Annotated in this window: 102 protein-coding genes and 1 tRNA gene (1 of these 103 only partly in view); 48 read left to right on the top strand and 55 right to left on the bottom strand. The window is 61.3% G+C overall.

Annotated features, from left to right (window positions below):
- Together ACM64M_RS00515 and ACM64M_RS00510 are read left to right on the top strand one after the other, a co-directional pair.
- Positions 1-182, top strand: the 3' portion of a protein-coding gene (locus ACM64M_RS00515; RefSeq protein ID WP_416226685.1) for a GntR family transcriptional regulator. The gene continues 157 nt to the left of window position 1, outside the view; the window shows 182 of its 339 coding nt (coding positions 158-339); its start codon lies off the left edge, out of view; its stop codon occupies positions 180-182.
- A gap of 220 nt (positions 183-402) precedes the next feature.
- Positions 403-684, top strand: a complete 282-nt coding sequence (locus ACM64M_RS00510) for an integration host factor subunit beta (RefSeq protein ID WP_416226684.1) — start codon at positions 403-405, stop codon at positions 682-684.
- An 11-nt stretch (positions 685-695) separates the two neighbouring features.
- On the opposite strand, the gene ACM64M_RS00505 is transcribed toward ACM64M_RS00510, so the two are convergent.
- Entirely contained in the window at positions 696-2,381 is a 1,686-nt protein-coding gene (locus tag ACM64M_RS00505; protein WP_416226683.1) for a cation:proton antiporter, read from the bottom strand.
- A gap of 164 nt (positions 2,382-2,545) precedes the next feature.
- Here ACM64M_RS00505 and ACM64M_RS00500 point away from each other — a divergent pair.
- The 5 genes from ACM64M_RS00500 (at position 2,546) to ACM64M_RS00480 (ending at position 7,441) form a co-directional block, all read left to right on the top strand.
- Positions 2,546-2,630, top strand: a tRNA-Leu gene (locus tag ACM64M_RS00500).
- 107 nt (positions 2,631-2,737) lie between these two features.
- Positions 2,738-3,373, top strand: coding sequence for a PilZ domain-containing protein (locus ACM64M_RS00495; protein ID WP_416226682.1), 636 nt, complete (start codon positions 2,738-2,740; stop codon positions 3,371-3,373).
- Between the two features lie 148 nt (positions 3,374-3,521).
- Positions 3,522-5,192, top strand: coding sequence for an NAD(P)/FAD-dependent oxidoreductase (locus tag ACM64M_RS00490; protein ID WP_416226681.1), 1,671 nt, complete (start codon positions 3,522-3,524; stop codon positions 5,190-5,192).
- A 4-nt stretch (positions 5,193-5,196) separates the two neighbouring features.
- The gene (locus ACM64M_RS00485; protein WP_416226680.1) at positions 5,197-5,646 is read left to right on the top strand and encodes a GtrA family protein; all 450 of its coding nucleotides are present in this window, start codon (positions 5,197-5,199) and stop codon (positions 5,644-5,646) included.
- 55 nt (positions 5,647-5,701) lie between these two features.
- Positions 5,702-7,441, top strand: a complete 1,740-nt coding sequence (locus ACM64M_RS00480; RefSeq protein ID WP_416226679.1) for a hypothetical protein — start codon at positions 5,702-5,704, stop codon at positions 7,439-7,441.
- Here the strand turns inward: ACM64M_RS00480 and msrB are convergent.
- From msrB to ACM64M_RS00460, 4 genes are all read right to left on the bottom strand, one after another.
- Complete coding sequence (msrB, locus tag ACM64M_RS00475) at positions 7,428-7,934, bottom strand: peptide-methionine (R)-S-oxide reductase MsrB (RefSeq protein WP_416226678.1); 507 nt, start codon at positions 7,932-7,934, stop codon at positions 7,428-7,430. The genes ACM64M_RS00480 and msrB overlap by 14 nt on opposite strands.
- 84 nt (positions 7,935-8,018) lie before the next feature.
- On the bottom strand, positions 8,019-9,356 hold the full coding sequence (locus ACM64M_RS00470) for a cytochrome P450 (RefSeq protein ID WP_416226677.1): 1,338 nt from the start codon (positions 9,354-9,356) through the stop codon (positions 8,019-8,021).
- A 109-nt stretch (positions 9,357-9,465) separates the two neighbouring features.
- Positions 9,466-10,770, bottom strand: coding sequence for an ABC transporter permease (locus ACM64M_RS00465; protein WP_416226676.1), 1,305 nt, complete (start codon positions 10,768-10,770; stop codon positions 9,466-9,468).
- Positions 10,767-11,747 carry an ABC transporter ATP-binding protein gene (locus ACM64M_RS00460; protein ID WP_416227329.1) on the bottom strand — a complete coding sequence of 327 codons (981 nt, stop codon included), beginning with the start codon at positions 11,745-11,747 and terminating at the stop codon, positions 10,767-10,769. The genes ACM64M_RS00465 and ACM64M_RS00460 overlap by 4 nt, the downstream gene beginning before the upstream one ends.
- Before the next feature lie 91 nt (positions 11,748-11,838).
- On the opposite strand from ACM64M_RS00460, the gene queG reads away from it, so the two are divergent.
- Positions 11,839-12,900, top strand: coding sequence for a tRNA epoxyqueuosine(34) reductase QueG (queG, locus tag ACM64M_RS00455; RefSeq protein ID WP_416226675.1), 1,062 nt, complete (start codon positions 11,839-11,841; stop codon positions 12,898-12,900).
- On the opposite strand, the gene ACM64M_RS00450 is transcribed toward queG, so the two are convergent.
- The 5 genes from ACM64M_RS00450 to ACM64M_RS00430 all read right to left on the bottom strand — a co-directional run bounded on the left by ACM64M_RS00450 (position 12,884) and on the right by ACM64M_RS00430 (position 21,672).
- The gene (locus tag ACM64M_RS00450; protein WP_416226674.1) at positions 12,884-14,131 is read right to left on the bottom strand and encodes an NAD(P)/FAD-dependent oxidoreductase; all 1,248 of its coding nucleotides are present in this window, start codon (positions 14,129-14,131) and stop codon (positions 12,884-12,886) included. The two genes, queG and ACM64M_RS00450, sit on opposite strands and share 17 nt — an antisense overlap.
- Before the next feature lie 51 nt (positions 14,132-14,182).
- A complete protein-coding gene (locus ACM64M_RS00445; RefSeq protein WP_416226673.1) occupies positions 14,183-18,913 on the bottom strand; it encodes an NAD-glutamate dehydrogenase in 4,731 nt (1,576 codons plus the stop codon).
- A 144-nt stretch (positions 18,914-19,057) separates the two neighbouring features.
- Positions 19,058-20,050: an LLM class flavin-dependent oxidoreductase gene (locus ACM64M_RS00440; RefSeq protein ID WP_416226672.1), complete on the bottom strand. Its 993-nt coding sequence runs from the start codon at positions 20,048-20,050 to the stop codon at positions 19,058-19,060.
- The gene (locus ACM64M_RS00435) at positions 20,050-20,910 is read right to left on the bottom strand and encodes a tetratricopeptide repeat protein (RefSeq protein ID WP_416226671.1); all 861 of its coding nucleotides are present in this window, start codon (positions 20,908-20,910) and stop codon (positions 20,050-20,052) included. Before ACM64M_RS00435 ends, ACM64M_RS00440 begins: the two co-directional genes overlap by 1 nt.
- A 30-nt stretch (positions 20,911-20,940) precedes the next feature.
- Positions 20,941-21,672, bottom strand: a complete 732-nt coding sequence (locus ACM64M_RS00430; protein ID WP_416226670.1) for an alpha/beta fold hydrolase — start codon at positions 21,670-21,672, stop codon at positions 20,941-20,943.
- Between the two features lie 68 nt (positions 21,673-21,740).
- Between ACM64M_RS00430 and ACM64M_RS00425 the strand changes: the two genes are divergently transcribed.
- Positions 21,741-23,405: an alkaline phosphatase D family protein gene (locus tag ACM64M_RS00425; protein WP_416226669.1), complete on the top strand. Its 1,665-nt coding sequence runs from the start codon at positions 21,741-21,743 to the stop codon at positions 23,403-23,405.
- Between the two features lie 4 nt (positions 23,406-23,409).
- Here the strand turns inward: ACM64M_RS00425 and ACM64M_RS00420 are convergent, their stop codons facing one another.
- From ACM64M_RS00420 to ACM64M_RS00405, 4 genes are all read right to left on the bottom strand, one after another.
- Entirely contained in the window at positions 23,410-23,601 is a 192-nt protein-coding gene (locus ACM64M_RS00420) for a helix-turn-helix transcriptional regulator (RefSeq protein ID WP_354325935.1), read from the bottom strand.
- Positions 23,598-23,990, bottom strand: coding sequence for a hypothetical protein (locus ACM64M_RS00415; RefSeq protein ID WP_416226668.1), 393 nt, complete (start codon positions 23,988-23,990; stop codon positions 23,598-23,600). The genes ACM64M_RS00420 and ACM64M_RS00415 overlap by 4 nt, the downstream gene beginning before the upstream one ends.
- Before the next feature lie 52 nt (positions 23,991-24,042).
- The gene (locus ACM64M_RS00410; RefSeq protein WP_416226667.1) at positions 24,043-24,537 is read right to left on the bottom strand and encodes a hypothetical protein; all 495 of its coding nucleotides are present in this window, start codon (positions 24,535-24,537) and stop codon (positions 24,043-24,045) included.
- Between the two features lie 131 nt (positions 24,538-24,668).
- Entirely contained in the window at positions 24,669-24,845 is a 177-nt protein-coding gene (locus tag ACM64M_RS00405; protein ID WP_416226666.1) for a hypothetical protein, read from the bottom strand.
- A 247-nt stretch (positions 24,846-25,092) separates the two neighbouring features.
- Here ACM64M_RS00405 and thrS point away from each other — a divergent pair, with 247 nt between their 5' ends.
- From thrS to ACM64M_RS00390, 3 genes are read left to right on the top strand one after another with little or no spacing between them, the layout of a single operon-like run.
- Entirely contained in the window at positions 25,093-27,090 is a 1,998-nt protein-coding gene (thrS, locus tag ACM64M_RS00400; RefSeq protein ID WP_416226665.1) for a threonine--tRNA ligase, read from the top strand.
- Between the two features lie 13 nt (positions 27,091-27,103).
- Positions 27,104-27,847, top strand: coding sequence for a TSUP family transporter (locus ACM64M_RS00395; protein WP_416226664.1), 744 nt, complete (start codon positions 27,104-27,106; stop codon positions 27,845-27,847).
- Between the two features lie 4 nt (positions 27,848-27,851).
- Positions 27,852-28,586, top strand: a complete 735-nt coding sequence (locus ACM64M_RS00390) for a sulfite exporter TauE/SafE family protein (protein ID WP_416226663.1) — start codon at positions 27,852-27,854, stop codon at positions 28,584-28,586.
- A 9-nt stretch (positions 28,587-28,595) separates the two neighbouring features.
- On the opposite strand, the gene ACM64M_RS00385 is transcribed toward ACM64M_RS00390, so the two are convergent.
- Genes ACM64M_RS00385 through ACM64M_RS00375 form a run of 3 tightly spaced genes read right to left on the bottom strand, consistent with a single transcriptional unit; the run spans position 28,596 to position 31,502 of the window.
- Positions 28,596-28,718 (bottom strand): hypothetical protein, encoded by a 123-nt coding sequence (locus ACM64M_RS00385; protein ID WP_416226662.1) that lies wholly within the window; start codon positions 28,716-28,718, stop codon positions 28,596-28,598.
- A 47-nt stretch (positions 28,719-28,765) separates the two neighbouring features.
- Positions 28,766-29,758, bottom strand: a complete 993-nt coding sequence (locus tag ACM64M_RS00380; protein WP_416226661.1) for an agmatine deiminase family protein — start codon at positions 29,756-29,758, stop codon at positions 28,766-28,768.
- Positions 29,759-29,795: 37 nt separating this feature from the next.
- The gene (locus tag ACM64M_RS00375; protein ID WP_416226660.1) at positions 29,796-31,502 is read right to left on the bottom strand and encodes a M28 family metallopeptidase; all 1,707 of its coding nucleotides are present in this window, start codon (positions 31,500-31,502) and stop codon (positions 29,796-29,798) included.
- 121 nt (positions 31,503-31,623) lie between these two features.
- On the opposite strand from ACM64M_RS00375, the gene glnE reads away from it, so the two are divergent.
- The 8 genes from glnE (at position 31,624) to ACM64M_RS00335 (ending at position 42,095) form a co-directional block, all read left to right on the top strand.
- Positions 31,624-34,359, top strand: coding sequence for a bifunctional [glutamate--ammonia ligase]-adenylyl-L-tyrosine phosphorylase/[glutamate--ammonia-ligase] adenylyltransferase (glnE, locus tag ACM64M_RS00370; RefSeq protein ID WP_416226659.1), 2,736 nt, complete (start codon positions 31,624-31,626; stop codon positions 34,357-34,359).
- Between the two features lie 3 nt (positions 34,360-34,362).
- Positions 34,363-34,836 carry a peroxiredoxin gene (locus ACM64M_RS00365; protein ID WP_416226658.1) on the top strand — a complete coding sequence of 158 codons (474 nt, stop codon included), beginning with the start codon at positions 34,363-34,365 and terminating at the stop codon, positions 34,834-34,836.
- A gap of 9 nt (positions 34,837-34,845) precedes the next feature.
- The gene (locus ACM64M_RS00360; protein WP_416226657.1) at positions 34,846-35,637 is read left to right on the top strand and encodes a ferritin-like domain-containing protein; all 792 of its coding nucleotides are present in this window, start codon (positions 34,846-34,848) and stop codon (positions 35,635-35,637) included.
- 96 nt (positions 35,638-35,733) lie between these two features.
- Entirely contained in the window at positions 35,734-36,480 is a 747-nt protein-coding gene (locus ACM64M_RS00355; protein WP_416226656.1) for a M23 family metallopeptidase, read from the top strand.
- Between the two features lie 268 nt (positions 36,481-36,748).
- On the top strand, positions 36,749-38,296 hold the full coding sequence (locus ACM64M_RS00350; protein WP_416226655.1) for an acyl-CoA synthetase: 1,548 nt from the start codon (positions 36,749-36,751) through the stop codon (positions 38,294-38,296).
- The gene (locus ACM64M_RS00345; protein ID WP_416226654.1) at positions 38,293-39,585 is read left to right on the top strand and encodes a cytochrome P450; all 1,293 of its coding nucleotides are present in this window, start codon (positions 38,293-38,295) and stop codon (positions 39,583-39,585) included. Before ACM64M_RS00350 ends, ACM64M_RS00345 begins: the two co-directional genes overlap by 4 nt.
- Before the next feature lie 116 nt (positions 39,586-39,701).
- Entirely contained in the window at positions 39,702-40,331 is a 630-nt protein-coding gene (locus ACM64M_RS00340) for an OB-fold-containig protein (RefSeq protein WP_416226653.1), read from the top strand.
- Between the two features lie 129 nt (positions 40,332-40,460).
- The gene (locus ACM64M_RS00335) at positions 40,461-42,095 is read left to right on the top strand and encodes a flotillin domain-containing protein (protein ID WP_416227328.1); all 1,635 of its coding nucleotides are present in this window, start codon (positions 40,461-40,463) and stop codon (positions 42,093-42,095) included.
- Between the two features lie 86 nt (positions 42,096-42,181).
- Here ACM64M_RS00335 and ACM64M_RS00330 read toward each other — a convergent pair whose 3' ends face one another.
- On the bottom strand, positions 42,182-43,060 hold the full coding sequence (locus tag ACM64M_RS00330; protein ID WP_416226652.1) for a UTP--glucose-1-phosphate uridylyltransferase: 879 nt from the start codon (positions 43,058-43,060) through the stop codon (positions 42,182-42,184).
- 146 nt (positions 43,061-43,206) lie between these two features.
- Here ACM64M_RS00330 and murA point away from each other — a divergent pair, with 146 nt between their 5' ends.
- The gene (gene murA, locus ACM64M_RS00325) at positions 43,207-44,487 is read left to right on the top strand and encodes a UDP-N-acetylglucosamine 1-carboxyvinyltransferase (RefSeq protein ID WP_416226651.1); all 1,281 of its coding nucleotides are present in this window, start codon (positions 43,207-43,209) and stop codon (positions 44,485-44,487) included.
- Here the strand turns inward: murA and ACM64M_RS00320 are convergent.
- On the bottom strand, positions 44,484-44,777 hold the full coding sequence (locus ACM64M_RS00320) for a ribbon-helix-helix domain-containing protein (RefSeq protein WP_416226650.1): 294 nt from the start codon (positions 44,775-44,777) through the stop codon (positions 44,484-44,486). The genes murA and ACM64M_RS00320 overlap by 4 nt on opposite strands.
- A 314-nt stretch (positions 44,778-45,091) precedes the next feature.
- On the opposite strand from ACM64M_RS00320, the gene ACM64M_RS00315 reads away from it, so the two are divergent.
- The gene (locus ACM64M_RS00315; RefSeq protein WP_416226649.1) at positions 45,092-45,859 is read left to right on the top strand and encodes a DUF4019 domain-containing protein; all 768 of its coding nucleotides are present in this window, start codon (positions 45,092-45,094) and stop codon (positions 45,857-45,859) included.
- On the opposite strand, the gene ACM64M_RS00310 is transcribed toward ACM64M_RS00315, so the two are convergent.
- The 4 genes from ACM64M_RS00310 to ACM64M_RS00295 form a co-directional block, all read right to left on the bottom strand.
- Entirely contained in the window at positions 45,856-46,509 is a 654-nt protein-coding gene (locus ACM64M_RS00310) for a PilZ domain-containing protein (RefSeq protein ID WP_416226648.1), read from the bottom strand. The two genes, ACM64M_RS00315 and ACM64M_RS00310, sit on opposite strands and share 4 nt — an antisense overlap.
- 123 nt (positions 46,510-46,632) lie before the next feature.
- Positions 46,633-47,028, bottom strand: coding sequence for a RidA family protein (locus tag ACM64M_RS00305; RefSeq protein WP_416226647.1), 396 nt, complete (start codon positions 47,026-47,028; stop codon positions 46,633-46,635).
- A gap of 54 nt (positions 47,029-47,082) precedes the next feature.
- Positions 47,083-47,805, bottom strand: a complete 723-nt coding sequence (phbB, locus tag ACM64M_RS00300) for an acetoacetyl-CoA reductase (protein ID WP_416226646.1) — start codon at positions 47,803-47,805, stop codon at positions 47,083-47,085.
- A gap of 112 nt (positions 47,806-47,917) precedes the next feature.
- Positions 47,918-48,760 (bottom strand): hypothetical protein, encoded by an 843-nt coding sequence (locus tag ACM64M_RS00295; protein WP_416226645.1) that lies wholly within the window; start codon positions 48,758-48,760, stop codon positions 47,918-47,920.
- A gap of 376 nt (positions 48,761-49,136) precedes the next feature.
- On the opposite strand from ACM64M_RS00295, the gene ACM64M_RS00290 reads away from it, so the two are divergent.
- The 5 genes from ACM64M_RS00290 (at position 49,137) to ACM64M_RS00270 (ending at position 55,377) form a co-directional block, all read left to right on the top strand.
- Entirely contained in the window at positions 49,137-49,601 is a 465-nt protein-coding gene (locus ACM64M_RS00290; RefSeq protein WP_416226644.1) for a DUF3576 domain-containing protein, read from the top strand.
- A 24-nt stretch (positions 49,602-49,625) separates the two neighbouring features.
- Positions 49,626-52,157: a leucine--tRNA ligase gene (leuS, locus tag ACM64M_RS00285; protein ID WP_416226643.1), complete on the top strand. Its 2,532-nt coding sequence runs from the start codon at positions 49,626-49,628 to the stop codon at positions 52,155-52,157.
- A 91-nt stretch (positions 52,158-52,248) separates the two neighbouring features.
- Positions 52,249-52,785 (top strand): LPS assembly lipoprotein LptE, encoded by a 537-nt coding sequence (gene lptE, locus ACM64M_RS00280; RefSeq protein ID WP_416227327.1) that lies wholly within the window; start codon positions 52,249-52,251, stop codon positions 52,783-52,785.
- Positions 52,786-52,792: 7 nt separating this feature from the next.
- Entirely contained in the window at positions 52,793-53,857 is a 1,065-nt protein-coding gene (locus tag ACM64M_RS00275; protein ID WP_416226642.1) for a DNA polymerase III subunit delta, read from the top strand.
- Between the two features lie 116 nt (positions 53,858-53,973).
- Positions 53,974-55,377 (top strand): exopolysaccharide biosynthesis polyprenyl glycosylphosphotransferase, encoded by a 1,404-nt coding sequence (locus ACM64M_RS00270; RefSeq protein WP_416226641.1) that lies wholly within the window; start codon positions 53,974-53,976, stop codon positions 55,375-55,377.
- Positions 55,378-55,437: 60 nt separating this feature from the next.
- Here ACM64M_RS00270 and ACM64M_RS00265 read toward each other — a convergent pair whose 3' ends face one another.
- From ACM64M_RS00265 to ACM64M_RS00255, 3 genes are read right to left on the bottom strand one after another with little or no spacing between them, the layout of a single operon-like run.
- Positions 55,438-56,022, bottom strand: a complete 585-nt coding sequence (locus ACM64M_RS00265) for an LptA/OstA family protein (protein ID WP_416226640.1) — start codon at positions 56,020-56,022, stop codon at positions 55,438-55,440.
- Positions 56,022-56,687: an LPS export ABC transporter periplasmic protein LptC gene (lptC, locus tag ACM64M_RS00260; protein WP_416226639.1), complete on the bottom strand. Its 666-nt coding sequence runs from the start codon at positions 56,685-56,687 to the stop codon at positions 56,022-56,024. The genes ACM64M_RS00265 and lptC overlap by 1 nt, the downstream gene beginning before the upstream one ends.
- 9 nt (positions 56,688-56,696) lie before the next feature.
- On the bottom strand, positions 56,697-57,332 hold the full coding sequence (locus ACM64M_RS00255) for a ribonuclease D (protein WP_416226638.1): 636 nt from the start codon (positions 57,330-57,332) through the stop codon (positions 56,697-56,699).
- Between the two features lie 84 nt (positions 57,333-57,416).
- On the opposite strand from ACM64M_RS00255, the gene ung reads away from it, so the two are divergent.
- Positions 57,417-58,103 carry a uracil-DNA glycosylase gene (ung, locus tag ACM64M_RS00250; RefSeq protein ID WP_416226637.1) on the top strand — a complete coding sequence of 229 codons (687 nt, stop codon included), beginning with the start codon at positions 57,417-57,419 and terminating at the stop codon, positions 58,101-58,103.
- A gap of 76 nt (positions 58,104-58,179) precedes the next feature.
- Here ung and ACM64M_RS00245 read toward each other — a convergent pair whose 3' ends face one another.
- The 5 genes from ACM64M_RS00245 to ACM64M_RS00225 form a co-directional block, all read right to left on the bottom strand.
- Positions 58,180-59,490, bottom strand: a complete 1,311-nt coding sequence (locus ACM64M_RS00245; protein WP_416226636.1) for a carbohydrate porin — start codon at positions 59,488-59,490, stop codon at positions 58,180-58,182.
- 224 nt (positions 59,491-59,714) lie between these two features.
- Positions 59,715-61,151 (bottom strand): glutamate synthase subunit beta, encoded by a 1,437-nt coding sequence (locus ACM64M_RS00240; RefSeq protein WP_416226635.1) that lies wholly within the window; start codon positions 61,149-61,151, stop codon positions 59,715-59,717.
- A gap of 12 nt (positions 61,152-61,163) precedes the next feature.
- Positions 61,164-65,804, bottom strand: a complete 4,641-nt coding sequence (gene gltB, locus ACM64M_RS00235) for a glutamate synthase large subunit (protein WP_416226634.1) — start codon at positions 65,802-65,804, stop codon at positions 61,164-61,166.
- Positions 65,805-66,015: 211 nt separating this feature from the next.
- Positions 66,016-67,218 carry a hypothetical protein gene (locus ACM64M_RS00230; protein ID WP_416226633.1) on the bottom strand — a complete coding sequence of 401 codons (1,203 nt, stop codon included), beginning with the start codon at positions 67,216-67,218 and terminating at the stop codon, positions 66,016-66,018.
- Between the two features lie 42 nt (positions 67,219-67,260).
- A complete protein-coding gene (locus ACM64M_RS00225; RefSeq protein WP_416226632.1) occupies positions 67,261-68,526 on the bottom strand; it encodes a TIGR04063 family PEP-CTERM/XrtA system glycosyltransferase in 1,266 nt (421 codons plus the stop codon).
- 21 nt (positions 68,527-68,547) lie between these two features.
- Between ACM64M_RS00225 and ACM64M_RS00220 the strand changes: the two genes are divergently transcribed.
- From ACM64M_RS00220 to ACM64M_RS00195, 6 genes are all read left to right on the top strand, one after another.
- Positions 68,548-68,805: a hypothetical protein gene (locus ACM64M_RS00220; protein ID WP_416226631.1), complete on the top strand. Its 258-nt coding sequence runs from the start codon at positions 68,548-68,550 to the stop codon at positions 68,803-68,805.
- The gene (locus ACM64M_RS00215; RefSeq protein WP_416226630.1) at positions 68,802-70,178 is read left to right on the top strand and encodes a DUF5935 domain-containing protein; all 1,377 of its coding nucleotides are present in this window, start codon (positions 68,802-68,804) and stop codon (positions 70,176-70,178) included. Before ACM64M_RS00220 ends, ACM64M_RS00215 begins: the two co-directional genes overlap by 4 nt.
- Positions 70,175-71,275: an acyltransferase family protein gene (locus ACM64M_RS00210; protein ID WP_416226629.1), complete on the top strand. Its 1,101-nt coding sequence runs from the start codon at positions 70,175-70,177 to the stop codon at positions 71,273-71,275. The genes ACM64M_RS00215 and ACM64M_RS00210 overlap by 4 nt, the downstream gene beginning before the upstream one ends.
- Before the next feature lie 113 nt (positions 71,276-71,388).
- Entirely contained in the window at positions 71,389-71,838 is a 450-nt protein-coding gene (locus ACM64M_RS00205) for a MaoC family dehydratase (RefSeq protein ID WP_416226628.1), read from the top strand.
- Between the two features lie 101 nt (positions 71,839-71,939).
- A complete protein-coding gene (locus tag ACM64M_RS00200) occupies positions 71,940-73,121 on the top strand; it encodes an acetyl-CoA C-acyltransferase (protein WP_416226627.1) in 1,182 nt (393 codons plus the stop codon).
- A 181-nt stretch (positions 73,122-73,302) separates the two neighbouring features.
- Positions 73,303-73,908 (top strand): DUF4126 domain-containing protein, encoded by a 606-nt coding sequence (locus tag ACM64M_RS00195; RefSeq protein WP_416227326.1) that lies wholly within the window; start codon positions 73,303-73,305, stop codon positions 73,906-73,908.
- 16 nt (positions 73,909-73,924) lie between these two features.
- Here the strand turns inward: ACM64M_RS00195 and ACM64M_RS00190 are convergent, their stop codons facing one another.
- Positions 73,925-74,521, bottom strand: a complete 597-nt coding sequence (locus ACM64M_RS00190) for a hypothetical protein (RefSeq protein WP_416226626.1) — start codon at positions 74,519-74,521, stop codon at positions 73,925-73,927.
- 49 nt (positions 74,522-74,570) lie between these two features.
- Positions 74,571-75,818, bottom strand: coding sequence for a polyhydroxyalkanoate depolymerase (locus ACM64M_RS00185; RefSeq protein WP_416226625.1), 1,248 nt, complete (start codon positions 75,816-75,818; stop codon positions 74,571-74,573).
- A 332-nt stretch (positions 75,819-76,150) separates the two neighbouring features.
- Between ACM64M_RS00185 and ACM64M_RS00180 the strand changes: the two genes are divergently transcribed.
- The 4 genes from ACM64M_RS00180 to ACM64M_RS00165 all read left to right on the top strand — a co-directional run bounded on the left by ACM64M_RS00180 (position 76,151) and on the right by ACM64M_RS00165 (position 81,441).
- Positions 76,151-77,881, top strand: a complete 1,731-nt coding sequence (locus ACM64M_RS00180) for an ABC transporter transmembrane domain-containing protein (protein WP_416227325.1) — start codon at positions 76,151-76,153, stop codon at positions 77,879-77,881.
- A gap of 132 nt (positions 77,882-78,013) precedes the next feature.
- Positions 78,014-80,194, top strand: coding sequence for a M13 family metallopeptidase (locus ACM64M_RS00175; protein ID WP_416226624.1), 2,181 nt, complete (start codon positions 78,014-78,016; stop codon positions 80,192-80,194).
- A 90-nt stretch (positions 80,195-80,284) separates the two neighbouring features.
- Positions 80,285-81,097, top strand: a complete 813-nt coding sequence (locus tag ACM64M_RS00170; RefSeq protein WP_416226623.1) for an undecaprenyl-diphosphate phosphatase — start codon at positions 80,285-80,287, stop codon at positions 81,095-81,097.
- Positions 81,098-81,171: 74 nt separating this feature from the next.
- Complete coding sequence (locus tag ACM64M_RS00165; protein WP_416226622.1) at positions 81,172-81,441, top strand: hypothetical protein; 270 nt, start codon at positions 81,172-81,174, stop codon at positions 81,439-81,441.
- Here ACM64M_RS00165 and phhA read toward each other — a convergent pair.
- Positions 81,438-82,370 (bottom strand): phenylalanine 4-monooxygenase, encoded by a 933-nt coding sequence (gene phhA, locus ACM64M_RS00160; protein ID WP_416226621.1) that lies wholly within the window; start codon positions 82,368-82,370, stop codon positions 81,438-81,440. The genes ACM64M_RS00165 and phhA overlap by 4 nt on opposite strands.
- Positions 82,371-82,429: 59 nt before the next feature.
- Between phhA and ppk2 the strand changes: the two genes are divergently transcribed.
- Genes ppk2 through ACM64M_RS00145 form a run of 3 tightly spaced genes read left to right on the top strand, consistent with a single transcriptional unit; the run spans position 82,430 to position 84,416 of the window.
- Entirely contained in the window at positions 82,430-83,209 is a 780-nt protein-coding gene (ppk2, locus tag ACM64M_RS00155) for a polyphosphate kinase 2 (RefSeq protein ID WP_416226620.1), read from the top strand.
- Positions 83,210-83,266: 57 nt separating this feature from the next.
- Positions 83,267-84,184, top strand: coding sequence for an SPFH domain-containing protein (locus ACM64M_RS00150; RefSeq protein ID WP_416226619.1), 918 nt, complete (start codon positions 83,267-83,269; stop codon positions 84,182-84,184).
- Between the two features lie 25 nt (positions 84,185-84,209).
- Complete coding sequence (locus ACM64M_RS00145; protein WP_416226618.1) at positions 84,210-84,416, top strand: toxin-antitoxin system HicB family antitoxin; 207 nt, start codon at positions 84,210-84,212, stop codon at positions 84,414-84,416.
- On the opposite strand, the gene ACM64M_RS00140 is transcribed toward ACM64M_RS00145, so the two are convergent.
- The 6 genes from ACM64M_RS00140 to ACM64M_RS00115 are packed head-to-tail and all read right to left on the bottom strand — an operon-like array spanning position 84,413 to position 89,552.
- Positions 84,413-85,264 carry an FAS1-like dehydratase domain-containing protein gene (locus ACM64M_RS00140; protein WP_416226617.1) on the bottom strand — a complete coding sequence of 284 codons (852 nt, stop codon included), beginning with the start codon at positions 85,262-85,264 and terminating at the stop codon, positions 84,413-84,415. The genes ACM64M_RS00145 and ACM64M_RS00140 overlap by 4 nt on opposite strands.
- Positions 85,261-86,487 carry an acetyl-CoA C-acetyltransferase gene (locus ACM64M_RS00135; protein ID WP_416226616.1) on the bottom strand — a complete coding sequence of 409 codons (1,227 nt, stop codon included), beginning with the start codon at positions 86,485-86,487 and terminating at the stop codon, positions 85,261-85,263. The genes ACM64M_RS00140 and ACM64M_RS00135 overlap by 4 nt, the downstream gene beginning before the upstream one ends.
- Positions 86,484-87,728, bottom strand: a complete 1,245-nt coding sequence (locus ACM64M_RS00130) for a CoA transferase (protein WP_416226615.1) — start codon at positions 87,726-87,728, stop codon at positions 86,484-86,486. The genes ACM64M_RS00135 and ACM64M_RS00130 overlap by 4 nt, the downstream gene beginning before the upstream one ends.
- Positions 87,729-87,753: 25 nt before the next feature.
- Positions 87,754-88,953: an acyl-CoA dehydrogenase family protein gene (locus ACM64M_RS00125; RefSeq protein WP_416226614.1), complete on the bottom strand. Its 1,200-nt coding sequence runs from the start codon at positions 88,951-88,953 to the stop codon at positions 87,754-87,756.
- Positions 88,950-89,192, bottom strand: coding sequence for a hypothetical protein (locus tag ACM64M_RS00120; protein ID WP_416226613.1), 243 nt, complete (start codon positions 89,190-89,192; stop codon positions 88,950-88,952). Before ACM64M_RS00120 ends, ACM64M_RS00125 begins: the two co-directional genes overlap by 4 nt.
- A 54-nt stretch (positions 89,193-89,246) precedes the next feature.
- Positions 89,247-89,552 carry a hypothetical protein gene (locus ACM64M_RS00115; protein WP_416226612.1) on the bottom strand — a complete coding sequence of 102 codons (306 nt, stop codon included), beginning with the start codon at positions 89,550-89,552 and terminating at the stop codon, positions 89,247-89,249.
- A gap of 146 nt (positions 89,553-89,698) precedes the next feature.
- Here ACM64M_RS00115 and ACM64M_RS00110 point away from each other — a divergent pair, with 146 nt between their 5' ends.
- Complete coding sequence (locus ACM64M_RS00110) at positions 89,699-90,715, top strand: right-handed parallel beta-helix repeat-containing protein (protein WP_416226611.1); 1,017 nt, start codon at positions 89,699-89,701, stop codon at positions 90,713-90,715.
- A gap of 4 nt (positions 90,716-90,719) precedes the next feature.
- On the opposite strand, the gene ACM64M_RS00105 is transcribed toward ACM64M_RS00110, so the two are convergent.
- From ACM64M_RS00105 to ACM64M_RS00095, 3 genes are read right to left on the bottom strand one after another with little or no spacing between them, the layout of a single operon-like run.
- Complete coding sequence (locus tag ACM64M_RS00105; protein WP_416226610.1) at positions 90,720-91,235, bottom strand: GNAT family N-acetyltransferase; 516 nt, start codon at positions 91,233-91,235, stop codon at positions 90,720-90,722.
- Positions 91,232-92,311 carry a GTP cyclohydrolase II gene (gene ribA / locus ACM64M_RS00100; RefSeq protein WP_416226609.1) on the bottom strand — a complete coding sequence of 360 codons (1,080 nt, stop codon included), beginning with the start codon at positions 92,309-92,311 and terminating at the stop codon, positions 91,232-91,234. Before ribA ends, ACM64M_RS00105 begins: the two co-directional genes overlap by 4 nt.
- A complete protein-coding gene (locus ACM64M_RS00095) occupies positions 92,308-93,096 on the bottom strand; it encodes an exodeoxyribonuclease III (RefSeq protein WP_416226608.1) in 789 nt (262 codons plus the stop codon). The genes ribA and ACM64M_RS00095 overlap by 4 nt, the downstream gene beginning before the upstream one ends.
- A gap of 101 nt (positions 93,097-93,197) precedes the next feature.
- On the opposite strand from ACM64M_RS00095, the gene ACM64M_RS00090 reads away from it, so the two are divergent.
- Complete coding sequence (locus ACM64M_RS00090) at positions 93,198-94,661, top strand: alkaline phosphatase (protein ID WP_416226607.1); 1,464 nt, start codon at positions 93,198-93,200, stop codon at positions 94,659-94,661.
- Positions 94,662-94,889: 228 nt separating this feature from the next.
- Here ACM64M_RS00090 and ACM64M_RS00085 read toward each other — a convergent pair whose 3' ends face one another.
- From ACM64M_RS00085 to pabB, 5 genes are all read right to left on the bottom strand, one after another.
- The gene (locus tag ACM64M_RS00085; RefSeq protein ID WP_416226606.1) at positions 94,890-95,564 is read right to left on the bottom strand and encodes a LolA family protein; all 675 of its coding nucleotides are present in this window, start codon (positions 95,562-95,564) and stop codon (positions 94,890-94,892) included.
- Positions 95,565-95,636: 72 nt separating this feature from the next.
- Positions 95,637-95,804, bottom strand: coding sequence for a 50S ribosomal protein L33 (gene rpmG / locus ACM64M_RS00080; RefSeq protein ID WP_416226605.1), 168 nt, complete (start codon positions 95,802-95,804; stop codon positions 95,637-95,639).
- A 139-nt stretch (positions 95,805-95,943) separates the two neighbouring features.
- Positions 95,944-96,360: an alternative ribosome rescue aminoacyl-tRNA hydrolase ArfB gene (gene arfB, locus ACM64M_RS00075; RefSeq protein WP_416226604.1), complete on the bottom strand. Its 417-nt coding sequence runs from the start codon at positions 96,358-96,360 to the stop codon at positions 95,944-95,946.
- Positions 96,350-97,096 carry an RluA family pseudouridine synthase gene (locus ACM64M_RS00070; protein ID WP_416227324.1) on the bottom strand — a complete coding sequence of 249 codons (747 nt, stop codon included), beginning with the start codon at positions 97,094-97,096 and terminating at the stop codon, positions 96,350-96,352. The genes arfB and ACM64M_RS00070 overlap by 11 nt, the downstream gene beginning before the upstream one ends.
- A 51-nt stretch (positions 97,097-97,147) precedes the next feature.
- Positions 97,148-98,995, bottom strand: a complete 1,848-nt coding sequence (gene pabB, locus ACM64M_RS00065; RefSeq protein ID WP_416226603.1) for an aminodeoxychorismate synthase component I — start codon at positions 98,993-98,995, stop codon at positions 97,148-97,150.
- A gap of 126 nt (positions 98,996-99,121) precedes the next feature.
- Between pabB and ACM64M_RS00060 the strand changes: the two genes are divergently transcribed.
- Positions 99,122-100,696, top strand: a complete 1,575-nt coding sequence (locus ACM64M_RS00060) for a helicase HerA-like domain-containing protein (protein ID WP_416226602.1) — start codon at positions 99,122-99,124, stop codon at positions 100,694-100,696.
- A gap of 39 nt (positions 100,697-100,735) precedes the next feature.
- Here ACM64M_RS00060 and ACM64M_RS00055 read toward each other — a convergent pair whose 3' ends face one another.
- The 6 genes from ACM64M_RS00055 to ACM64M_RS00030 all read right to left on the bottom strand — a co-directional run bounded on the left by ACM64M_RS00055 (position 100,736) and on the right by ACM64M_RS00030 (position 106,695).
- The gene (locus ACM64M_RS00055; protein ID WP_416226601.1) at positions 100,736-102,208 is read right to left on the bottom strand and encodes an ATP-binding protein; all 1,473 of its coding nucleotides are present in this window, start codon (positions 102,206-102,208) and stop codon (positions 100,736-100,738) included.
- Positions 102,205-102,969: a response regulator gene (locus ACM64M_RS00050; RefSeq protein ID WP_416226600.1), complete on the bottom strand. Its 765-nt coding sequence runs from the start codon at positions 102,967-102,969 to the stop codon at positions 102,205-102,207. Before ACM64M_RS00050 ends, ACM64M_RS00055 begins: the two co-directional genes overlap by 4 nt.
- 107 nt (positions 102,970-103,076) lie before the next feature.
- On the bottom strand, positions 103,077-103,679 hold the full coding sequence (locus tag ACM64M_RS00045) for a hypothetical protein (protein ID WP_416226599.1): 603 nt from the start codon (positions 103,677-103,679) through the stop codon (positions 103,077-103,079).
- 332 nt (positions 103,680-104,011) lie between these two features.
- The gene (locus ACM64M_RS00040; RefSeq protein WP_416226598.1) at positions 104,012-104,413 is read right to left on the bottom strand and encodes a cupin; all 402 of its coding nucleotides are present in this window, start codon (positions 104,411-104,413) and stop codon (positions 104,012-104,014) included.
- The gene (locus ACM64M_RS00035) at positions 104,410-104,793 is read right to left on the bottom strand and encodes a VOC family protein (RefSeq protein ID WP_416226597.1); all 384 of its coding nucleotides are present in this window, start codon (positions 104,791-104,793) and stop codon (positions 104,410-104,412) included. The genes ACM64M_RS00040 and ACM64M_RS00035 overlap by 4 nt, the downstream gene beginning before the upstream one ends.
- Positions 104,794-104,877: 84 nt before the next feature.
- Positions 104,878-106,695 (bottom strand): aminopeptidase P family protein, encoded by a 1,818-nt coding sequence (locus ACM64M_RS00030; protein WP_416226596.1) that lies wholly within the window; start codon positions 106,693-106,695, stop codon positions 104,878-104,880.
- Positions 106,696-106,935: 240 nt separating this feature from the next.
- On the opposite strand from ACM64M_RS00030, the gene ACM64M_RS00025 reads away from it, so the two are divergent.
- Both ACM64M_RS00025 and ACM64M_RS00020 read left to right on the top strand, forming a co-directional pair.
- A complete protein-coding gene (locus tag ACM64M_RS00025; RefSeq protein ID WP_416226595.1) occupies positions 106,936-109,047 on the top strand; it encodes a S9 family peptidase in 2,112 nt (703 codons plus the stop codon).
- Positions 109,044-109,445 carry an acyl-CoA thioesterase gene (locus tag ACM64M_RS00020; RefSeq protein ID WP_416226594.1) on the top strand — a complete coding sequence of 134 codons (402 nt, stop codon included), beginning with the start codon at positions 109,044-109,046 and terminating at the stop codon, positions 109,443-109,445. The genes ACM64M_RS00025 and ACM64M_RS00020 overlap by 4 nt, the downstream gene beginning before the upstream one ends.
- A 7-nt stretch (positions 109,446-109,452) precedes the next feature.
- Here the strand turns inward: ACM64M_RS00020 and ACM64M_RS00015 are convergent, their stop codons facing one another.
- Positions 109,453-111,162 carry a diguanylate cyclase domain-containing protein gene (locus ACM64M_RS00015; protein ID WP_416226593.1) on the bottom strand — a complete coding sequence of 570 codons (1,710 nt, stop codon included), beginning with the start codon at positions 111,160-111,162 and terminating at the stop codon, positions 109,453-109,455.
- 241 nt (positions 111,163-111,403) lie between these two features.
- Between ACM64M_RS00015 and ACM64M_RS00010 the strand changes: the two genes are divergently transcribed.
- Together ACM64M_RS00010 and ACM64M_RS00005 are read left to right on the top strand one after the other, a co-directional pair.
- Complete coding sequence (locus ACM64M_RS00010) at positions 111,404-112,465, top strand: substrate-binding domain-containing protein (protein WP_416226592.1); 1,062 nt, start codon at positions 111,404-111,406, stop codon at positions 112,463-112,465.
- Positions 112,466-112,515: 50 nt separating this feature from the next.
- Positions 112,516-113,592, top strand: a complete 1,077-nt coding sequence (locus ACM64M_RS00005) for a substrate-binding domain-containing protein (RefSeq protein WP_416226591.1) — start codon at positions 112,516-112,518, stop codon at positions 113,590-113,592.
- The last annotated feature ends 234 nt before the right edge of the window (positions 113,593-113,826 follow it).

Below are 113,826 nucleotides of genomic sequence, written 5' to 3'. Positions count from 1 at the left end.
AATTTCAGAATGATGGCCTGGTCGAGGTTCAGCGCGGCGTCGGCATGTATGTCGTCAAAGGTGCGGCGGAATTGCTGCGCAGCCGTGAACGCGACCGCTTTTTGAGCACCGAATGGCCGGAAATCCGCGACCGGATGACGCGGCTGGGGCTCAAACCCGCCGATCTGGTCGAGCAAGGTTAAGCATGCGGCCCTTGGCGGAAGCCGTCAGGGGCGCTCCTCAAGAGCTAAATAGCCCTGTGCCAAACAATTTTTCGCACCATCCTTGCGAGAATTAATGGATTCTGGCACCTATGCATCTGTGTTGCTCGCCGGGTCCGGGCAATTGGGAAATAGGCGGGCGGATACACCGCAGCGGTGACGACGCAGCAGCAGGGGCTGCGGGGTTCGCCGGGAGGGCAATATGATACGGTCCGAACTTTTGCACGAGTTGCACAAGGACAACCCCGATTTGCGTGCGGAAGAGATCGAACAAGTGGTCGATATCTTCTTTGACGAAATCGCTCAGCGGCTTGCCGAAGGTGGGCGGGTCGAACTGCGCGGGTTTGGGGCGTTCTCCACGCGCGAACGCGAGGCACGCACCGGACGCAATCCGCGCACCGGCGAAGCCGTGCCGGTTCCGGCGAAACGTGTCCCGTATTTCAAGGCTGGCAAGGAAATCCGCAAACGGCTCAACGACGCGTAACCTGTAAGGGTTTACGCATATTCGAGCGCGCGGTCCTCTTCGCTCAGGCTGCTTACCGGCAGCTTGCGATCCCGATCGAGCGCCTGAAACACCATCTCGATAACGCGTTCGGTCCCGCGCGGAGCCTTTACATCCACCGGCACCATGCCAAGGTCGATGAATTCCTCGAGCGCTTCGGCACCGGGCAAGGCGATCACGCGGGCGATATTCGGCAGACGCTCCTGCACCAGCGGGCTTAGCTCGCGCGAAACGCTGATATTGCCAGCGGCAACCACCACAACCTCGCGTTTGCCCATGCCCAGCGCATCCCAGCTGCGGGGGTCAGCGGGATTGGCGTGATGCACATGATAGCCGTCTGCGAGCGCGATCTCAAACCGCACCGGGTCAGGCTCAACCGCCAGATAGCCGATTTCATTATAGCTAAGCGCGTCGGCAACCGCGCGCCCGGTTGGGCCAAGTCCGATAATCACGACCGGAGCATCATCGCCTGCGAGTTTCCTGTCAGACGGGCCGCGCCGCAATTTGCCTGCCAGCTTGCGGCCAAAATTCGATATCAGCGGGGTCACCGCCAGGCTGATCGCGATTGCAGTAACCAGAATTGACGCCAACCGCGGCTCGATCAATCCGGCAATGGCCGGAAGAGCAAGGATCACCAGCGCAAATTCACTCCCTTGCCCGAGCAGAAAGCCGAGCTGGATCGAACCCGGTATTGACCAGCGATTGACCAGTCCGGCCGCAACGTTGAAAAGACATTTCAGCGCAATCAAACCGATCGCAACCGCGAACACAAGCGCCCAGTTGCCAGCCAGGATTACCGGATCGATCGAAAGCCCGACCGAGATAAAAAAGAAACTCAGGAACAATCCGCGAAACGCGTCGATTTCGGTCTGGACCATGATCTTGTAACGCGAATCCGCCACCGCCATCCCACCTAGAAACGCGCCCAGCGTCAGCGATAGCCCGGCCATTCCTGTCGCCCATCCTGCCGCCAGCGCTATGAACAATGCGGTCGCGGTGTAGACCTCGCTGCTGCCCGCCCGCGCGATCAGGCGGAACAGCGGCCCGGTGAGATAGCGCGCAAACAGCACTGCGATTATAAAGGCGGCAAGCGCCTTTACCCCCGCGATTCCCAGCGCCGGGGCCAACGCGCCGCCACTGCCCAGCGATCCCGCGGCAACCAACAACAAGATTGCAGCAATGTCCTGAAAAATTAGGATCGATTGCGCCGCGCGGCCAACCGGGCAGTCTTCCTGATCGCGTTCGCGTACCAGGCCGATGACGACTGCGGTCGAGGACAAGCCCATGGCGAAACCGCCGATCACGGCAAACTCGCCCGGCAAGCCAATCAGGAAAAAGAGTGCCGAAAACCCGCCACCGGCAACCAGCATCTGCAATGCACCGAATCCGAAGATATTCGCCGCCTCGGCCCGAATCCGGCCTAGCGAAAAATGCAGTCCGAGGTTGAACAACAGGAACATGACGCCCGCCTCGGCCATTGCGGCCACCACTGGTCCGCTGAAACTGTTTGCAAAGCCCAGCGCGCTGAGAGCCAACCCCAGCCCCAGATAACCGACGATCGGATTGAGCCTGCATGCGCGCGAGGCCAGAGCTGCACCGATACCGAGCCCCAGCAAGGTGATCGCCGGCTGGATCGTCGCCACCACCGAATGTGCGTCATGTACACTATCGCCCGCCATGGAAATTCCGCTCGCTTGTCAATGGGTGAAGGAATGGGGCTTCGCGCGCACATGCGCAAGGCGTAGTGCGGTGCGCGGATGGCAAGACTTACGTGCCCGGCGCCATCATATTGCCCTGAGCCGCGCGTCTGGCTATCGCACGGCTCCGGCCCCCGTGCCGGATTGCGGGTGTGGCGGAACGGTAGACGCCGGGGACTTAAAATCCCCTGATCCTTGATCGTGTGGGTTCGAATCCCACCACCCGCACCATTATCCGGGTCTTAACCCCTCTTGACCTAATGCAATGCTCCGAATTCAGGAATCCCAATAAACCTGACCCGTATCCTTTGAACGGGGCAGCGCCAGGCAATGCGAATATGGAAAAGGCAGCGATTAAGGCAGTTGAGGCGAGCGACCCTGTAGTGGGCGCAGAGGCGCGTGCTGCGCCGCGTTTCAATCTGCTCATCCGGGCGGCGAAGCTGGTTACCTCTCAGGGCGAATTTGTCTGCGTGGTGCGCGACATTTCCGAAACCGGGGTTGCGATGCGGCTGTTCCACGCGGTGCCGACCGGCGATCCGGTTGAATTGCATATGCCCGGCGGCGGTGTCTACGAACTGCGCGCAGTGTGGGACCGTGAGAATGAGGCGGGATTTGAATTCGTCAAAACGGTCGATGTGCAAAAATTCATCACCGAAGCCTGCGAATTTCCAAAGCGCGGTCTTAGGCTCGGGTTGTGCTTTCCCATCACTATCAAGACCCTGACGCAATCGAGTGAGGGCACCGTTGAAAACCTGTCGCAGCAAGGCGCGCGCTTCGAATGCGACGGTCTGTTCGCAATTGATCAGACCGTCCGTATCGCCAGCGCAGAAAGCGACCTTGTGCCCCTAGAAGTGCGCGCAAAGGTGCGCTGGCGGCGGGGAAATCAGTATGGGGTCGTGTTCGACGACACCTTGACCCTTGCTGACTTTGCCCGTTTCGCCGCCCGATTGCAGTGTCCGCGCCTGCTGGGCTGACCTTCGCGCGCCTAGGTGATCTTGCGGAGAGGCGGACAAATTTTCCGCAATTAAGCGGGCTTGTTTACGCCTCGCTAACCAATTTCCTTCACTCCTGCCGATGAACCGGTCGCAGCACGGCGCGCCGGGTGATCAAACGGGGGTTTGCATGACGCAGCAAGGCGTTGAAGCAACAGAAAACACGCTGAATACCACGGTATCCGGTATCATCGACGTCGATGTCGCGATTATCGGAGCGGGCCCTGCCGGGCTGACCGCTGGATATTTGCTGACCAAGGCGGGCAAGACCGTCGCCATCATCGAAAAAGACGCAACCTATGTGGGCGGTATCAGCCGCACGGTCGAACATCAGGGTTACCGCTTTGACATTGGCGGGCACCGCTTCTTTTCTAAATCGCAGGCGGTCGTCGATCTTTGGAACGAGATCCTGCCTGATGATTTCATCCAGCGCCCCCGCATGAGCCGCATCTATTACGAGGGCAAATTCTACTCCTATCCGCTGCGCGCCTTCGAAGCTCTGGGCAATCTCGGCATTCTGCGCTCGACCGCCTGCATGGCGAGTTACCTTTGGCGCCGGGCATTCCCGATCAAGGATGTGAAGAGCTTTGAAGACTGGACCACCAACCAGTTCGGCGAGAAACTCTATTCGATCTTCTTCAAGACCTACACCGAGAAAGTGTGGGGCATGCCATGCGATGAAATGAGCGCGGATTGGGCAGCGCAGCGGATTAAGGGTCTGTCGCTGATGGGTGCGGTGATCGACGGGCTAAAACGATCATTGGGTCTTAACAAGACGCCCAACGATGGTCAGACAGTAAAAACGTTGCTCGAAACCTTCCGCTACCCGCGGCTTGGCCCCGGAATGATGTGGGACGCTGCGCGCGACAAGATTGTCGCATCGGGCAAGGGCCGCGTTCTGATGGGCCACGCTCTTGACCGGGTGGCGGCAATCGGTCCGAATGACGAAGGCTTTGGCTGGTCGATGACCGCAACCAGCGCAGCGGGAACGGCGCAAATCCGCGCCAAGGACGTGATCAGTTCTGCCCCGATGCGCGAGCTTTCGCGGCGGCTGCACCCGCTGCCGGAAAGCACGTTGCAGGCCAATGATCTGAAATATCGCGATTTCCTTACCGTGGCGCTGATGATCGAAAGCGACGACCTGTTCCCCGACAATTGGATCTATATCCACGACAGCAAGGTTCAGGTCGGGCGCGTCCAGAATTTTCGCAGCTGGTCACCCGAAATGGTACCGGATGAAAACGTCGCCTGTGTCGGCCTCGAATATTTCTGCTTTGAAGGCGACGGCCTGTGGTCATCTTCCGATGACGATCTGGTTGAACTGGCCAAGCGTGAGATGCAGATCCTCGGCCTCGTTGATCCGGCAAAGGTCATTGGCGGTGCGGTGGTGCGTCAGGAAAAGGCCTATCCGGTCTATGATGAACATTATGCTGCCAATGTCGATGCCATGCGCGCTGAGCTGGAAGCAAAGCATCCGAACCTGCATCTGGTCGGACGCAACGGCATGCACCGCTATAACAATCAGGATCATGCGATGATGACCGCGATGCTGACGGTGGAAAATATCCTAGCCGGTCAGCGCGTCTATGACACTTGGTGCGTCAATGAAGACGCCGAATATCACGAAGCGGGTGACGAGGGCGCTGAGGCACACCTGCCAAATCGCGGCGCCGAAACCGCAGCGAGCAAGCCGCTGAGCGAGGATCAGGTCGCTGCACTGACATCGCTTCGCGGGGTTCCGGAGCGGATTACGGCCGCGCCGCAGCCTGCGTTTGACGAAGACATCCGCAAGTCGGCGTGAGGTGATGGCAGCGCAACATATGCAAGCCGGCGTGCTCTTCGCCAAGCTGCGCGACATTCGGTTTTTGCGCTATGTCCTGGCGAGCGTCGGGGCATTGGCGGTCGATGTCGGCAGCTTTCTGGCATTGCTCGCGCTGGGAGTGGCGGCAGCCCCCGCATCGGCAATTGGCTATTCGCTGGGGATTCTGGCACATTGGCTGATGTCGAGCCGTGCGGTGTTTCAGGACAAGGTGGCGGCTGATGGAATGGCGCGCACCCGGCAAAAGGCGCTGTTTGTGATTTCGGCGCTGCTCGGCCTTGCTTTGACCACTGCGATCGTTGGGCTGGGTGATTGGTCGGGTACTGATCCAAGGATTGCAAAGGGCGGCGCGGTGGTGGTCAGCTTCATCGCGACATGGCTGATCCGCAGTCGGATGGTCTTTCGCAGCGAAATGCGCACCGCAGAGAGAGCGTGAGCCGGTGCTGGTTGATCGCCGCAGGGCTGCCTTTCCACTTGAGTTCCTTGGCAGAGTGGGGCTCGCGTGGGCATTGGTCAGCGCGCTGCTGATTGCTGTCAACTGGAGCGCTATAAGCGGCTTTCGCTTTCCCGATCCCGACGATGCGATGCGGTTGCTGCAGGTGCGCGATCTGATTGCGGGGCAAGGCTGGTTCGACCTTACCCAAACTCGGGTCGATGCTCCGGGCGGCGGCGTGCCTATGCATTGGTCGCGGCTGGTCGATCTGCCACTGGCTGCAACTGTCCTGATTCTCACGCCTCTGATCGGAGCGAGCGCGGCCGAAATGGCAGCGCTGATTGCGATTCCGCTGGTTACCTTGGGCCTTGCGATGCTGCTGGCCGCGCGGATTGCGTGGCGATTGATGGGGGATGAAGAAGCCGCGCTGACTTCGTTGATGATCGCCATATCGGTGCCGGTGCTGTTTCAGCTGGGGCCGATGCGGATCGATCATCACGGTTGGCAGATTGTTTGCGCGCTGGCCGCAGTTAATGGATTGATGGCGCGCTCGCCGCGGCTGGGGGGGCGGGTCATTGGCGCGGCTCTGGCGATTTGGCTGTCAATCTCGATCGAGGGTCTGCCACTAGCAGCGATGATTTTTGCGGTGCTGGCGCTGCGCTGGCTACGCGACCGCGAGGCGCGGGCTTGGCTGGTCAATGCAATGCAATCGCTGGCGGTCACCGGAGCCGCCCTGTTTGTGTTGACCCATGGAATCGGTGATCTGGCCACCTATTGCGATGCGATAAGCCCGCTGCACCTTGCCATGTTCGGATGGGGCGCAATCGTATTGACCTTCCTCGCCCGGTCCGAGCCTGCGCCGCGCGGAATTGTGCTGTGCGGGTTTGCGCTGGCTGGCTGCGGTGCGATTGCCATGCTGCTGGTGACTGCACCGCATTGCGCGAGCGGGGGCGGATTCTCGCAGCTTGACCCACTGGTTGCGCGATATTGGCACGCCAATGTGCTCGAAGGGATGCCCGTCTGGCGGCAATCGCTGACCACGGCGCTGCAATATATGGTCACCCCGTTGATCGCGCTGATCGCGGCACGCAATCTGGCGGCAAAATCACGCGATTGGCTGCGCCGCTTCTGGGGCGACTATGCCTTGATCCTGGCGGCGGCGATTGCGGTTTCAGTGTTTGTTTCGCGCGCAGGCGCGGTTGCTTGCGTCCTTGCGGCCCCTCCCTTGGCTTGGCAGCTCAGGCACTGGTTGCGCGCGATCCGGTCGATGGATCGCGCTGCACCGCGAATGGCCGCGATGGCCGCGCTGGCTTGCGCGTTGTTGCCGGCGTTTCCGGTTATGGTGTTGACCAATGCGCTCCCCGCGCGCGCTTCGGCGGGTGCAGCGGCCCAGCATGTAGCTGGCAAGCCCACCGATTGTAGAGTGACTGATGCTGGGCCTGCGCTTGCGCTATTGCCCGGCGGAGAGATATTTGCCCCGCTCGATATCGCGCCTGACCTGCTGCTGGTCAGCGACCACAGCGTCCTTGCCACCGGTCACCACCGCGGACACGCGAGCATGCGGGTGCTGATTGAGACGGCACTGGCTTCGCCTGCCAAAGCGGGCCAGATACTGAGCGAACGCGGCACCGCCTATGTCGCTATTTGCCCATCCAAAGCAGAAGCGCACTTGTATGCCAGGATTGCACCGGAAGGTTTCGCCGCAAGCCTGATCGCGGGCTCTGCGCCTGAATGGCTCGAGCCCGTCGATCCCGGAACTGCCAAGGGATTGAAACTCTGGCGGGTCAAGCCGGAGTAAAGTTCATCGCCAGCCCGTTGATGCAATGGCGCTTTCCGGTTGGACGCGGGCCGTCGCCGAAAATGTGTCCCAGATGCCCGCCGCAATCCGCACAATGCACTTCGGTGCGCGGATATCCGATCTTGTAATCGGTCGAGGTGCCTACTGCGCCGTTGTCGATCGGCTGCCAGAAGCTCGGCCAGCCTGTACCGCTGTCATATTTATGCGCGGAGGAATAGACCCGGTTGTTGCAGCCTGCGCAGGTAAAAGTTCCCCGGCGTTTTTCATCGTTGAGCGGAGAGGAATAGGCGCGCTCTGTCCCGGCTTCGCGCAAGATCTGATATTCGCCGCGGGACAGTTGTTCGCGCCATTGCGCTTCGGTCTTGGTGATGCGGAATGTGCGCTCCTTGCGCGCCGCGACATTGCCCCCTCCGCAGCTCGCCAGAAGTGGTAGCACGGCAACAAGACCGGTGCTGGCGACAAAGCTACGCCGGGTAGAAAGAGAAAATGTCATCCTGTATCCCCTCGCAAATGAGTGCTTCCTGCCTCTAAATACGGCGCGCGGCTGCGAAAGGTTTCACCCATATCGGAGACGCGGTCAAAACTCGGTGATTTCAACCTCAAGCTTGCGAAATCCATGCACGAAATTGGCGCGCACCCGTTCGACATCACCGGCAACATGCACGCGCATCCGGCGCTTGTGCATTTCTTCCAGCAAGACCCGCAATTGCAATTCGGCCAGCCGCGCTCCGACGCAGCGGTGAATGCCGTAGCCAAAGGCGATGTGTCGCCGTGCATTTTCGCGCGTGATATCAAGCTTGTGCGGGTTCTCGAACACGGTTTCTTCGCGGTTCGCGCCGAGATACCAGAGCACGACCTTGTCGCCCTTACGGATCTGCTGGCCGAACACTTCGGTGTCTTCGGTGCAGGTACGGCGCATATGCGCGAGCGGGGTCTGAAAACGCAGACATTCCTGCACCGCATTGGGGATGAGGTCGGGATTATCCTCGAACATTTTGCGCTGATCGGGGAATTTGTCGAAGGAATGGATGATACCGCTCATCGTGTTTCGGGTCGTGTCGTTCCCGCCAACGATGAGCAGCACCAGATTGCCGATGAATTCCTCTGGGCGCATCTGGTTCATCGCTTCGGAATGGATCATCATCGAAATCAGGTCATTGCCCGGCTCCTTGTCCATGGTCCGTTCAATCCAGAGCGATTGAAAATAGGTGCCCATTTCATGCAAGAAGCCCCAGCGCATTTCATCGAGTTCGCGCACTGTGGCCAGTTCGGTGTCGCCCGACCAGTCCGACCAGAAAGTCAGCATCCGCCGGTCTTCCCAGGGGAAACCAAACAGGATCGCCAGCATCCCGGTGGTTAGCTCGATCGAGACTGTTTCGACCCAGTCAAACACTTCGTCGCGCGGCAGGCTGTCCAGCAATTCGCCGGTGCGCGCGCGGATTTCGATCTCCATGTCGCCCATGGCAGAGGGAGTGAATTTCGGGGCCACTGTGCGCCGCTGGCCCGTATGCTGCGGACGGTCCATGGCAATGAACATCGGCAATTCGCGGCGATCGCCGCTGCCTTCTGCCAACTCGTCTTCGGTCAGCCGTTCGAGGATGGTGATGCCGCCATATTCCCAGCTTGACGAAAACGTTTCAGGCAGGGCTTCGATATGCTGAATCGCCTTGTGGCTGACCACCGCCCAATAGGGGCCAAAGGGGCTTTCAGGGATGTAATGCAGCGGCCCTGCGTCCTGCATTTCCTTGAAGATCGGTTGCCACCGGTCTTCGAAATAAATGTCCGAGCGGCTGACGTCCCATTTGTGCGGATGCGCAGGGCGCTCTTCCGGATTGCGCGCGAAATGTTCTGTGATCGCTTCATAAGCGGTCGGGGATGTGCGCACTTTCGGGCGCGTGGGTGCAGCGGTCGCCATGGCTCTCTCCTTGGAAGGGGCCGCGGCTTGTTGCCTGCTTTATGACCCTCCCTCGGACTGCATCCTGCCCTAACTGACAGTGATGTCAATACGAGTTTCGATTGGCCACCTATTTGGCAGTCATAGGTCCTGCGGTTGAGGGGTTGGCCGCGCGATTCCAGAAGCGACTTTTCCTTTCGCGCCCGGCCCCGCCCGATTTCATCACTCGCTTGCGGAACAGCAATGATCCGCCCTTGACCAACAAGGCAACCCAGACTGCTTGCCACACCAAAGCCGCGGCATGGGTCCAGATCGTCGCGTCGAGCGCGGCGCGAGCCAGCATCGCAAAGGGCGAGGACAGCGGAAAGCCGATCGCGAACATCTCAAGGCCTGAACCGGGTTGCGTGATCGTGTAGGCCGCCAGAAAGAACACCATAAGCTGCATCATCGTGACGGGCATCGACATGGTCTGAACCTCACGTACGGTGTTGGCCATCGCCCCAATGGTCAGAAACAGCGCACCGAGCAGCAGATAGGCCATCGAAAAATACAGGATGGAAAGCGTCAGGAACACCGGCCATCCCACTGCTGGGCCGGGCAGATTGCGATAATCGGTTTGAGTGACGGTGACGATGGCGTCCTCGGCAATGGCCCAGAAGCCCCAGCCAAGCGTGCCCCATACCGCGATCCCGACGAATGACACGGCGAGCATGGCAAACAGTTTGCCCATGAACACCGCATCCATCGGGATTGCTGCGGCGAGGATTTCGATAATCTTGTTGCCTTTTTCCTCAGCCAGATTGGACAGCACCATCCCGGCTAGCAGCATGGTCAAAAGGAACATCACCATTTGTGCCGCCTGCGCGGTGCGGATGCGGTTGGACCTTTCGGATGCTGCGCTGGAAGCGACAGTCTGACGCTCTGCCATAGGTACCGTGAGCGGCGCGGCGGCCATCGCATCTGCTGCGATGATCTCTATCGCTCCCTGCCAGCGGCGCAATTGCCCCTCGGTTCCGACGATTTGCGGAGCGGCAGGTGTTCCGGTGACGATAGCGGCATAATTGCCGCGGCGCGCCTCCATAAAAGCGCCCGCATCGAAGTTGGAATTGCCAGCGGCCTCGGGCACGGGGCGCAGAGAAGGGACCGCTCCGCGCAAATGCGGGGCGAGCCGTTCGCTTGCGGCGATCATGGCGGCATTGTCCTGCGCGTTCATCGCGAGGCCGACTTCCATTGTGACCGCCTCACGCGATACTTGACCGCCGATGCTGCCAGCCAATCCGCCTACTAGCACCGGGAACAGCGGTCCGATAAGGAAGAACAGAAACGCGCGGCTGAACAACACGGCGACGAAATCGCGCCGTGCTATCACCCAAGCCGCTTCAAGCCGGGTCAGGCTGGGCTTGGCATCGATTGCAGCCTGATTGTGGGCGCTCATGGTTGGCCTCCTGCGGCATCGGCTTCGAGCTGGCGGGCGGCCGCCTCCCCGGCAATTGAGACAAAGGCATCGTGCAGTCCGGCCCGCTCAATCGAAAGCGATAGAATGCCCGCCTCGCCCTCGATCAATTGGCGTAGCAGCGGTTCGATGCCGGTTTCGGGCAGCGAGAAGTAAAAGAAATCGCCCTCGCGCCTTGTGTCGCCAGGCAGGGCCTGTGTCCAAACGCCTTCGCGCATCCGGGTTTCGAGCCGCACCTGCGCCGGAATCCGGTCGCGCGCGGCCTCGACGCTGCCAGCATAGGGCACCTTGCCCCCGGCAATGATTGCTACGCCTTCGCACAGGCGCTCGGCATGGTGGATGACATGGGTGGAGAAGATCACGGTCACCCCGTCATCGGCGAGGCTGCGGATCATCCTTTCCAGCTTGCCCTGATTGATCGCATCAAGCCCGGAAAACGGCTCATCCAGCACCACCAGCCGCGGGCGGTGCACGAGCGTGCCAAGCAATTGGACCGTCTGCGCCATGCCTTTCGAAAGCTGGCGAATGGTGCGTTCTGCGGCATAGCCGAGATCGTGACGCTCCAGCAGTTCAAGCCCGCGCCTGCGCCCTTCCGCCAGCGGCAATCCGCGCAGCGCGCCCATGAAGGCGATGGCTTCGATGCTTTTCATGGCGGGATACAGCCCGCGTTCTTCGGGAAGATAGCCGATCAGCCGCCCAATATCATGCGGACGATCGTGTCCGAAAACCCTCCGAACGCCCTCATCTGGGTCAATAATCCCCAGCAGCATCCGCAAAGTGGTTGTCTTGCCCGCGCCATTGGGGCCTAGCACACCATATATGGCACCCACCGGCACGCTAATGTCCACGCCGTCGACAGCGCGCGTCCCATCAAAGCTTTTGACCAGCCCGCGTGCCTCTATGGCCAAGGGGCGCGGGTCAGGCGCGGCGAGGGTCAAACCGACCTCTTCACCTGCCATTGCGGAATTGTTCATGAAAGATCGATTGCTTGACGCCATATCCATGCATGCGAGGGTTAACGCATGAGACTAAACGGGAGTGTCCCCAAGCGTGGTTAATGGCGCAGTTACCAATGACTTTGCCGCCCTGATAGAACGGGAGGCCCGAGCGCTCGGCTTTGCGGCATGCGGCTTTGCCAGCGCGGATGAAGATCCGCTTCGCGCCGCACGGCTGGAACAATGGCTGGGCGAAGGGCATCATGGGTCGATGGAGTGGATGGAGACCCGGCTCCAGCACCGCCGTTCACCGCAAGGCCTGTGGCCAGAGGCGCGCAGCGTAATCGCGTTGGGCCTGTCCTATGCGCCCGCAATCGATCCGATGGCACTGGAGGATGCAAAGGACCGGGCGCGGATTTCGGTCTATGCGCAGGGCCGCGATTATCATGATGTGGTGAAAAAACGGCTGAAGGCGCTGGCCCGGTGGCTGGTCGCGGAAACTCCCGGCGCGCAGGTCAAGGTGTTTGTCGATACGGCGCCGGTGATGGAAAAGCCGCTGGGTGAGGCCGCGGGCATCGGCTGGCAGGGCAAACACACCAATCTGGTCAGCCCAGATCACGGCAGCTGGTTGTTTCTGGGGGCGATTTATACCGATCTGGAACTTGTGCCGGCCGCTCCGCACCGCGATCAATGCGGATCGTGCCGCGCGTGCCTCGATATTTGTCCGACCAATGCTTTTCCTGCGCCCTATCGCCTCGATGCGCGGCGTTGCATTTCCTATCTCACGATCGAGCACAAGGGTCCGGTTGCGCTCGACTTGCGCGAAGGGATCGGCAACCGCATTTATGGCTGCGACGATTGCCTCGCGGTGTGCCCGTGGAACAAATTTGCCAGCAAGGCGCATGCGGCGCGCGAGTTTTTGCCGCGCGCGGAGCTAACTGCGCCGCGCATTGGCGATTTCCTGACGTTAGACGATGTCGGTTTTCGGGCGCTGTTTTCCGGCTCGCCAATTAAGCGCATTGGCCGCGACCGGTTTGTCCGCAACTGCCTTTATGCAGCGGGAAACAGCGGGAATGCCGCGTTGATTGACGCTGTGCGTTTGCTGATCAGCGATCCCGATCCCGCTGTCAGCGACGCAGCGCGGTGGGCATTGGCACGGCTTATGCCATGTCCTTGAGCGGTATGTCGGTATCTGCAAGCAGCGCCGGTTCGATCTCTCCCACGCCGCTTTCGAGCAGTTTGCGGCCCTGAACGTAATCCTTCATCGCATTGACGCAGTCGAATGCAATCGGGCGACCATTCTTGAGGTAAATCACTGTGAATTTGCGGGTCGCCGGGTCTCCGCGCAGCACCGTGCTGTCGTAACCAAGATTGAGCCCGGCGGTCTGCAGTTTCAAATCATACTGGTTTGACCAGAACCACGGCAGTGCATGATAGGGCTGTTTATCGCCCATGATTGCCCGAGCGGCGGTGTTCGCCATGTCATGCGCATTCTGCACCGATTCAAGCCGGATTACAGCATTGTCAGCGAACGGATTGGCATGCGCCGCGCAGTCACCGATAGCATAGATGTCATCCAGCGCGGTGCGGCAGAACTCATCGACATCGATTCCATTCGATCCAGCCGCGCCTGCGGCGATCAGCGGCGCGACCGCAGGCACGATCCCGATGCCGACGATCACCATGTCGCATTCTGCACTTGCGCCATTGCCCAGTTTGACTCCGGTCACCGCGCCGTCTTCCCCGAGAATTTCTGAAATCCCGCGCGAAACCTGAATGTCGACACCCTGACGGCGATGTTCCTCTTCGTAAAAGCGCGACAATTGCGGCCCCGCGACCCGCGCCAGCACCCTGTCCAGCATTTCCAGAACGGTCACCTCGCAGCCAAGCTTACGCAGGACCGCCGCGGCCTCAAGCCCGATATAGCCGCCGCCGATTACCACCGCACGTCGAGCGCCCGATTCCAGCGCGGCCATCATCGCATCCGCGTCGCCTTTGTCGCGGACATAGAAAACGCCTTTGAGGTTTGCGCCGGGCACGCCAAGCCTGCGCGGGTCCGCTCCGCCCGCCCAGATCAGCTTGCGGTAACCGACGGTGCTTCCATCCGAGAGCGTAACGACATGCGCCGCCGGATCTATCGCGCTGACGCCGCTGCCAAGCCGCAATTCGATGCCCTTGTCCGCCCAGAATTTTTCCGGGCGGATCATGATTCGCTCAAAACTCTTGTCTCCGGCGAGATATTCCTTGGACAATGGCGGACGTTCATAGGGCGGCACATTGTCGCGCCCGATCATCGTGATCGTGCCATCATGGCCCTGTTGGCGCAGGGTAATTGCTGCCTGCGCGCCGCCGTGCCCGGTGCCTACAATGACGATATCTGCCGCTGACGAAATGCCTTGATTGTCCATGCATCAAGGCGTTTCCGAAAATTTGTGCCCGCGTCAAGCGGGGATGCGGGGCTACCGGTCTAGCAGATTGCGCGCTTGACTGGCAATTTGTGCCAGAACTGCGGGGGCAAACGGGGGTCGTGATCGTGCGCGTGCGATCATAGCGCGAAACTGCGCGACCGCCCCCTCGTTGCGCGCCGCCCAATCGGCAATCGCGCCTTGTGGATCGGCTTTGCCGTTCTTGCGGCGCATCAACCGGCGCAGGAAATCGAGCCGCATCTGCTGAAAATCGCGCGCCAGACCGTCCACCAACAAGCGCTCCCAAATATCCGATGGCGACATATGCGCAGCGGTGCCCTGTGCCCAGTCCAGCCCGATCCGTTCACCAATATCGGTAAAAGCACGGGTCAATTCGGCAGGGTCTGTCGCGCTGTTGAGCGCCAGCTGCGCCAGTCCGATCGATCCGTCGTAATCGAACAGGTCCGCAACCCGGTAAGCGAGGTCCTGCGGCGATCCCTGCTCTATAAACTGCGCACGCAGCGTTCCGGAACGCTCCACCGTGTCGCCAGAGATCAGCTCTCCGCGCGCCTTGGTCAGGGTCGACACGCCGCCTTGCAGCGCTGCGATCATCGCGCCCGGCTCGACCCGGCCCGCAGCGGTTCGCAGCACATCGGACATCAAATTGCCGACCGCTGCGGCGAGCCGGTCGAGCAATGCCAATCGGGCGGTTTCGTTCATCGATCTTGCATCAATATCTGCCCACAGCGCCTTTAGGCCGAACAATCGTTCCACCACCACAAATGCGGCGGCGACATCAGCCAGTCCGACGCCTTCTTCTTCGGGCAATTCAAAGGCGTGGATCAGGCCCAGCCGGTTGACGATGCGGTTTGAAAGATCGGTCGCCACCAATTCGCGGCGCAAACGGTGTGCGCGGATCTGCGTGGCAAATTTGTCCTGCATCGGACCGGGGAACATGGCGATCAAATTGCTTGCCAGCACCGGTTCATCGGGCAGATCGCTGGCTTCAATCGCGTCTTGCAGTGCCAGCTTGGCAGACGAAAGCAACACCGCGAGTTCCGGACGGGTCAGCCCGCGTCCCTCGGCCGCGCGCCGCGCATAGGTTTCCGCATCGGCCAGTCCCTCGGTCTTGCGGTCGAGCGCACCTGCTTCCTCCAGCTGTTCGATCAGGCGAATATAGGACGCTGCCGCATCTGGCCCGCCGGTCTCGGCGATCGATAGCGCGAGCGCTTGCAACCTGTTGTCCTCAAGCACGATTTCAGCGACTTCATTCGTCATCGCAGCCAGCAGCGTGTTGCGCTTGGCTTTGGTCAGCACTCCTTCGCGAGCCGCTGCGGCCAGAGCGATCTTGATGTTGACCTCATTGTCCGAACAATCGACCCCGGCGGAATTGTCGATAAAATCGGTGTTGATCCGCCCGCCTTTCAATGCATAGGCAATGCGTGCGGCCTGCGTGATGCCCAGATTGGCACCCTCGCCGATAACCTTTGCCCCGACTTCATGCGCGTCGATGCGGAGCAGATCATTGGCCGGGTCACCGACGTCGAGATGGTTTTCCTGGGCGGCTTTGACGTAGGTGCCAATCCCGCCGAACCACAACAGATCGACCTGAGCTTTCAATATGGCGCTGATGAGCGCGTCAGGCTCGATCTCCTTGTCCTCGATCCCGAGGGCTTCACGCGCCTTTTTTGAAAGCTTGATGCGTTTCAAATCGCGCGAATAGACGCCGCCGCCTTTGGAAATCAACGCGGGGTCGTAATCGTCCCAGCTAGAACGCGGCAGCTCAAACATCCGCCGACGTTCTTCCCAACTCATTGCCGGATCGGGATCAGGATCGATGAAAATATGGCGATGATCATAGGCGGCAATCAATTTGATCGCCTTGGACAGCAACATGCCATTACCGAACACATCGCCTGACATATCGCCGCAGCCCACAACCTTGATGCTGTCGCTCTGAACATCCACGCCCATTTCGAGGAAATGGCGCTGCACGCTGACCCATGCGCCGCGTGCGGTGATGCCCATTGCCTTGTGGTCATAGCCGTTCGATCCGCCGCTGGCGAAAGCATCGTCGAGCCAAAAACCCTGACCCTCGGCTATACCATTGGCGACGTCTGAAAAGCGCGCAGTGCCTTTGTCGGCGGCGACCACGAAATAGGGGTCTTCGCCGTCGTGGATGACGATTCCTTCGGGATGCACGACTTTGCCGTCGACGATATTGTCTGTGACGGACAACAGAGAACGGACGAAGATTTCGTAGCTCGCCTGCCCTTCGGCGGCCCAGGCGTCGCGGTCAATCGCGGGCGAGGGCAGCTGTTTGGGATAAAAGCCGCCTTTCGCTCCGCTTGGCACGATCACCGCGTTCTTGACCTTTTGTGCCTTCATCAAGCCAAGGATTTCGGTGCGGAAATCATCGCGCCGGTCCGACCAGCGCAGCCCCCCGCGCGCGACCGCACCAGAGCGCAAATGGATGCCTTCGACTCGGCGCGAATAGACGAAGATTTCCCGCCACGGCACCGGCTTGGGAAGGTTCGGAACCAGCGCTGAGTCAATCTTGAATGCCGCCGCTTCTTCTGCGGCCGGGGCAAAGGCGTTGGTGCGCAGCACTGCATCGATGACGGCGCGATACAGCCGCAGCAGTCGGTCGTCATTGATTGCAGTGACTTTTGCCAGACCGCGTTGATACGCGCCGTTTGCAGCGGCAATCGCGGCCTCGCGCTCTCCACCGAATGCCGGATCGTGGCGCGCGGCAAACAGATCAATGATCGCCTGCGTTACGCCGGGGGCACGGCGCAAGGCATCGACAACGGTGTAGATGGTAAAGCCCATTCCGGTCTGCCGCAGATAACGATAGACCGCGCGCAACCACATTGCTTGCCTTGATCCCAGCCCCGCGCCGACCACGAGCCGGTTGAATGGATCGTCCTCTGATTGGCCGTTGAGCACCTCGGATATCGCCGTTTCTATCGCCTCAGCGCGGGACAGCAATTGCTCCACTTCCGATCCATCGGACAGTTCGAGCGTGAACTCGTGGATTGTCCCAAGCGCACCATCATCCAGCCGCGTGGGCATTTCGGCAAGCACGCGGAAACCAAAATTCTCCAGCGCTGGAACGGCATCGGACAGTGGCATCTCGCCGGTCGTGTGGTAAATCTTAAGCCGCAGATCACCGATTGGGTCATGCGGCAGACGGTACAGGCGGCAGGCCCGCGCCGCAGGATCGCTGCCCAACGCAAGTGCGCGCATTTCCATAATGTCGAGCGCCGCCTCTGCGGCGCCATAGCGCGCGCGGTAACCCGGCGGGAACGCCCCGGCATAGCGCATGGCAATTGCCGGAACGCGCGAACTTTCGTCGGCCTCGGCCAGATGCGCCTCGACCGCCTCGTTCCAGCCTTTGAGCAGGTCGATCATTTCACCTTCGATGCGGCCGGCGCCGGGCATTTCACCGGTCGACCGCGAATCGAGCAGGAACTGCAGCATCGCCAGCGTGCTGCCTTCAACCTCGAGACTCCAACTCAGCAGACCGACCCCGGTGGTCTGCGTCAAAAGATCCTGAATCTGCAACCGGACGTCGGTCGAAAGGTAATCGCGCGGCATCCACACGAAGGCGAATATGTGCCGTTGCAGCGCTGATTGCACCAGCACCAGCCGCGGACGCGGGCGGTCGACCAGGCTCATCATTGCCGTCGCCAGCCGTTCGATATCGGTGGTGGAAAATGCCGTCAGAAGATCATGCGGCAACGAGGTAAAGGCATGGACCAGCGCCTTGCCCGCGTGTCCCGCCGGATCAAATCCGAGCGTGCCGGTAATATCACTGAGCGCCTTGCGTAGCACCGGCACTTCGCCCGGAGGGGTGGCCAGCGCGGCACTGGTCCAGACCCCGGCGTGGATCGAAAGCGCGGTTACCTTTGCGCCGTCCGCACCATTCCCGCGCTTGGGAACGATAAACAGGTCGAGCGGCACACGGCGGTGGACTGTTGAAAGATGATTGGCCTTGATGACCAACAGATCGCGGGCCTTGCCGTCAGGGCCGGCCTCATCGAACCAGGCAAAGGCGCGTTCGTACGAGCTGTCCGCGAGAATTTGCTGTGCGCTTTTGCGGCAAATTCCCAGGGCATCTGCTTCCTCGCCGCTCCGCGAGCGGGTGAGATGGCCCAATTGGGTCAACATGCCGCCGTTCAGCCATTGCAGCAATGCGGCGCTTTCGCTGCCGTCAATAGTCAGCGCATCATCCGCCATTATCTGACGCATGCGCGGCCAATCGCTGACTGCGGCGCGGACATCGCCCAAAGTGACTCGCAATTGCGCGATCAGATCGCGCCGCTGGCGCGCATCGATGCGCGGTGTTTCGATATAGATCATCGATTCGTCAGCGCCCGATCCGCCCTTTTTGGAAAGGCTCTGAAGCGCACCTGATGAACTCCGCTCTATGGCCACGACAGGGTGGATCAACTGGTCGATGCTGAGCCCGACTGCCGTGATTGTGGCAGCGATGGAATCGACCAGAAAGGGCATGTCATCATTGACGATCGCGATCCGCAAACGCCGTCCGCCAGTGTCTGATTCGAGATTGAGTGCAGAGCGCGAAGCGGGTCGCTGCAACGCCGTCTTGAGCAGGAATTCGGCAGCCTCTGCCAGACCATCGCCATCGAGCGGCGCGTCGCCCGGCAGGATCGCGGCCTTCAAGTGCTGTTTGAGCGCCTTCAGCAATGTTGGGGTGGCCGTGTTGCCTTTGCCTTTGGGCGGTTTTTCCCCTGCTGCGCGGCTGGTTTTTGTGCTCATCGCCCGTATGCTCCTGGCATGCTGCATCCGGCGTAAACTTGTGTAATAAAATTATGCCGAATTATATTTATCGTGCCCTAGGCAATACCCGCATTGAGGGGGGCGGTGCAAGCGGGATTGCAGCTTGTCACAGCGTCGCCAGTCTTAAACAGCGACCGCGCGGCATGCGTCTATCGTCAATTCGAGCGAGCTTTCGCGGGCTTGGCTATCATAGGTTGAACCGCACAAGATGATTTCATCGGCACGGGTGCGGCGGATGAAGGCCTCGATATCGGCGCGCACCTTCTGCGGATTGCCGACCGCTGCCGCCTGACTCAGATGGTCAAGCATGGCGCGCGTTGGAGCAGGCAAATCAGCGGTGTAACCTGCGACTGGCGGCGGCAATTTGCCCGGATTCCCGCTCCGCAACGCGACGAAACTTTGCTGCTGGCTGGAGGCAAGCAGCTGCGCGGCTTGGTCGGTTTTGGCGGCAAAAACATTCATGGCGACCATCACATGCGGGCGTTCCAGTGCCGCCGATGGCTGAAAATCGCGGCGATACAATTCCAGTGCGGCATCCAGATGATCGGGCGCGAAATGCGCGGCGAAGGCATAAGGCATCCCTAGCTTGGCCGCGAGGCTTGCTCCGAACAGGCTCGACCCCAGCATCCACATTTCGACATTCGAACCCAGCCCCGGGGTTGCGGTGATTGGCAGTTCAACATCACCGGTCAGCAGCGCGCGCAATTCGAGCACGTCCTGCGGGAAATATTCCGACGCCTGATGCAAATCCTTGCGCAGCGCGCGCTGCAATTGCGGCCCGGCACCGGGCGCACGGCCCAGCCCAAGGTCGATTCTGCCCGGAAACAGCGCATCCAGAGTGCCGAATTGTTCGGCAATCTGGAACGGCGTGTGATTGGGCAGCATGATCCCGCCCGAACCGATGCGGATGCGGCTGGTCGCGTTGCCGATATGCGCGAGCACAACCGACGTCGCTCCTCCTGCAATCCCCTCCATTGCGTGGTGTTCGGCCACCCAAAAGCGCCTGCAGCCCAATTCCTCGGCCTTGCGCGCCAGATTTACGCTGGCCGCCAAGGCTTCGGACACAGTGCCGCCTTCGCGGACAGGGACCAGTTCAAGGACAGAGAATTGGACCATTATGATGCCTCTTCGGGCGTCGTCGCGGCGTCGGGCCCCAGTTGACCGAGGTAATCGCGGGCAATCTCAGCCGCTGCGCCATCCGGTTGCAGGTCGATCACCGATTGCCAGCTGGCCCGCGCCGCATCTTGGCGGCCGGAAAGCACCGCGATGACCCCGGCTTCCAGCCCTACTTGAGGTTCCATCGGGGTAAGCTGGCTGGCGCGCTCAATCGCGGTCTGCGCTTCACCTAGCCGTTCGAGCCGCCGCAGCAGGGTCGCTTTCAGCAGCCAGCCTTCCGCGACTTGCGGTTGCAAACTGGTTGCGGTTTCGAGCTGCGCCAGCGCTTCGTCAGCGCGGTCTTGGGCCACCAGTGCGCGCGCCAGATCGCTCGCGGCAATCGCCTGCATCGGCGCAGAGGCAGCGTTGACAGCATCGTCCTGAGCCACTCGCAGGATCACCTCGGCCCGGACGGGATCGCCGCTGGCCAGCGCGGCATTGCCCGCCATCGCGCCGAACCGGGCGCGCACGCGAAGCTCGTCTGCCGGGGTATCATCACGCGCCGCGCTAAAAGCTGCAATCGCATCGTCCCAAAGCGTCAGTTCGGTCGCTGCCAGGCCAAGGCAATGGTTGGCCAGCACCCGTTCTGCCCCCGCGCTCTCATTGCGCCGCAGCTGTGCCAGCGTATGCGCCCGCGCCGCGTCCTCGGCCACCAGCGCAAGGCATTGGGCCAGCCATTCGCTTTCAGCCGAACCTTCGATCCCGCCTGTTTCACGCGGCGGGCGCTCGCGCAGTTCGTCATGCCCGTCAGGCAGCGGGGTCGCCAACGGGTTGGGTCCGATCTGGAGCGCGGCAAGGAGCAGGGATTGAATCAGGGGCACGTGGCAATTCCGTAAGTATGAGTGGGTCCGTCAGTAGAAACTGGCGACCTGCGCCGTTAGCAGAGCAATGTCGCCGGCACGTGAGAGACGGTGATCGCCGTCCTTGACGAGGCAAACCTGTATATCGTCCGAACGCAGCGCCTGTGCCAGCCTTAGGCTGATCTCCCAAGGCACATCGGCATCGCGTTGACCGTGGAGCAGGCGCACCGGGCAATCAATCGCAATCGCGCTACCAAGCCGCATCTGACGCTCGGCATCGGCAAAGAAATGCGCGTGGGTCGGCGTCGGTTCTGCGCCATAGGGGTTATCTTCGTAGATCGTATTGCCTTTGGAAAGTTGCGTGCGCTGTTCCTCTGAATAGCCCCAACGGGTAAAGTCCGGTGCAGGCGCGATCCCGATCATTCCTTCCAGCCGTCCGCCCAGGGCCTCTGCCACCAGCAGCATCAGCCAACCTCCCATCGAAGAGCCGGTCAGCAGCACTGGCCCTTTAACCAGTGCGCCGACCAGCGTCAGCACTTCCTCGCGCCAACGCGACAGCGACCCCTCGGAAAATGCGCCCGAACTGTCTCCGCAACCCGAATAATCAAGCAGCAGGCAAGCGCGGTCCTTCGCCTCTGCCTCTTCGAACAACGCGGTCGCCTTGCCGCCCGCCATATCGGACATATAGCCAGGCAGGAACACCAGCGTCGGGCCATCTCCCTGACGATGACGATAGGCGATCCGGCGGCCATCGGGCATGTCATGAAAAGCAATTTCGTGCATTCGCGCCTTTTGCCTGCACCGATCCCACTTGTCACGGCTGTGCAACGCATGCGATCTATCGGATCGCCATGATCAAGCCAGAGACTGCGGCTCAGCCCGCTCCTTCGCCCACCGCTATCACCCGCCGCGGAATCTTCGCGCTTGCCGGAGCAGGGGCTGCGATGGCCGCAACACCGGCGAGCGCGCGGACATTTGGCAAGGGCTTTACGCATAGCGTCGCCAGCGGAGAGCCGCAGAGCAGCAGCGTGTTGCTTTGGACCCGCTATGTCGCCGATGCAGAAACCACGCTTGAATGGCAGGTCAGCGAGAGCGCGGAGTTTTCCGGCAGTGTGGCAGCCGGGCAGGTCAAGGCTTCACCGGACCGCGATTTCTGTGCCAAGGTTACTGCTGGCGGGCTCGCAGCCAATCGCTGGTATTTCTACCGCTTCATGGCGCCCGATGGCACTGCATCGCCAGTGGGCCGCACGCGCACGCTGCCAGCGGGGCCGACGCATAAATTCCGTCTCGCGGTGTTTTCCTGTGCCAATTTCGGGTTTGGCTATTTCAACGCCTATGCCCACGCGGCGCTGGCCAATGATTGCGACCTTGCGGTGCATCTGGGCGATTACATCTACGAATATGGCGGCGGCACTTATCCGTCGGCAGAGCAACGCCACCCGGATCGGATGGTGGCACCGGAAACCGAGATCGTGGCGCTCACCGATTACCGTTTGCGTTATGCGACATACCGCGCCGATCCCGATTTGCAGCGCATCCATCAGGTGCTGCCGATGGTCGCGGTCTGGGACGATCACGAAAGCACCAATGACAGCTGGAAAGACGGCGCGCAAAACCACCAGAGCGACACCGAAGGCGAATGGTCGGTGCGCAAATCTATCGCCAAGCGGGTTTACCGCGAATGGATGCCGGTTTCGGATGAGCCCTATGCTGCCTATGATATTGGCGACCTGGCGACCATCTTCCGGCTCGATACCAGGTTGGAGGGGCGCGACGAACAATTCAGCCTGACCAAGGTTCTCGAAGGCAAGGACAATCCGCAGGCCATGGTCGCAGCGTTGTCCGCATTCCGCGACGGGGATTACGCAGACCTGCAGCGCCAATTGCTGGGCGCGGCGCAGGAACAATGGTTGACCAGCGGGCTGGCAGAATCGCGCGCGCGCGGTGCCACCTGGCAGGTGCTGGCGCAGCAAGTGCTGATCGGGAAGGTTTCCTCTCCCCGGGGCCTGCTGCAAACTTTGGGCGATTCGGTCCCCGAATTTGCGCGCGCCCGATTGATGGCCGCCGCATTGGCGAGCGAGGCGGGCCTGCCGCTTAACATGGATGCGTGGGATGGTTATCCTGCGGCGCGTAACCGGGTGTTCAAAGGCGCGCTCGAAGCGGACGCCAATCTGCTGGTGCTCGCGGGTGACACGCATAATGGGTGGGCCTTTGACCTTACCCATGATGGTGCGCAGGTTGGCGTAGAATTTGGCGTCTCTTCGGTCAGTTCGCCGGGCTTCGAAAGCTACCTTGCAATGGTTCCGCCCGATCAGATGGCGGCCTTGTTGGTTGGCGCGAATGATGAACTCAAATGGGCAGACACAGCGCAGCGCGGTTACATGACGGTCGAATTGACACCGGAGCGAGCGGTGACAGAGTTCCGCTTTGTTGCCGGCATCCGCCAGCGTTCCACTCAGCTCGCGGGGACCAAGCGGGTCTCTAGCGAGGCCGGGTCGAAGACGCTCTCGGTCTGAAACATCAGTCGCGGCTGAAAATCGCCTCAATCGTTAGGCCGAAAACGTCGGCGATCTTGAAAGCCAGCGGTAGCGAAGGGTCATAGCGTCCCTTTTCGATCGCATTGACGCTCTGCCGGCTGACGCCGAGGCGTTCGGCAAGGTCCTGCTGCGACCAATCCCGTTCGGCGCGCAGCACCTTGAGGCGGTTGTTCATTGCGTAATGCCCCGCAGCCGAAACCAGTAATAGCTGGTCACCCAGCCGATCACCATGATCCCGATGATATTATCGCTGTCGAGTTCGGGCAGGCCAAGGGCCTTTTTGGCAATGATCCAGCCCAGATGAACCAACATGGTCGCCGCCAAGGCGACAAGCGCGGCATTGGCCATGATTTGAAAGGCGTATTCTTCAGTGCAACGCCGGTCGATGGCGGAGGCTGCGGCGACAATAACGCTCGCCGCCAGCGCCATTGCGGCCAACACTGCGCCTTTCGCCCAAGGTCCTATTTCGATCAGAACTGCGCGCGGCGCATCTATCTCTGCGACCATAACCAGCGCTGAGATGAATGGCAGAATCAGGAACCAGTCGAGATATTTGATGGCCATTTTCATAATGCTAAACCTGTGTTCGTAATTCCGGGAAATGGTGCGTTGCACCTCATGCTGCACCCCAAGTGCCATATTCGATGCGGTTGGCGATCGCGCCGACCCCAACTCCGAAAAACCAGATGACCGCGTACCAATAAGCATCGATATGCATCACCAGATCTGCCGCTTCGAGAAAGCCCCAGATTGATGCGGCACTTAGAGAGATTGCGGTGGCAATCAGCGTTTGCCGGATTGTCAGCATGCGCAGGAATTCGTCCTGCTCCTCGATAATCAGGCGTCCGATTGCCCAGAAAACGCCGATCACGGCCAGTCCAGGCAGTATTGCAACGATGTAGCGCACCGCTTCGGGCACCGCGGAACCTGCATCAAGAAGCTCCATCAGCGCAAAGGTTGCCAGATAGAGCGATGTCGAGATTGCCACGCGTTTGAGATAGCGCTTCTGGGCCGTGTTCTTGGGCGCGCATGATCCGTCACCGCTCGCTTGATTTTGCGCTGATTTATACAGCGCCCCGATCTGCAGAGCAGGCACGATGAGCAGAAGCATCAATATGCCCGTGCTCTCGATTGCACCAGTGATCTTCAATCCGGCGACGGCCGCTGTCGAGGCAAGGACCAACCCCAACCAGAATCCTGGCCCACGCCCTAGAAAGCCCGATCTACTGTGTTCTTGCGCGTTCACAGCAAACACCTGCGCCCGCACGAAAAATCGCTGTTCAGCGATCCCATGGCTGCGCCCGAAAGTCCGGCAACGACACCAAGGCTCGCGCTATCACTCATGCCCTGTGCCTGCATAACAAAGGCTGAGGCGAGGATGACACCGGCCCATGCAAGTGCCTTCAATATGTTGTTCATTAGACAGGCTCCCTTTCTACTATGGAGAAGACACTTGTCACTATCTCAGGCGAATGTCAAGCATACTTTCCAAAAAGAATAGTTAGCTTTCCGTTAGATGCTCATAGTCTATTGCACCTCGAGGGGGTCGGACCCAGATTGCGGTCGAAAGCGAAATCAAAAACCCGCAATCCCGGCCTTCCTGTGCGCGCGCGCATGTGGCAGTGCGCGTGACAATTCCTGTCCAAAAGTAGCGAACGCCTGAAAAATGACCGAACTTGTGAAAATCAGCCTGCCCGATGGCTCCGTGCGCGAAATGGAGCGAGGTAGCACTCCGGCCGATGTCGCCGCCGCGATCGGACCCGGCCTCGCCAAGGCGGCACTCGCCGCGCGCGTGGACGGCGAACTGCGCGACCTGAACCGCCCCTTCGAAGGCGATGCCGAACTTGCGCTCGTCACCGCCCGCGATGAGGCCGATGCGCTCGAACTCGCCCGCCATGACTATGCCCACGTGCTCGCCGAAGCGGTGCAGGCTTTGTGGCCGGGCACACAGATCACCTTTGGTCCGGCCACCGACGACGGGTTCTATTACGACGTTAAGGCGCCCGAGGGCCGCGAACCGTTCAGCATGGATGACCTCCCCGCCATCGAGGAGCAAATGCGCGCCATTATCCGCGCCGACAAGCCGCTGCGCCGCGAAGCGTGGAGCCGCGAGGCGTTGATCGCCAAGTGGGCGGCCGAAGGCGAAAGCTTCAAAGCCGAATGGGCCAAGGAACTGCCTGAGGGCGAGGAACTGACAGTCTATTGGAGCGGCGACGACTGGCTCGACATGTGCCGCGGCCCGCATCTGCCATCGACCGGGAAACTCGATCCCGATGCCTTCAAGCTGATGCGCGTCGCAGGCGCATATTGGCGCGGCGATCAGAACAATGCGCAGCTGACGCGCATCTACGGCACGGGCTGGCTTAACAAAAAGCAGTTGAACGCCCACCTCACGCGGCTGGAGGAAGCCGCCAAGCGCGACCACCGCAAGCTGGGGCGTGAGATGGATCTGTTCCACTTGCAGGAAGAGGCGCATGGCAGCGTGTTCTGGCACCCCAAGGGTTACCGCATCTGGCGCGAGCTCGAAGCCTATATGCGGCGCAAGATGGATGGTGCAGGCTACCGCGAGATCAAGACCCCGCAATTGATGGACGTGCGCCAGTGGGAGCAATCGGGCCATTGGGGCAAATATGCCCAGAACATGTTCGCAGTGCCCGACATGGTCCCCGAAGTCGACGAAAGCGACGGCGGGGCCCACCCCGCCGTTGTCGCAGATGCGGAATGGATGGCGCTGAAACCGATGAACTGTCCGGCGCATGTGCTGGTGTTCAAACAAGGCATCACCTCCTACCGCGATCTGCCGATCCGGCTGGGCGAAATGGGTTGCTGCCACCGCAACGAACCGCATGGCGCGCTGCACGGGCTGATGCGGGTGCGCCAGTTTACGCAGGATGACGCGCATATTTTTTGCACCGAACGCCAAGTGGTGGGCGAAGTGCAGGCCTTCCTCGCGCTGGCCGATTCGGTCTATCGCGATTTCGGCTTCACCTATGACATCAAGCTGGCGCTGCGGCCGGAGCAGCGGTTCGGCAGCGACGCCGATTGGGACAAGGCCGAACAGGAATTGCGCGATGCTTTGACCGCGAATGGCCTCGAATGGGAGGAACTGCCCGGCGAAGGCGCGTTCTATGCGCCCAAGCTGGAATGGCACCTGACCGACGCAATCGGGCGCACCTGGCAGGTCGGCACGATCCAGTCCGACCGCGTGCTGCCCGAACGGTTAGATGCGCATTACATCGGCGAGGATGGTGACAAGCACCGCCCGGTGATGCTCCACCGTGCGATCTTTGGCAGCTATGAACGCTTTATCGGCATATTGATCGAACATTATGCGGGCCGGCTGCCCACATGGCTCGCCCCGGTCCAGGCGGTGGTGGCGACGATCATCTCGGATGCCGACGAATACGGCAATATGGTCGCAACAAAGCTCAAGGCGGCAGGTATCCGGGTCGAAGCCGATCTGCGCAATGAAAAGATCAACTACAAGGTGCGCGAACACTCGCTTGCCAAGGTTCCGCACCTGCTGGTGATCGGCAAACGCGAGGCGGAAGAAGGCACGGTCGCGGTGCGCACTCTTGGCAAGCAGGTGCAGCGCGTTATGCCGCTGGATGAAGCGGTTGCAATGCTGATTGAAGCGGCTACGCCGCCCGATCAACGCGATTGACCCACTGCCGTAGATGGAAATCCTTGCGGCTTACACACCGGGGCAGATTGCAGCTGTGCTGATCGCCGCATTCGGCTCTGCGTTCGTACGTGGGCTTACCGGGTTCGGCATGGCGATCCTGCTGGTGCCTGTCCTCGCGCTGGCGCTGCCACCGGTCGAAGCTGTGCTGCTGGCGAATTTCCTGTCAATTTTCATTGGCATGTCGGAAATTCGGCGGCTGGTGCGCGGTGCGGAAAAGTCCGCCTGGATCATTTCCTTGATCGTGCTGGTGACCGCGCCGCTGGGTTTTATGGCGCTGTTCTGGACCTCTCCCGATGCGGCAAGGCTAACTATCGCATTGATCGCTTTTTGCGCCTTTTTGGTAATCCTCTTCCCGAGCAAGGCACACGGCAAACCGGGAGCGCTGGTCACCGGCGGCGTCGGCGTGATTAGCGGTCTAATGACAGGGTATGCCGGTATGCCCGGCCCTCCAGTTGTACCCTTTTACCTGATGCGCAATCTGCCGCGCGAAACCGCCAAGTCGAGCATGATGCTGATTTTCACGATCGCACCGTTTGCAGGGCTGGCTGCGGGCGCGATGATGGGTATTCTCGACTGGCGGTTGGCGGTGCTTGCTATCCTGCTGTTTCCCGCTGTGCTCGCGGGGAACGCGCTTGGCGACCGCGTATCGGGCCGGATATCTGATATGGCATGGAGCACAGCCGTTGGGTTGGTGCTAGCGGCGGCCACAATTGCCGCTTTCGTGCGGCTGATTTAACGCCATGCTGGGCTTTCCTATTGAGGCGGTCATTGTCGCCGGGCTCGCGGGCTTTGCAGCCGGGTTTGTGCGCGGGCTCGCCGGGTTTGGCCTTTCGGTTGTGCTGGTGCCGGTTTTGCAGCTTGCGATTGATCCGGCAGCGGCAGTGCTGGTAGGGATCGTGTCACTGTTCCTGATCGGCCTCACCGACATCGGGCGCATTCGCCGCGACGCGGATCGCTCTGTCTTGCCAATAGCGCTGATTGCGCTGGCTTCCATGCCGCTGGGATTGTGGGCGCTAACAGCGATCCCGGTCGGTTGGGCGAGGGTGCTTATTGCACTCGTCTCACTGGGCGCATTCGTGCTGGTGGTGGTCCCGCTGGGCAGGCTTACGTTGCCGCGCGTACCGGCGATGGCGTTGTCCGGGTTTGCCACGGGATTCTTCGGCGGCTTTGCCGGGATGCCCGGACCGGGAATGGCACCGTTCTATTTGCGCGGAAGGCTTACTCCCCTCGCCGCGCGCGCCTCGATGATGGCGATCTTTCTGGTGCTGACCCCTTTATCCGCGATCTTTTTCATTGCGCTGGGTGTCGGCGGCTGGCGCGAAACCGTGTTGGCGGCGGCGCTGTTTCCGCTGGTCTTGCTGGGGGACCTGCTCGGCCACCGCGCATTTGGCCGGGTCACCCCGATGCAATGGCAGGTCAGCACGGGACTGGTGTTGGCGGCCGCAGCGCTGGGTGCTGGTTGGAAGTTGCTTTAGCCGGGTAACTCAGAAAGGCAGAGGTCGTCCGGCGAGTATCAAGGCCGCGCTGCAGCCGAGCACGATAACCACGCGGGCCACTTCGGTCCGGGCCAGTTCGTTGAGGTTCAGTTGGGTAAGGAAAACAGCCATGGCTCTGCTCATGACTGCAGTCTTCGCGTGAAAATCCTAAAGGATCGTTAATTCCATCGGTCGAGTGCCGGCATTTGCTGGCTGGCGCAATGGAAACCGCCCCCGCCCGCCAGCACCGCAGTGCCCGAAAGTCCGATTGTCGCGCGGTCAGGAAACTGCTCGGCAATCGCGGCAACGCCGGCCTCGTCATGCTCAGAACCGAAGGTGGGCACCACCACCAGATGCGACGTGATGGCAAAGTTGACGTAACTCGCGGGCTCGACAATTTCCCTGCGCATAATCAGCCCGGGTGAAGGGATTGAGACGACCTCAACCCCGAAATCCTCGGCCCTGCGCGCGGCATCGGAATAGATCGCTGCATTGGGGTCATCCGCGCCGGTGGCTTTGGGAACAACGAGGCGATTGGGGCCAATGAAACGCGCAAGATTGTCGACATGGCCGTCGGTGTGATCGTTCACCAGCCCGTCGCCCAGCCACAGCACGCGGGTGAAGCCCAACATTTGCCGCAATTCCGCTTCGATCTGAGAGCGTGAAAGCGACGGGTTGCGATTGGGGTTGAGCAGGCATTGTTCGGTGATCGCCACCAATCCGGTCCCGTCCCCGTCAATGGCGCCCCCTTCGAGGATCATCGTGGATGTTTCTATCGGGAATCCCGCGTCTTGCGCCAGATCCACGCCTATGGTCTCATCACCTGGCATCAGATATTTGCCGCCCCAGCCATTGAAGCCAAAGCGCCGCGCCCCGACTTGTCCGGCATGATCCATTACGATCAACGGGCCGGTGTCGCGCAACCAGATGTCGCCATATATTCGGCGGTCAAGCTTAACGCCTTCGCTGACCAATGCCCGGGCCCGTGCCTCATTCGCATCATCGCGGACCAGCAAGCGCACCTCTTGCCCGCTATCCGCCACCGCATTGGCGAAGGCCGCAATCTGTTCCTGCGCCTGCTCAAGAAAGCCGGGCCATTCGTCGGCCAGATGCGGAAAGCCGATCCACAGCCAGTCCTGCGGCGCCCATTCGGGGGGCATCAGGGCGGCCATGGACCTGCTTTTTCCTTCAAGAGTCAGCTTAAGCGCTTCAACAACCAGCTTCGGAGCTCGCGCAGCTTTCATCGCGCACACCGCGAAACTCGTCGCCGTCATTCCAGTTCGGCCAGCTTGTGCTCATCGCCATGCTGCGTCCGATGCGGTAGAACAATTGCAGATCGGCCATCACACCGGACCAATCCCACTCTTCGTTGAATTCGTCCTTGGGACCGTGATAGCGGTTGTCGGTATAATCCTTTGCCACTGCAGCGCCCGCCTCGCGGCCGCCATCGATCAGGTCTTCGCCGCCATCGATGTAAAGCATCGGGACGCCCTGTTTGGCGAAGGCAAAGTGATCCGAGCGATAGTAATAGCCCGCCTCAGGCTTGGGATTGGGGGTTGCCACCCGGCCATCGGCAGCAAGCGCCGCGTCAAGGAACGCATCAAGCTGCGACTTGCCCGGCCCAACGACAGTCACGTCCTTGGCCGGTCCAGCCACCTGAAACGCGTCCATATTGATGCCGCCCACCGTCTGATCGAGCGGGAACACCGGGTTCGATGCATAATAATACGCGCCGAGCAAACCCGACTCCTCTGCGGTTACGGCCAGGAACACAAGGCTGCGGCGCGGCGCGCCAGCCTTTGCGTGAGCCTCCGCCAGCGCAACCAGTGCCGCAGTGCCGGTGGCGTTGTCGACCGCGCCGTTGCAGATGTTGTCGCCATCATCGGCAGGCGGATTGCAGGTGCCGAGGTGGTCCCAATGCGCGGTGTGCAGGACATATTCGTCTGGCGCTTCGCTGCCCGGAAGCACCCCGATCACGTTCTGCGAGGTGAAGCTGCGAAAGGTGCTTTCGAAACTGGTCGATGCGGTCATGCCCAGATCAACCGCTTCGAACCCTTCGGTTTTGGCTGCTGCGGTCAAAGCGTCAAGATCCTGACCAGCTGCGGCAAGAATTTCGCGGGCGACCTCTTTCTGCACCCAGCCATTCAAGCTGGTCAGCGGCGGCGCGTTTTCGCCGCGCTGCGGATAGGCCTGAGGACCGCCCCACGAACTTTCGACCACGTTCCATCCATAGCTGGCGGGATCGGTGTCGTGCACGATCAATGCCGCCGCAGCGCCCTGCCTTGCGGCCTCTTCGTATTTATAGCTCCAACGTCCGTAATAGGTCATCGCCTTGCCATTGAACGGGCCTTCGAGTCCTTCGGTCTCCCAGTCAGGATCATTGACCAGAATCACCACGGTCTTGCCCTTGACATCAACGCCTTCGTAATCGTTCCAGCCCTTTTCCGGGGCATTGATCCCATATCCGACGAACACCAGATCGCTGTTGGCAATCTGCGTCTGCGCGTCTTCGCGGTAGGTCACGGCGGTCCATTCGGTGCCGTAATCAAAGGCCAGATCGGTTTCGCCATTGGTGATGGTCAGCGGCGCGAAATTGGTGCCGGTGATCTCGATCAACGGCACCTCCTGCACCCAGCTGCCATTGTTGCCGGGCTGCAGCCCTGCCGCTTCAAACCGCTCAGTGAGCAGCGCGACAGTCAATTCCTCGCCTTTGGTGCCAGGCATTCGGCCGCCAAACTCATCGCTGGACAATTGCCGGGTGATGTCGATCATCGTCGCTTCGGACAACTCGCCCGCTTCAATCTCGGGGATGTCGAGCGCCGCCTCTGCCTCGCCCATTGGCAGCATCCCGTCGCAGCCAGCCAGCGCCAGCGCCCCGGCGGCCATTGCACCAAAGATGAATGCGCGTTTGATCATCGAAAGCTCCTCTTTCATTCCTGTTTGCGGACCTCTTCGCAGAGCTTCCCTTTGCTCGCAAGCCGCATGGTCAAAGTTGCAGGGTTGCGGGCAGGTCGGCTGGCGGTCAAAGACGGATGCGATGGAAATCTCCACTGCCCTTTCTGCCGCCGCGGACTGGACCGGCGCAATCGCGCGTGCGCAGGCCCATGCGCCGTTCCTAGCGCGGGCGCTTGAACGGCAACCGGAATTGCACGCGCTGCTGGCCAAAGGCGAAGGCGTGGCGGCGCTGGAATGGGCGCGGTTGCAGGGCGATGTTGGGGATGCCGACACCGGACTGAGGCGACACAGGCTGGGCGTTGCCTGCGCGTTGGCGATCGGCGATTTGGCAGGGGCATTTGCTCTACCACAAGTTCTGATCGCACTCAGCGCCTTTGCCGATTACGCACTCGACACCGCGATCCGCACGGCGATAGCAGAACGCACTGGCGAGGAGCGCACCGATGGCATGATCGCGCTGGCGCTGGGCAAGCAGGGCGCGAGCGAGCTCAATTATTCCTCCGATATCGACCCGATCCTGATCTATGATCCCGCAACACTCCCCCGCCGCCCCAGCGATGATCCGGGCGAAGCGGCGCAGAGATATGCGCGCCGGATCATCAAACTGCTGTCGGAGAACACCAGCGAAGGTTATGTCCTGCGGGTCGATCTGCGCCTGCGACCTGCGGCTGAGATCAGCCCGCTGGCGGTGCCCTATGGATCGGCATTGGCGCATTATCAGGGTCAGGCGCTGGCGTGGGAAAGGGCCGCGTTTATCCGCGCCCGCGCTGCCTCGGGCGACATTGCGGCGGGCCAGGAATTTCTGGTCAAGATCGCGCCCTTTGTCTGGCGTCATGCGCTCGATTTTGGCGCAATCGAGGAAATTCGCGCGCTCACTCTGATGATCCGCGAAAGTTACAAGGGCCCTGTGCGCCCGGGTCCGGGCTTTGATGTCAAACGCGGGCGCGGCGGCATTCGGGAGATCGAGTTTTTCGCGCAAACCCACCAGCTCATCCATGGTGGGCGCGATCCATCATTGCGCGTCAGGGGCACCCGCCCGGCGCTTGATGCGTTGGCCGCTGCGGGCCGGATCGGGACAGAACAGGCGCGCATTCTCGGCGAAGGCTATGACCGGCTAAGGGTCATCGAGCACCGGTTGCAGATGGTGGGCGACCGTCAGACGCACAGCCTGCCCGGCGGCGTAGCGCTCGACAATGTCGCGCAGCTTGATGGGATGCGGGATGGCGCGGCCCTCATCGCTGAGCTTGCTGAATTGACCCAGCGGACCGGAGCCATTTACGAAGATCTGATTGGTGAGGAGCAGCGCAATGTGCCAAGCGCTCCGCTGCCAACGCAGCAAGCGCAGACGCTGGCACAACTGGGCTTCAAGGAACCCGAAGCGCTCGCAGAACGGATCGAGGAATGGCGCGATGGGCGTTATGCGTCGATCCGCACTCCGCAGGCAAAGCATGCATTTGACCGGCTCTTGCCGACACTGCTTGATGCCTTTGCCGCGAGCGACGATCCGGCCCGCGCCATCACCCGCTGGCAAAGCATGATTGAGCGCACCCCATCGGCGATCAACCTGTTTCGATTGTTGGTCGCGCGCCCGGCAGTTCTGGACCGGCTGGTTGCGGCGCTTACATTGTCGCCGCTGCTTGCCGACGAATTGGGCCGCCGACCGGAATTGCTGGACGCCTTGATCGACCTTGAAGAGATCGATTTCTCGAACTTTTTCGAAACCAAGGTCCGGCAGATGCGCAGCGGCCCCGCGCGCGGCGATTATGAAGCGCAGCTTGACTGCATCAGACAGGTGACCAGCGAAGCGCGTTTTACGCTGGGGGTCGGGCTGATCGAGGCACAATATTCGCCCGTAGAAATCGGCGGCGCGCTCTCGGCGACGGCTGAGGCAGCGATTGCGGTTGCGGTAGAATCTGCATCGGACGAATTTGCGCAAACCCACGGCAGGATTCCGGGCGGCGAACTGGTGGTTCTGGGGCTGGGAAGGCTCGGCGGAGGGGCGCTGACCCATGCGTCTGATCTCGACATTGTTTACCTATTCACCGGGGATTTTGGCGTGCAATCGGATGGTCGTCGACCGCTTGGCGCGACGCTTTATTTCAACCGTCTTGCCAGCCGGGTCAGCGCCGCACTTTCGGTTCCAACCGCTCAAGGTGCGCTTTACGAAGTGGACACAAGGCTAAGGCCGCAGGGCAACCAAGGGCCATTGGCAGTGTCGATCGAGGCTTTCGGCAAATATCAGCGCGAAAGCGCATGGACGTGGGAACATATGGCGCTGACGCGGGCGCGGGTGCTGACCGGGTCTGATAAGGCACGCGCCGAGGTCGAGGCGATCATCGCCGATGTCCTCCACCGGGCACGCGACCACCGGGAACTGCGCCAGGCGGTGCTGACGATGCGCGGCGAAATGGCGCAGCACAAATCGCCGCGCGGTCCGCTCGACGTCAAATTGCTGCGCGGCGGGTTGGTCGACATCGAATTTCTGGTGCATTTCCTGCAATTGCGCGGTGCTGGCGAGCTGGCGGAACGCGCACCCGAAGCGTTGAGGCCGGATCTGGCGCGCGCCGTTTCTCGTCTCGCCGAACTGGGTCAGGTGGACAGATCCATCGTCGCTGCGCATGGTTTGATGAGCGATATGTTGATCGCTGGCCGGCTGCTTGCACCCGATTGTGCAGAGCCGCCGCCAGCCGGAGCAGCCGCGCTGGCGCGGGCTTGCCAGCGCCAAGGCTACGCGGAACTGATGCGCGATCTCACCGTTTCGCGCAAACATGTCGCGCGCATCTGGACCGGCATATTCGAACAGAAACTGGAGTTATGAACGATGAGCGATTATCCTGAAATCGGTGATGCCCTGCCTGATGTCGCGATGGAAACCCCCGATGGCGGCACTGTCAAGCCTTCGGATTTCCGGGGCAAGAAGCTGGTGATTTTCTTCTATCCCAAGGACAACACGCCCGGCTGCACGACCGAGGCAAAGGATTTCTCCGCGCTCAAGAGTGACTTTGACGCAGCAGGCACCGCGCTGCTCGGCATAAGCAAGGACAGCGCAAAGAAACATCAGAACTTCATCGCCAAGCATGATTTGACCGTCCCGCTTGCCACTGATTCGGAAGAAGGCGGGCTGTCCGACGCGCTCGGCATCTGGACCGAAAAACAGATGTATGGGAAAACCTATCTCGGCATGGTCCGCACGACCTATCTTGTGGATGCCGATGGCAAAATCGCGCGCATGTGGGGCAAGGTGAAGGTCAAAGGCCACGCCGAAGAGGTGCTCGCCGCTGCCAAGGCACTCTGAGCCTCAGCCATGCAAACCGCTGCTTCCGCCATCCGCGCCGCGCTGCTGACCGGCGACCCACGCGCCAAATGCTTTGCCGCGCGCGACGTGGCGCGGCGCTGGCGCATGGGGCGACTTGCGGAAGAATTTGACGTGGCGATGCCCGATGAGCCCGCGCGGCCCGAGGCCCCGGAATTGCTCGACCCAAGCCAGATGCCCCGGCGCGGCAAGTTCGGTTCAGAGCGCGGGCGGATCGCACTTTGGCACAGTCTGGCGCATATTGAATTTGTGGCGATCGATCTGGCGCTCGACATGGCCGGGCGTTTCGGCGCGCAAATGGGGACGGAATTTGTCTCCGATTTCCTTGCCGTCGCCGCCGATGAAGCGATGCATTTCGCGCTGCTCGCCCGCAAGTTGGAGCGGCTCGGCAGCCATTACGGGGCGCTCCCTGCGCATGGCGGCCTATGGGAGGCGGCGGATGATACGCGCGGCGACGTTGCGGCCCGGCTTGCGGTGGTGCCGATGGTGCTGGAGGCGCGCGGACTCGACGTAACCCCCGCCACGTTGGACCGCGCCCGCGCAGCCGGCGATGAACATGGCGCAAGAATCCTCGAACGCATTCTTGACGACGAGATTCGTCATGTCGGATTCGGCACCAAGCATTTTGTAAAGCTTGCCAAGGCGCGCGGGGAGATTCCCGAAATCTTCTGGAAATCCTTGGTTCGCACGCATTTCAGAGGCCCGGTTAAGCCGCCATTTAACAACTCAGCGCGTCTTGCAGCCGGTCTATCGCGGGACTTTTATGAAGATGTTGCGGTTTAACGAATCGCAGCGATAACCCCTGTCTGTAACGAAGAGGGACGTCAGAGCCCTGTTGAACCAAGTAAGGCGCTTGCCGCCGGACAGGACCGGGTCAGTATGAATACGCTTAAACGGCGTCCCATTTCCAAGCTTGCCGCCGCTATATGCGCTGCGGCGGCTGTGATCGCAGCAAGCCCGGCATCTGCCAATGCTTCTGCCAATTCCGCCACCAGCGCCGACATTGCCGAACCCGTTCGTGATGTGCAGGAAAACGAGCTGGAAACAGGCGATGTGCGGTTTCGTGAATTGTTTGCGCGCTGGTCTGCATTGGACAGCGCCGCTCCTCAGCCTTCGGGCACTGTTCCTGCTATCCTTGAACCCTCGACGATCTCGATTCCTTCGCGGATGCCGCTTGATGGTGCGCGGATGAGCAGCGGATATGGCATGCGCGACCATCCGGTTCTGCGCCAGCGCCGCCGCCATAATGGCGTCGATCTTGCTGCGCCGATGGGCACTCCGGTCTATGCAACTGCCGACGGAATCGTGGGCCGCGCCGATTGGTTTTCAAGCTACGGCCTTTACATCAGCCTTGATCACGGTGCCGATCTGGAAACCCGCTATGCGCATCTTTCGCGGCTTGCCGTCGCCGCCGGTGAACGCGTCCACAAAGGTGACATTATTGGCTATGTCGGTTCGACCGGCCGCTCAACCGGCCCGCACCTCCATTATGAGGTCCGCGTTGATGGGCTTGCAGTAAATCCGATTCCCTATATGCTGGAAAGCGAAGAGCATGCCCGGATGGCAACCAGCAGTGCTGATTTGCTCCCCGGACGCCGCAGGGCCGGTGCCGCAGGCGGTCCGTAAGCTGCTTCTGAATTTTTGACCCGCATTTGCGGGTGCCGAGTTACCCGCCTGGAAGCGGGTCGGACATTGGAGAGGGTGTCCGAGTCTGGGCGGCGGGTTTACCCGCCGCCTTTTTTTGCGCCTGCGCGGTTCGCGCAGCAATGCGATCTCCTAGTCATTTTCGCTTGAGTGATGGCCGCGCTGCGCTAGCTTTGCGTGCGAGAGATAGCAGGGGTAGCCCGCTTCCCGGTTCGGGGGGTCAGGCGCGGCTCCTGAAACGGAGAGAACCATGAGCCTGCACCCAATCGCGCATGCCGCGAACCGTCCCGATCACCCTGCTGTCATCATGGCGGCCAGCGGTAAGCAGATGACTTACCGGGAAATGGATGGGGCCGCGAACCGCTTTGCGCAATTGCTGCGCGGACGCGGATTGGCGGCTGACGATGCCTTTGCGGTGCTGCTGGAAAACCGCATCGAATATTTCACTCTGGTTTGGGGATCGCAGCGGGCTGGCACTTTGCTGGTGCCCATCTCGACCCGGCTGACCGCGCCGGAAATCACCTATATCCTGCGGGACAGCGGTGCGAGGCTGCTGATAACGTCACCGGCGTTTGCCCATATCATGCCGGATATACGCGCCCATTGCCCGGATCTCGAAGTGCTGATCACCGATGGCGGGGGTGAGGCTGATTTCAACGCTGCGCTGATCAGCCATCCCGCGCATCCGATTGCGGATCAACGCGCCGGGGCGATCATGCTCTACAGTTCGGGCACGACCGGGCGGCCCAAGGGGATTCGCCCTGCGCCGCCCGAAAATCCCGATCCTCAGGCGGTCATCCCGTTCATCGGCCTGGCCACTATGGGGGCCGGGATGCCGGCCGACGGTTCGATGATCTATCTGTCGCCCGCCCCGCTTTACCACGCCGCTCCGCTCGCCTGGTGCGGGGCAGCGCAGCGGCTTGGGGCCACTCTGGTGGTGATGGAAAAATTCGAACCCGAAGCCGCGCTTCAGGCGATCGCGACTTACAAGATCACTGACAGCCAGTGGGTGCCGACGCATTTCGTGCGCTTTCTCAAACTCGATCCGGCGATCCGCAGCAAATATGATCTGTCGAGCCATCAGCGTGCGCTGCATGCCGCAGCCCCCTGCCCGGTCCCGATCAAGCGCGAGATGATCGAATGGTGGGGCCCGATCGTGAATGAATATTACGCCGGAAGCGAAGGCATCGGCATGACCATGATCGGGTCACAAGACTGGCTCGCCCACCCCGGCTCTGTGGGGCGGGCGATCTATGGCACGGTGCATGTCTGCGGCCCCGATGGCGAAGAGGTTGCAGCGGGCGAGGACGGCCTGATCTATTTCGAGAATGCGCTGCTGCCGACCTATCATAACGACCCTGACAAGACCGCTGAGGCCATGCATCCCAAAGGATGGATGACGTTGGGCGATATTGGGCATGTCGATGCCGATGGCTTTCTGTTCCTGACCGACCGCAAGAGCCACATGATCATCTCGGGCGGGGTGAATATATATCCGCAGGAGATCGAAAACCTGCTGATTACTCATGATAAAGTGATGGATGCTGCCGTAATCGGTGCACCATGTCCCGATCTGGGCGAAAAGGTCGTCGCGGTGGTGCAGCCCATCGACATGGCGGATGCAGGCGAAGCCTTTGAAGCGGAATTGCGCGAATTCCTTGCGCCGCGCCTTTCAAAGATAAAGATGCCCAAGCTGTTCGATTTCCGCCCGGAATTGCCGCGCGAGGCCAATGGCAAACTCTACAAGCGCGAATTGCGCGATGAATTTGCGGCAAAGGCGAAAGCTGACGCCGCATGAGCGGCGACACCGTATTGTCCGGCGATCTTGCGCGGGCGGTGATCGATCCGCACGCTTATGCCGAGTGGAACGGGCTGCTCGACACGTTTGACCACATTCGCGCCGCTACTCCGGTGGTGAAGGTGCAGCCCGATATGCCCGGTCTGTTCGATCCCTTCTGGCTCGTCACCAGCTACGATGACGTGATGCGCATTTCGAAGGATAATGCGACGTTCCTCAACAATCCGCGTCCTGTGGTGTTCTCTTTCAATCAGGCGATAGAGTTTTCCCGCGCGGCGACCGGATCGAACATGTTGGTCGATTCGCTGGTGGTGTTTGACGCGCCAATCCACCCGAAATACCGCAAGCTGACGCAGGACTGGTTCATGCCGCGTAACCTTGGGCGGATAGAGGCGGAAATCCGCAACCTGGCGCAGCAGACCATAGACCGGATGATTGCAGCAGGGCCGGAACTGGATTTCGTGAAAGAAGTGGCCGGACCTTATCCGCTGCGGGTCGTGATGCAGATCCTGGGCGTGCCCGAAACCGACGAGCCGCGCATGCAGATGCTCACCCAGCAATTGTTCGGTGGGCAGGACAAGGATCTGTCGGGCACCGGGCTCGACCAGATGACCCCCGAACAGGTGGTGCAATTGGTCGCGGGTGCGGTCAAAAGCTTCGAAGATTACTTCGCCGCGCTTGCCGAAGAACGCCGCGCCAATCCGACAGAAGATGTGGCCAGCGTGATCGCCAATGCTCTGGTTGATGGCCAGCCACTGCCTCCGCGCGACATGGCGGGATATTACATCATCGTCGCCACCGCCGGGCATGACACGACCTCGGCCAGCACAGCAGGCGCGATGCAGGCGCTGGCGAGCGACCCGGAGCAATGGGCGCGGGTCAAAGCCGACCGTTCACTGTTGCCCGGTATCGTCGAGGAAGCAATCCGATGGACCAGCCCGGTGCAGCACTTCATGCGCACCGCAGCTCATGATGTCGAATTGGGCGGGCAGCAGGTGAAAGCCGGCGACTGGCTGATGATGAATTATGTCGCGGCCAACCACGATCCGGCGCAATTCCCAGACCCGCGCCGATTCGACGCCGCGCGTTCGCCCAACCGGCACCTGGCGTTTGGGGCGGGCGCGCATCAGTGCCTCGGCCTGCATCTGGCGCGGCTGGAGATGCGGATTCTGTTTGAGGCCGTGCTTGACCGGATTGATGCCGTCGAGCTTTCTGGAAAGGCCAAACGCGCGACAAGCACATTTGTCGGCGGCCTGAAAACACTGCCGCTCAAAATGACACCGGCATGATTGGTCGCCAAAAATCGGATTTGATTAGTCCGTTTCCGCTATTGTTTTTGCCGCTTTTGCCCTAGTTTTGAAGGCGTGGAATTTATCAATCGCCTGGAACCAGCGGGGCTGACGGCATGAACTTGCTTGCGCCGCACAACTTGCCGTTTCTGATCGCGTTTGGGGCGCTTGCGGTGATAGCCGTGTTGCAACTCACCGGCGCGTCCGAAGCGATTGAGGCTGAGGGCGATTTTGATGCGCCCGATGGGCTGGAGATGGGCGGGTTTGGCGAGGCGCTGGCCACGCTGCTGGGGCTGGGCCGGGTGCCGCTGCTGATCTGGCTGGCGGCGCTGTTGTTCGTGTTTGGCACGACAGGCGTGATCGGGCAGGCGGTCCTGACCGGCCTGTTGGGCGCGCCGCTTTCTGCCGGATGGGCCGCGCTGGCGGCGGGCGCCGCTGCGCTGCCGCTCAACAGCATCGCGATGCGGCCTCTGGCTGCGATCCTGCCCAAGGACGAGACCACCGCCATCGATATTGACGACCTTGTGCGGCGCGACGCCGAGATTCAGATCGGCACCGCGCGCGCCGGTTCGCCCGCGCGCGCCAAGGTCATCGACGGGCACGGTCAATCGCATTTCGTCATGGTCGAACCGCACGACACCACCATCGAATTGAACGCAGGCGACACTGTCCTGTTGGTGCGCCGCGAAGGTCAGACCTTTTTCGGCGTCAGATATGAAAGCCCGCTGCTCGGGCTTGGCACTTAAAGGGGAACGCACATGGCTTTGACCACAACCGACGGTTCGGGGGCGACGGACGTTTTGAGCTCGTCCGGAGATTTGATTTCTTACGGAGCGATCATTGGGGGAGTTGGAATCCCTCTCCTCGTCATCATCATGCTGGTGGTCTTCATCAGGATGTACCGCCGAGCGACCAAGGAAACCGCCTTCGTGCGCACCGGCATGGGCGGCGAAAAGGTGGTGATGAACGGCGGCGCGCTGGTGTTCCCGGTGTTCCACGAGGCGATGCCGGTCAACATGAACACGCTGGTGCTGTCGGTGGTGCGCCGCGATGGTGAGGCGTTGATCACGCTCGATCGGCTCAGGATTGACGTGAAGGCCGAATTCTATGTCCGCGTCCGTCCTGATGCGACAGCGATCGCGATGGCCGCGCAAACGCTGGGTCAGCGCACCATGCAGCCCGAACTGCTGAAGGATCTGGTCGAAGGCAAGTTCGTTGATGCGTTGCGATCGGTCGCGGCGGGGATGACCATGAACGAGTTGCACGAACAGCGCGCCGATTTCGTGCAGAAAGTGCAGCAGGTTTCCTCCAACGACCTGGCGATGAACGGACTGGAATTGGAATCGGTTTCGCTCACCGGGCTGGATCAGACGAGCATCGAACACTTCAACGCCAACAACGCTTTCGACGCCGAAGGTCTGACCAAGCTGACGGAGCAAATCGAAGCGCGCAAGAAACTGCGCAACGATATCGAACAGGATACGCGCGTCCAGATGGAGACCAAGAACCTCGAAGCCGACCAGCGCAGCTTCGAAATCGGGCGCGACAATGAATTTGCGCGACTCGAACAGGAACGCGAAGTCGAAATGCGGCGGGCCAAGCAATCCGCTGAAATCGCCCGCGAACAGGCGGAGCGGACCCGCGAAGCCGATGCCGCCCGGATTGAGGCCAAGAAGCAGGTCGATTCGCAGCAGATCGAAGCCGACAGACTGGTCGAGGAAGCGCGCATCGATCAGCAGCGCGCGCTCGAAATCGCTCGGCAGGAACAACAGATCGCGGTGCAGAACAAGAGCCGCGAGGAAAGCCAAGCCAAGGCCGAGGCCGATGATGCCCGCGCCAAGGCGGTCGAGGCAGAGGAACGAGTTGCCACTGCGCGCGAAAGCGAGATTGCCGAACGCCAGAAAAAAATCGAACTGATCGAGGCCGCCAAACAGGCCGAACGCGACGCCATTCAGGTCAAGGTCGAAGCCGAAGCCGAAAAGGATGCCGCCACCAACCGCGCCGAGGCGACCAGGCTGGACGCCAAGGGCCAGGCCGACGCGGAAATCCTCCGCGCCGAAGCCGACCGCGTCCGTTTCGAAGTCGAAGCCGCAGGTCAAAAGGCGGTTAACGAGGCAGCCAATATCCTGTCGATGGATCAGATCGGCCTGCAAACCAAGCTGGCGCTGCTCAAGGTCCTGCCCGAAGTCATCCGCGAAAGCGCGAAGCCGATGGAGGCAATCGATTCGATCAAGATCGTGCAGGTCGACGGGCTTACCAATGGCGGCGGTTCAGGCGGCAATGGTTCCGGCGGTGCGGGCGGCAGAGGTGGCGCTGGCAACCTCGCCAGCGATGCGGTGTCAGCCGCGCTCGCCTATCGCGCGCAGGCCCCGGTGCTCGACGGGTTGATGAAAGAACTGGGGCTCGACGGCTCCTCGCTCGGCACTTTGGTCCAGGCGGCGGCGCTGGACCCGGAGAAAGATCCGGGCCCGGTCAATTCTGATCTGTCGTTTGACGAAAAGGACGACTGAGCCGACTTCGATGCCAGTGAAATCCCGCCGTGCCAATTATCCGGCCCGGCGGGTTTATCGTCTGGCCGCTGAGCCGAGCAGCCGCCTCAGCCCAACAGCCGCTGCGCCATTGCCCGCACTTCGGCGCCCATATCCTCGCGTTGCAATGCCAGCGCCAGCGTGGCCTCGACAAACCCAAGCTTGTTGCCGCAATCGTAGCGGTGCCCATCGAAGGTCACTGCGTGGAACGGCTGCGTGCCGATCATTCGCGCCATGGCGTCGGTCAGCTGAATTTCCCCGCCTGCGCCTTTGCCCTGCGTTTCCAGCGTGCGCATCACTTCGGGCTGGAGGATATAGCGGCCCGAAATGATCTTGTTCGATGGCGCCTGATCGCGGGGCGGCTTTTCGACCAGCCCCTTGACCTCGGTCAGCGCGCCAGAGGCTTTGCCGGGGTCGATCACCCCATAGCTCGACACCTCTTGCCACGGCACTTCGAGCACGCTGATAAGGTTGCCGCCGACTTCTTCGTAAGCATCGACCATCTGTTTCATGCATCCGGTCCCGCCGGCCTTGCCGACCATCAATTCGTCGGGGAGGAAGATCGCGAAGGGTTCATCCCCGACAATCGCCCGCGCGCACCAGATCGCATGGCCCAGCCCCATCGGCACCTGCTGGCGTACGGTGATGATGTCGCCCGGCGTGAACCGGCTCGAATCGAGCACCGACAGGTCCTTGCCGCGCTCGCTCATCGTGTCTTCAAGCTCGTAAGCGACGTCGAAATGTTCGACGATGGCGGTTTTGCCGCGCCCAGTGACAAAGATCATCTGTTCAATCCCCGCCTCTCGCGCTTCATCGACCGCATATTGGATCAATGGTCGGTCGACGATTGGCAGCAATTCCTTGGGAATGGCCTTGGTCGCGGGCAGGAACCTTGTGCCTAGTCCGGCGACGGGAAAAACGGCTTTCTTGATCGGCTTTTGTTTCATTGCACCGGGCCTCTTTGGGTTGCGCCATGGTTCCGTTATGGGAATTCCCGTGCCGTGCCGAACCTGCGAGGTCAATGACCCGATTGCCGGCCTGCACCATGATGCGCAATTTGCACGCCTGCGATCTTTCGCTAAGGCATTGGGCCATGGACAAACTGATTATTCGCGGCGGCCACAGGCTGTCGGGCACCATCCCAATTTCCGGGGCGAAGAACGCGGCATTGACGCTGATCCCCTGCGCGCTTTTGACCGATGAGCCTGTGACTTTGCGCAATCTGCCCCGGCTGGCGGATATTGACGGTTTTCAGCATCTGATGAACCAGTTCGGCGTGACGACCGCGGTTCAGGGAACCCGGCCAGAGGATTTCGGGCGCACCATGCGGCTGGAGGCGACGCGCATCACATCGAATGTCGCGCCTTATGATCTGGTGCGCAAGATGCGCGCCTCGATCCTGGTGCTTGGCCCGATGCTGGCGCGCAGCGGAGAGGCGACCGTGTCGATGCCCGGCGGCTGTGCCATCGGCAACCGCCCGATCGACCTGCATCTCAAAGCGCTCGAAGCGTTCGGCGCAGAGATCGAACTTGCGCAGGGTTACGTCAAAGCCATGCAGCCCGATGGCGGATTGCCCGGCGGCGATTTCGACTTTCCGGTCGTATCGGTCGGCGCAACCGAAAACGCGCTGATGGCGGCGGTGCTCGCCAACGGCACCTGCCGCCTCCGAGGGGCCGCGCGAGAGCCCGAGATTGTCGATCTTTGCAACCTATTGACTGCGATGGGCGCAGAGATCGAAGGCATCGGCTCGTCCGAACTGACAATCCACGGCGTCCGGCGTCTCCACGGTGCAACCTACCGCGTCATGCCCGACCGGATCGAGGCCGGTTCCTATGCCTGCGCCGCGGCGATCACCGGCGGGGATGTGCGGCTCGAAGGGGCGAAGGCCGCCGATATGCAGGCCACGACCGCCGCCTTGCGCGCTATCGGGGTCCATGTGGAGGAAGATGCCAAGGGGATGCGCGTGGCTGCCGATGGCGCTTTGAAACCGGCGGATCTGACCACCGCCCCCTATCCGGGGCTGGCCACCGATATGCAGGCGCAATTGATGGCCTTGCTGTGCAAAGCCAGCGGGGCGAGTGTGCTGAAAGAGACGATCTTTGAAAACCGTTTCATGCATGTCCCCGAACTGACCCGCATGGGGGCCGACATCACCACCGAAGGGCGCACCGCCATCGTCAAGGGTGTCGAGACGCTGACCGGCGCAGAGGTGATGGCGACCGATCTGCGCGCTTCGATGAGCCTGGTGATCGCAGCTTTGGCTGCCGAAGGAGAAACGCAGGTGCGGCGCATCTATCACCTTGATCGCGGCTATGAACGGCTGGAGGAAAAACTTCAGTTGGTGGGCGCGGATATCGAACGGGTGGACGACTAGACCGGCGATCCATCACCGGAGCCGCTGCGGCCGCCTGTCACCAGCCACACTCTGATCGCACTGGCGAGACCGGGGGGCGTCGGCGATTTGATCCGCTCGGCATCGATCTGCCCGACCAATGCGTTGATCGGCAGGCCCGCGCGCTGGGCCGCCTGTTTCAGCATGTCCCAGAACAAGGGTTCGAGGCTGATCGAAGTCTTGTGTCCGGCGATCTGGACCGAGCGTTTGACCGGGGGGTGATAGGGATTCTCGGGCATCGAAGCAGGGTATAGCGCAGGGTGGGAACGCATGACACATCGGACCATGTGTCAACCGGCCAAATCGGCCTTAAAATTCGGTTTTATATAAGGAAACTGCATTTTGGGTCGCTTGACACTTTTCCAACAATTTGACGTTCTCCCGGCATATTGACGAATTGGACCGATTGGGAACGCAGCGCCGACAATGAGAAAGAGCAAGACCGCCGACTATCCGAAACGCCGCCTGTAGGAAAGCCGCACCGCAAACGGGCGCGTTGCAGGCGGAACGCCGGGCAGTTAGCCCTACAAAAGCGCTACAAGAAAATCGGGGTGGCGGCGGCTGGCTGAGCGGCTAGTTTGCCGTCATGGACGAACCATCCGACACCTTGACCGAGAAAGAAAAGCAGACGCTGCGGCTGATCGGGCGCGGGCATGACGCAAAAACCGCTGCGCGCACGCTCGACCTGTCGGTGCACACGATCAATGAACGCCTGCGCGGCGCGCGGCGAAAGCTTGGCGTCACCAGCAGCCGCGAGGCGGCGCGCGTGTTGCTGAACGCCGAACGCGATCGCCCCGAAAATCTTGTATCCAAACAATTGGGGGAAGCATCGCGCCCATCACCAGACGACAAGGAACCTCACCGCGGAGGCAATCTCGCGCCGTGGATCGGAGGTTCTTTTATCATGTCTGTTCTTGCTGCGATTGCCGTTTTCGCCCTTGCCGGGGCTTACCCTGCATCCAATCAACTCCCGGCAGCCGAGCCCGCCGAAGCGGTCGCCAGCGCAGATGCCGAACGCGAAAATGCCGCGCGCGGATGGCTGACGCTGGTGGATGCCGCGGTTGATGCCGGGGTGGATGATGGCGATTGGGAAGTCAGTTTCGAGGCTGCTGGTTCGGCCTTTCGCGCACCCAACACTGTCGAAACATGGCAAGCCGTCTCTGAGCAGGCGCGCGGCCCGCTTGGCGCGGTGCTTTCGCGTGAGGTGATTGCGATAAATGACATCGCCAGCCCGGAACGTTACCAGCAGGTGCAGTTTCGCAGTGATTTTGCGAACCGCAAGGGCGTGATCGAATCGGTCACGCTTCAGCGCGAAAATGGCGAATTGCGCGTGGTTGGATATTTCATCAATTAGGCCGCGCGGGCGCTTGCCTGTTTGCTGCCCACCGGATCGGGGATTTGGGCGGCAAAGGGTTGCAGCCGCAGCGCCATCTCCGCCAGCTGGTTGATCGACAGCGGATGCTGAAACTGGATGCCGTAGGTCTGGCCATCCTGCCAGCGCACTTCGGCGAGCCGCTGCGGCAGGCCAAGCGCGTCGAAACTGATCAGCCGCCCCTGCGGATGTTCGCCGCGGCTTTCAAACTTCGCGCCCTCACGCGAGATGTCGATCAACTGCACCTTGGCGAACATCTGGCCATCGGCGATGCGCGCCTCAGCCGCAATATTCAACCGCACCGGGCGGGTTGCAAACGGGCTTTCTTCATGCAGGAATTCCTCGATCGCAATGTCGCTGGCAAAGCGGTAGGCGGCCTGCCGCCGCCCTTCCCAGGCGCGTTCGATCGGATAGGTCAGGCCATTGGTGGTTTGCAGGATGATGCGCGCCTCGGGCGGGGTATCGTGGAGATAGCTGAGGCCCAGACCGTCTTGCGAAATATGCCGGATCAGACAGACATATTCGCCCGACTGGCACACCACTTTCGCGGTCCGCAGCATCGGCGATTTGCGCTCTGCAACGCGGCGTTCGGCGGAAATGCCGCGATCATTCTGCACTGCGGTGTCGCTCATGGAACAGCCTCGTCCTGCCGCGCGCATCATGCGGTGCGGTGAACGAAAAATAGCGCTGTTTGGTTAACGAAGCGCAAATATTCGTTAAGGATGAACTTGTAACGAGCCTCTGCGAAGTTTGCGTCAGGCGACAGCGGTGCCCTCTATCTCGATCAGAATATCGGGATGGTAAAGTTCGCGCACGCCCAGCAGCGTGCAGGCAATCTGCGCCCCCGCTTCGGCATGGAGCGGCATGATCTGTTCGGCGACTTCCATGAATGCCGGCACGTCAATAGTGTACATGTTGAGCCGCACCAGATTGGCGGGCGTCATATCGGCGGCGTTGAGCGCATCGACCAGATTGGCCCAGGCGCATTTGTATTGCGCAACCAGATCACCGGGATGCATCGGCGCTCCTTCTGCGTCGGTGGAGGTTTGCCCTGACATATACAAAACCCGCTCACCCGCGCGCACTTCCACCGCGTGGTTCAGGCCAAAGCCCTGCATCCAGGGAGTCGGATTGTGGACCGAAATTTCCATCTTCATTTCCTTTGGTGTTGGAATGGCGGGGTGCCGATCCGGCCCTGCCGCGCATCAATACATATGTTGCCCGCCATTGATGCTCATGGTCGATCCGGTGACAAAGCCCGCGTCCTCTGAGCACAGGAAGCTGACCCCGCGCGCGATTTCATGCGCCTGACCCAGCCGCCCGACGGGGATCCCGGCGACAATTTTCTCCAGCACGTTTTCGGGCACGGCGGCGACCATATCGGTGTCGATATAGCCCGGTGCGATGGCGTTGACGGTGACGCCGAAGCGCGCGCCTTCCTGGGCCAGCGCCTTGGTAAAGCCGTGGATGCCCGATTTCGCCGCCGCGTAATTGACCTGACCATATTGCCCGGCCTGACCGTTGATCGATCCGATATTGACGATCCGGCCCCATTTGCGTTCGCGCATTCCGGGAAAGCATGCTTTTGACATGTTGAAACACCCGCCCAGATTGATGCGCATGACATCGTTCCAGTCGTCAAAGCTCATCTTGTGCAATGTGCCGTCGCGGGTGATCCCGGCGTTGTTGACGACAATGTCGATCGGGCCGACTTCTTCGGCGACGCGGGCGCATCCATCCATGGTCGCGGCGTGATCGCCGACATCCCATTTGTAGCATTTGATGCCCGAAGTTTCCTCGCAGTGGCGGGCCGCTTCGTCATTGCCGGCGTAATTGGCGACCACGGTGAAGCCGTCGGCGGTCAATTGGTCGCAGATGGCGCGCCCGATCCCGCGTGTTCCCCCTGTTACGATAGCGACACGGTTCATGCTCTCTCCCCCATATTGTGGTTATGGTAGGAGACTAGCGTTGACGTAGCGTCAGGCAACAAAAAACCCCGCGAAAGCGAGGTTTGATGCGCGAATTTTGCAGTTTGCGCGATCAGAAACGGATTTGTGTTCCGACATAGACCGCTTGGCTGTCCTGCACCGAATTGGTCACCGGATCGAGCCGGTCGCGCTCCTGCGACAACCGCACCCCGGCGGTCACGTCGAAATTGGGCGAGAGGCGGAAACTGCCGCCGACATCGACGGTTTGCGAGCTCAGTGCATCAAGCGTGTTGGGCGAACGCCCGGCGACCGCTCTGTCTTCGAGTTCGATGCGCGGCTGGAGGCGGCTCGGCTCTTCCTTGCGGGTCGGTTGGATCGGTTCGAATTCCGACAGGTCCGGCATCGAAAGATTGCGGGAAAGGTTGCGCGACAGGCCGCGCGCGCCCGTGTCACGCCCCGTGTCACGCCCCGTGTCACGCAATGCTTCTGGCAGCGAGGTCGCGGATACCCTTGCCGGGGCCGCTTGCGCGCGGGCAAAGCTTTGATAGCCGCGCGCCGTGCCCAGATTGAACCGGCTCGCCTGAAGCCCGGCAAGGCCCGATGCAGCGCCCGGCTTTGCCTCTGTGGCAGAACGGATTGAGATCGCCTGAGCGGTCTCTCCGTCGATGCGCACCGCGACGGTCACGGTCCGCTGTCCCGGTACGACCGTCCCAGCGCTTGCGGGAGTGAACTGGAAGCCATGCACCCGCGCTTTTTCCGCGACGCGGGCGGCCAATTCGGGATCGACCGAGGCGGGGGTAAACACATCGAAGGCCGAATCGCCCGCGCGGTCATCATTGCCCAGCCCGGCGACCGCCAGGCCAGCCGTCGGCAGGCCCAGCATCAACGCGGCAGCCATGCCAAACAGCGGCAGCTTAAGCTGCTGATCCGCTGTAAAGGTGCCCTTGCGTGCCATAGTCTGCCTGTTTGCCCAATCCGATTCGCGGCGCGTATATTACCAAAGACCAAGGTGATCCTTAACCCACGCTGAGTCCGGCGATATCCCGAGCCCGACCGCGGTTTTACAACGCTTCCGTGATAGGTCCGTGACAGACTGACTTGCAATCTTTTCCACAAACTTCCCTAGCGTTAAGCAGCGCAGTGTTGCGCAGACCACACAGATGGGTTTCGGGAAATTATCCGCAATTCCCTGATCATACAGCCGCCATAAAGGTTGCAGGAAGCAGAACCCGGCGCGTGTTGCCTTGCCCTTTCGCAGGCTTCAACACGCTTGCCGCGCGCATCAGGGCGGGTATAGAGCGTGCTCAGACAGAACGAGGGAATTTTTCGCAGTGATACGCGCCCATTTCGCATTTTCGAACCCGGTTCGGCCCGCAGCCCGTCTGGCATGTCTTGGCGCGGCGCTTGGCCTGCTGGCCGCATGCGGCGGCAATGACCGCCCGACCACCGATGTTGCCGCTGCGCAGGTCAACGCCATTGGCGTCAACGCCTATCTGTGGCGCGGGGCGCTGGAAACGCTCAGCTTTGCACCGCTGCTCTCGGCAGACAGCGCGGGCGGGGTGATCGTGACCGATTGGTATGCCAACCCCTCCAATCCCGATGAACGGGTCAAGGTGACCGTGACGATCCTCGATCAGGATCTGCGCGCCGATGCGCTGCGCGTCGCGGCCAGCCGTCAGGTTGCGCAGGGCGGCGGCTGGGTTGATGCCCCGGTGCAGGCCGCGACAGTGCAGAAACTGGAGGACATTATCCTCACCAAAGCGCGCGATCTGCGCCGCAAGGCGGTAGCGGGTTAAGCGCTTTCGCTCTAGCGACCTTGCATGACTGACACTCGATTCGATCCGTCCAGGGCTGACGGGCACTGGCAGCGCGCATGGGAACAGGCGGGCACATTCACCGCCGATTCAAACAGCACCAAGCCCAAGAGCTATGTGCTGGAGATGTTTCCCTATCCCTCTGGCCGCATCCACATGGGCCATGTGCGCAATTACGCGATGGGCGACGTGCTGGCGCGCTACAAGAAAATGCGCGGATATGAAGTGCTGCATCCGATGGGCTGGGACGCTTTCGGAATGCCGGCCGAAAACGCCGCGATGGAGAAAAAGGTCCATCCCGGCGCCTGGACCCGCGCCAATATCGAGGCGATGAAGGCGCAGTTGAAGCGCATCGGCTTTGCGCTCGACTGGACCCGCGAATTTGCGACCTGCGATCCCGAATATTACGGCCATGAACAGGCGCTGTTCCTCGACATGTATGCCGCCGGGCTGGTCTATCGCCGTTCTTCGACCGTGAATTGGGATCCGGTCGACATGACCGTGCTCGCCAATGAACAGGTGATCGACGGCAAGGGCTGGCGTTCGGGCGCAGAGGTCGAAAAGCGCAAGCTTGACCAGTGGTTCCTCAAAATCACCGATTTCGCGCAGGATCTGCTCGATGGGCTGGGCGAGCTTGAGCACTGGCCCGACAAGGTCAAGCTGATGCAGGAAAACTGGATCGGCAAATCTTCGGGGCTGGAATTTTCGTTCGAATTGTCGAGCGGGGAGCATCTGCCTGTCTACACCACCCGGCCAGACACGATTTTCGGCGCGAGCTTTGTCGCGATCGCCGCCGATCACCCGGTCGCGCAAGGCATGGCTGGCGATCCGGCGGTCGCTGACTTTATCGAGCAATGCAAGAAAGGCGCAACCACCGCCGCCGCGCTCGAAACTGCGGAAAAGCTGGGCTATCGCACCGAAATCACCGCGCAGCATCCCTTCACGGGTGAGGCTTTGCCGGTTTTCATCGCCAATTTTGTGCTGATGGATTACGGCACCGGCGCGGTGATGGGCGTGCCGGGGCACGATCAGCGCGACTTTGAATTTGCCACCAAATACGCCCTGCCGATCCAGCGTGTCGTCGCGCGTGACGCGGCAGATGCCGATGCGCCGATGGGCGATGAGGCCGAGGCCGGTGACGGCGTGATCGTCAATTCGGATTTCCTCAATGGCATGACCGTCGAGGATGCCAAGGCCGAGGTCATCACCCGCGCCGAATCGGGCGGCTGGGGTAAGGGCACGACGGTATGGCGGCTGCGCGATTGGGGCATTTCGCGCCAGCGTTATTGGGGCACGCCGATCCCCTTCATTCATTGTGACGCCTGCGGCATTGTCCCCGTGCCCAAGGATCAATTGCCCGTCACCCTGCCCGATGACGTTGATTTCGAGACGCCCGGAAACCCGCTTGAACGGCACCCGACATGGAAACACGTCGATTGCCCCAGATGCGCGGGCAAGGCGCGGCGCGAGACCGACACTCTCGACACTTTCACCAATTCATCGTGGTATTTCCTGCGCTTTGCCAGCCAGCCTGCCGATGCCCCGTTTGACCCTGCAGAAATCGCCAAGTGGCTGCCGGTCGAACATTACATCGGCGGGGTCGAACACGCGATCCTGCATCTGCTCTACGCAAGGTTCTGGACCCGCGCGCTCGAACGGATCGGCAAACTTGACGTCAAGGAACCGTTCGCGGCGCTCTTCACGCAGGGGATGGTGACGCACGAGACCTATAGTCATGGCGGCAATGGCTGGCTGTCACCGGAGGAGGTGAACCGCACCTCCGACGGCGCTACATTGAAGGCAAGCGGCGAACCGGTCGAAATCGGCCGCGTCGTCAAAATGTCGAAGTCGAAAAAGAACGTCGTCGATCCGGACAATATCATCGAAAATTACGGCGCTGACGCGGTGCGCTGGTTCATGCTGTCGGACAGCCCGCCCGAACGCGACCTGCCGTGGTCGGAGGCCGGGATCGAGGGCTGCTGGCGGTTTGTCCAGCGGCTGTGGCGGCTGTTCGGGCAGATCGATCCTGCGGCAGCGGGTGAGGACAAGGCTCTGGCGCGAAAGGCCCATCAGGCGATCGTCGCGGTGGCCGACGATATCGAGGCGCTGTCCTTTAACAAGGCGGTGGCGCGCATTTACGAACTCACCGGCGCGGCGGAAAAGGCCGCGCCCAGCGAAAGCCGCAATTTCGCGATTCGCACCGTGCTCCACCTGATCGCGCCGATGATGCCGCATCTGGCCGAAGAGGCTCACGCGATGCTCGGCGCAGACGCGTTGATCGCAGATGCCGCTTGGCCCGTGCATGACGCGGCCATGTTGGTTGAGGATGAGGTGACGATTGCGGTGCAGGTGCTGGGCAAATTGCGCGATACGATTAATGTGCAAAAGGGGATTGCGCAGGACGACGCCGTCAATCTTGCGATGCAAAGCAGCAAGGTCCGCCAGCATGTTGGCGAAGCGCCGCCGCGCAAGATCATCTTTGTGCAGGACAGGTTGATCAATTTCGTGCCCGGTCCGGTAACGAAACCGGCACCTTGACGTCTTTGTCGTCACCCTGAACTTGTTTCAGGGTCCATTGTGCCGCACACTGCGATGTCAGCGGATCGGTGAGTGCTGAAGCATGTTCAGCATGACAAATTGTCAGCGGAGGATTGAGTTGCGCGGAATAATCATCTTGCTGGCACTGATTCTCTCCGCTTGCGGGCTGCAACCGATGTATGCGGGGGGCGCGCGCTCTGCCGTGGCGCAGGGGCTGGCGGCGGTTCAGGTGCCCGCGATACCGGGCCGTGACGGGTGGCTGGTGCGCGGCGCGTTGCAGGACCGGTTGCATGTCGCGGGCGAAGCGACCCCGCAATACCGGCTCGACGTGCGGCTCGATGATGAGCTGGAGGGACTGGGCGTGCTCAACGATGACACGATCAGCCGCGAACGCCGCATCCTGCGCTCGCGCTATCAGTTGATTGATTTGGCGAGCGGCGAGATCCTGCTCGATGCGACCGCCGGATCGGATGCGGGGATTGATGTCGTCTCGTCCGAATATGCCACGATTGCCGCCGAACAGACCGCGCTGGAAAACCTCGCCAAGGAGGTCGCCGACCGGATGGCGGTGCAGATTGCGCTAACCTTGAGAGAACGCGAGCGGGCCGTGGCCGCCGCTTCCCGATGATCGGGCGATGAAGGGCAGGCAGCAGGATTTTGCGCGCGGCGCGCCCGCCGCGGCGCGGCAGGCGGCGATCCTGTTTTTCTGCGGCCCCGATGAAGCGGGCGCATCTGCCGCCGCGCAAAAAGTGATCGACGCGCTGCCCGATGCGGGTGAGCGGGTCGAATTGTCGGGAGCGGAATTGCGCCGCGATCCCGCATTGCTGGGCGATGAGGCGCGCTCCGCTTCGCTGTTTGGCGATGCGCGGCATATCTATGTCCGGGCCAGCGGGGACGATGCGCATGATGCGCTGGTCGCGCTGATCGAGACGGAGGCGGCGGGGGCGGGCAAAGCGGCCCCCATCGTGATCGTTGCGAGCGCTGCAACCGACAAATCGCGCACCGCCAAATTGCTGGAAAAGCGCAAGGATGCGCTGGTGGTGATGTTCTATCCGCCCGATCTGTCTTCTGTCTCCGCAGCGGTTCGCGCGATGGCCGATGCAGCAGGACTGCGGCTGGGTGGTGATCTGGCCGAACGCATTGCGCGCGGCGCGGGGCTGGATGTGCGGCTGGCGGGGTCGGAGATTGACAAGCTGGCGCTGTATCTCGACGCCGCGCCGCAATCGCCCAAGACCGCCACCGTCAGCGACTATGCCGAAATCGGCGCGCCGACCGAAGAGGACGGCTTTGGTCCGATCGTCAATGCGGTGATGAACGGCGATCTGGCGCTTCTATCTGCAGAACTGCGGCGGATGAAGGAGCTGGGCCTCAACCCCGTGGGTTTGCTGCTGGCGCTGGAACGGCGCACGGCGCAGCTGGCGAATATTGCCGCCCGGCTGGGGCCGCGCGGGTCGATCGACAATCTGGGTTACGGCGAAAAGGCGCAGCTCGGCATTTTCAAGAAAGAAGAGCCCGCGATCAGCCATCAACTGGGCAAATGGCAGGCCCCGGCGGTGCGCGGAGGCAGCGAACGCAAGCTCGACCGGCTGATTCCCCGGCTGACCGCGCTGCATTGCAGCCTGATGGCGAACAGCCCGACCGCTGAGCTGTTGCTGGCGCAAGATCTTGCCCAAATCGCCCGATTCGCCGCGAAACGGTAGCATTTCCGGACAGAATTCGATTTCGCCGTCGCACAAACGCAGGTTTTGTGTGTAAGGGCTAAGCGCTATATACGGGTTTTTCCTTAAGGGATGCTCCGGGGGGAGCGCGAAACTTTATGAATAAGCTTACAGGGCCGCTCGCAGAAGTTGCCCAGGCAGATCAGGTTGAACGCAAGATAGCGCCTTCACTCGAACGGCGGCGGCTGCGGGCCTATGCGCTGTTGATCCTGTCCGATGCGATCCTGCTCAATCTCGCCTTTGCGCTCGCCAGCCTTATTTACGAGGGCGAATGGTGGCAGGCGCGCAACATGCTGGTGGTGCAGACCATCCTGCCGGTCTATTTCACCATTGCGCTGTATAATGAAAGCTATGGCGGAAAGGCGCTGAGCAATTGGATATTCGCTGCAAAACAGGCGCTTACGGCGTTGCTGATTTCGGCGGCCTTGCTCAATTTCGTGGCCTTCTACACCAAATCCAACGCGCAGTTTTCGCGCGTTTCGGTGACACTCGGGTTGATTATCGCAGCGGCTGCGCTGCTGGCGCTGCGGCGGCTGATGCCGGTGCTGGTGGAACGATTCTGGGGCGGACGGACGCTCAACCGACTGATAATTGCCGATGGCGGGCCCCATTTCACGCTCAGCAAAGCGGTGACGATTGCAGCGCAGAAATACGGGCTCGACCCGGCCAGCCACGATCCCTTCATGCTCGACCGACTCGGGCGGTTGCTGCAAAATCAGGACAAGGTGGTGGTCAGCTGTCCGACAGAGCGCCGTCAGGCCTGGGCTTTCCTGCTCAAATCCGCTGGCGTTTACGGCGAAATCGTGAGCGAACCTGCGCATGCGCTGGGCGCGAGCGATGTGCACCGTTACGAAGGGCAGGGGCGCACCACGCTGGTGGTTTCGACCGGCCCGCTGGGCCTGCGGTCGCGCATTTCAAAGCGGCTGTTTGACATCACGGTGGCGGCCACGGCGCTGATTGTTCTGTCGCCCGTGCTGATCTTCACTGCGGTCCGGATCAAGCTGGACGATGGCGGCCCCGTGCTGTTCATTCAGCGCCGTCTGGGCCGGGGCAATCAGTTCTTCAACATGTTCAAATTCCGTTCGATGCGAGTGGAACAGAACGACGCCAATGGCGACACCTCGACCGCGCGCGAGGATGACCGGATCACCCCGATCGGCAAGTTCATCCGCCGCACCAGCATTGATGAATTGCCGCAGCTTATCAACGTGCTGCGCGGAGACATGTCGATAGTCGGCCCGCGCCCACATGCCTTGGGAAGCCGCGCGAACAACAAATTCTTCTGGGAGGTGGATGCCCAATATTGGCGCCGGCACTGCCTCAAGCCTGGCCTCACGGGGCTGGCGCAGGTGCGCGGTCATCGGGGCGCGACCGAACAGGAGAAAGACCTGACCGACCGGCTTCAGTCAGACCTTGAATATATCTCGAGATGGTCGCTGCGCCGCGATCTGGAGATCGTGTTCAAGACGGTCCTCGTGCTGAGGCACGACAACGCCTATTAGCGTGCTGAGGCACGACAACGCCTATTAGCGTGCTGAGGCACGACAACGCCTACTAACAAATCAATCGTTTTGCGGGACAGAGAAGGTGCCGGTGACGCGGCCATTGGCGCCTTCGGTTGCCGCAGCGCCCCCAGGGCTGCCGCTGGCTCTGCCGTCAATGGTGGAAAGCCCGCTGGCCAGATCAATCACCAACCGCCCTCCGCTCAGCCGGTCACCGCCTCGGCGCAGCTCAACATTGCCGGCCATGGTGATCAGCCGCCGGTTGAAATCATAGACCGCAACATCGCCGCTTGCGCGTTCATCGCCGCGGCTGACGATGACCCCGCCATTGGCGGTAATCCGCTCCACATCGAGCGATCCGTCATCGGTGTAATTGGCCAGCATCCGCTGCGAACGCACGGTCAGACCCGCTTGATTAACGATCACCCCGCCGGTCAGCACCACACGGTTCGCCCGATCATCCAGCACGATGTCGCCCGCATCAAATGACACCGGCGCATTGGTGTTGTGCGAAGCGATCGCCTGTGCTTTGAGCGCCATTCCCCCGGCCAGCGCCGCGGCCAGCGCAAATCCGCCTGCGGCCCATCCTAATGCGACCTTGGCCAATGCGACCTTCCGCAGTCCGGCGTGTTGCGAAACTTTCATCAGGGCATCCTCAATTCGCCCGGCGTCATGGTCAGCCGGGCATTACCTTTGAGCGCAATTGTGCGTTTGTCGAGATCGGCGCGCATGGCATTGGCCGAAAACGTCCCCGCCGGGACCGCGCCTTCCACCCCGCCATCGCCGCGCATTGTCCGGGTTTCAAGGTCGAAGGAAACGCCATTGGCGGTCATCGCATAGCCATCGGCGGTGCGCACCCGGACCGTCCCGTCCACACTCACGACCTCTTGGTTGATGTCATAGACCCCGCCCGGGGCTGAAAGCCGCGCCGGGCCATCTTCCAGCAATAATTGCGCCATCAGGCCTTGCATCCGCACCAGACCCTCTGCGCTTGACCGTTGCACCGCTTCACCGGCAGTGATTGAAAACGGGCGTCCGTCATCGTCGCGCCCCCGGTACATCGCATTGTCCACGCTCAACCGTTCGTCGATCACCGCGACCTTGGTCCGGTCGAGCAGAAAGCTGACCTCGCCGCGCGGCGACAGCGGAGTGACAATCATCAGCGCCGCGATGATCCCGACCCCCATCGGCAACACGCGGGCCAGCACGCTGACGAGCCGGTCATGACGGCCGCCGGGCGCAGCGAAATGCTGCCGCTTGCTGCGCAGTTCGCGGGCCTCGCTGGTTTCGATGCGGCGTTTGATGACCATGCTGCGCTTTTAGGCGTAGAGCCCTTCGTTGTGGCTGAATATGTCGCGCCCATCCCACCCGGCAATATCGAGCAGCGCGCGGGTCGGCAGGAAATCAAAGCACGCCTGCGCGATTTCCATCCGCCCTTCGCGTTCCAGCCGCACCGTCAATTCATCGCGCAGCGCGTGGAGATAGCGCACATCGGACGCGGCGTAATCGCGCTGCGCTTCATTCAGCACCGCTCCGCCCCAATCGGAGGATTGCTGTTGTTTAGAGATATTCTCGTTCAGCAATTCATCGACCAGATTTTTCAAACCGTGGCGGTCGGTGTAGGTGCGCACCAGCTTGCTGGCGATCTTGGTGCAGAACACCGGCCCGGCCATCACACCAAGGTAATATTGGATCGCGGCCAGATCGAACCGGGCGAAATGATACAGTTTTTCACGCGCCGGATCGCCCAGCACCGCGCACAGATTGGGCGCTTCATATTCGCTGCCGGGCGCAAACCGCACGAGGTGTTCATCACCCGAACCATCGCTGATCTGGACCAGGCACAGCCGGTCGCGGTGGGTGATGAGACCCATGGTCTCGGTGTCGACTGCCAGTGCGCCGGTGCCCTGGAGCACGCCTGCGGGCAGGTCTTCTTCATGGAAATGGACTGTCATCGCCCCTGCCATTACGCGGATTGGGGATAGAGGGGAAGGGGCGTCTCGCCGCATCCGTGCCCGGCGGTGTAACCTCATGGCGTGATGGCAGGCGAGACGATCCCCGAAAGCTGGCGCGCGGCGCTCGATCCGGTGCTCAACACCCCCGAAGCGCGGCGGCTGGGCGGCTGGTTGCAGGCCGAGGAGGCCGCGGGCAAGGTGATCTATCCGCCGCGCGGAATGCGGCTCGCCGCGCTCCATGCCACACCGCTGGAGGAGGTGCGCGTCGTGATTCTGGGACAGGACCCCTATCACGGACCGGGACAGGCGCATGGGTTGAGCTTTTCGGTGCAGGACGGGGTCAGACCGCCGCCGTCGCTCGCCAATATCTTCCGCGAACTGCAAAGCGATCTGGGCATCGCGCGTCCGGCTACCGGCAATCTGACCCCCTGGGCGCGGCAAGGTGTGCTGCTGCTCAACAACACGCTGACAGTGGAAGAGAGCAAGGCGGGCAGCCATGCCGGGCGCGGCTGGGACGCGATCACCGATGCGGCGGTGCAAGCGGTGGCGGCGCGCGGCGAGCCTGCGGTGTTCGTGCTGTGGGGCAGCCATGCGCAAAAAAAGGCGGGGCGGGTGCGCGGGCTGGCCCGGGCGAGCCATCTTCTGGTCCTCGAATCTCCGCATCCCAGCCCGCTATCGGCGCATCGCGGATTTTTCGGATCGCGGCCTTTCAGTCAGGCGAATGCGTTTCTGGAAAGCCATGGGCAGCAGGCGATTGATTGGGGGCTTTAGGCTGCGCGTAGCCCATCGATGTTGAGAACGGCCAACCTGCTCAAACTTGCCCTTCATCAGCCGAAATGCGCCGGCCTTAAAAATCCGCAGTAATTCGCGCTCCGATGGTTACGCCGGTGTCGCGCAATGCAATGCCGCTATCGACCACTTGCACATTGGCGGTCAGGCCCAGCCCCTTGGTGATGCCGTAAGTGTAGAATGCCTCGACCCCCTGTTCGTCTTCGATGCCGAGCCGAAACGCGATGTCGTCGACCAATTCATCGGTCAGCGAATATTGGAAATAGGCAAGGCCAAAGCGGTCCTGCGGGCGGAACCTTGGATTGCCCGACACGCCGAAATAGCCCGAATAATCGAGGAAGGTGGGATCGCCCGCCGATGCCTGAAAGCGGGCGAGGATGCCCCACCCCTTACCCGGAGCCTCCGGGTAGGTCGCGAGATATTGATAGGCGGAAAGCTGCACCGCAAATTCGCCGCTGCCATTGCCGAAACCGCTTCCGGGCGGCGGGGTGAGTGCGGCGGGCAGGATGTCACGCGCGAGTTCGTGCCGCGTCGAACCGACAAAGGCGATGTTCACAAAGCCGGGCTCGCCGCCAATCTTAACGCGGCGCGCGGCTGAAACGAGGAATGCCACGCCGCTGTCAAATGCGGTTTCGAACCCGGTGCGTTCGTATTGGCTGTCAGGATCGAACACCCAGGCGCGGTAGAGCATTTTGCTGGTCGGGACGGTCAGCATTGCGCCGGTAATTGTGTTGGGCGCGATGCCGGTTGGCGGCAGGACAATGCCGAGATTCTGAAAGCCGAAATGCCCGTTGCTCGCCATGATCGGAATGGTCAGCGAGGTGTCGAGCAGGTTCATCTTGCCCACTTCGAGCGTCGCGCCCGAATCCCAGCGATATTGCAGGCTCGCCGCAAGATCAAAATCGCCATTGCCTTCGGAGCGAAACAGCGCCGCATTGCCGGGAATGAGGCCGACCGCGCCATTCGAGGATTTGCCCCAGGTGTATTCGGGGCGCAGCTTGATGCTGAAATTGGGCGTCGCATTATAGGTGAAATAGCCATCGACCCGCCCGCTATAGCGCGCAATGCTGCGGGCATCGCCCGCGATCGGCACATCGACGAATTGTGAGGCCACGACGCGCAGATCAAGCGGCATAGGCGAAGGGCGTGCAGGTGTCGCAGGCAGGGCAGCGGAAGAGGCTGCGGGTGCGGCCTGGTCTTGAGCAGCTGTTTCGGGGCGATCATCGGAGGATGGCGCGACAATTGCATTGTCACGCTCCTCGGCAATGGCAAAGGTCTCGCTGAAGATTTCAGCTTCCGCCGCGATGGCGGGGCTGGCCGCAATGCATGCGGCCACGCCCATGGCGCAGCGAAGTTTGAAAATTGTCACGACCCTCGTTCCCTATGTTTTACCCGCGCGGCTTCTTGTGGCCCGCGATGTGCACCGTTAACCGGCGGCTTACTTTCGACCTTCACGTGGTTGCCAAGTCAAGCTTTGCTATCAATTTTGGCAGGCACGACAGTCGCGGTTCCGGGCCTCAATAAATTGGATAGAAACGACATTCATCCGGCGAATGTAACCCGGAGTTAAGGGTATTGCCGCGTTATCAGGGTTCAACGCGGCAATTCTGTCACCCCCATCAATGCCTCGTCCACCGCGCGGGCTGCTTGCCGGCCTTCGCGGATTGCCCACACCACCAGGCTCTGCCCGCGCCGCATATCACCGCAGGCATAGACATTGTCGGCGCTGGTGGCGTAATTTTCGGTATCCGCATCGACATTGCCGCGCTGCGTCAAGGCGACGCCTGCCTGTTCGAGCAGGCCCGCTTTCTTGGGGCCGACAAAGCCCATGGCGAGCAGGATCAGATCAGCCTTCAGAGTGAAGGTGCTGCCTTCGATCTCGCGCATCTGGCCATCCACCCATTCGACCCTCGCGCATTCCAGTCCGGTCACCCGTTCGCCGTCACCGATCACCCGTTTGGTCAGCACCGCCCAATCGCGTTCGACGCCTTCCTCGTGGCTGGATGAGGTGCGCAATTTGAGCGGCCAGTCGGGCCAGGTCAGCGCCTTGTCCTCTTTTTCCGGGGGCTTTGGCATGATTTCCAGCTGAGTAACGCTGGCCGCGCCTTGCCGGTTGGAGGTGCCGACACAATCGCTGCCGGTGTCGCCGCCGCCGATCACGACGACATGCTTTCCGGTAGCTTTCAAAGTGCCGCGCGGGGCGGCGCGTTCTTCGTCGTCGCCTGCATTGCGCTTGTTCTGCTGGGTCAAAAACTCCATCGCCAGCCGCACGCCGGGCATTTCGGCGCCAGGGATGGTAAGGCCGCGCGGGTCCTCTGCGCCGCCCGCCAGCACGACGGCGTCAAAGTTTTCCTGCAAGCTTTTGAAGGAGATGTCGACGCCGACTTCCTTGCTGGTGCGAAATTCTACCCCCTCGGCCTCCATCTGGATGCAGCGGCGCGAAATCAGGTGCTTTTCCATCTTGAAATCGGGGATGCCGTAACGCAGCAATCCGCCGACCCGGTCGGATTTTTCGAACAGCGTGACCGAATGGCCAGCACGCGCCAATTGCTGCGCGCAGGCCAGACCCGCCGGGCCGGAGCCAACCACTGCGACGAGCTTGCCGGTCTTTTTCTCCGGCACCTGCGGTGTGACCCAGCCTTCTTGCCATCCGCGATCGATAATCGCCGCCTCAATGCTTTTGATCGTCACCGGTTGATCGATGATGTTGAGCGTGCAGCTTGCCTCGCATGGGGCGGGACAGATGCGCCCGGTAAACTCAGGGAAATTGTCGGTCGAATGCAGCAGGTCGAGCGCGTTTTTCCAATCCTGTTCGTACACCAGATGGTTCCAGTCGGGGATCAGATTGTTCACCGGGCAACCATTGTGGCAATAGGGAATGCCGCAATCCATGCAGCGCGACGCCTGCGCGGACAGCACATCGTCACCCGGCGGGATAACGAATTCGCGGTAATTGTTCAGGCGCTCTTTGGGATCGAGATAGTCGCGTTCGCGCCGATCCAGTTCGAGAAATCCGGTGTCCTTGCCCATTGGTCCTGACCTTTATTCCGCCGCCACGCTGGCGGCCTCTTCGCGCTCGGCTTCGAGAGCCTCAAGCGCGTGTTTGTAATCGCGCGGCATAACCTTGACGAAGCGGGTCAGCGCGGCGTTCCAATCTTTCAGCATCGCGCTCGCCACGCTGCTTCCGGTGTGAAGCAAATGCCGTTCGACCAGCACCCGCAGCCGCTCGGCATCATGACGCAGCATATCTCCCATGCCGAAATCGCGCACATTGGCGCCGCGCTGCTGCGGCCAGCCGGTTCCTTCATCGCGGTCTGGCTCGGCGCAAACCGCCACCAGATCGACCTGCGCATGGTTCACCAATTGCGGGAATGTGCCGTCGGGATCGTAGACATAGGCGACCCCGCCGCTCATCCCGGCGGCGAAATTGCGCCCGGTCTTGCCCAGCACCACCACAACGCCGCCGGTCATATATTCACAGGCATGATCGCCCGCGCCTTCGACCACGGCAATCGCGCCCGAATTGCGCACCGCGAACCGTTCGCCCGCGACCCCGCTGAAATAGGCCTCGCCCGCAATCGCGCCATACAGCACGGTGTTGCCGACAATGATGTTATCGCCCGAATTGCGCGGCACGCCTTCGGGGGGGCGCACAATGATGCGGCCCCCAGACAATCCCTTGCCAACGTAATCATTGGCATCGCCCACCAGATCGAGCGTCACGCCATGCGCCAGCCACGCGCCAAAGCTTTGCCCGGCGACCCCGGTAAGGTTCACGCGGATGGTGTCCACCGGCAGCCCTTCGTGCCCATGCTTCCGCGCGATTTCGCCCGACAGCATGGCCCCGACGGTGCGGTTTACATTGCGGATATCATAGCTGAGCTGCACCGGCGCTTTCGCCGTGATGGCTTCGCGGCAATCGGCGATCAGTGCATTGTCGATCGCAGCGCCAAGACCGTGATCCTGCACTTCGGTGTTGAGCAGCGGCGCGCCCTCGGCGATCCTGACGCGGTGGAGCACCCGCGAAAGATCGATTCCGCGCGCTTTCCAGTGGCGGTGCATCCGATCCATGTCGAGCCGGTCCACCCTGCCGACCATTTCGGCGACGGTGCGGAAACCCATTTCGGCCATGATCCCGCGCAATTCCTCGGCCACGAAGAACATGTAATTGACCACATGTTCGGGCTGTCCGGTAAACCGCGCGCGCAGCACCGGGTCTTGTGTAGCCACGCCCACAGGGCAGGTGTTGAGATGGCATTTGCGCATCATGATGCACCCCGCTGCGATCAGCGGGGCGGTGGCAAAGCCAAACTCGTCTGCGCCCAGCAACGCGCCAATGGCGACGTCGCGCCCGGTGCGCAGGCCGCCATCAACCTGCACCGCTATGCGGCTGCGCAAATCGTTGAGCAGCAATGTCTGTTGCGTTTCGGCCAGCCCGATTTCCCACGGACTGCCCGCATGCGTCAGCGATGTCAGCGGCGATGCGCCGGTGCCGCCGTCATAGCCGGAGATGGTGACATGATCCGCGCGCGCCTTTGATACGCCCGCCGCGACCGTGCCGACGCCCACTTCGGACACCAGCTTGACCGAAATACGCGCCGCCGGATTGACGTTTTTGAGATCATGGATCAGCTGCGCAAGGTCTTCGATCGAATAGATGTCGTGATGCGGCGGCGGGGAAATCAGGCCCACGCCGGGGGTCGAGTGGCGCACCGCGCCGATGCGTTTATCGACCTTGTGACCGGGCAATTGCCCGCCCTCGCCGGGCTTTGCGCCCTGCGCCATCTTGATCTGAATATCGTCGGCATTGACCAGATATTCGGTGGTCACGCCAAATCGTCCGCTGGCGACCTGTTTGATCGCGCTGCGCATCGAATCGCCATTGTCCAGCGCGGTGAAGCGGAACGGCTCTTCACCGCCTTCGCCGGTGTTGGAACGTCCGCCGATGCGGTTCATCGCCAGCGCCATGGTCGAATGCGCTTCATGGCTGATTGAACCCAGGCTCATCGCGCCGGTGCTAAAGCGTTTGACGATTTCGCTTGCTGGTTCGACTTCCTCAATCGGGACCGGACGCTTGGCTTTTTTGAGTTGCATCAGCCCGCGAATGGTCAGCAGCCGTTCGGATTGTTCGTTGATGCTGCGCGCGAATTCTTCGTAAGTGGCGGCGTCGTTGCCGCGCACCGCGTGCTGCAATTGCGCGACATTCTGCGGGGTCCAGGCGTGTTCCTCGCCGCGCAGCCGGTATTGGTAGATGCCGCCAGCGTCTAGCATCCCCTTATACAGCGGATTGTCGCCGTAAGCCTGCGCATGGCGGCGCACGCTTTCCTCGGCGATCTGGTCCAGCCCGGCGCCTTCGATCATGGTGGCGGTGCCGGTGAAATAGCGTTCGACAAATTCGCTCGACAGCCCGACCGCGTCAAAGATCTGTGCGCCGCAATAGGACTGATAGGTCGAAATGCCCATCTTGGACATGACCTTGCGCAGCCCTTTACCGATCGCCTTGATGTAGTTTTGCTGGACCGTCTCGCTGGAGGCTTCGGGATGTTTGCGCGCGCGAATATCCTCCAGCGTTTCGAACGCCACATAGGGATTGATCGCTTCGGCACCGTAACCGGCGAGCACGCAGAAATGATGCACTTCGCGCGGTTCGCCCGATTCGACCACCAGCCCGGTCTGCATCCGCAAGCCCTGCCGCACGAGGTGATGATGCACCGCCGCCGTTGCCAGCAGCGCGGGCATTGGCACGCGGTCGGCGTTCTGCGCGCGGTCGGACAGGATCAGGATGTTCTGGTCCTGCAGCACAGCCTCGGTCGCGGCCCAGCACATTTCGCGCAGGGCCAGTTCAATCCCCTCGACCCCTTTTTCCGCGTCAAAGGTGATGTCAATGGTCGCACAGCGAAACGCCCCATCGAGCACCGCCTCGACCGAACGGATCTTGGCGAGGTCTTCATTGGTGAGGATCGGCTGTTCGACCTCAAGCCGTTTGTGCGTCCCGGCATCGTGACCCAGCAGATTGGGGCGCGGACCGATCATCGACAGCAGGCTCATCACCAGTTCTTCGCGGATTGGATCAATCGGCGGATTGGTGACCTGCGCAAAATTCTGCTTGAAATAATCATACAACAGCCGCGCCCTGTTCGACAGGACTGCAATCGGCGTGTCGGTGCCCATCGACCCGATCGGATCGTCCCCGTTCAGCGCCATCGGTTCGAGAAAGCGCGAGACGTCTTCCTGCGTGTAACCGAAAGCCTGCTGGCGTTGCAGCAGTGTGGTGGTGTGTTCAGACACTTCGGACAGCTCAGGCTCAATCTCGCGGATATCGTCGAGCTTGAACTGCGCTTCCTCGAGCCATTTGGCGAAGGGTTCGGCCCCCGCGAGCTCTGCCTTCAGCTCCTCATCTTCGATGATGCGCCCCTGTTCGAGGTCGATCAGCAGCATCTTGCCCGGTTGCAGCCGCCATTTGCGCACGATGTCTGCTTCGGCAAAGGGCAGCACCCCGCTTTCCGAGGCGAGGCAGACGATGTCGTCCTTGGTCACACAGAACCGCGCCGGGCGCAGCCCATTGCGGTCGAGCGTCGCGCCAATCTGGCGCCCGTCGGTGAAACACACCGCCGCCGGACCGTCCCACGGCTCCATCAAGGCGGCGTGATATTCGTAAAAGGCGCGCCGTTCCGGATCCATCAGATCATTGCCGTTCCACGCTTCGGGGATCAGCATCATCATCGCATGGGCGAGGCTGTATCCACCCGCCAGCAGCAATTCGAGCGCATTGTCGAGACAGGCAGTGTCCGATTGGCCGTGTGGAATGATCGGCCACATCTTGTCGAGATCGGGGCCGAGCAGTTCGCTTTCCATCGTCCGGCGGCGCGCGTTCATCCAGTTCACATTGCCGCGAACCGTGTTGATTTCCCCGTTATGCGCGATGAAGCGGAACGGATGCGCCAGTTTCCAGCTGGGAAAGGTGTTGGTCGAAAACCGTTGATGCACCAGCCCAAACGCGCTGACGCATTCGGGGTCGCGCAAATCATCGTAAAAACTCTGCACCTGCGTCGCCAGCAGCAGCCCCTTGTACACGATTGTGCGGCTCGACACGCTGGGCATATAGGTGTCGACGACGCGCGGCAGATCGTGCTTCACCGCCAGCTTTGCCAGCGGGTTGAGCGTCTGTTTGCGAATGGCCAGCAATTTGCGTTCAAATGCGTCCTGGTCGGCGCAGCTTTCGCCGCGAGTGATGATCGCCTGCCGGATGACCGGCATTGACGCGATCACCGCATCGCCCAGCCCGTCGAGCGTGGTCGGCACATCACGCCACCCGATCAGTCGCTGCCCTTCCTTCGCGGCGAGCGCGGCAAAGCGTTCCTTGACGAAAAACCGCGCGGCATCGTCCTGCGGCATGAAGCACATGGCGACCGCATAATGTCCCTCTGGCGGCAGATCGTGGCCGTTCTCATTCGCCCAGCGACGGATCAGCGCATCGGGTATTTGCATCAGCAATCCCGCGCCGTCGCCCAGCAAGGGGTCGGCCCCAACCGCGCCGCGATGATCGAGATTGGCGAGAATTTCCAGCGATTGTTCGACAATCGCATGGCTGCGCGCGCCTTTGATATGCGCGACCATGCCCACACCGCAGGCGTCATGTTCGTTGGCGGGGTCGTAAAGACCCTGGGAATCAGGGTATCCCATGGCAAGAATCCGTTCTGTCAGATGCCCCAGCCAAGCAACCGTCAAGCGGATCGCGGCAGCGGCGTGAATGGCGAGCGCACCAGACGGGCGGTCCGGGCCGCGCTGTGTTCGCCTTCCTATTGCCGATGGAATTGCGATTTTGCAACCGCGAAACGCGCAGTAAAATTACACGGACGCAAAGCCTGTCTTTAGCTTGATTGCGCGAATTGACCTAGCCCGCGCCGCGCAGGGACCGCAATTTGACCAGCGCATCGCGCAATTGGCGTTCGGTCTGGCCCAATTCGTCGGGTCCATCCTCTGCCGCTGTCTGGTCGGTAGCATCATCGCTGTTCAGATCAAAGCCTCCTTTCGTGAACAGGTCGAGCGCTTTCAATGCCTCCGCCAAGACAGTCTCGCCGCCGGTTCCATGGCGGCTGCCGCGCCGGGATGGGCCGCTGCGCTCGCTTTCTTGGCGTTCGTGCAGCGCCGCGGCAAAGCGTTCAACCATCTGCACCAGGCTGAGGTCTTCGGGTGGCGTCTGGCGCAGCTTTTCCAGCGCGGTCGCAGGCGGCTGAGCAGGGCGGATGGAAGAGGGTGATGCCGAAGCTTTCTCCGCACCTTGTTCCTCTACCCACACCGCATTGCGGCCCGGCAGTTCGGCAAATTCGCTGAGGTCAAGCGCCCGCGGGCGCTCTGCAAGCGGCGCAGATCCCGCTTTGGGTTTGGGAGAAATCCGGCTCAGGCTCGAATATTCGCCCGCTGCCGTGTCAACCACACCGGCGGCGGCTTCGCAGGTTGCGCCTTCGCAGGTTTCGATCAGCGCGTCCTTGAAATGCCGACGGGTGAATCCGCCCGTTGTCTCGGGCGCCGCAGCGTCTTGCGGTTCTTCAATCTCATATCCGCGTTTTGCCAGTTCGCCCAGCGTCGGCTCGCGCCGCGCTGAGGCAATGGCTGCCGGGTTGCCGGTATAGGCGGCGGGATCGAAGGCGTCCTCCTCATCCTCAACCCCAAACGGCATGGTTTCGATCGGGGCATCGAGGCTGTCGCTGCCAAGGTCGGTCACCGGATCGATTGGACGCACTCGGCGCGAAGAAACCGCGCCCACCACCGAAACTTGTGCTTCATTCCCGCGTGCGCGGTCCCGCAGCGCGTTGGCGATGACAAAGGCGAGACCGCCGCCCAATGCCGCAGCAATCCCGGCGAACACGAACTTTGCCGAACCGCCCAGCGACACAAGCCCGCTCACCATGCTCATCCGGACAATCGCGCTATCAGGCAGGACGATGATCGCCAGCCCCAGCAGCGCCGCGCCCCAGATTGTCAGCATGGGCACGAATGAACCATGCGCGGCAATCGAACGCGGCGCGCTTTTGCTGCGGCCATGCGCCGCGCTATAGGCGGCTGGCTTTCGCTCGAAATAATTCCTGAGACGCATGTCGGCCCTTATGCTTCTTGGGGCCGCAGGATCACCATGTCCCTAGGCCCGCAAACCCTGTTCGCACTGGTCGGGCAAAGCGCCGCCGCAGTGACCGCCATGCGCTAGCAAGAGTTGGTAAACGTCGAGATAACGCCGGGCATTGGTGTGCCAATCGTGCCGGGCGCGGACATGGTCCACCGCGCGGTCGCGGACCGCATCCCAACCGGCGCGCATGTCGAATATTTCGCCCAGTGCAGCGGCGCAGGCGGCGGGATCATCGGGCGCGAACAGGAAACCCGTCTCGCCATGCGCGATCAGTTCGCGGTGGCCGCCGACATTGGAGGCCGCGACGATCCGCCGCTGCGCCATCGCTTCGAGTGGTTTGAGCGGGGTGACCAGATCGGTCAGCCGCGATTGCTTGCGCGGATAGGCGAGCATATCGATCAGCGAATAATAGCGATCCACCGCATCGTGCGGTACCCGTCCGGCAAAGATCACCGCCTCTGGCTCGGGCAATTGCGCTGCAACATCGCGCCATTCGCGTTCCATCGTGCCCGCACCGACCAACAACAGCCGCGCGCCCGGATGCGCAGCGCGCAGCATAGGCATGGCGGCGATCAGATCGTCCACCCCTTCGTAATCGTAAAAACTGCCGATGTAGCCGGCGACCGGTGCCCCGGGCTCGATCCCCAGCTGCGCCGCCAGAGCATCGTCGCGCGGCGGCGGATCGCCAAACAGCGTTAGGTCGACCCCGTTGGGCATCACCCCGATCTTGCCTGCGGAAATGCCGCGCCCGATCAGATCCTCGCGCAGGCCCTGACAGATGGTGAACAAAGCATCGGCGCGGGTCGCCACCTGCGTTTCAAGGCTGCGCGTAAGGCGATATTTGGCCGAGCCATGCGTGCCGGTGCGATTGCCCACAGCGGCGTCTTCCCAGAAGGCGCGAATTTCATAAACGATCGGAATGTCCAGCGCGCGCGCGGCCCGCAATGCGCCGCCGCCATTCAGCGCCGGGGAATGTGCGTGGATAATGTCAGGCCGCCAATCCTGTGTCAGTTTCTGGATCGCCGCCGACAGCGCCGCCATCTCGCCAAGCTCACTGACCAGCATCGGGCCGCTGGGCGTGCCGGGGGTGCGGTGAAACGTCAGCGCGTCGATGACTTCCTGATCGCTGTCCGCCGCGGATTCGAGGTTGTGGCGCTGCGACGTGATCCCGCGCACTTCCAGCCCGGCTGCGATCTGCGCCTTCATTATGGCGCGAGTGCGGAAAGTGTATCCACTGTGCAGCGGCAGCGAATGATCGAGAACGTGTAGAATGCGCGTCATATCATCCGCGATAGCCCCATTGTGCTTAACGCCGCGTCAACCGCATGGCGCTATGGCCCGGAATTGATGATCGACTATTTCGCCCTTGCGCTTGGACATGGCCTGCTTGCAATTGCCCTGCTGCGGCTGGTTATGAGCGGGCATCTCGATGTTGATCCGCTAATCAAACGCTATTCCGACAAGGCCCGGGCCGAACGCGAGGCCGCCATTGCCTCACGCCGCCCATCTAAGCGGGCTAATGCTGCCGCGGGCACGGGCGAGGAAGCGGCGGAGCGATGATTGATCTCGTTCTATTGAGCTTTATCGCCTTTGTTCTGGTGCTGGGCCTGCGCCGCCCATATCTTTGGGTGTTGCTGTATATCTACATCGACATCCTCGCGCCCCAGCGGATTGGCTATTCGCTGATCGTCAGCCTGCCCGTCTCGCTGATTGCGTTCGCCGCCGCATTTGGCGGGTGGCTGCTGCTGGACCGCAAGGAGGGCGCGCGATTCTCGCTGCGCCAGTTTCTGATGCTCGCGCTGCTGCTCTATTGCTGGTGGACCACAGGCTTTGCTGATTTCCCCGAGGACGCCGCGACCAAGTGGGACTGGGTGTGGAAAGCCATGCTGTTTGCGATGTTCCTGCCGCTGACGCTGACCACGCGACTGCGGATCGAAGCCGCCCTGCTCACGATGCTGCTATCGATGGCGATCATCATCATCGGCGGCGGGATCAAGGTGGTGTTTGGCGGCGGCGGATATGAAAACCGCATGCTGATCGTGAACGACAATTTCGGGATCTATGAGACTTCCGTGCTCGCCTGCCTGGCGATTGCGATTATCCCGGCGATCCTCTGGTTCATGCGCCACGGTTCGATTTTCCCGCCCGACTGGCGGGTGAAATTGTTCGGCTATGGCTTTATCTTCGCCTGCACACTGATCCCGGTGGGCACCGAGGCGCGCACAGGTCTGGTATGCTTCGCGGTCCTTTTGCTGCTGATGTTCCGCCATGTGAAGAAGAAGGCGCTGTTCGTGGGGCTCGGTGCCATTGCGATGGTCGCTGCGATCCCGTTTCTGCCCGCCAGCTTTACCGAACGGATGAGCACGATCAACGAATTCGATCAGGACCAGAGCGCCTCGACGCGCGTAGCGGTTTGGTCTTGGACCCTCGATTACGTGGAGGATCATCCGTGGGGCGGCGGGTTTGACGCCTATCGCGGCAATAAATTCGAATATCGCATGCGGGTCGAGGATTCGGTCGATGGAACTACGACCGTCACCTATGAGGACGTGACCGACGAAGCGCGCGCCTATCATTCAGCCATTTTTGAGGTGCTGGGCGAACAGGGATGGGCGGGGCTGCTGCTTTGGGCTCTGCTGCAAGGGACCGGGCTTTGGCAAATGGCGCGCATCCATAGCCGCTGGAAAAAACGCACTGGCGAGGGCGAGCAATGGCAAGCACCGCTGGCCGCGGCACTGGGTCAGGCCCAGATCATCTATCTGGTCGGCGCTTTGTTCACCGGGATCGCATATACGCCGCCTATGCTGATGCTGCTTGCCTTTCAGATCGGGCTGGCGAATTATCTTCGGCGGTGTGAAGGCGAACGCAAGGCTGCCGTGCTTGGCGCTGCTATCCCTGTGCGAGAACCCGCATTAACGGCAAGCGCGGCGTGAACCTCGCGCAGGCTCCTGATATCAGCGCAAGCTCGGCGCAGCTCGATCAGCTGACCGGTTTGCGCGGGCTGGCGGCGTGGTTCGTGGTGCTCTACCACATTCGCCTGAGCCTCGCCGAAATTCTGCCAGCGCCCGTGATCGCGGGCTTTTCCAAAGGCTATCTGGCCGTGGACTTGTTCTTCATGCTGTCGGGTTTCGTGATGTGGCTCAGCTATCAGCAGCGATTTCGTTCGCAAGGTGCTGCGCAGATCGGGCCATTCCTGTGGAAACGCTTCGCCCGGATCTGGCCACTTCATGCGTTGATCCTGGCTCTGTTCGCCGCATTTGCCGGGGTGCTGGCGATCACCGGCAGGCCCTTGGAGGACTATTCCTTTGCCGAGCTTCCGCTGCATATCCTGTTGATCCACAATTGGGGTCTGACGAGTGAGATCGCATGGAACGATCCTTCTTGGTCGATCAGCACCGAGTTCGGTGCCTATTTGCTGTTTCCCCTATTGGTGCTTGGCGTTCGGTGGGAGCGGCTGGGAATTGGCGTTCTCGTGATGGTGCTCGGCGCACTTGCGCTGGGATTGCACAGCTGGTTTGCGCTTCAGGGGCACGTGATCCTTGACGCTGACATCGCCCGCACCGGCCTGCTACGCTGCCTGATCGAATTCACGATGGGGATCGTGCTGGCAAATATCTGGCAAAGGCAGCGCGATGCGCGGCACCGGGCTCTTGCTCCATTGGCTGCGATGATTGCCGCCGCGGGAGCAGGAATTGCCGGTAGCCTGCCCGAAACCTTGTTCGTGCCCGCAATGATCGCGGCGCTCTTGCTAACGCTCGCTCTCGATCATGGATTGGCTGCGCGGCTGCTGGGTTCGCGAGCGCTGGTGGCGATCGGGGACTGGAGCTACGCCACCTATCTTTCGCATTTCCTGCTCTTCATCCTCTTCAAGATCCTGTTTGTTGGCGAGGATCTCCAGATCGGGTGGGCAGGGCTGGGGGGTTTTGTCGGGATCGTCCTGTTTTCCTCTGCGATCCTTTATACCTGGGCCGAAAAACCGGCGCAGCGGTGGCTCAATTCGCGCCGCCCCCTGACCCTTCGCTCCGCCTGACGTTAGGGTGCCGTAGCGGCGACCATGGGGGACTTGCCTCTCGTGCAATTAACGCTCAAACCGCGCCCGCAGAATCGTTACTTTGTTTCACAAACAATAGAGGGAGCGCCTCCATGACACCGCAGGAATTGGCCGCCAAGGTCGGCGAAAATATCGGCACCAGCGAATGGGTCACCATGAGCCAGGAACGCATAAACCAGTTTGCCGATGCGACCGGCGATCATCAATTCATCCACGTTAACGAAGAAGCCGCGAAGATGACCCCGTTTGGCGGGACCATCGCGCATGGGTTCCTGACGCTGTCGATGATGCCCTATCTCGGCGCGAACAGCGACACGCCAAAGCTGGACGGCGTGAAAATGGGCGTCAATTACGGCGGCAACAAAACCCGTTTCTTGTCGCCCGTGCGCGCCGGAAAGCGGATTCGCGGCCACTGGAAATTGACCGAAATGATCGAAAAGCGCCCCGGCCAGTGGCAACAGACCTGCGAAGTGACGATGGAAATCGAAGGCGAACAGACCCCTGCGCTGATCTGCGAATGGATCACGCTCTATTTCGTCTGACTCATGCGTGAGCTCCCGCGCAGGCGGGAGCCTCGATCGAGCCCGCACCAAGTTTCAAGAGATCCCCGCCTTTGCGGGGATGCGCAATTGAGGAGTTTTTCATGACCCGCGAAGCCGTTATCGTCTCCACCGCCCGTACGCCGATTGGCCGGGCTTACAAGGGCGCTTTCAACGCCACCCCCGGCGCGACGCTGGGGTCCTATTCGTTTGCCCCTGCGGTTGAGCGCGCCGGCATCGACCCTGCTGAAATTGACGATGTGGTCTGGGGTGCGGTGCTGACGCAAGGCACGCAGGCGGGCAATATCGCCCGGCAGGTCGCTTTGCGCGGCGGGGCGCCGGTTTCGGTTCCGGCTCAGACCATCGACCGTCAATGCTCTTCGGGCCTGATGGCGATTTCGACCGCAGCCAAGCAGATCATCGTCGACAATATGGATATCGTCGTCGGCGGCGGGCAGGATTCCATTTCGATGGTGCAAACGCCTGAAATGCGTGTGGCACCCGACCGCTCGCTGATCGCGATGCACAAGGATGTGTATATGCCGATGCTCGGCACCGCAGAAACCGTGGCCAAACGTTACAACGTCAGCCGCGAAGCGCAGGATGAATACGCCTACCAATCGCAGATGCGCACCGCCGCTGCGCAGGAAGCGGGCAAGTTCGATGATGAAATCGTGCCCGTGACCACCACCATGGCGGTCAAGGACAAGGAAACCGGCGAGGTCAGCCACCACGAATTCACCCTGACCAAGGACGAAGGCAACCGCCCCTCGACCACGCTCGAAGGGCTCCAGGGCCTGCAGCCGGTGATGGGTCCGGGCATGTGCATCACGGCGGGCAATGCCTCGCAATTGTCCGACGGTTCGTCAGCCAGCGTGCTGATGGAAGCCAAGTTGGCCGAACAGAAAGGCCTCCAGCCGCTCGGTCGCTATGTTGGCATGGCGGTGGCGGGCACTGAGCCTGACGAAATGGGCATCGGCCCGGTCTTCGCGATCCCCAAGCTCTTGAAGCAAACCGGCCTGAAGATGGACGACATCGGCCTGTGGGAACTCAACGAAGCTTTCGCCGTGCAGGTTCTGTATTGCCGCGACAAGCTGGGCATCGACAACGACATCCTCAACGTCAACGGCGGTTCGATCTCTATCGGCCACCCATACGGCATGACCGGCGCGCGCTGCACCGGCCACGCTTTGATCGAAGGCAAGCGCCGCGGCGCGAAATACGTCGTCGTCACGATGTGCATCGGCGGCGGACAAGGCGCAGCGGGACTGTTCGAGGTCTATTAAGCGCGCGCATGATTTGCCTTTCGGGGCGCAAGCTATCAAACTCCTGCTTACCGGAAACGGTGAGTGGGAGTTTTGCGTTTCGGACTTCGCTTGCGAAGGCCGCAAGGGCGACCGCCCGCCCGAGCATGTGCGAGGAAAGCCAAAGATGCGGATGCATCTGCCGGCGTTTGAGGCGAAACAAATGCCCATCATGGAAATCATCGGGATCGCGGGCAGCGTCAGCCTGCTTTCAGGCTGGCGGCTGTACCTGTGCATCTTTGCCACCGGCCTGGCGATGCGTTTGGATGCGCTGCCGGTGCCGGAGCATCTCGCCAGCCTTGGCGTGCTCGAAAATCCGTGGGTGATGGGAATCGCCGCGCTGGGCGCGCTGGCGGAGTTTTTTGCCGACAAGGTAATGTGGCTCGATTCGCTGTGGGACACGGTGCACACTCTGGTGCGCCCGGTCGGCGGCGCGCTGCTGGCGCTCGCCATCGTTGATCCGTCGGACCCCGCGATGCAGGTGATCGCGTTCCTGCTGGGCGGCGGCGCGAGCCTGCTTGCGCATGGCGGAAAGGCATCGGCACGCGCAGTGGTCAACACGTCGCCAGAACCGTTCAGCAACGCGCTGATATCGAGCGCGGAGGATGTGGCGACGGTTGGGCTGCTATGGGCGGCTTACGAATATCCCACGATTGCCGCAGGGATTGCGGCGGCGCTGCTGGTGATTGTGTTGGCGTTGATGTGGTTGGCGCAGCGGATCATCAAGCGGGTGTTTTTTCGAAACGCGCGAAACAACCATGCGCCTTAGGCTTGCTATACAGTGGTCAGCGTCTCCAGAAGCGTTCGATGGCAGCATCGAAGGCTTCGGTGTATGCGCCCACAAAATCGATCCTCGGCGCTGACCCCGGTTCTGCGGGCAATTCGACGTGGGGCGCGAGCAGGGCCGCGCCGCCGAGCCTTCTGATCACAGGATTTTCGGGTCGCTCGCGAAAGTCTCGCGTTACAAAGTGAACACCGACTTTCTTCTTTGAAATCGCGCTGTCTGAGAACGAGATGTAGTTGACTACAATTTCGACGTAGCATGGCTCAAGCGAGGCAGTCAGGCGACCCGCCCGCGCAGATGTGCGCTCGAATTCGACAGCTTCATAGTGCTCGATAAACCGAAACCCGGGAAGGCGCCCGCTGCGCTCTATCAATCCGGTCGCGACCTCGAATTGGGTGTCAGCCTTGATTTGGGCGAGCATTTCTTCTGCAGGAACGGGACCGCCAGAGAGCAAGTCACTGATCAACCCATAGTCGCCGAGGCTGGTGAAGCCCTGCACCTGATCGGTCGGAAAGAAATGGGCTTCGCAGTTTGCCACGGCATCGCCCGCTGGAGTGGCTGCAAACGCCAATAGCGCTGCCGCTGGAACTTCCATCATTCCGAAGAAACTCGAAAACCAATTCTCATCGAGGAAGCATCCCGGCGAACTAACTGTGCTGAGATATAAACTCCTCGACCACCGGGGCAACCTTGGTGCGCCAGCGGCTGCCGTTGAAGATGCCGTAATGCCCGGCGCCCTCGGCCATGTAATAGCGCTTCTTGTCCTCTGACAGCCCAGTCGCCAGTTTCAGCGCGGCGCGCGTCTGGCCCAGCCCTGAAATATCGTCGCGCTCGCCTTCGATCGCGAGCAGGGCGGTGTCGGTGAGCTGGGTGAGGTCGACCACTTCGCCCTTATGTTCAAACGTGCCATTGGGGATCGAGTGTTTCTGGAACACTTCCTCTACCGTCTGGAGGTAAAATTCGGCGGTCATGTCGCACACGCTGCGATATTCGTCGTAGAAATCCTTGGTCGCCTGTGCGCTGGCATCGTCGCCTGCGGTCAGATGTTTGAACATCTCGTAATGGCTCATCATGTGGCTTTGCAGGTTCATGCTCATGAACGCGGAAAGCTGCATGAAGCCGGGATAGACCCGCCGTCCCGCACCGCGATAATTTGCCGGGACGGTGGCAATCACGCTTTGGCGGAACCATTCGATCGGGCGGTTCATGGCGTGATTGTTGACCGTAGTGGGGCTTTCGCGCGTGTCGATTGGCCCGCCCATCATCGTCAGCGTCAGCGGTGTCGCGGGCGATTTGTGCTGATTGAGCAGCGCGGTCGCAGCAAACGCAGGGACCGAAGGCTGGCACACCGCGAGCATATGCGGACGCCGGCCCGGCTCCACGGCTTCGATATATTCCAGAAACTCGATCAGATAGTCGATATAGGTATCAAGGTCGAAATCGCCCTCGCTCAGCGGCACCATCGCAGCGTCGGCCCAATCGGTGATATAGACCTCGTATGTCTCCAACATCCGTTCGACCGTGCCGCGCAGCAGCGTGGCGTAATGGCCGCTCATCGGGGCAACGATCAGCATTTTGGGACGGTTTGCCGTTTCGCCTGTATCCACCCCGTCAAGCCGGAAGCGTTTGAGATCGCCAAACGGGCGGTTGACCACGGTCGCTTCGATCACGGGGAAGAGTTTGCCGCCGGATTCGATTTCGGTGATGCCGAACTCAGGCTTGCCATAATTGGCGGTGGCATGCGCAAACACGTCAAGCGCGTTGGCAGCCATTGGCATCATGCCCATCTTGCCGAATGGGTTGGCAGGATTGGTAAGCATAGAAGAACTGATCGAAGCCCAGGAGCTGACGCTGTTCATCCAGCTGCGCTGTATTTCATAGGCGTGGTAAAGCATGGTTTTGCCCGTCCGGTTTGGCGCGCGACCCCCTCACGCGGCGTAATGTTTGGAGGTTAAATGGCGCTTTACGCCCCATTGTGCAATGCACAATTAACTGTCCACTGTGGTTCCGCCGCCGATAGAGGCGCATCCCGGTGCTTTTTAGACGTGATATTTGCGCCTGCGATAGCTAGATGAAGCCCGATATGGACGGACAAACCAATGAAGTCGGCGCTGCAGCGGACGAAATCGATGCGGGGATCGATACAAGCATAGCTGATGACGAGGGCGCAGGCGGTGCCGATCCGGCACTGGCAGCGAAACGACCGCGCTCGCTCGCCCCGCTGACGATGGTTTACCGCGAGGCCGGCAAATATCCTTCGCAAATCGGGTTTGCGCTGCTGTCGCTGATGATTACTGCCGGAGCGACGCTGGCAATTCCTTGGCGCTTCAAGGTGATAATCGACGATGCCTTTGGCGGCACGGCTGGCGCGGAAGAGATCGGCCATGCGTTCCAGTATCTGCTGATGATCGTGCTGGTGCTGGGCATCGGGACGGCGGCAAGGTTTTATTTCGTGAGCTGGATCGGTGAACGGGTGGTCGCCGACATTCGCCTTAAAGTGCAGGAGAACCTGCTTCGCCTATCGCCCGGCTTCTATGAGGAAAACAGCCCCAAGGAAATCTCCAGCCGGATGACTTCGGATACCGCGATTATCGAAACGGTGGTCGGCACCACGGTTTCGGTGGCCTTGCGCAACACGCTGACAGGGATCGGGGGCATTGCGCTGTTGCTCTATCTCGCGCCGACGCTGACGCTGGGCCTGCTGATCGGTATTCCGCTGGTGATCCTGCCCATCGTATTCTTTGGGCGCAAAATCCGCGCCATATCGCGGTCGAGTCAAGACCGGGTCGCCGATGTCGGTGCCTATGTCACCGAAGTGCTTTCAGCGATGAAGATCGTTCAGAGCTTTGGACAGGAATCGCGCGAAGCAGGCCGGTTTGGCGACGTCGTGGAACGCACCTTTGAAACCGCGCGCAAACGCATTATCCTGCGCGCGGCGATGACCTCCATCGTGATCCTGCTGATTTTCGGCGGCATTACCCTTGTGATGTGGCGCGGCGCGCTGGCCGTGTCGGAAGGGACGATCAGCGGAGGGACGATTGCCGCGTTTGTGCTCACCGGCGGATTGGTCGCTGGCGCAATGGGGTCCTTGACCGAAGTGTATGGCGATCTGCTGCGCGGTGCGGGTGCGGCCAGCCGACTGGCTGAATTGCTGGAAGCGAAGCCGGCGATTGCGCCACCCGCCCGCCCCGAGCGCCTGCCAGAACCGGCCCGCGGCAGTCTGTCGTTCCGCAATGTCACGTTCCGTTATCCCGCGCGGCCCGAAACTCCGGCGCTCAGGGACTTCAGTCTAGAGATCGAACCGGGCGAGACGGTGGCTATCGTTGGCCCATCGGGCGCAGGCAAGTCGACGCTGTTTCAACTGGTGGAGCGGTTTTACGACCCGCAGGTCGGCACGATCCGGCTCGACGGAGTGCCGCTGACCAAAGCTGATCCGGCGGACATTCGCGCGCGATTGGCACTGGTGCCGCAGGACGGAGTGCTGTTCAGCGCCAATGCCCGCGACAATCTGCGCTATGGCAAATGGGATGCGAGCGACGATGAAATCTGGGCGGCGGCGCGCGCCGCCAATGCCGAGAGTTTTCTGCGTGACCTGCCTAGCGGGCTCGACACCTATTTGGGCGAAGGGGGTACGCAATTGTCGGGTGGTCAGCAACAGCGCATTGCCATCGCCCGCGCGCTGCTGCGTGATGCTCCGATCCTGTTGCTGGACGAGGCGACCAGCGCGCTGGATGCGGAAAGCGAACAATTGGTGCAACAGGCACTCGACGTGCTGATGCAGGACCGCACCACGCTGGTGATTGCCCACCGGTTGGCCACGGTGCGCGCGGCGGACCGGATCATCGTGCTTGATGGCGGCGCCATCGCCGAACAGGGCACCCATACCGAACTCAGCGCGGCAGGCGGGCTGTATGCACGGCTGGCGTCGCTGCAATTCACTGCGAACGAAGCCGCCTAGGGACAGGGCACTAAAGCGCTTCTTTTCGACCAAAGCGCGCGTTTGAGCGACGAGCGACACCCTTGATCCGGAACGCTCGCTAAACCAGCATCAGTCTGGATTTCCAGAACCACATATCGGGGACACGCATTTATGATCCGCATCACCAATCTCCTGCTCGCAGGCACCGCCGCGCTGGCCTTCACCAGCACAGCCATGGCCGAAGACCAATCGGGTGTCGTTGCTGCCGAAATCCAACCGCTCGAAACGGAAAGTGAGACGGGCGGCGAGCCCGCGGCCACGCCGAGCATGGATTTCGGCACTTGGGGCGTCGGGCTCGCCACCATCGATCAGGGCGTCGACCCGGGCAATGATTTCAACGCCTATGTCAATGGCAAGTGGATCGCGGCCAACGAAATTCCCGCCGACCGTCAGCGGTTTGGCGCGTTTGATATGTTGCGCGAAGGGGCGACCCGCGACGTGCGCAGTCTGGTCGAAACTTTGGTTGCATCCAATCCCGCCCCTGGCACGCAGGCGCGGCGTATCGTCGATGCCTACAACGCCTATATGGATGTCGAGGCGATTGACGCGAGCGGACTTGCCCCTGCTCAGCCATACCTTGCCGAAATTTTCGGCGCATCCGATCTTTCGGCGCTGGCGCGATTGTTTGGCACCCCCGGCTATCCCGCTCCGGTCAGAGCCGGGGTGACCATCGACGCCCGCAACCCCACGCAATATGTGGTCGAAGTCGGGTTTGACGGCATGGGCCTGCCCGACCGCGATTATTATCTGGTCGATTCCGAAAGCAATCTGGAAATCCGCGCGAAGTATAAGGAATATCTCGCTGTGCTGCTGGGAGCGGCGGGCTACACCGATCCGATTGCCGCGGCAGAGGCGGTCTATGCCTTTGAAAAGCAGTCTGCCGAGGTCGATTGGGCACGGCAGATTTTCCGCAAGCCGACGCTAACCTATAACGAGCTTTCCCCGGCGGAGCTGACCGCGATTGCGGGCGATTTCCCCATCGAAACGCTGCTTGCCTCGGCGCAGCTTGATGGTCAGCCGCGCTTCTTGGTCGATCAGATCCCGCCCACGCCCGAAGAGATCACCGAAGCCGGACTGACCGCGGAACAGATCAGCATGATCGGCGGCGGATTGCCCGCAATGATGGAGTTGATGGCCAACACCCCGCTCGCCACGATCAAGGCCTATATGGCAGCGCGGTTCTTGTCTTCGAACGCAGCCGTCCTTTCGAGCGAACTCGATGCCGCGAATTTCGCGTTCTACGGCCAGACCATTGGCGGGCAAGAAGCGCAGCAGGACCGCTGGAAACGCGCCATCGATGCGGTTGAAGGATCGCTCGGCGAACAGCTTGGCGCGCTGTATGTCGATCAATATTTCCCGCAGACCAGCAAGGCGCAGATGGATGCGTTGGTCGCCAACCTCACAAGGTCGATGAATGAGGCCCTGGACAAGAACCAGTGGATGACGCCCGAAACCATCGACCAGGCGCGCGCCAAGCTGAACGGTTTTGTCCCGATGATCGGCTATCCGGGCGAGTTCAAAAGCTATGACGGGCTGGAGATTACCGCCAATGATCCGCTGGCAAACCGGATGGCAACCGTGCGCTGGGAAGATGCCGACGCCCGTTCACGGCTCGGTACAGAGGTTGATCCGGAGGAATGGGGCATGTTCCCGCAGACGGTGAACGCCTATTATTCGCCGCTCACAAACCGCATCGTGTTCCCCGCTGCGATCCTGCAGCCGCCGTTCTTTAATGCAGACGCCGATCCGGCGGTCAATTATGGCGGCATTGGCGCGGTCATCGGTCATGAAATCGGCCATGGCTATGACGATCAAGGCTCGCAATTCGACGCCAGTGGCACCTTGCGCAATTGGTGGCAGGATAAGGACCGCGCCGGGTTCGTCGAATTTACCGAACGGATGGCTGGGTTCATCGAATCCTATTGTCCGGTGGACAGCCCCGAAGGTCCTGTTTGCCTGCGCGGCGGCCAGTCGATGGGGGAAACTCTGGGTGATGTGGTGGGCCTGCAAATGGCTTACCGCGCGTACCGGATGTCGCTCAATGGCGAGGAGGCCCCCGTCATTGATGGTCTGACCGGCGATCAGCGGTTCTTCCTCGGCTTTGCGCAGATCTGGCGCGGCATGGAACGCGAAGCGAGCCTGCGCAACCGAGTGATGACCGCGAACCACCCGCCGGGCGAGTTCCGCCTGAACAATGCGGTCCGGCATCTCGATGCGTGGTACGAAGCGTTTGGCGTGACCGAAGGCGATGCGCTGTATCTGCCGCCAGAGGAGCGCGTGCGTATCTGGTAGAGTAAGCCGCCAATGACAGGCCCGCCTTGATCGATCGGGGCGGGCCTTTTTGGTTTGACAGGCCCGCCGCCCTCGCCGAAGCGCTTTCCCATGAATGAAACTGTCGTCGCAATTCTGCTCGGAATCCTTGAAGGGTTGACCGAATTTCTGCCGGTATCGTCGACCGGACACCTGATCCTGGCCAGCGAATTGTTCGGCTATAATTCCGCGCAATGGGCACAGTTTAACATCGTGATCCAGCTTGGCGCGGTGCTGGCGGTTGTGGTGGCATATTTCCGCTATTTGTGGGGGATGGCAATGGGACTGCTCACTTGGGAGCGGACCTCGGTGCTGTTTGTTCGCAATCTGCTGGTCGCGTTCATGCCCGCGGCAGTGATCGGGATTTCGGTCAAGGATCAGATCGACGTCATGCTGGAAAGCCCGTTTGTGGTGGCCTGGGCATTGTTGGTTGGCGGGGTGGCGATGATCGGACTGGAAAAAACCGTGCGCCCCGGTGCGGACACCGGGGTTGCCGATATCCCGCTCGCCAAGGTGATCGGCATAGGGTTCATTCAATGTCTGGCGATGATCCCCGGCACCAGCCGTTCGGGCGCGACAATTCTGGGCGCGCTGGCGATGGGCGTGGGGCGCAAGACGGCGGCCGAATTCAGCTTTTTTCTGGCGGTGCCAACCATGCTGGGCGCGGCAACGGTCAAGATTGCGTCAGAGCCGGAAAAATTGCTCTCAGGCGGCGGGCTGATTGGCTGGGACGAGATAGCGATCGGATTCATCGTTGCTTTCCTGACTGCGCTGGCGGTGATCCGCGCCTTTGTCACCTATGTCAGCCGGTTCGGATTTGCCCCCTTTGCGTGGTATCGGATTGTGATTGGCGCTGCGGCAATCGCGTGGCTGATGTCGAGATAGCACGGTCAATCACGGAACCATGCACGCCAATGCGGGTTGAAAAAGCGAACCGGCTGCAGTCGGCTATATTTGGGATGATGCGGAAAATGGCATTGCTGTTGCTGATCGTAATCGGGCTTAGCGCGGGGTGGTTTGCATCCATCCTGGCGCGTGACGAGGCGTCCGGTGAAATTCTGCGGCAGATGGGTGCGGGTCTCGCCGCGAGCCTGCTGGCCGGGCTGATGGTCAATTCGGGAACGGTGCTCGGCGGATTGTCGCTGTTCGCGTTGTTGGCGGCAATTGCAGCGTCGGCGGCTGTGTTGGCTGGCTATCACGCAATCATGCGCCGCCGGACCGAAGTTTAGACCGCCGCTGCTCCGCTGCCGCGCCCACCGCGCAGATGATATTCCTGCGTCCCGCGATCGACCACATTGTCGACATCGATAATCGCCGAATTGGCATAGGTGAAATTCGGCGCGAGGCTGCGATACAGCCGGTCAAAATCGCGCTCGACCGTCTGGCGATAGAGGTCTTCAAAGCTTTCGATTACGAAATAGGTCGGTTGCAAATCGCTGATCACGTAATCGGTGCGCATCACCCGGTCGACATTGAGCATAATGCGGTTGGGGCTGCGCGCCTCAACCGCAAAGCGCGCCTCGGTCGGGCCTGACAGGATTCCAGCGCCATAGGCCCGAATGCCTGCGTCCTCTTCAATCAGGCCAAATTCGACGGTGTACCAATAGAGCGCGCCCAAGGCCTTTAGCCGGTTATACCGCATCGCCTTCCACCCGGCGCGGCCATATTCCTGCATGTAATCGGCATAGACCGGGTCGGTCAGCATCGGGACATGGCCGAACACGTCGTGGAACACGTCCGGTTCCTGAATATAGTCGAATGTTTCGCGTGTGCGGATGAAATTGCCCGCGGGGAACCGGCGATTGGCCAGATGCCAGAAAAACACGTGATCGGGGATCAGCATGGGCACCGGCACCACGCTCCACCCGGTCAGCTTTCCCAGCTCCTCCGACAGCGCGCCGAATTCGGGGATGCCTCCGCGCGACAGGTCAAGCTTTTCCAGCCCGGCCATGAAAGCGCTGCATGCGCGGCCGGGCAACACCTCCATCTGGCGCGCGAACAGATCGTTCCAGACACTGTGATCTTCCGATGAATATTCGGTCTGCGCCGGTTCCAGCCAATCCTCGCCCAGATGCGGCGGCTTGGCCAGCGGCGCAGTGAAAACCTCCGCCGGAAGCTGCGGCAGGGCGGTAAAATCAGTATCAGCAAGTGTGGCCATGGCTATGCTTTGCAGACTACCATCCCTGCGAAGCAAAAACAAAAATAAAGGATGGACCGATGGGGCTTAAGGGTAAGGATTACCGCGAGGCATTGGAGCCGATGACCGAGGAACTGGTCGGCATGGCGCGCTGGGCCAAGGCGAGCGGCGCGCGGATCGTGGTGTTGTTCGAAGGGCGCGATACGGCGGGCAAGGGCGGCGCGATCAGAGCGGTGCGCGATCAGCTCAACCCGCGCCAATGCCGCACAGTCGCCCTTTCCAAACCAAGCGAGGACGAGCAGACCCAATGGTATTTTCAGCGCTATATCGCGCATCTTCCGCATGCGGGTGAAATCGTGCTGTTCGACCGCAGCTGGTATAACCGCGCCGGGGTCGAAAAAGTCATGGGCTATGCCGATGATGCGCAGGTGGAGGCGTTTCTCAAATCTGTGCCGGTGTTTGAAAAATTGCTGACCGATGACGGCATTTTGCTGTTCAAATATTGGCTGACTACCGATCAGGGCAATCAGGAAGAGCGGCTGAAAGAGCGCCTCGAAGATCCTCTGAAGCGCTGGAAACTCTCACCCATCGACCTTGCCGCGCGCGAGAAATACGATGACTATACCAAGGCGCGCGAAGCCATGCTGAAAGCGACACATACCAAGCATGCACCGTGGACACTGGTGGATTTCAACGATCAGAAGCGCGGGCGGTTGACGCTCATCCGCGACCTGCTTGACCGGCTGCCCGACACATATGTCGAACCAGCCGCGATTGAATTTCCCGAATTGGGCCGCGAACCAAAGGCAGAAAGCTATGCGGTAATGAAGCCGGTTGCGGATTATCCGATAGCAGATTGACGGAGCTCCTGATTTAATATAAATATGATATCATAATTATATCGATGGAGATTCGCCATGTCTGACAATGTTGCCTTCGCAAACCCTAGCCGCGAGTGCCCTGGCTCGGCGTTCAACGGCTACCTGATGTTGGCTGTGCTCGCCGCGATCATAGTGTTTGAGGTCCTCCTGGTGACCAACGCTCTACCCGGCGGAGAGGCGGGCAAGGCGTCTAAACTGCTGTTTGTCGGCCAGCTTGTTTTCAGCATATTGGCGCTGGTATTCATCGCCATCGGTTTCTTCATGATTCAACCAAACCAGGCGATGGTCCTTACGCTATTCGGTGAATATCGCGGAACGGTGCGAAGGGATGGGTTGCATTGGACTTGGCCGTGGATTGCCAAGCAGAAAGTAAGTGCGCGCGCGCACAACATCCATTCGGAAAAGGTCAAGATCAACGACCTTCGCGGCAACCCCATAGAGATCGCTTGCAACGTTGTATGGCGAGTCGCCGATACCGCTCAGGCCGTTTTCGATGTCGACGATTACAAGGAATTCGTAAACATCCAGATTGAAGCTGGCCTGCGCACAGTCGGCGCGCGACACCCTTATGATGATATGTCGGATGAAGATGAGACGACGCTGCGCGGCAGCGCCGATGTGGTCAATCATGAACTGCGTGAGGAACTCAACGACCGGTTGGCTGTTGCTGGGATTCATGTCGACGAAGCCGGACTGACCCACCTTGCCTATGCGCCCGAAATCGCCGGCGCGATGCTCCGCCGCCAACAAGCCGACGCGGTGATTGCGGCGCGCAAAAAAGTGGTGATTGGTGCCGTCAGCATGGTCGAAGACGCACTCGAGAAACTGTCGAGTGACGGCATTGTTGAACTCGATGACGAACGCAAGGCCGCTATGGTATCCAACCTGATGGTGGTCCTGTGCGGTGACCGCGACGCGCAGCCAGTGGTCAACGCTGGCACGCTCTACCAGTAATATAGTGATATTCGAGGAGGCAGCGATGGCTGCACCCGCTCAGAAAAAAGCCTTCGCTCTGCGGCTCGACCCGGCGGTCCACGCCGCGATCGAGCGGCTTGCGGGGGCGGAACTGCGCTCTGCCAATGCCCAGATCGAAATGCTGCTGCGCGAGGCGCTCTCGGCTCGCGGGATCGGGGTGGAAAGAGCAAGACCGCCAAAGCGCGGAAGGCCGCCGAAAAAGGAAGGCTAGATTGCCGCTTTGGCGCTTGTTATTTGCCGCCCGTCACCGGCAAAAGCACCCAGGTCGAAACCGTCATCATGCTTTCGAATAGCCAGGATCAGCACCTCGTTACAGATCGCCGGAGATACTCCGCGAAACTCAAAATGCCGTAAGCGGTTCTCGCCCAATTCGCGCGCCGCCAGCTGTAACAACAGGCTGGCGGTCAGTGGCCCATGCACCACAAGCCCGCGATAACGCTCCACATCGCACGCATAGGTCGCGTCATAGTGAATGCGGTGGGTGTTGAAGGTCAGCGCCGAATAGCGGAACAACAGGCGCGGGTCGGGGGTGATTGAGTGCACTGCGTCCCATTCCGCTGCGTCAAATGCGGCTTCGCCCGGTTCGGATGGGCTTAGCGGCGCATCGGGCATAGCCGCTTCGCGGTAAACCAGCGTCTGCGTCTCCTCCACCGCCACCGTTCCGTTGGCGCGGGTTTCATGCTCAACATCCACGAATGCCAGCTTGCCGCTGCCGCCGCGCTTTTCATTGATGGAGGCAATGCGGCTGGTGCGTTCGATCACCGCGCCCATGGCAATGGGTGCAGCAAAGCGGATCGTGCTCGACGCCCACATTCGGCGCGGCAAGGGAAAGGGGGGCAGAAAGCTGTCCGCGCAGTCTTCGCGTGCGGGATGTCCGTCCTCACCCAGCGCTGCGGTTGGTGCGTCGGGGTTGCAAAGCGCGAAATGCACGCCCTGAGGCAAATTCGCCGGATCGGGCATTGGCAGATCGAACGTCGCCAGCCAGCGCCTTGCCAGGCTCTCATCGAGTCTATCGCTGGCGCGTTGTTCGCGCCCTGTCCACGCGCTGAAATCGCTCACACTGCTCTCTCAAACACCGCCGCGATGCCCTGACCGCCGCCGATGCACATCGTTTCGAGGCCAAAGCGCACCTCGCGCCGGTCCATTTCGGCCGCCATATCGGCGAGGATACGCCCACCGGTCGCCCCGATTGGGTGGCCTAGGCTGATGCCCGACCCGTTGACGTTAAGGATCTCGCGGCGCGAATCGTCCGCACTCCAGCCCCAGCCCTTGAGCACTGCGAGCACTTGCGGCGCAAAGGCCTCGTTGAGCTCAACCAATCCGATATCGTCCCACGAATAACCGCGCCGCGCGAACAGCCGCTCCACCGCCGGGACCGGGCCGATCCCCATGCGCGCAGGATCGCACCCCGCCGCCGCCCAGCCACCGAACCATAGCGTCGGGGTGAGGCCCAGTTCCTCAAGCTTATCCTCCGCCACAACCAGGCAAGCTGCCGCCGCATCGTTCTGTTGGCTGGCGTTCCCGGCGGTGACAATGGCTTCCGGATCGCGCTTCAGGTCGATGGCGCGCAATTGCCCCAGCGTCTCCATCGAGGCATCCGCGCGGTAGCCTTCGTCATGGTCGAACATGATCGGATCGCCGCGACGTTGCGGCACTTCGACCGGAACCAGATGCGCGTCGAACTTGCGCTGTTCCCATGCCGCCGCGGCGTTTTGGTGTGAGCGAACGGCAAATGCGTCGGCCTCGTCACGCGTGATGCCGTAATCCTTGGCAAGGTTTTCCGCTGTCTCGATCATCCCGGTGATTACGCCGAACCGTTCAATCGGCTGGCTCATCAGCCGCCCGCGCGACAGACGGTCGTGCAGGGTCATATCGCCCATCCGCACGCCATTGCGCAGGTCGGTGGTGTAATGCTCGACATTCGACATGCTCTCGCACCCGCCCGCAACGACGACATCGGCCATTCCGGTTTCCACCATCATCGCCGCATTGGCCACGGCTTGCAGGCCCGAACCGCAGCGCCGGTCAAGCTGATAGCCCGGCACTTCAAGCGGCAAGCCTGCTGCCAGCCAGCTCCAATGGCCGATGGCGGGGGCTTCGGCATTACCGTATCCTTGGCTGAACACCACGTCATCCACGCGCGCCGGGTCGATCCCGCTGCGCTCCACCAGCGCTTTCAGGATGATCGCGCCCAGCTCTCCGGCGTTCATGCTGGCGAGCCCGCCGAGGAATTTGCCCACCGGAGTGCGCAGGGGCGAAACAATTGCGGCGCGTCTGGTCATATCCGGTCCTTATCACTCAATGCCACGGTACCGGCATCCACCAATTTGCCAATCGCGCCGCTCGACAGGCCAAGCCGCTCGGCCAGAACCTCCTCGGAATGCTGGCCGAGATAGGGTGCGGGCGCAGGATCACCGGGGGTCTGTGCGGGCAGGTTGGCAAAGCTGCGTGTGGCGGGATAGCCGAAACCCGAAGGGTTTGCGGGAGAGGGGCCGAACAGCGGATTGTCGGTCACCAATTCGGGATCGCTAGCGGCTTCAAAAGCGGTGCGATAGCGTTCAAAAGTGCAGCCATGCGCTGCCATGCGCGCTGCCAGCGCTTTATAATCATGGCCGCTGGCGACATTCTGAAAAATGTCGAACAGCGCATGACGATGCTCAAATCTTGGTCGGTCGCCATCGACGAATTTCACCCCGACGCGCGCTTCAAGCTGGCCGATTGGGACCGCGACGCCAAACGCCTCGACCAGCCCGTCCCATTGCTTGGGCGTCAGCGCGGCGACCATGAAGCGCACTCCGTCCTTGGCCCTGAAATCGCGCCCGAACGCCCCCCAGATCGCATTGCCCAGCCGCTGCCTGTCGGCCCCGCGATAGAGCATTTCTGCCATGGTGCCCGAATTGGCGAGCGTGCCGATAGCCACATCGCCCAGCGGTACGCGCACTTCGCTGCCCTCTCCGGAAGCATCGCGGCGGCGCAATGCTGCGAGCAGGGCAAAGGCGCAGTATGCTCCGGTGATGAAATCCCAGGCCGGTAGCACCTGATTGACCGGCGGTGCAGTTTGCATGTCCCACTCCTCCGGCCCGGTCATCAGCGGATAGCCGGCGGCGGCGTTGACGGTAAAATCCATCGCCTGCCGCCCGTCGTGCCAACCCATGATCCGCACCGAGGTGAGGTCGGGCGCGGCTTTTGGTTGTGCCGCTTTCACCGCGTCATGCGCCAGGAAGCTCTGCTCCGGGAGATTGGTGATCATCTGCCCGGTGCGCGCGGCAAGCTCGACGCACAATTCGCGGCCCTCGGGCGAACGCAGGTCGAGCGCGACCGATTTCTTGGCGCGGTTGAGGTTTTCCCAGCTGAGCGAGCGCCCTTCGCGGGTGAGCATATACCGATCGTAATCGAGCCCGCCCGCCTTGTGATCGACGCGGATCACCTCCGCCCCCATCTGCGCGCAATACAGCCCTGCCGTGGGCGAGGCGACGAAGCTGGAAACTTCGATGATCGAGAGGTCGTTGAGAAGGTTGTACATCAGACCCTCCCCGTTTTGGGGTGAATCAAGAATCCCTCCATTCGCGGAGCATGTGCTTGGCGATCTGAAGCTGAAGGATCTGCGTCGTGCCTTCGTAAATGCGGTAGATGCGCGCATCGCGGAAGAACCGTTCGGCATCATATTCAGCGAGATAGCCCGCGCCGCCGTAAACCTGCACCACCCGGTCCACCACCCGCCCGCACATTTCGGAAGAGAACACCTTGAAGGCGGCGGCCTTTATCAGAATATCCTCGCCCCGGTCTGCGCGCGCAGTCACGTCGGCCATCATCGCCTCTGCGGCGTAGATTTCAATCTCGCTGTCGGCGAGCATCTGCTGGATCAGCTGGAAATTGGCAATCGGTTCGCCGAACGCCTTGCGTTCATTGGCATAGCGCAGCGCCGAATCAAGCGCGCGGCGGGCATATCCGGCGGCCGCCGCACCCACCGAAATGCGGCCATTGTCGAGGCTCTGCATGGCAAAGCGGAATCCCTTGCCCGTTTCCCCGCCAAGCAGCGCATCGCCGGGCACGCGCACATCGTCGAGCATGATGTCGGAGATATGGCTGCCCGATTGGCCCATTTTCTTGTCAGGCGAACCGGTTGACACACCCGGCGTGTTCATCGGCACGAGAAAGGCGCTGACATGCGCGTTTTTGGGCAGAGCCTCTTTCTCGGTGCGAGCCATAATCAACGCGACCTCGGCATGCGGGGCGTTGGTGATGTAACGTTTGGTGCCGTTCAGTACCCAGCCGTTGCCGTCCGGATCGGGGGTCGCAGTGGTTGCCATCGCCGCGCTGTCGCTGCCCGAACCCGGCTCGGTCAGGCCGAAACAGGCGATCTTGCCTTCTGCAACTTTCGGATACCACTCGGCCTTCTGCGCTTCGGTCGCGCCATTCTTCAATGCGCTGGCGAACATGCCGACATTGATCGAGAAGATCGAGCGATAGGCGGGCGCAGCATAGGCCATGATATTCACGACGCGCGCATATTGCGTCAGGTTGAGGCCCGCGCCGCCATATTCCTCGGGTACGCTCAGCCCGAACAGGCCCATCTCGCGCATTTCCCCGATGATCTCTGGCGGGATAGCGTCGTTGGCGATCACCTCTGCCTCTGCCGGGATCAGCCGTTCGCGGACATAGCGGGTGAGCTGTTCGGCAAATTGTTCAAATGTATCGCTGTCCATACCGGGATTGCCGGGATGGGGCTGCGCGCTCTGGATATTCATTCACTGTCTGCCTGTTCTTGGCTGTTCGGGTTGGCGGCCTGCGATGGGGATTCTGGGGCGGCGGGTGGAGGCACCGCGCCGACCGGGGGTAACGCGCCTTCGGGCAGGCGGCGTTCATCGAGCATCTCGGCGGCCTCCTCAAGCGCTTGGGCTTCGCCTTCACTTACCGCACCGGGCGCGCTGCTACCGGCAGAACCGCAGGCGGAAAGCGCCAGCGCCGTTGACACCAACGCTGCCAATGACGGCGCCCGCTTGCCTAAGCCGGTTGGCACTTTCCGCCAGATTTTCATAGACTATTCGACCGGAATTGCCGCTTCGGCAGCCTCTGCAGCAGCTTCAGCTTCAGCAGCGACAGCGGCGGCATCATCGGCAACCTGTTCGGTGGTCACCGGATCAGGCGCATTCTCGCTTGGATCGACCGGCGGGCCCAGCGCTTCGTCATCGGCAACCGGTTCTTCCGCAATCGGTTCAAGCGCTTCATCGGCGGGCATTTCGACCGTGTCAGGCATCGCTTCGGTCGAAGCATCATCGCTGCTGCCGCAAGCGGCGAGAAACAATCCGGCGCTGCCCAGAACGCCAAGGGTGGCAAATTTCTTCATAGGGGCGTCTCCTCAATAACCCGTGATTTGATCGCAGCGGTGTAGCGGGGTGAGCCGGGTTAAGCCAAGCGCGAATTGCTGCATCGAAACGGCACAGCGCCAAGACGGCAGCATCACCGCCGCGCGAATCGGAGTATGACATCCCTATGGCACAACTTTCCGCACCCGCCCGCTCTTCGATGGCCCATCGCTTTGCCCGATCGCTCGATTGGGTGTTCATGGTCTTGATCCTGGGGATGGGGTTGGTGATTGTGCCCTTCACGGCGGCGCAGGCACAGGCGCCAGCACAGGGCGGCGGGGCCTTCACCATTGCCGAGACCGGGCGCAGCTTTGGCTCGCTTCAAGCGGCGGTGAACGCCATTGGCGATCAGCGCGGCACGATTGAAATTGCGCCGGGCACTTATCGCCAATGCGCGGTGCAGACGGCGGGCGTGGTGATCTACGCGGCGCGCGAATATGGCAGCGTCACCTTCGACCGCACGGCCTGCGAAGGCAAAGCGGCGCTGGTGCTGCGCGGGTTGGGCGCGGAGGTGCGCGGCATCACTTTTTCCAACATCACCGTGCCTGATGGCAATGGCGCGGGGATCAGGCTCGAACGCGGGGCGCTCAATATTGCCTATTCGCAATTCCGCGACAGCCAGCAGGGCATTCTGACGGGCGATGATCCGCAGGGCCGCATCTATATCATGCGATCAACCTTCAGCGGGCTGGGCACTTGCGAGAATTCTGCCGGCTGCGCGCATTCGATCTATATCGGCAATTACGGCGATCTGACCGTGCGCGAAAGCCGGTTTGAGCGTGGGCGCGGGGGGCATTATGTGAAAGCCCGCAGCGCCAAGGTCGTCATCGAAGGCAACAGTTTCGATGATGCGGCGGGCAGCGCCACCAATTACATGATCGACCTGCCCGCAGGCAGCATCGGCACCATTGCGGACAATTGGTTCATTCAGGGGCGCGACAAGGAAAACTACTCAGCCTTTATCGCCTTGGGCGCGGAAACCGTCCTGCACCCATCTGATGGGTTGAGCGTGCGCAACAACGAAGCCCGCTTCGTCCCCGGCCTGCAGCGCCGCAGCGTGTTCCTCGCAGACTGGAGCGGATCGCGGGTGGACATGGCAGGCAACCGCCTCGCCAGCGGCCTCGTCAATTACGAGCGGCGTTGATGCGTCAAGGCGATGGCGGGTCGAAAGCGCGAACGTAGCTTTGCTCGGTCGCCGGGATCGGGGCACCAAGGCTTTTGACCTGAAAAAACTCTCCGAGATCACCGGCCAGCCACATCCGCGTGCCTGCTTCAAAGCCGAAGCGCGAATAAATTTGCGGATCGCCAAGCACCGTAATGCCCTTGGCTCCGCGCTCGCGCATTATCGCTTCACCTGCCTCAATCAGGGCGCGGCCGACGCCCTTGCTCTGATGCGCTGGTTCAACAGCTACCGGGCCAAGCACAACCCAGCCGGCATCACCATTGGCGAGGATCGCCGGCGAATAGGTAACTTGGCCGATGATCGCGCCGCTCGCATCGTCAGCCGCCACCAGCGAAAGCAGCAGATCGCCATCGGCACGCAAGCGGTCGATCACGTCCTGCTCATCGCCGTCGGAATACGGGTGTCCTGCAAAGGCGCGCGTTACCATGTTGTGGATCGGGGTTTCGTCTCCGAATTGCTCTGCGCGGATCGTCAGTGTCACGTCAGCAAATGCCCATGCCGGTCGCGCTTGGTCGCGAGGTAGCGCGCATTGTGGGCATTGTCGGGCAGTTGATGCGCGACGCGCTCACTTACCGTGGTCCCAGCCGCTTCGAGCGCCGCAACCTTGGCTGGGTTGTTTGTGAGCAGGCGTATGTTCGTCGCGCCAAGTAGCTCCAGCATCCGTGCCGCGACCGGGAAATCGCGCGCTTCATCAGGCAGGCCGAGCCGCTGATTGGCATCGATCGTGTCAAACCCTTCGTCCTGCAAGCGATAGGCGCGCAGCTTGTTCACGAGGCCAATCCCGCGCCCTTCCTGCCGCAGATACAGGAGCGCGCCCCACCCGCCATCCTCACGGGCATGGTCGGCCATCGCGCGCAACGCCGCATACAATTGCGGTCCGCAATCGCATTTGAGGCTGCCCAGGATATCGCCGGTGAGGCATTCGGAATGGAGCCTGACAAGCGGCGGGCGGTCACCCGTCTGTTCGCCAATGATCAGCGCAACATGCTCGCGCGTGTCGTCGGGAGAGCGGAAAGCGACGATCTGCGCCTCCTCATAAGCCGACACCGGAAGGTTTGCGCGAGTGACAATGCGCAACGCACCGGCGGAGGTGTAAGCGTCAAGGTCGCTGGCGCAGACCCGTTGAGCTTCGCCCGCAGTTTCAGGATTGACCAGAAAGGCCGGAAGAATGCCAGCGATCCGCGCCAGTTCCATGGCGGCGTGGGCGGCATCTTCCCATGCGATCGGTTCAGCGCGAAATGGCCCTTTCAGCGGGTTGGCCAGATCGAGCGCCGGGTCCGCAATCGGTACGGCAGTGCGCAGGTTGAACGGCTCCGCACCGTGTATCAGGACCGGCGCGTGCGGAACTGCAGCCGCGCGCTGATTCGCCAGTTTGAGCGTCGCTGCGCGCGCCGATGAAATGAGCATGTGCGGCGCACTCGCCCCGCTCGCAATCGCGGTTTCGACCGGCAACAATGTGGGGCCGTCCGCAAACGCCAGCGGCCAGCCGTGGCGCAAGGCGTCCACCGCCTGTGCAGCGCGGCGCGCCGGGGATGCGGACGGGGGCGAGCCGTTCAAATATCAAACTCGGTGATCAGCGGGACGTGGTCCGAGGGCTTTTCCCAGTCGCGCGCTTCTTCAAGCACTCGGTGCGCCGTCGCCTGTTTTGCCAAAGGTCCGCTCGCCCACATATGATCCAGCCGCCGCCCGCGATCGTTCTTGCGCCAGTCGGGCGAGCGATACGACCACCAGCTGTAATAGCGTTCTGGATCGCGGATATGCTCGCGCCCGATATCGTGCCATCCATGCGCATCCTGAAACCGCTTGAGAGTTTCAACTTCGAGCGGGGTGTGGCTGACGACCTTGAGCAATTGCTTGTGGTTCCAAACATCGGATTCCAGTGGAGCGATGTTGAAATCGCCAACAATGAGCGTCGGCGCGTCAAGCGCGTCGGCCCAGCGGGTCATCCGCTCCAGAAAATCGAGCTTCTGCCCGAATTTCGCGTTGATCTCGCGGTCGGGCTCATCGCCGCCTGCGGGAATATAGACATTGTCGACAAACATGTCCTTGCCCACGACTTCGACCCCGACGTGCCGCGCTTCGCCATTGGCTTGCCAGTCGTGTCGCGTGACCTCGCGGATCGGCACTCGGCTGACGGTGGCGACGCCGTGGTATCCCTTTTGCCCGGAAACCGCCTGATGCGTGTAGCCCATCGCCGCCAAAGCTTCGGCGGGGAATTTCGATTCCTCGCACTTTATTTCCTGCAGGCACAAAATGTCGGGCGCGTGATGTGCTAGGTATTTTTCGACAATCGGCAGGCGCAAGCGGACCGAATTGATATTCCAGGTGGCGACAGAGATCATGCCTGCGATCTAAGCCGATGCTGCACAGTTTTCCACCTTTCACTTTCCCGACGCATTCAGAAGCGATAGCGCAGGGCAACATACCAATCGGGAGACCCGCCATGATTACCAAGCGCATTTTTGCCAGCCTGCTTGCCAGCGCCGCCCTGCCCCTTGGCGCGTGTTCGACCACGGTGAATTATTACGGAGAGGAGCGCGGCGTGCAATCGGTGCCGCTGGCACAGGCAGGGGCGGTTGAAATGCCGGCTGATGTGCAAAAGTCACCGCGCGCCAAGAACGTGATCCTGTTCATTGGCGACGGGATGGGCATTTCCACCATCACCGCCGCGCGCATCTATGCCGGGCAGAAACTGGGCATGACCGGCGAAGAATATGTCCTGCCGTTTGAGAATTTTGAACATGTTGCGCTGGTCAAGACCTACAACACCAACGCGCAGGTGCCTGATAGCGCAGGCACCGCGACTGCCATGCATTCGGGAGAAAAGACCAATATCGGGGTGCTCGGCATCGGTGCAGCGGCGGGGCGCGGTTCATGCGCAGACGCGCTGGCCCACCCATTGCCGCTGCTGGGTGAGGAAGCGAAACAGCGCGGCTTGGCGCTGGGCATTGTATCGACGGCGCGGTTGACCCATGCGACCCCGGCCAGCGTTTATGCGCGTGCCGCGGATCGCAATTGGGAATCGGACACGGCCATTCCCGAAGACCAGCGCGGTCTTGGCTGCGATGACATTGCCAGCCAGCTGGTTTCGGCGGATTGGGATGTTGCCCTGGGCGGCGGATTGGGTGCGTTTTTCGGCAGCACAATGGGCGGCCGCAGGAACGAAGCGGATGCCAACCTTCCCGGCGCATGGGCGGCCCGCACCGGCGGAACCTATGTCACGACCTCCACCGAACTCGCAGCCGCGCCCATGGATGCCCCGGTTCTCGGCCTGTTTTCGCCCAGCCACATGACTTATATGGCACAGCGCGAGGAGACCTCCACCGAGCCGACCCTGACCGATATGACCGCGCAAGCGATCACCCGGCTGTCGGGCGATTCGGATGGCTTCTACCTGATGGTTGAAGGTGGGCGGATCGACCACGCGCATCATGGCGGACAGGCAGGCCTCGCGCTGGAGGAAACGGTCGAGTTTGCGCGCGCGATCCAATATGCGATCGACAACACCGACCCCGAAGAGACGCTGATAATGGTTACCGCTGACCATAGCCACGTCTTCACAATCTCGGGCTATCCGCGGCGCGGCAACGATATTCTGGGACTGGTTGTTCCGCCCGAAGATGGCGGCAGCGAAGTCGCTGAGGTAACGCGCGCCAGTGACGGCAAGCCCTACACAACCTTGGGGTATGCCAATGGTCCCGGATCAATCGCGGGTCAGGCCGAGCGTCCGGTTCCCGAAACCGGCGTTGAGGCGCGCCAGCAGGCGACCGTTCCGCTCGGCTCGGAAACCCACGGCGGAGAAGATGTTGCGCTCTATGCCAACGGCCCGGGTGCGGACAGGGCGCGCGGTGTGATCGAACAAAACATCATCTACGACATAATCCGCCGGGCGTTTGGCTGGAACTGACATCGCTCCAAAACACAAAAAACCCCTGTGCCGGGGGCGATGGCACAGGGGTTTCGGTATTAGCGTTCGTCACGCTTATGCAAGGCGGGCTTTTGAGGGGAAGGGCAACAGGGGGGAAACCCTTCCTTCGACCGCCTTGTTGACCATTATTAGACTGGGTCAGCTTTCACTTCTATGAACACTGACCTAGTTTTGTCGCAAACCTACAACTGCGGCAGGCCGAACCGTTCAGCGGGGCCGACGAGACGAACGGCGCGGATCGCGGAATTCAAATGTGCTTTCCGGCACTGCCAGACCGTAATTGTGATTCGTCAGACGCACGGTGGTGCGGTGATTCTGCGCATCCAAAGCGACCCAATGGGTCAATTGCAATCCGCCCGGCGCTCCGGCCTTGCGCACAAAGATGAGGTTGATGCGCCCAAATTCGGGCTTGTCCGGATCGCGCACATCAATGCTGAGCACGTCGGGGCTGCCGGTCGGGATCAGCGTGCCATATTTGCGCACGTCGCGGTCCGGATCGAGCAGCGCGCCGAGCGGTGAACTGCGAATCGGCCAGCGTTCGACCTGATTGACCTCGTAATCGACCATATAGAGCGAACGACCGTTAGATATGACGAGCAGATCGGCATCGCGTCCGTAATCAAAGCGGATCTTGCCCGGCCGTTTCAGCGTCATCACCCCGCGTGCAGCGTTGCCCGCGCGGTCGGTTTGCGTGAAATCGGCCCGCATTGTCGAAATCGCCCGCAGGGCTGCAACCGCGCGGTCAAGATCGGCGGCATTGGTCTGGGCCGCAGCCTGAGGCACAAAGTGCGGCGCAGCAGCGCCGAACGAAAGGCCAAGCGCCAGAGTCCCCGCAGCAGCAAGGGTCAGGCTGGAGCGCCGGATATGGGTCAAGATGTTCATTCTCGCTCCGCTAAAGCCTGAGCGTTGAACTGTCGATGAATTAGAAAGCCAGAAGCCGCAGCGGCCCAGATCTTACTTGATCTTGGCTTCCTTGAATTCGACATGCTTCCGGGCGACCGGGTCGTATTTGCGGAACGTCATCTTTTCGGTGATGTTGCGCGGGTTCTTTTTGGTCACATAGTAAAAGCCCGTGCCCTCGGTCGAGACGAGCTTGATCTTGACGGTTGCGGGCTTCGCCATGACTTTATCCTAAGATCGGGTGGTGGCCCAAGGGCCATAAATACAACGGGCGGCGCGCTCCACAACAGGGGTGCACCGCCACAAGAGCGCGCGCATTTGCCGATTCACGGGGAAAAGTCAAGCAGACTCGCCGCCCTGCCTACCAATCCGCCCCGCTGACCTTGCCGCGCTTGGACTTGATATCGCCGCGCGCCTTTTTGGCCTTGAGCCGCTGGGTCTTGCCGGCCCGGTTCAGCCGGGTCTTGGCGCGCTTTTTGGGCTGCTGATGCGCGGCGGTGAGCATTTCATCGAGCTTGGCGCGGGCTGCGGTGCGATTGGCATCCTGGGTCCGGTGCACCCGCGCTGTGATCAGCAGATCGCCGCTGCCGGTCAGTTTCGACCCGGCGAGTTCTTTCAGCCTTGCAAAAACCTCAGGCGACAGGCCGAGCGCAACGACATTGACGCGCAGTTGCACCTCGGTCGCCACCTTGTTGGCGTTCTGCCCGCCGGGGCCCGAGCCTGCGAGGAAACTCTCACGGACAAGCCCATGCGCGCGGTCGAGCAGGCTATTGTCCATTACCCATCTCTGGCAGACCTATCTCTGGCAAACGGGGCGGTTCAGGGGGTGCAGGGATTTCCGGTGGGCTCAACCCGGCGCGCAGAAAATCCTCCGGGAATGGGGCAAAGGCAATGATCGGCATCTTGCCTTCGCGCTCAACCGTGATTGATTCGGCGTGCAGCATGGTGCGCGGTGCGCCCTTGTTCTGGCCGTGCACGGGGCCGTAGATCGGATCGCCGAGCAGCGGCGCGCCCAGCCCCTGCAGCGCGTGAACTCGCAATTGATGGGTGCGCCCGGTCTTGGGACGAAAGCGAATCAGCGAGCGCTTCCGGTCGCCATCGCCGATGGTTTCCAGCAATTCCCATTGCGATATAGCGGGCTTGCCTTTCTTCGCCGCGATCATCCGCCAGCCCTTTTCGGCGGAGCTGATCTTTGACAGCGCCAATTCGATTGTGCCGGATTGCTCCCGCGGTTCAAAGTCGATCACCGCGAGATAGGTTTTGCCCACCAGCCGGTCTTCAAACGCCTTGTTGAACCGTTTTAACGCCTTGGGATTGCGTGCCAGCAGCAGGCATCCGCTGGTGTCAGTGTCGAGCCGGTGGACTGCGACGGGTGGACGCTGAAACCCGAGCTTGAGTTGTTCGATATGGTCGAAAAGTGCCGGACCGCCGCGCTTGGGCCGGTCAACCGGCAGCCCGGCAGGCTTGTCGATAACCAGCGCTTCGGCGTCTTCGAAAAGGATAGGGATGTCGATGAAATGTGCTCCGGTAATGGGACGGCGCTGCGCCTTGCGTGTTGCGCGTATCTAGCCCAGCAGCCGCGCTGGGAACAGCCCGCGCACTGCATTGCCCAGCTTAAACCCGCCGGCGAGGTCATCCAGCGTCAGTTCCGCTTCGCGCGCCTGGCCCTTTTCGATCAGATATTCGCGCAGGATTCCGGGCAGCAGGCCGAGCGCGGCGGGCGGGGTCAGCAACTTGCCCCCGCGCTCCACAAAGATGTTGGTAAAGCTGCCCTCGGTCACCAGACCATCGCTGCGCACCAGGATCGCTTCATCCGCGCCCATTCGCCGCGCGGCGGCATGGGCGTCTTCGTAGAACCCGCGATCAGTCGTCTTGTGGGCAAGCCTCCAGTCGGACGGATCGAGCGGATTGGGCAGCGCCACGGCAGCCACCGGGCTGCTGATTAGTGGGGGCATTGGTCCCGCTTCCAACGCGGTCGCTCCGCTGCGGGCGACCAGCAATCGGACCTTTGCAGGCTGTTCCAGATCAAAGCACAGCGCGTGGATCTGATTGCGTGCGGCGTGGCGATCAAATTCAAAGCCCAGCGCTGCGGCGCTGTTCTTGAGCCGCGCAAGGTGCAATTCGAGCATCCCGATGCCCACTTCGGGATCAAATGCCATCGTTTCGATCAGGTCAAATCCCGCAGCCGTGTGTTCGGCAGAGGAATGCCGGGCAAAGCCTGCCTTCACCTCGCATTCGCGGCGTTCTGACAGCGCATCGCTATCCGCCACGATCGCCGAACCTACCCCCAGCACCGCGCTGCCTTGACCGTTTTCAATGGGTGTCAGCCGCAAGGTGCGGATCGCCACATTGAAGGCGGCGCTGCCGTCTGCTCCAATCCGGCCAATCGCTCCGCAATAGGGCCCGCGCGCATCGCGTTCTACAGATTCGATCAACTCCATCGCGCGGATTTTCGGTGCGCCGGTGATCGAACCGCAGGGGAAGATCGCGCGGATCAACTCGGCCGGACCATTGCCAGGGGCAAGCGTGGCGCGAACGCTGGAGACCATCTGGTGCACCGTGGGATAGGTTTCGACCGAAAACGGCGTATCGACCTGCACACTACCCGGCACCGCGACGCGCGAGAGGTCGTTGCGCATCAGATCGACGATCATCAGGTTCTCGGCCCGGTCCTTTACCGATGCGGCCAGCTCGTTTGCCAGCGCGGCATCAGTGACAGGATCGTCGCTGCGCGGGCGCGTGCCCTTCATCGGTTTGACCTTGACGCGGTCACCTTCCAGCGCGGCGAACAATTCGGGCGAAAAGCTGAGCAGCCAGTGGGTTCCGTCAAACACCATCCCGCCATAGCCTGAGTGTGCCGCGCCGCGCAGCGCAGCATAAAGCGCGATCTCATCGCCGCGATACGACCCGGCGAGCGGATAGGTGAGATTGGCCTGATAGATGTCGCCTGCAAGGATAGCCTCGTGCAGCGCCCCGAACGCCGCAGAATAGCCGCCGGGTGACACCTTCGCATCGAGCGGGCCGAGCCGTGCTGTGCCCTGTGCGCGTGCGGCCAGCCATTGCGCTACATCTGCCGCTGCAATCCGCTTTGGCGGATCGAACAGGCCAAGCCATATGAGCGGACCATTCGCTCCGGTTTTTGAGCCCAGCGCCGCCAGCCGTGGTTCCAGCGCCAGACCAGCTTCATAGGCGATATAGCCCGCCAATTCGCCGCCCGCGCGCCGCGCTGCATCCGCTGCGATCAGCACATCAGTGACGTCTTCGGGTCGATAAGCGACGAAAATTTCGCTCGGAGATTCGTAATAAAGCGCATCGACCGCACGCTCACGCTGGGTTTGCAGCAGCACATTGCGCGCGTCGTCCAGCAAGACAAATGGCGCTGGCGATGGCTGCGGAGATGCGGGCTGGCCCATGGCCCCGCCTTAGCCGATTGACCGGCCAAGTCGATAGATATGCATTGCATCGGCGCAAGGCTTGACCGCCCTGCCTGCGCCCTGCACATCCCCGTTCCAACAGCAGCAAAAGGGGTGACAGCGGCGATGAGCGACATTTTTCTGGGTCTGGGCGGCAATGGTGAGCGGCAGAATCTGGCACTCAGCCGCGCCAATCGCCACGGATTGATCGCGGGCGCCACCGGGACCGGTAAGACTGTAACGCTGCAAGGGCTGGCGGAAAGTTTTTCCGCCAACGGCGTGCCGGTCTTCGTTGCCGATGTGAAAGGCGATCTGTCCGGCATTGCTATGCCCGGTTCGCCGACTTTCAAACATGCCGACAAGTTGGAATCGCGCGCGCAGGAATTGGGGATGGAAGATTACGCTTATTCCGACAATCCTGTGATTTTCTGGGATTTGTTCGGACAGCAAGGGCATCCCATCCGCACCACGATCAGCGAAATGGGGCCGCTGCTGCTCGCCCGGCTGCTGGACCTCAACGACACGCAAGAAGGCGTGCTGCAAATCGTGTTTCGCCACGCCGATGAAAATGGCCTGCTGCTGCTTGATCTCGGTGATCTGCAAGCGATGCTGCAATGGGCGCATGAAAACGCCGCCGAACTTTCAGGCGTTTACGGCAATGTGTCCAAACAATCGGTCGGCGCGATCCAGCGGCAATTGCTATCGTTCGAAGCGCAAGGGGCGGCCAATTTCTTTGGTGAGCCAGCGCTGGAAATCGACGACTTTTTGAAAGCGGACGAGAATGGCCGCGGCTATGTCAATGTGCTCGCCGCTGACACTTTGATGCGCAGCCCGAAATTGTATGCGACGTTTCTGTTGTGGCTGCTGGCTGAATTGTTTGAAAGCCTGCCCGAAGTGGGTGACCCGGAAAAGCCCCGGCTGGTGTTCTTCTTTGACGAGGCGCATCTGCTGTTCGACGACGCGCCCAAAGCCTTGCAGGACAAGATCGAACAGGTCGTTCGCCTGATCCGGTCAAAGGGCGTCGGGGTGTTTTTCGTAACCCAGAACCCGATCGATATTCCCGAAGAGGTGGCGGGCCAGCTTGGCAATCGGGTCCAGCACGCCTTGCGCGCCTTTACCAAACGCGATCAGCGCGCGATCAAGGCGGCGGCGGAAACCTTTCGCATCAACACCGACATGGACACAGAGTCGGTGATTACCGAATTGAAAGTGGGAGAGGCGCTGGTCTCGACGCTTGATGAAGACGGTGCGCCCACCGTGGTGCAGCGCACGCTGATTAAGCCGCCGCGATCACGGCTTGGCCCGGTCACGCCCAAAGAGCGCGCGATCATCCAGTCGGTCAGCCCGTTCGACGGCAAGTATGATGAGGCGGTCGACCGCGAAAGCGCCGAGGAAGTGCTGCTTGCCAAGGCGCAGGACGCCGCCGACACCGCTGTCGAAGTTGCTGAACAGGGCGAAGAGGCGGTCCGCAGCCGCCCTCGCAAAACCACCTCGATGTGGGAAAAAGCCATCTCACGCGGAACTCAGGTTGCCGCCGGAGGAATGGCGGGCGCGGCGGCGGCCACGATACTGGGCAAGAAAAGCCGCTCCAATCCGGTCGCCTCTGGCATCACATCGGCGGCGGGGTCGATTGCAACCGATCTGGCCGGGCCGATTGCCGGGCGGTTCGTGCGCAATCTGATTGGCGGGTTGATGCGCTAGCTCGGCAAGGCGCAGTCTCAGCCGCAACCGCAGGTGGGGTCATAGCGGCAATCTGAGTTCGGCGCGCAGCCCGCCTTCGCTGCGATTGGTCAGCACCAACTCGCCGCCATGCTGCTGTGCGATCGCGCGGGCCAGTGTCAGCCCAAGACCAGCGCCGCCTGTGGCGCGGTTGCGCGATGCCTCGCCTCTGGTGAAGGGCTCCATCATCGCCGCGATCTGATCGGGCGCAATGCCGGGGCCGCGATCCTCGACCCGCAGCACCGCCATGCCGTTGTCCTGTAGCACCGATATTTCTGCGGCCTCGCCGTATCGCACCGCGTTGGACACCAGATTGCGCAAGGCGCGTTTGAGCCAGGTCTCCTGCACCCGTGCGACAAGTTTGCGGGGGTTTTCAGCCGCCTCGATCATGGAGACAGGCTCACCCAGATCCTCAAATTCCTCTACCACGCTCAGCGCCAGTGCGTTGATGGCGACAGGCTCAACCCCCTGCCTGCCGACATGCCCGACCCGCGCCAGCGCCAGAATATCATCGAGCGTTGCGGTGATGTCTTCAATACTGGCGGCCATCTTGCTGCGCTGTGCTTCGTCGGGCACACTTTCGATCCGCACCCGCAGCGCCGCGAGCGGGGTTTTGAGATCGTGCCCGATTGCGCCCAGCATCACGTTCTTTTCATCGAGCAGCGCGGCGATCCGCGTCTCCATCGTGTTATGCGCCGCGATCAACCTGCGGGTATCGGATGGGCCGGTTTCCTCTAGCAGGACGGCGCGGTCCGGCTGACGGGAAAAATCGCCAACCCTTTCGGTAAGCCGCGCTAGCGGACGGGTGATCCTGCGCAGGACAAAAAACAGGATCACGATGAGAAACGCAAAGGTCAGCAAGGTCTGAAACAGCAACACGCCCAGCGCGGCTTTGGGCGATACGGGTTCGAGAATGCGCGCCGCCTCCCACGGCCCGTTGGGATCGCGCTGGATGGCTGCGATGAACAGCCGCCGTTCGCGCCAATCGTCGCGGTCCTGATAACGCGGGCGGGTGCGCGCAAACTCCAGCAGCTCGGGATCTTCTCCGGCGCGGCGCACGGCGACCGCGACGCGATACGGTTCTATGCCCTCCAGCGCCAGAGCCGCGCGTAAACGTTCCTCGCGCGCTCCTTCGGGGCCGGCTTGCGCGTCCGGAAGCGGGGCATTTGGAGACACGATATAGCGCAATTGCAGCGGCAACCGGCCTCCTTTCGCAGCCTCGCGGTTGCCCCGCAATATCCGCCGCTCACGGTTCCCGGCATCGCGCGCGCGTCTGGCTTCGTCGCGGCGCAGCTCTGCCCGGCTTTCCCGCCGTTCAGCCCGCTCTGCTCCGTTGACAAGTTGAAATGCCGCCGCTGTCAGGATCGCGGTTTCGCGGCGGTCCTCTGCTGCACGCGCCAGCAACACGACCGAGACAATTTGCGCGACCAGCAATGTCAGCGCTACGCTGACCATGACCTGTCCAAGCAGGCTGGTTGGGAACAATCGCTTCACGCGCCATCCGGTCGCGGCGGGGTGCGCTTTACCACAGCAGCAAAGCGATAGCCGCCGCCGCGCACTGTCTGAATGAAATGCGGATCGCCGGAATCCGGCTCAATCTTGCGGCGCAGGCGGCTGACCTGATTGTCAACCGCGCGGTCGAACAGATGCGCGGTGCGGCCTTGTACCATATCGAGCAGCCGGTCGCGGTCGAGCACCTGGAGGGGATGATCGAGAAAAGCCCTGAGCAGCCGAAATTCTGCGGTGGAAATCGGCACGGTCACGCCTTCTGGATCGATCAATTTGCGTTTGAGCGGATCAAGCAGCCAGCCTTCAAAACTATATAGCCAATCCTCGGCCTGCGCCTGCGGTGCGCTGCCACGCCCGACCCGGCGCAGCACGGTGCGGATGCGGGCGACGAGTTCGCGGGGTTCGAACGGTTTGACGATGTAATCGTCTGCGCCCAGTTCCAACCCCACTATCCGGTCGGTTGGCTCGCCGCGCGCGGTCAGGAAAATCACCGGCAATTGCCGCGTTTCCACCAGATGGCGGCACAGCGCCAGACCGTCTTCGCCGGGCATCATGATGTCGAGCAGGACGATATCGGGCGTCATCGCAGTTAGCGCCGAGCGCGCGGCGGCGGCGCTGTTCACGTCTTTGACCGCGAACCCCTGGCCAGCAAGATATTCAGCCAGCGGTTCGCGCAAGGTCGCTTCATCATCGACCAGCAGGATTGTGGTTTTGGGAGCGATTTCATCCATGGGAACGGTGGTCATGAAAGGTGCCGGCCCGGCATGCAACCCATTCGGGCGCAGACCGGACCGGCGATTGGTAAAGTCGTGAGCAAACGGGGCGTGATGCGTCACGCATTTACCAGGTTCAATTACTCGCTGCGATTGCCGCGTTCGCGCCGCTCTGCGCGCATTGCAGTGCGCGCCGCTGAGCGTTCTTCGGCGGTGATTGTTCCGGAGCCATCGGTATCAACACGGGCAAAGCGGGCTTCGACAGCTGCATCATATTCGGCCTTGCTGATGGCGCGATCCTGATTGGTGTCGGCGGCTTGCAGCATCCGCATTCCTCGGTCCCGGCCGCCTCGTTCACCGCGCCTTTCGCCGCCGCGTGCTCTGCGTTCACCGCGTTCACTGGCCTGCCGCGCTTCGTGGGCTGCGCTGCGCGCTTCGCGGGCGGCGGCCAATTCGGCCTGGCTCAATTCGCCATTGCCATCGGCGTCGGTGCGGGCAAAGCGTTCCGCGCGCCGAGCCTCGCGGTCTTCGGCTGAAATCTGACCATCGGAATTGGCATCCATCTTGGCGAAACGCTCGGCCGCTTTGGCCTTGGTCTCGGCAAGCGAGATGACGCCGTCGCCATTGGCATCGGCGTCGCTACGTTCCCCGCCATGATGCTGGGCGAGCGATGCGCCCGCGCCGCCAAGCGCAAGCGTCAATGCAAGCGCCGTTGCCGAAAGTGAAGTTGTAAGTTTGCGCATGCGAAATCCTTTCCAATTTGCCTGATCGCCAGATTTGCTGTCGTCAGGTCCAGGGCTCTTGAAGAGTTGCGGCAAGGCGTATCCGGTGCGACCCGGAGAAGGGCAGCAGCGAGCAGTGCTCGCAGCGCCATCTTGGCCACCGCATCAGGGGAGTGAGGGTGCCAGACGCCAACCTCACCGCAACTCATGAAGCATTGTCTAAAGGGTCAATGTCGCAGGTTTATGCCGAAACCCTGCGACATTGTCGCGGCTTGTATCGCGCAACGCGGTGTGTTCATGATGGCGAAAGGCCAACGCCGCAGCGGTCCATCGGCGCGTAAGGTGGGGCGGTCTCAACCCGTTTGGCGTGGGCGGTGCTGCGTGCCTTCGCCAGCGGTGATAAAGATCGCGGTCGCCTGTGCGGCGATATCGGCGATGTGCCAGACGCCGGGCGGGTTAATGGCGTATTCCCCGGCCTTCAGCGTCACCTGAGCAAGCGATCCGTCGGGAAATTCCTGATGCAGCAGCATTGCGCCCTGGGTGCAGATCACCACTTCGGCGCCCATGGGATGCATCTCCCAGGACGGCCAGTCATCGGTGAAAGTATACTGCGAGACCAGTCGTCCCTCTGCCCCGTCATCGCCGTGTCTTGCACCATAGGCTTCGTACCAATCGAACCCGGTAAACGGCGGCTGGGGAACCGCCGACGCGCCAAGCCCGAGATGGATGAATGACTCCTCCAGCCGCGCGGTCATGCAGAAGGCGCAGTCATGCAGAAAACATTGAGCTTGTTGCCATCTGGGTCGCGGAAATAGCCAGCGTAAAAGCCGTCATCGCCGCGCGGACCCGGCGCGCCTTCGTCGCTGCCGCCATGCGCCAATGCCGTGTCATAGACGGCTTGCACCTTTTCCGGACTGTCCACTTGCAGCGCGACCATGGTGCCATTGCCCACGCTCGCCGGATTACCATCGAACGGTTTGGTTGCGGCTACTCCGGCTGGCCCGCCCATTTCACCCCAGGCCACAAAACTGTCGAAATCCATCATCCGACCCACGCCGAAATGTTTGGCGATCTCGTCATAGAATGCCGCCGCACGAGGCAGATCATTGGTACCCAAAGTTACATAGCCGATCATGTTCATTCTCCCTTTGCCGCAGTCGCCTGTGCGACTCGGAATATGAGAACAATACTAGAACATCTGTTTCGGTGCAATCGCCCGTCAGAGCGCCGCAGTCTGCGCCTCCAGCCACGCGAGGTCATCACTTGAAAGTTGCGGAGCGACAATCGCCCGAACCTTTGCGTGATAAGCATCAAGCCATGCGATCTCGCTGTCTGTCAGAAGGTCGCGGTCGATCAGGCGGCGATCAATCGGCACGAATGTAAGGCAGTCAAAACCGAGAGAGTGGCCCTCTGCGCCGTCAATCTCGCGTTCGACTGTCAGCACGAGATTTTCGATCCGGATCCCGAATGCACCCGGTTTGTAATAGCCCGGTTCGTTCGACAGGATCATGCCTGCCAGCAATTCCTGCGCAGTTCCGGCCTGCCCGCCGCCGGGCTTGGCAATGCGTTGCGGGCCTTCGTGGACGCCTAGGAAACTGCCGACCCCGTGGCCGGTGCCGTGGGCGTAATCGACCCCGGCTTCCCACAGATATTGCCGCGCCAAGATGTCGATCTGGCCGCCGCAAGTGCCTTCCGGGAACACCGCGCGGTCGATCTGGATGTGACCTTTCAGCACGCGGGTGAAGCGGTCCTTCATTTCCGCTGTTGGTTCGCTGCCTGCGGGCGTGTCGATCCACACGGTGCGGGTGATATCAGTGGTCCCGGCGGGATACTGGCCGCCCGAATCCACCAGATAGATCGAACCGGGCGGAATCGGAATGTTGCTTTCCTCATCGACCTTGTAATGCGGCAGCGCGGCGTGTCCGGCGGCGGCGGAAATCGTGTCGAAGCTGGTGTCGCGCAGGTCGCCGTGTTCGCGGCGGAAGCCTTCGAGTTTTGCTGCGGCGGTGAGTTCGTCGATCTCGCCCGCGGGTGCGGTTACTTCGAGCCAGCGCAGGAACCGGCTGACCGCTGCCCCATCGCGCGCCTGCGCGTCGCGGTGCCCCTGCACCTCGGCGGGGTTCTTGACCGCTTTGGCAAGGATCGTCGGGTCCTGTTTGAAGGTGAATTTCGCGCCGCCCGCGCGCAGCGCCTGCGCAATGCCGACCACGCCGAAATCGGGATCGACGCTGACTCGCTTACCCGCAAGCTCGCCTGCCAGTGCCGGGGCGAATTCAGCGCGCGGACGCACGGTCACGGCATTGCCAAGATGCTGCACCAGCTCGGGTGTGACTTTCCCGGGCGCAATGAACAATTCCGCATGCCCGTCGCTATGCGCGATCACGTAAGACAGCGCGACCGGAGTGTGTGCCACGTCACTACCCCTGATATTGAGTAGCCAGGCAATCGAATCGAGTGCCGGGATCACCACCGCGTCCAGCCCCTGATCGGTAAGCCAGTCGGCCACCGCCGCGCGTTTGTCCGCCGATGGTCGGCCGGCGAGGTCTTCGGCGTGGACGACCGCCTGCGCGTCGGAGGGCTCTGGCTGATCGGCCCACACGGCGTCGATCGGGTTGCTGCCCGCTGGAACCATCGTAATCCGGCCTGCTTCGACGATCTTTTCCAGCCCTTCGACCCAGCTCCATGTGTGGAGCCAAGGATCGTAGGCGATCTTTGCTCCGGCTTCGCAGACCTCGACCAGCCAGTCGCCCAGACGATCGCCGGGAATGCTGCGATATTCGAACAGGCTTTCGTCGACCTGATCGCGCACCTGAACGGTGTAGCGCCCATCGACGAATATCGCCGCATGATTGAGCGTGACCGCGGCAAACCCGGCCGACCCGCCAAATCCGGTGAGCCAGTTCAGCCGCTGCGCATATTCGCCGACATATTCGCTCATGTGTTCATCGGAGATCGGGATGATGAAGCCGTCCAGATCGCGGCGCTTCAATTCTTCGCGCAAGGCTTTGAGGCGGGCTTGGTGGGTTTGCATCAGCATTTCGTCGTTCCCCGGATTGCTTCGCGCATGCTCTTGCCGCGCAAGGATCTATGGTTAGAAACCCTCACATAGGCCGCTTGCCCGCGGCTTTCCACCCGAGCCGCAATGCCCAAGGAAATTCTCGCCGTGATGAAAACCCGATCACCTGTTCTGAACAGGGCTGTCTTGGTTTGCGCTGTTGCGCTTGCGATTATGACTGCCGGCGCGGCATCCGCCGATACCCAATAGGGAAACAGCCCAGTGCCCGATAGCGCGACCACGACGCCAACCCCAACTTCACCGCCCATCGCAGAACAGCGCGAACACAGCTACACCCACCACGGGATTACCATCAGCGATCCCTATGATTGGCTTTACGACAAATCCTATCCCACCGTCGATGACGAGGACGTGCTCGATTACGTGAAGGCGGAGAATGCGTATTTCGAGGCGCAGATGGCTCCGCAGGCCGAACTGACCGAAGCGCTCTTCACCGAAATGCGAAGCCGGATCAAGGAGGACGACAGCACCGTGCCGCAGCGCATGGGCGACTATCTCTACTGGTCCGAATTCGAAGAAGGCGCGCAATACCGCAAACATTACCGCAAGCCCGTGGCAGGCGGCGATGCCCAGCTGATCATGGACGAAAATGCGCTGGCGGATGGGCATGAATATTTCAGCCTTGGCGCGCTTTCGATCAGCCAGAATGGGCGTTTGATGGCCTATTCCACCGATACCAGCGGTGCGGAACGTTATACCGCTCGGATCAAGGATTTGCAGACGGGCGAACTGCTCGCCGATGAAATCCCCAATCTGCGCAGCGATCTGGTCTGGGTCGCGGGCGACACCGCGCTTGTCTATGGCCCCTCGACCGAGGAATGGCGCACGCTGGAGGCCCGGCTGCATGTGCTGGGCACGAGCGTGGAGGAAGATGTTGTTCTCTATAAGGAGGAGGACGAAAGCTTTGGTGTGGGCGCGGGGCTATCGGCGCAGGAGGATTACCTCATCATCTCCACCGGCGACAATGAGACAAGCGAAGTGCGCATTGTCTCCGCCGCCAACCCCACCGCGCCGCTGACGCTGGTGAAGGAGCGGCGCAGAGGGGTGGAATACAGCGTCGATATCCGAGAAGGCGAAGTCTGGGTTTGGACCAATGATGATCACATCAATTTCCGGCTCGCGAAGGCGGACCTAGCAACGCCCGGCGACTGGCAGACGGTGATTGCCGGATCGGATGAATTCTACCTCACCGATTTCGACCTGTTCGAACAGTTCTTCGTCACCGAAGGTCGCCTTGGCGGTCTCGATCAGTTGCAGATCCGCAGCTACGACGCACCCACAGCGGCAAAGCCGATTGCCTTTCCCGAAACCAGCTACACCGCCGGATTGTCGAACAATCCCGAATATGCGCAGACCAAACTGCGGCTTTCCTATGAAAGCATGGTCACACCCGAATCGGTCTATGACTACGATGTCGCGGGCGGATCGCTCGAACTGCTCAAGCAGCAGGAAATTCCCAGCGGTTACGATGCTGCGCTCTACACCACCGAGCGGCTGACGGTGCAGGCGCGCGATGGGACAATGGTTCCGGTCAGCGTGGTGATGCGCAAGGACCGCGCAGAAATCCTTGCGGCGCAAGGCATCGAAGGGCCGGGGCCGCTGCATCTTTATGCCTACGGGGCCTATGGCTATGCCGTCCCGCCGGGGTTTTCGACCACGCGGCTCTCTCTGGTTGATCGCGGCTTTGCCTATGCCATCGCACATATCCGCGGCGGCGATGATCTGGGGCGGCGCTGGTATCTGCAAGGCAAGCTGTTTGAACGCGCCAACACTTTCAACGATTTTGTCGATGTAGGGCGCGGCTTGATCGCGCAAGGATACACTGCTGAGGGCATGGTAACCGCCAGCGGCGGTTCGGCGGGGGGCGAGTTGATGGGCGCGATCGTCAATCAGGACCCCAAGCAATATGGCGCGATTGTCGCGGCGGTGCCGTTTGTCGATGTGCTGAACACCATGCTCAACGAGAAACTGCCGCTCACGCCGGGCGAATGGCAGGAATGGGGCAATCCGATTACGGACAAGGCGGCCTTTGCCTATATCCTCAGCTATAGCCCCTACGATCAGGTGAAGGCGCAGGATTACCCGCCGATGTTGGTGACCGCAGGGCTAAACGATCCGCGCGTCACCTATTGGGAACCGGCCAAATGGGTCGCGCGCCTGCGCAACATGAAGACTGACGACAATGTACTGCTGATGAAGACCAACATGGGCGCAGGCCATGGCGGTCAGTCGGGGCGCTGGAACAGCCTCAAGGAAACGGCGGAGGAATTCGCCTTCATCCTGTGGCAGATGGGGATGACCGGGGAAAAATGAGCGAGCCGAACCGCTTCACCCGAACCTACACTGCCGAGCCCGGGCATATCGATCAGCTTGGCCATGTGAACAACACCGTGTGGGTGCAGTGGATTCAGGACATGGCGACCGCGCATTGGGAGAGTGTGGCGCGCCCACAAGATCGCGCCGCGTTCTTCTGGGTCGTGGTGCGGCACGAGATCGATTATCGCGGCAATATCGCCAATGGCGAGACGGTCACTGCGACCACCTGGATTGATGGCCCGGCGCAGGGCGCGAAGTCATTGCGCCGCGTCGAATTCACCGATGAAAGCGGCAAACAGCTGGTCAGCGCATCAACCTTTTGGGCGATGATTGACCGTGCCAGCGGGCGGTTGGCGCGGGTGCGACCCGAAGTGCTTGCGCCCTTCCATGCCTAGGGCTGGTTCAGGCTGCTTGTTCCTTATCGCGCATCCCTGAACGTATTTTCGGCGCCTTTTCAAAGACGCTCAACCGTTCGAAATACATGCGGTTACGGCCCGACGATTTTGCTTCGTAAAGCAATTGGTCGGCGCGCGAATAGAGGTCCTCAAAGGTCATTAGACCGCGCGAGGCGCGCGGCAGTTCAACCACGCCCATGCTGGCTGTAACGGGTCGGTCCAGCCCTTTGACCGCGCCCGCAATCCGCAGCGGGATCGCCTGACGCAGCGCCTCAACCCGCTCGACGCTGCGCTTGCCTCGAGCGAGGACTACAAATTCCTCACCTCCCAGTCGCACCGCAATAGTGTCGCGGTCACTACCTCCCCGGATCGCTGAAGCGCAGGCGATAAGCGCCTGATCTCCGACCTGATGCCCGAAAAGATCATTGATATCCTTGAACTTGTCGAGATCAAGCAGCGCAAATGTATCGAAGCCCTGTTCGCGCAAATCATCAAAACGGCTTTCGAGCATTCGCCGATTGGGCAGGCCAGTCAATGAGTCTTGCTCGCTGATCTGGATCAAATTGTATGCCTGCGCCTGGGCGATGTCGCGTTCGCGCTTCAATGCCATCACCCGGTCGACCACGCCCAATGCGGTAAAAATAACCTCGGTCACCGTTCCCACGCGAAATAGCCACGGCGCTTCGAGATAGCCGGCATCGGTTCCCAACATGCTGCCGATCCGCAGCAAGGCCAGCACGAGAAACGGGACCCAAGCGATGATCTGAAACCACACCGCGCGGCTCCCCCTGCGCGCGGCGTCGATGACGAACCACACCATCAGGATCAGGACCGGCAGGAACGAAGCGAAATAGACCTTGGCCGAATAGGGCTCAAATGCATCGATCCGCGCCATGCGCAGGACCGTAATCAGGATTATTGATATCACCGAATATTCGAGTAGTCGCCGCAATCTGTGCGATTGGCGATCCGTTTCCACCAGCCGGGTGGCAAACATGATCGCAGCGATAACGACAAGTCCGAATGTGCTGATCGCAAGATCGGTCATGGCAATGATATCGATCGGCCAGTAAACCGCAATCAGGCCGCTGGTCATCAGGTGGGCTGCCATCGAAAAAGCCAGCAGCGCATGCCAGAGCAGAAACTCGGCGCGCAATGCCCGGAAAAACCCCAGATTAAGGATCACGGGCAATAGTAGAAAGCCCACGAACATGGCCAATGTGACGCGCTGCCATTCGGCATCCAGACGCTCGCTTACGGGTTTTGAGACAAGCTGCGCGTGGCCGATCGTTGTTGGAAACTCGGCACCTTCGAACACGGCGATATAGCTGTCAGCGCGCTGATTGGTATCGGGCAATCGGGCGGCAAAGGACACCTCCGCCGTGCCCGATTTCAATGTGCTTGCGGGATAAGTCACCCCGGCAAGTGCCCGCGCACCACGAAAGGCGATCACGCTGAGCGAATGCAGATAGCCGGTGCGGGTTTCGAGATAGGCTGCGGTATCGTCCGTGGGCACCAAACGCACCGCAATTCGGCCCGGCCCGAGCTTGGGAACTGACCCGTCGCAGCGCCAATCCAAACTGGCAGATCCGGTCTCGACCAGAGTTATCTGATCGGGGACCTTTGCGATGCAATTCGGGACCGGATTCGTGCTGGCGATAACCGGCGCAGACAGCATTGCCGCGCCCACGCCGAACAGCGAAATCAGCAAGGTCAAGATGGGCCGCAAGTTCACAGGCCGACCAATAGCCTGCTGCTTCTTACGATCCTCTTAAATCGAGCCTGCGGCAGTGCCGGGAAAGTTACGCAATTGCAGCTATTTGGAAGCAAGGTAGCAGGCGGTTCGGTGATCGCCTGTATGGTCGTACCATGCAGCAACGTTCCACCCCGCGAAACAGCGTCACGCCGCTGTCACAGAGGCGGCCTAGCGGACTTCCTTGGACAATCACGAGGGTTTCATGGCACGCGGCAAATTTCTTCTTGGCTTTTGCGGGCTCGCAGCAATTGCGCTGTCCGGGTGCGACAGCGGCGCGGGCGGCGCGCGCGATTCTATCCGGGCCGTCGGGTCTTCAACCGTTTACCCGTTCGCCAAACAGGTTGCCGAAAGTTTTTCCCGGTCGAACCCTGAATACAAGTCGCCCTTGATCGAGTCGACCGGCACAGGGGGCGGAATTCAGCTCTTTTGTCAGGGTGTCGGCGCCGACACGCCGGATATGGCCAACGCCTCGCGCCGGATGAAGGTCAGCGAGTTTGACAAATGTCAGGCCAATGGCGTGACCGAAATCATCGAGTTGCAGGTCGGACTTGATGGGATCGCCTTTGCATCGGCGAGCGGCGGGATCATGCTCAATTTGTCGCCCAAGACGGTTTATGAAGCGCTTGCAGCGAAGCCCTATGGCCGTGAACAGACCGCGCAAACTTGGGCCGATGTTGATCCTGCTTTGCCGGATGAGCCGATCCTGGTGTACGGCCCGCCCAGCACATCGGGCACCCGCGATGCGCTCAAGGAACTGGTGCTAGAGGTTGGCTGCGACACCAATCCTGAAATGGCGGCACTCAAGGAAACGGACAGCGACCGTCATCAACAGATTTGCACCGAAGTACGGTCCGACGGGTCCTATGTCGATCAGGGCGAGCAGGACAATCTGATCGTCCAGAAGATCGAGAGCAATCCGCGCTCGGTCGGCGTTTTCGGCTTTTCCTATCTCGAAGAAAACGACGACAAGGTGCAAGGCCTGCCGATGAACGGCGTCGATCCGACCTATGAAAATATTTCGAGCTTTGCCTATCCCGGCGCTCGCCCGCTTTATGTCTATGTCAAGAAAGCGCATATGCGCGCGATCCCGGGCATTGATCTGTATTTGCAGGAATGGGTGAACAGCTGGGCCGCAGGTGGTTCGCTGGCAGCGATCGGCATGGTCGCATCACCGCCGGATGCGATGGCCTTGAACGCCCGCCGCGTGAGCGAGTTAATCACAATGACCCGCGCTGACCTGACAGGCGAAAAGGCTGCTGAATAACTGGCCGCAACTGGCCCGAACCTTCACAACTGTTTGAATTGGAGCAAATCATGACTACCCCCCGCTGTTCCGCAATCATCAAATCTCGCGCGCTGCTTGCCGGCGCGCCGGTCGCCATGTTGGCGCTGCTCGCGGCATGCGGCGGTGAGGCGGAAAGCGGTCCGGAAGCGATCTCGATCGTGGGCTCATCCACCGTCTATCCCTTTGCTCAGAAAGTGGCCGAAGATTACGTCGCAGCCAACGAAGGCGCTGCAGCGCCGGTCATCGTTTCCACCGGATCAGGCGAAGGAATCGAGGAATTCTGCGCAGGAGAAGGTCCAGCAACCGCCGATATCGTCAATGCCTCGCGCCGGATGACGGTAACCGAATTCAATCGCTGCGGAACCAATGGTGTTTCGGGGATCATGGAAATCAAGGTCGGGCGCGACGGCATCGTCTTTGTCTCGGCGCTGGACGAAGGGATCGAGCTGGATCTGACGCCCGGCATCGTCTACCGCGCGCTGGCCGCGAACCCGTTTGGTGAAGAGCAAACTTCAGCCAATTGGGCCGATGTCGATGCCAGCCTGCCAAACGAGCCGATCCTTGTTTACGGGCCACCAGCGACATCGGGCACGCGCGACGCCTTGCTCGATCTGGTGATGACGCCGGTATGCCGCACCAATGGGGCGATGGCTGCGCTAGAAGAAAGCGACGCAGCGGCGTTTGCCCGCAATTGCCATGCCCTGCGCAGCGATCAAGCCTATCTTGATCAGGGCGAACAGGACGATCTGATTGTGCGCAAGGTTGCCAACAATCCGCGCGCAGTTGGCATATTCGGCTATTCCTATCTCGAAGCAAACGCCGACAGCGTGCGCGGCTTGACCGTTAACGGTGTCGCCCCGACCGCAGAGAACATCGCCGATGGCAGCTATCCGGCGTCGCGTGGGCTCTATATCTACGTCAAGACTGCACATTTCGGGGTCACGCCGGGTCTTGAGGATTACCTCGCCCAATGGACGCAAAGCTGGAGCGCGGGCGGTCCTTTGGCGGCAATTGGTCTTATCCCAGCGACCGAAGAACAGCAGGCGGCGAGCGCGGCGGTGATTGAGGGTCGGACACCTTTGACGAGCGAAGCTCTGGCCGAGTAACTTCAGCGTCAAAGCTTTTGGGTTGAAGTTTGTCTCAGGCGAAGCTGCCTGACTGATTGAGCCAATGGGGCGGGGGGCCCGGGTGGGGGGGGGGCCCCCCGGGGTGGGGGGGGGGCCACGGGGGGGGGGGGGGGGTGGTGGGGGGGGGGGGGGGGGGGGAGGAGGTGGAGCAGCACCAAATGACTGACCTGCATTTAGGTCGCCGGGGCTGTCATCCGCTGGGCCGGTCCAGGC

This window comes from Qipengyuania sp. ASV99, assembly GCF_047872805.1.
Taxonomy (GTDB): Bacteria; Pseudomonadota; Alphaproteobacteria; order Sphingomonadales; family Sphingomonadaceae; genus Erythrobacter.
The sequence above is the reverse complement of the archived record's forward strand: the minus strand, read 5'-3'. Positions and strand labels throughout refer to the sequence as shown.

What these genes read in the sequence shown, in the direction of transcription:
- ACM64M_RS00200 (WP_416226627.1), top strand. Translation starts at nt 71,940, where the DNA reads ATGACCCGCGAAGCCGTTATCGTCTCCACCGCCCGTACGCCGATTGGC.
- ACM64M_RS00060 (WP_416226602.1), top strand. Translation starts at nt 99,122, where the DNA reads ATGAGCGACATTTTTCTGGGTCTGGGCGGCAATGGTGAGCGGCAGAAT.
- ACM64M_RS00380 (WP_416226661.1), bottom strand. Translation starts at nt 29,758, where the DNA reads ATGGCCGCCCTGATGCCCCCCGAATGGGCGCCGCAGGACTGGCTGTGG.
- ACM64M_RS00350 (WP_416226655.1), top strand. Translation starts at nt 36,749, where the DNA reads ATGAGCCTGCACCCAATCGCGCATGCCGCGAACCGTCCCGATCACCCT.
- lptE (WP_416227327.1), top strand. Translation starts at nt 52,249, where the DNA reads ATGACAAATTGTCAGCGGAGGATTGAGTTGCGCGGAATAATCATCTTG.
- ACM64M_RS00395 (WP_416226664.1), top strand. Translation starts at nt 27,104, where the DNA reads ATGGAAATCCTTGCGGCTTACACACCGGGGCAGATTGCAGCTGTGCTG.
- ACM64M_RS00265 (WP_416226640.1), bottom strand. Translation starts at nt 56,022, where the DNA reads ATGAAAGTTTCGCAACACGCCGGACTGCGGAAGGTCGCATTGGCCAAG.
- ACM64M_RS00125 (WP_416226614.1), bottom strand. Translation starts at nt 88,953, where the DNA reads ATGAATATCCAGAGCGCGCAGCCCCATCCCGGCAATCCCGGTATGGAC.
- phbB (WP_416226646.1), bottom strand. Translation starts at nt 47,805, where the DNA reads ATGAACCGTGTCGCTATCGTAACAGGGGGAACACGCGGGATCGGGCGC.
- ACM64M_RS00005 (WP_416226591.1), top strand. Translation starts at nt 112,516, where the DNA reads ATGACTACCCCCCGCTGTTCCGCAATCATCAAATCTCGCGCGCTGCTT.
- ACM64M_RS00420 (WP_354325935.1), bottom strand. Translation starts at nt 23,601, where the DNA reads ATGAACAACCGCCTCAAGGTGCTGCGCGCCGAACGGGATTGGTCGCAG.
- lptC (WP_416226639.1), bottom strand. Translation starts at nt 56,687, where the DNA reads ATGGTCATCAAACGCCGCATCGAAACCAGCGAGGCCCGCGAACTGCGC.
- ACM64M_RS00390 (WP_416226663.1), top strand. Translation starts at nt 27,852, where the DNA reads ATGCTGGGCTTTCCTATTGAGGCGGTCATTGTCGCCGGGCTCGCGGGC.
- ACM64M_RS00240 (WP_416226635.1), bottom strand. Translation starts at nt 61,151, where the DNA reads ATGGGCAAGGACACCGGATTTCTCGAACTGGATCGGCGCGAACGCGAC.
- ACM64M_RS00045 (WP_416226599.1), bottom strand. Translation starts at nt 103,679, where the DNA reads ATGCGCAAACTTACAACTTCACTTTCGGCAACGGCGCTTGCATTGACG.
- ACM64M_RS00415 (WP_416226668.1), bottom strand. Translation starts at nt 23,990, where the DNA reads ATGGCCATCAAATATCTCGACTGGTTCCTGATTCTGCCATTCATCTCA.
- ACM64M_RS00360 (WP_416226657.1), top strand. Translation starts at nt 34,846, where the DNA reads ATGCAAACCGCTGCTTCCGCCATCCGCGCCGCGCTGCTGACCGGCGAC.
- ACM64M_RS00195 (WP_416227326.1), top strand. Translation starts at nt 73,303, where the DNA reads ATGCCCATCATGGAAATCATCGGGATCGCGGGCAGCGTCAGCCTGCTT.
- ACM64M_RS00205 (WP_416226628.1), top strand. Translation starts at nt 71,389, where the DNA reads ATGACACCGCAGGAATTGGCCGCCAAGGTCGGCGAAAATATCGGCACC.
- ACM64M_RS00255 (WP_416226638.1), bottom strand. Translation starts at nt 57,332, where the DNA reads ATGACAGTCCATTTCCATGAAGAAGACCTGCCCGCAGGCGTGCTCCAG.
- ACM64M_RS00505 (WP_416226683.1), bottom strand. Translation starts at nt 2,381, where the DNA reads ATGGCGGGCGATAGTGTACATGACGCACATTCGGTGGTGGCGACGATC.
- ACM64M_RS00190 (WP_416226626.1), bottom strand. Translation starts at nt 74,521, where the DNA reads ATGATGGAAGTTCCAGCGGCAGCGCTATTGGCGTTTGCAGCCACTCCA.
- ACM64M_RS00175 (WP_416226624.1), top strand. Translation starts at nt 78,014, where the DNA reads ATGATCCGCATCACCAATCTCCTGCTCGCAGGCACCGCCGCGCTGGCC.
- ACM64M_RS00230 (WP_416226633.1), bottom strand. Translation starts at nt 67,218, where the DNA reads ATGCGTCTCAGGAATTATTTCGAGCGAAAGCCAGCCGCCTATAGCGCG.
- ACM64M_RS00165 (WP_416226622.1), top strand. Translation starts at nt 81,172, where the DNA reads ATGATGCGGAAAATGGCATTGCTGTTGCTGATCGTAATCGGGCTTAGC.
- ACM64M_RS00130 (WP_416226615.1), bottom strand. Translation starts at nt 87,728, where the DNA reads ATGTACAACCTTCTCAACGACCTCTCGATCATCGAAGTTTCCAGCTTC.
- ACM64M_RS00490 (WP_416226681.1), top strand. Translation starts at nt 3,522, where the DNA reads ATGACGCAGCAAGGCGTTGAAGCAACAGAAAACACGCTGAATACCACG.
- ACM64M_RS00345 (WP_416226654.1), top strand. Translation starts at nt 38,293, where the DNA reads ATGAGCGGCGACACCGTATTGTCCGGCGATCTTGCGCGGGCGGTGATC.
- ACM64M_RS00470 (WP_416226677.1), bottom strand. Translation starts at nt 9,356, where the DNA reads ATGGCGACCGCTGCACCCACGCGCCCGAAAGTGCGCACATCCCCGACC.
- ppk2 (WP_416226620.1), top strand. Translation starts at nt 82,430, where the DNA reads ATGGGGCTTAAGGGTAAGGATTACCGCGAGGCATTGGAGCCGATGACC.
- ACM64M_RS00095 (WP_416226608.1), bottom strand. Translation starts at nt 93,096, where the DNA reads ATGATCTCTGTCGCCACCTGGAATATCAATTCGGTCCGCTTGCGCCTG.
- gltB (WP_416226634.1), bottom strand. Translation starts at nt 65,804, where the DNA reads ATGGGATACCCTGATTCCCAGGGTCTTTACGACCCCGCCAACGAACAT.
- ACM64M_RS00465 (WP_416226676.1), bottom strand. Translation starts at nt 10,770, where the DNA reads ATGAGCGCCCACAATCAGGCTGCAATCGATGCCAAGCCCAGCCTGACC.
- ACM64M_RS00135 (WP_416226616.1), bottom strand. Translation starts at nt 86,487, where the DNA reads ATGACCAGACGCGCCGCAATTGTTTCGCCCCTGCGCACTCCGGTGGGC.
- leuS (WP_416226643.1), top strand. Translation starts at nt 49,626, where the DNA reads ATGACTGACACTCGATTCGATCCGTCCAGGGCTGACGGGCACTGGCAG.
- ACM64M_RS00385 (WP_416226662.1), bottom strand. Translation starts at nt 28,718, where the DNA reads ATGGCTGTTTTCCTTACCCAACTGAACCTCAACGAACTGGCCCGGACC.
- ACM64M_RS00115 (WP_416226612.1), bottom strand. Translation starts at nt 89,552, where the DNA reads ATGAAGAAATTTGCCACCCTTGGCGTTCTGGGCAGCGCCGGATTGTTT.
- ACM64M_RS00510 (WP_416226684.1), top strand. Translation starts at nt 403, where the DNA reads ATGATACGGTCCGAACTTTTGCACGAGTTGCACAAGGACAACCCCGAT.
- ACM64M_RS00445 (WP_416226673.1), bottom strand. Translation starts at nt 18,913, where the DNA reads ATGAGCACAAAAACCAGCCGCGCAGCAGGGGAAAAACCGCCCAAAGGC.
- ACM64M_RS00430 (WP_416226670.1), bottom strand. Translation starts at nt 21,672, where the DNA reads ATGCACGAAATTGCTTTTCATGACATGCCCGATGGCCGCCGGATCGCC.
- ACM64M_RS00035 (WP_416226597.1), bottom strand. Translation starts at nt 104,793, where the DNA reads ATGATCGGCTATGTAACTTTGGGTACCAATGATCTGCCTCGTGCGGCG.
- ACM64M_RS00425 (WP_416226669.1), top strand. Translation starts at nt 21,741, where the DNA reads ATGATCAAGCCAGAGACTGCGGCTCAGCCCGCTCCTTCGCCCACCGCT.
- ACM64M_RS00110 (WP_416226611.1), top strand. Translation starts at nt 89,699, where the DNA reads ATGGCACAACTTTCCGCACCCGCCCGCTCTTCGATGGCCCATCGCTTT.
- ACM64M_RS00375 (WP_416226660.1), bottom strand. Translation starts at nt 31,502, where the DNA reads ATGATCAAACGCGCATTCATCTTTGGTGCAATGGCCGCCGGGGCGCTG.
- ACM64M_RS00225 (WP_416226632.1), bottom strand. Translation starts at nt 68,526, where the DNA reads ATGACGCGCATTCTACACGTTCTCGATCATTCGCTGCCGCTGCACAGT.
- ACM64M_RS00040 (WP_416226598.1), bottom strand. Translation starts at nt 104,413, where the DNA reads ATGACCGCGCGGCTGGAGGAGTCATTCATCCATCTCGGGCTTGGCGCG.
- ACM64M_RS00215 (WP_416226630.1), top strand. Translation starts at nt 68,802, where the DNA reads ATGATTGATCTCGTTCTATTGAGCTTTATCGCCTTTGTTCTGGTGCTG.
- ACM64M_RS00020 (WP_416226594.1), top strand. Translation starts at nt 109,044, where the DNA reads ATGAGCGAGCCGAACCGCTTCACCCGAACCTACACTGCCGAGCCCGGG.
- msrB (WP_416226678.1), bottom strand. Translation starts at nt 7,934, where the DNA reads ATGACATTTTCTCTTTCTACCCGGCGTAGCTTTGTCGCCAGCACCGGT.
- ACM64M_RS00150 (WP_416226619.1), top strand. Translation starts at nt 83,267, where the DNA reads ATGTCTGACAATGTTGCCTTCGCAAACCCTAGCCGCGAGTGCCCTGGC.
- ACM64M_RS00050 (WP_416226600.1), bottom strand. Translation starts at nt 102,969, where the DNA reads ATGACCACCGTTCCCATGGATGAAATCGCTCCCAAAACCACAATCCTG.
- ACM64M_RS00090 (WP_416226607.1), top strand. Translation starts at nt 93,198, where the DNA reads ATGATTACCAAGCGCATTTTTGCCAGCCTGCTTGCCAGCGCCGCCCTG.
- ACM64M_RS00270 (WP_416226641.1), top strand. Translation starts at nt 53,974, where the DNA reads ATGAATAAGCTTACAGGGCCGCTCGCAGAAGTTGCCCAGGCAGATCAG.
- ACM64M_RS00495 (WP_416226682.1), top strand. Translation starts at nt 2,738, where the DNA reads ATGGAAAAGGCAGCGATTAAGGCAGTTGAGGCGAGCGACCCTGTAGTG.
- ACM64M_RS00315 (WP_416226649.1), top strand. Translation starts at nt 45,092, where the DNA reads ATGGACGAACCATCCGACACCTTGACCGAGAAAGAAAAGCAGACGCTG.
- ACM64M_RS00485 (WP_416226680.1), top strand. Translation starts at nt 5,197, where the DNA reads ATGGCAGCGCAACATATGCAAGCCGGCGTGCTCTTCGCCAAGCTGCGC.
- ACM64M_RS00440 (WP_416226672.1), bottom strand. Translation starts at nt 20,050, where the DNA reads ATGGTCCAATTCTCTGTCCTTGAACTGGTCCCTGTCCGCGAAGGCGGC.
- ACM64M_RS00460 (WP_416227329.1), bottom strand. Translation starts at nt 11,747, where the DNA reads ATGGCAGGTGAAGAGGTCGGTTTGACCCTCGCCGCGCCTGACCCGCGC.
- glnE (WP_416226659.1), top strand. Translation starts at nt 31,624, where the DNA reads ATGGAAATCTCCACTGCCCTTTCTGCCGCCGCGGACTGGACCGGCGCA.
- ung (WP_416226637.1), top strand. Translation starts at nt 57,417, where the DNA reads ATGGCAGGCGAGACGATCCCCGAAAGCTGGCGCGCGGCGCTCGATCCG.
- ACM64M_RS00030 (WP_416226596.1), bottom strand. Translation starts at nt 106,695, where the DNA reads ATGCTGATGCAAACCCACCAAGCCCGCCTCAAAGCCTTGCGCGAAGAA.
- ACM64M_RS00365 (WP_416226658.1), top strand. Translation starts at nt 34,363, where the DNA reads ATGAGCGATTATCCTGAAATCGGTGATGCCCTGCCTGATGTCGCGATG.
- ACM64M_RS00185 (WP_416226625.1), bottom strand. Translation starts at nt 75,818, where the DNA reads ATGCTTTACCACGCCTATGAAATACAGCGCAGCTGGATGAACAGCGTC.
- rpmG (WP_416226605.1), bottom strand. Translation starts at nt 95,804, where the DNA reads ATGGCGAAGCCCGCAACCGTCAAGATCAAGCTCGTCTCGACCGAGGGC.
- ACM64M_RS00410 (WP_416226667.1), bottom strand. Translation starts at nt 24,537, where the DNA reads ATGCTTCTGCTCATCGTGCCTGCTCTGCAGATCGGGGCGCTGTATAAA.
- ACM64M_RS00295 (WP_416226645.1), bottom strand. Translation starts at nt 48,760, where the DNA reads ATGGCACGCAAGGGCACCTTTACAGCGGATCAGCAGCTTAAGCTGCCG.
- pabB (WP_416226603.1), bottom strand. Translation starts at nt 98,995, where the DNA reads ATGGGCCAGCCCGCATCTCCGCAGCCATCGCCAGCGCCATTTGTCTTG.
- ACM64M_RS00320 (WP_416226650.1), bottom strand. Translation starts at nt 44,777, where the DNA reads ATGCGTTCCCACCCTGCGCTATACCCTGCTTCGATGCCCGAGAATCCC.
- ACM64M_RS00170 (WP_416226623.1), top strand. Translation starts at nt 80,285, where the DNA reads ATGAATGAAACTGTCGTCGCAATTCTGCTCGGAATCCTTGAAGGGTTG.
- ACM64M_RS00330 (WP_416226652.1), bottom strand. Translation starts at nt 43,060, where the DNA reads ATGAAACAAAAGCCGATCAAGAAAGCCGTTTTTCCCGTCGCCGGACTA.
- ACM64M_RS00340 (WP_416226653.1), top strand. Translation starts at nt 39,702, where the DNA reads ATGAACTTGCTTGCGCCGCACAACTTGCCGTTTCTGATCGCGTTTGGG.
- ACM64M_RS00405 (WP_416226666.1), bottom strand. Translation starts at nt 24,845, where the DNA reads ATGAACAACATATTGAAGGCACTTGCATGGGCCGGTGTCATCCTCGCC.
- ACM64M_RS00335 (WP_416227328.1), top strand. Translation starts at nt 40,461, where the DNA reads ATGCTGGTGGTCTTCATCAGGATGTACCGCCGAGCGACCAAGGAAACC.
- ACM64M_RS00310 (WP_416226648.1), bottom strand. Translation starts at nt 46,509, where the DNA reads ATGAGCGACACCGCAGTGCAGAATGATCGCGGCATTTCCGCCGAACGC.
- ACM64M_RS00180 (WP_416227325.1), top strand. Translation starts at nt 76,151, where the DNA reads ATGGTTTACCGCGAGGCCGGCAAATATCCTTCGCAAATCGGGTTTGCG.
- phhA (WP_416226621.1), bottom strand. Translation starts at nt 82,370, where the DNA reads ATGGCCACACTTGCTGATACTGATTTTACCGCCCTGCCGCAGCTTCCG.
- ACM64M_RS00010 (WP_416226592.1), top strand. Translation starts at nt 111,404, where the DNA reads ATGGCACGCGGCAAATTTCTTCTTGGCTTTTGCGGGCTCGCAGCAATT.
- ACM64M_RS00145 (WP_416226618.1), top strand. Translation starts at nt 84,210, where the DNA reads ATGGCTGCACCCGCTCAGAAAAAAGCCTTCGCTCTGCGGCTCGACCCG.
- ACM64M_RS00355 (WP_416226656.1), top strand. Translation starts at nt 35,734, where the DNA reads ATGAATACGCTTAAACGGCGTCCCATTTCCAAGCTTGCCGCCGCTATA.
- ACM64M_RS00450 (WP_416226674.1), bottom strand. Translation starts at nt 14,131, where the DNA reads ATGGACAATCAAGGCATTTCGTCAGCGGCAGATATCGTCATTGTAGGC.
- arfB (WP_416226604.1), bottom strand. Translation starts at nt 96,360, where the DNA reads ATGGACAATAGCCTGCTCGACCGCGCGCATGGGCTTGTCCGTGAGAGT.
- ACM64M_RS00085 (WP_416226606.1), bottom strand. Translation starts at nt 95,564, where the DNA reads ATGAACATCTTGACCCATATCCGGCGCTCCAGCCTGACCCTTGCTGCT.
- murA (WP_416226651.1), top strand. Translation starts at nt 43,207, where the DNA reads ATGGACAAACTGATTATTCGCGGCGGCCACAGGCTGTCGGGCACCATC.
- ACM64M_RS00275 (WP_416226642.1), top strand. Translation starts at nt 52,793, where the DNA reads ATGAAGGGCAGGCAGCAGGATTTTGCGCGCGGCGCGCCCGCCGCGGCG.
- ACM64M_RS00305 (WP_416226647.1), bottom strand. Translation starts at nt 47,028, where the DNA reads ATGGAAATTTCGGTCCACAATCCGACTCCCTGGATGCAGGGCTTTGGC.
- thrS (WP_416226665.1), top strand. Translation starts at nt 25,093, where the DNA reads ATGACCGAACTTGTGAAAATCAGCCTGCCCGATGGCTCCGTGCGCGAA.